This window comes from Rhodococcus sp. UFZ-B548, assembly GCF_903819475.1.
Taxonomy (GTDB): Bacteria; Actinomycetota; Actinomycetes; order Mycobacteriales; family Mycobacteriaceae; genus Rhodococcus_F; species Rhodococcus_F erythropolis.
The window spans coordinates 1-112438 of record NZ_CAIJDS010000015.1 but is presented as its reverse complement, the minus strand read 5'-3'; the positions used below and the strand labels follow the sequence as shown (position 1 = coordinate 112438).

Annotated in this window: 116 protein-coding genes (1 of these 116 cut by a window edge); 73 read left to right on the top strand and 43 right to left on the bottom strand. The window is 62.7% G+C overall.

Going from position 1 to position 112438, the window contains the following annotated elements; all coding sequences use genetic code 11:
* The 3 genes from lpdA to H7C86_RS15500 all read left to right on the top strand — a co-directional run.
* On the top strand, positions 1-197 hold the final stretch of the coding sequence (gene lpdA / locus H7C86_RS15505; protein ID WP_003941477.1) for a dihydrolipoyl dehydrogenase. Its footprint begins 1207 nt before the window's first position; 197 of the gene's 1404 nt are visible here — the last part of the coding sequence; its start codon lies off the left edge, out of view; it ends in the stop codon at positions 195-197.
* A 183-nt stretch (positions 198-380) separates the two neighbouring features.
* Positions 381-593, top strand: a complete 213-nt coding sequence (locus tag H7C86_RS37240; RefSeq protein WP_259349165.1) for a hypothetical protein — start codon at positions 381-383, stop codon at positions 591-593.
* Positions 590-1372 carry an ABC transporter substrate-binding protein gene (locus H7C86_RS15500; protein WP_259349164.1) on the top strand — a complete coding sequence of 261 codons (783 nt, stop codon included), beginning with the start codon at positions 590-592 and terminating at the stop codon, positions 1370-1372. Before H7C86_RS37240 ends, H7C86_RS15500 begins: the two co-directional genes overlap by 4 nt.
* Here the strand turns inward: H7C86_RS15500 and H7C86_RS15495 are convergent.
* Complete coding sequence (locus H7C86_RS15495; protein WP_007735410.1) at positions 1348-1797, bottom strand: helix-turn-helix domain-containing protein; 450 nt, start codon at positions 1795-1797, stop codon at positions 1348-1350. The genes H7C86_RS15500 and H7C86_RS15495 overlap by 25 nt on opposite strands.
* 118 nt (positions 1798-1915) lie before the next feature.
* Here H7C86_RS15495 and H7C86_RS15490 point away from each other — a divergent pair, with 118 nt between their 5' ends.
* On the top strand, positions 1916-2767 hold the full coding sequence (locus H7C86_RS15490; RefSeq protein ID WP_070385130.1) for an SDR family oxidoreductase: 852 nt from the start codon (positions 1916-1918) through the stop codon (positions 2765-2767).
* Between the two features lie 50 nt (positions 2768-2817).
* On the opposite strand, the gene H7C86_RS15485 is transcribed toward H7C86_RS15490, so the two are convergent.
* Positions 2818-4419 carry an MFS transporter gene (locus H7C86_RS15485; protein WP_003941517.1) on the bottom strand — a complete coding sequence of 534 codons (1602 nt, stop codon included), beginning with the start codon at positions 4417-4419 and terminating at the stop codon, positions 2818-2820.
* Between the two features lie 68 nt (positions 4420-4487).
* On the opposite strand from H7C86_RS15485, the gene H7C86_RS15480 reads away from it, so the two are divergent.
* The gene (locus H7C86_RS15480) at positions 4488-5063 is read left to right on the top strand and encodes a TetR family transcriptional regulator (RefSeq protein WP_019744460.1); all 576 of its coding nucleotides are present in this window, start codon (positions 4488-4490) and stop codon (positions 5061-5063) included.
* Between the two features lie 3 nt (positions 5064-5066).
* Here H7C86_RS15480 and atzF read toward each other — a convergent pair whose 3' ends face one another.
* The 12 genes from atzF to urtA form a co-directional block, all read right to left on the bottom strand.
* Positions 5067-6776, bottom strand: coding sequence for an allophanate hydrolase (gene atzF, locus H7C86_RS15475; RefSeq protein ID WP_182261785.1), 1710 nt, complete (start codon positions 6774-6776; stop codon positions 5067-5069).
* Positions 6777-6793: 17 nt separating this feature from the next.
* Positions 6794-7495 carry a GntR family transcriptional regulator gene (locus H7C86_RS15470; protein ID WP_259349158.1) on the bottom strand — a complete coding sequence of 234 codons (702 nt, stop codon included), beginning with the start codon at positions 7493-7495 and terminating at the stop codon, positions 6794-6796.
* Between the two features lie 76 nt (positions 7496-7571).
* Entirely contained in the window at positions 7572-8105 is a 534-nt protein-coding gene (locus tag H7C86_RS15465) for a carboxymuconolactone decarboxylase family protein (protein ID WP_019744457.1), read from the bottom strand.
* Positions 8102-8908 (bottom strand): SDR family NAD(P)-dependent oxidoreductase, encoded by an 807-nt coding sequence (locus H7C86_RS15460; protein WP_182261784.1) that lies wholly within the window; start codon positions 8906-8908, stop codon positions 8102-8104. Before H7C86_RS15460 ends, H7C86_RS15465 begins: the two co-directional genes overlap by 4 nt.
* Positions 8909-9005: 97 nt before the next feature.
* A complete protein-coding gene (locus tag H7C86_RS15455; protein WP_182261783.1) occupies positions 9006-10202 on the bottom strand; it encodes an MFS transporter in 1197 nt (398 codons plus the stop codon).
* 9 nt (positions 10203-10211) lie between these two features.
* Positions 10212-11201, bottom strand: coding sequence for an LLM class flavin-dependent oxidoreductase (locus tag H7C86_RS15450; protein WP_020906723.1), 990 nt, complete (start codon positions 11199-11201; stop codon positions 10212-10214).
* A gap of 135 nt (positions 11202-11336) precedes the next feature.
* Positions 11337-12026, bottom strand: a complete 690-nt coding sequence (locus tag H7C86_RS15445; protein WP_020906727.1) for a GntR family transcriptional regulator — start codon at positions 12024-12026, stop codon at positions 11337-11339.
* Between the two features lies 1 nt (position 12027).
* Positions 12028-12720 carry an urea ABC transporter ATP-binding subunit UrtE gene (gene urtE, locus H7C86_RS15440; protein WP_003941544.1) on the bottom strand — a complete coding sequence of 231 codons (693 nt, stop codon included), beginning with the start codon at positions 12718-12720 and terminating at the stop codon, positions 12028-12030.
* 3 nt (positions 12721-12723) lie between these two features.
* A complete protein-coding gene (gene urtD / locus H7C86_RS15435; protein ID WP_182261782.1) occupies positions 12724-13560 on the bottom strand; it encodes an urea ABC transporter ATP-binding protein UrtD in 837 nt (278 codons plus the stop codon).
* The gene (gene urtC / locus H7C86_RS15430; protein ID WP_020906728.1) at positions 13557-14663 is read right to left on the bottom strand and encodes an urea ABC transporter permease subunit UrtC; all 1107 of its coding nucleotides are present in this window, start codon (positions 14661-14663) and stop codon (positions 13557-13559) included. The genes urtD and urtC overlap by 4 nt, the downstream gene beginning before the upstream one ends.
* Positions 14660-15544, bottom strand: coding sequence for an urea ABC transporter permease subunit UrtB (gene urtB, locus H7C86_RS15425; protein ID WP_003941514.1), 885 nt, complete (start codon positions 15542-15544; stop codon positions 14660-14662). Before urtB ends, urtC begins: the two co-directional genes overlap by 4 nt.
* A gap of 54 nt (positions 15545-15598) precedes the next feature.
* Entirely contained in the window at positions 15599-16855 is a 1257-nt protein-coding gene (gene urtA / locus H7C86_RS15420) for an urea ABC transporter substrate-binding protein (RefSeq protein WP_019744446.1), read from the bottom strand.
* A 267-nt stretch (positions 16856-17122) separates the two neighbouring features.
* Between urtA and H7C86_RS15415 the strand changes: the two genes are divergently transcribed.
* From H7C86_RS15415 to H7C86_RS15375, 9 genes are all read left to right on the top strand, one after another.
* Positions 17123-17863 (top strand): TetR/AcrR family transcriptional regulator, encoded by a 741-nt coding sequence (locus H7C86_RS15415; RefSeq protein WP_182261781.1) that lies wholly within the window; start codon positions 17123-17125, stop codon positions 17861-17863.
* Positions 17864-17989: 126 nt separating this feature from the next.
* Positions 17990-19174: an ABC transporter substrate-binding protein gene (locus tag H7C86_RS15410; RefSeq protein WP_182261780.1), complete on the top strand. Its 1185-nt coding sequence runs from the start codon at positions 17990-17992 to the stop codon at positions 19172-19174.
* A 15-nt stretch (positions 19175-19189) separates the two neighbouring features.
* Positions 19190-20065, top strand: a complete 876-nt coding sequence (locus H7C86_RS15405; RefSeq protein ID WP_182261779.1) for a branched-chain amino acid ABC transporter permease — start codon at positions 19190-19192, stop codon at positions 20063-20065.
* Positions 20066-20133: 68 nt separating this feature from the next.
* Complete coding sequence (locus H7C86_RS15400; RefSeq protein ID WP_223257992.1) at positions 20134-21093, top strand: branched-chain amino acid ABC transporter permease; 960 nt, start codon at positions 20134-20136, stop codon at positions 21091-21093.
* Positions 21090-21863: an ABC transporter ATP-binding protein gene (locus H7C86_RS15395; RefSeq protein ID WP_182261778.1), complete on the top strand. Its 774-nt coding sequence runs from the start codon at positions 21090-21092 to the stop codon at positions 21861-21863. Before H7C86_RS15400 ends, H7C86_RS15395 begins: the two co-directional genes overlap by 4 nt.
* Position 21864: 1 nt before the next feature.
* On the top strand, positions 21865-22569 hold the full coding sequence (locus H7C86_RS15390; RefSeq protein ID WP_042951161.1) for an ABC transporter ATP-binding protein: 705 nt from the start codon (positions 21865-21867) through the stop codon (positions 22567-22569).
* A 9-nt stretch (positions 22570-22578) separates the two neighbouring features.
* Positions 22579-24219, top strand: a complete 1641-nt coding sequence (locus tag H7C86_RS15385) for a class I adenylate-forming enzyme family protein (RefSeq protein ID WP_020906734.1) — start codon at positions 22579-22581, stop codon at positions 24217-24219.
* Positions 24220-24287: 68 nt separating this feature from the next.
* A complete protein-coding gene (locus tag H7C86_RS15380; RefSeq protein ID WP_030535527.1) occupies positions 24288-25307 on the top strand; it encodes an alpha/beta hydrolase in 1020 nt (339 codons plus the stop codon).
* A 131-nt stretch (positions 25308-25438) separates the two neighbouring features.
* The gene (locus H7C86_RS15375) at positions 25439-26461 is read left to right on the top strand and encodes an alpha/beta hydrolase (RefSeq protein WP_142006143.1); all 1023 of its coding nucleotides are present in this window, start codon (positions 25439-25441) and stop codon (positions 26459-26461) included.
* Positions 26462-26466: 5 nt separating this feature from the next.
* Here H7C86_RS15375 and ramB read toward each other — a convergent pair whose 3' ends face one another.
* The 4 genes from ramB to H7C86_RS15355 form a co-directional block, all read right to left on the bottom strand.
* The gene (ramB, locus tag H7C86_RS15370; protein ID WP_019744436.1) at positions 26467-27879 is read right to left on the bottom strand and encodes an acetate metabolism transcriptional regulator RamB; all 1413 of its coding nucleotides are present in this window, start codon (positions 27877-27879) and stop codon (positions 26467-26469) included.
* A 122-nt stretch (positions 27880-28001) separates the two neighbouring features.
* Positions 28002-29261, bottom strand: coding sequence for a formamidase (gene fmdA, locus H7C86_RS15365; protein ID WP_019744435.1), 1260 nt, complete (start codon positions 29259-29261; stop codon positions 28002-28004).
* A gap of 94 nt (positions 29262-29355) precedes the next feature.
* On the bottom strand, positions 29356-29643 hold the full coding sequence (locus tag H7C86_RS15360; RefSeq protein ID WP_182261777.1) for an FmdB family zinc ribbon protein: 288 nt from the start codon (positions 29641-29643) through the stop codon (positions 29356-29358).
* Positions 29644-29722: 79 nt separating this feature from the next.
* Complete coding sequence (locus H7C86_RS15355) at positions 29723-30346, bottom strand: serine/threonine protein kinase (protein ID WP_223257988.1); 624 nt, start codon at positions 30344-30346, stop codon at positions 29723-29725.
* Between the two features lie 504 nt (positions 30347-30850).
* On the opposite strand from H7C86_RS15355, the gene aceA reads away from it, so the two are divergent.
* From aceA to H7C86_RS15335, 4 genes are all read left to right on the top strand, one after another.
* Complete coding sequence (gene aceA, locus H7C86_RS15350) at positions 30851-32140, top strand: isocitrate lyase (RefSeq protein WP_003941533.1); 1290 nt, start codon at positions 30851-30853, stop codon at positions 32138-32140.
* Positions 32141-32324: 184 nt separating this feature from the next.
* Positions 32325-33221, top strand: coding sequence for a 3-hydroxybutyryl-CoA dehydrogenase (locus tag H7C86_RS15345; RefSeq protein ID WP_003941541.1), 897 nt, complete (start codon positions 32325-32327; stop codon positions 33219-33221).
* 91 nt (positions 33222-33312) lie between these two features.
* On the top strand, positions 33313-35619 hold the full coding sequence (metE, locus tag H7C86_RS15340; RefSeq protein ID WP_019744430.1) for a 5-methyltetrahydropteroyltriglutamate--homocysteine S-methyltransferase: 2307 nt from the start codon (positions 33313-33315) through the stop codon (positions 35617-35619).
* 72 nt (positions 35620-35691) lie between these two features.
* The gene (locus H7C86_RS15335; protein ID WP_019744429.1) at positions 35692-36732 is read left to right on the top strand and encodes an NAD(P)-dependent alcohol dehydrogenase; all 1041 of its coding nucleotides are present in this window, start codon (positions 35692-35694) and stop codon (positions 36730-36732) included.
* Positions 36733-36769: 37 nt separating this feature from the next.
* On the opposite strand, the gene H7C86_RS15330 is transcribed toward H7C86_RS15335, so the two are convergent.
* The gene (locus H7C86_RS15330; RefSeq protein WP_020906739.1) at positions 36770-37564 is read right to left on the bottom strand and encodes an RNA polymerase sigma factor SigF; all 795 of its coding nucleotides are present in this window, start codon (positions 37562-37564) and stop codon (positions 36770-36772) included.
* Positions 37561-37992 (bottom strand): anti-sigma factor, encoded by a 432-nt coding sequence (locus tag H7C86_RS15325; RefSeq protein WP_020968899.1) that lies wholly within the window; start codon positions 37990-37992, stop codon positions 37561-37563. The genes H7C86_RS15330 and H7C86_RS15325 overlap by 4 nt, the downstream gene beginning before the upstream one ends.
* A 391-nt stretch (positions 37993-38383) precedes the next feature.
* On the opposite strand from H7C86_RS15325, the gene H7C86_RS15320 reads away from it, so the two are divergent.
* Complete coding sequence (locus tag H7C86_RS15320) at positions 38384-38827, top strand: STAS domain-containing protein (protein ID WP_020968900.1); 444 nt, start codon at positions 38384-38386, stop codon at positions 38825-38827.
* Between the two features lie 70 nt (positions 38828-38897).
* Here H7C86_RS15320 and H7C86_RS15315 read toward each other — a convergent pair whose 3' ends face one another.
* Entirely contained in the window at positions 38898-40166 is a 1269-nt protein-coding gene (locus tag H7C86_RS15315; RefSeq protein ID WP_020906742.1) for a glycosyltransferase, read from the bottom strand.
* A 120-nt stretch (positions 40167-40286) separates the two neighbouring features.
* Between H7C86_RS15315 and H7C86_RS15310 the strand changes: the two genes are divergently transcribed.
* A complete protein-coding gene (locus H7C86_RS15310) occupies positions 40287-40700 on the top strand; it encodes a DUF6292 family protein (protein WP_182261776.1) in 414 nt (137 codons plus the stop codon).
* Between the two features lie 22 nt (positions 40701-40722).
* Here the strand turns inward: H7C86_RS15310 and H7C86_RS15305 are convergent, their stop codons facing one another.
* Positions 40723-41292, bottom strand: a complete 570-nt coding sequence (locus H7C86_RS15305; RefSeq protein ID WP_084325131.1) for a DUF2231 domain-containing protein — start codon at positions 41290-41292, stop codon at positions 40723-40725.
* Positions 41293-41406: 114 nt separating this feature from the next.
* Between H7C86_RS15305 and H7C86_RS15300 the strand changes: the two genes are divergently transcribed.
* A complete protein-coding gene (locus tag H7C86_RS15300) occupies positions 41407-41628 on the top strand; it encodes a hypothetical protein (protein WP_020968904.1) in 222 nt (73 codons plus the stop codon).
* 16 nt (positions 41629-41644) lie between these two features.
* On the opposite strand, the gene H7C86_RS15295 is transcribed toward H7C86_RS15300, so the two are convergent.
* Positions 41645-42499 carry a polyphosphate kinase 2 family protein gene (locus tag H7C86_RS15295; protein ID WP_019744420.1) on the bottom strand — a complete coding sequence of 285 codons (855 nt, stop codon included), beginning with the start codon at positions 42497-42499 and terminating at the stop codon, positions 41645-41647.
* 57 nt (positions 42500-42556) lie between these two features.
* Positions 42557-43291, bottom strand: coding sequence for a TetR/AcrR family transcriptional regulator (locus tag H7C86_RS15290; RefSeq protein WP_003941527.1), 735 nt, complete (start codon positions 43289-43291; stop codon positions 42557-42559).
* A 170-nt stretch (positions 43292-43461) separates the two neighbouring features.
* On the opposite strand from H7C86_RS15290, the gene H7C86_RS15285 reads away from it, so the two are divergent.
* The 5 genes from H7C86_RS15285 (at position 43462) to H7C86_RS15265 (ending at position 47765) form a co-directional block, all read left to right on the top strand.
* Positions 43462-44742, top strand: coding sequence for a DUF445 domain-containing protein (locus H7C86_RS15285; protein ID WP_046378191.1), 1281 nt, complete (start codon positions 43462-43464; stop codon positions 44740-44742).
* A 103-nt stretch (positions 44743-44845) separates the two neighbouring features.
* Positions 44846-45352 (top strand): helix-turn-helix domain-containing protein, encoded by a 507-nt coding sequence (locus tag H7C86_RS15280; RefSeq protein ID WP_019744418.1) that lies wholly within the window; start codon positions 44846-44848, stop codon positions 45350-45352.
* Positions 45345-46172 (top strand): heparin-binding hemagglutinin, encoded by an 828-nt coding sequence (locus tag H7C86_RS15275; RefSeq protein ID WP_182261775.1) that lies wholly within the window; start codon positions 45345-45347, stop codon positions 46170-46172. The genes H7C86_RS15280 and H7C86_RS15275 overlap by 8 nt, the downstream gene beginning before the upstream one ends.
* A 96-nt stretch (positions 46173-46268) precedes the next feature.
* Positions 46269-46565: a DUF2516 family protein gene (locus H7C86_RS15270; protein ID WP_003941505.1), complete on the top strand. Its 297-nt coding sequence runs from the start codon at positions 46269-46271 to the stop codon at positions 46563-46565.
* A gap of 168 nt (positions 46566-46733) precedes the next feature.
* Positions 46734-47765: an alpha/beta fold hydrolase gene (locus tag H7C86_RS15265; RefSeq protein WP_021333908.1), complete on the top strand. Its 1032-nt coding sequence runs from the start codon at positions 46734-46736 to the stop codon at positions 47763-47765.
* A 12-nt stretch (positions 47766-47777) separates the two neighbouring features.
* Here the strand turns inward: H7C86_RS15265 and purU are convergent, their stop codons facing one another.
* Complete coding sequence (gene purU / locus H7C86_RS15260; RefSeq protein WP_003941509.1) at positions 47778-48665, bottom strand: formyltetrahydrofolate deformylase; 888 nt, start codon at positions 48663-48665, stop codon at positions 47778-47780.
* Between the two features lie 64 nt (positions 48666-48729).
* Here purU and deoC point away from each other — a divergent pair, with 64 nt between their 5' ends.
* Positions 48730-49395 (top strand): deoxyribose-phosphate aldolase, encoded by a 666-nt coding sequence (gene deoC / locus H7C86_RS15255; RefSeq protein WP_024488037.1) that lies wholly within the window; start codon positions 48730-48732, stop codon positions 49393-49395.
* Here deoC and H7C86_RS15250 read toward each other — a convergent pair.
* On the bottom strand, positions 49392-50162 hold the full coding sequence (locus H7C86_RS15250) for a DUF2993 domain-containing protein (protein WP_029254824.1): 771 nt from the start codon (positions 50160-50162) through the stop codon (positions 49392-49394). The genes deoC and H7C86_RS15250 overlap by 4 nt on opposite strands.
* Before the next feature lie 127 nt (positions 50163-50289).
* Here H7C86_RS15250 and H7C86_RS15245 point away from each other — a divergent pair, with 127 nt between their 5' ends.
* The 3 genes from H7C86_RS15245 (at position 50290) to H7C86_RS15235 (ending at position 54734) form a co-directional block, all read left to right on the top strand.
* Entirely contained in the window at positions 50290-50868 is a 579-nt protein-coding gene (locus H7C86_RS15245) for a hypothetical protein (protein ID WP_097387666.1), read from the top strand.
* Between the two features lie 311 nt (positions 50869-51179).
* Entirely contained in the window at positions 51180-52610 is a 1431-nt protein-coding gene (locus H7C86_RS15240) for an Ig-like domain-containing protein (RefSeq protein WP_259349132.1), read from the top strand.
* Positions 52611-52691: 81 nt separating this feature from the next.
* Positions 52692-54734 carry an Ig-like domain-containing protein gene (locus H7C86_RS15235; protein ID WP_182261773.1) on the top strand — a complete coding sequence of 681 codons (2043 nt, stop codon included), beginning with the start codon at positions 52692-52694 and terminating at the stop codon, positions 54732-54734.
* 70 nt (positions 54735-54804) lie between these two features.
* Here H7C86_RS15235 and H7C86_RS15230 read toward each other — a convergent pair whose 3' ends face one another.
* From H7C86_RS15230 to H7C86_RS15220, 3 genes are all read right to left on the bottom strand, one after another.
* Complete coding sequence (locus H7C86_RS15230) at positions 54805-55593, bottom strand: class I SAM-dependent methyltransferase (RefSeq protein WP_182261772.1); 789 nt, start codon at positions 55591-55593, stop codon at positions 54805-54807.
* A 7-nt stretch (positions 55594-55600) separates the two neighbouring features.
* Positions 55601-56101: a DUF2505 domain-containing protein gene (locus H7C86_RS15225; RefSeq protein ID WP_019744409.1), complete on the bottom strand. Its 501-nt coding sequence runs from the start codon at positions 56099-56101 to the stop codon at positions 55601-55603.
* Positions 56102-56177: 76 nt separating this feature from the next.
* On the bottom strand, positions 56178-56675 hold the full coding sequence (locus H7C86_RS15220) for a DUF2505 domain-containing protein (protein ID WP_134999257.1): 498 nt from the start codon (positions 56673-56675) through the stop codon (positions 56178-56180).
* Between the two features lie 74 nt (positions 56676-56749).
* Between H7C86_RS15220 and H7C86_RS15215 the strand changes: the two genes are divergently transcribed.
* From H7C86_RS15215 to H7C86_RS15200, 4 genes are all read left to right on the top strand, one after another.
* Positions 56750-57793, top strand: a complete 1044-nt coding sequence (locus H7C86_RS15215) for a UDP-N-acetylmuramate dehydrogenase (protein ID WP_047268936.1) — start codon at positions 56750-56752, stop codon at positions 57791-57793.
* A gap of 32 nt (positions 57794-57825) precedes the next feature.
* Positions 57826-59022 (top strand): Ig-like domain-containing protein, encoded by a 1197-nt coding sequence (locus H7C86_RS15210; protein ID WP_042452959.1) that lies wholly within the window; start codon positions 57826-57828, stop codon positions 59020-59022.
* A gap of 120 nt (positions 59023-59142) precedes the next feature.
* Complete coding sequence (locus H7C86_RS15205) at positions 59143-60681, top strand: hypothetical protein (RefSeq protein ID WP_054187844.1); 1539 nt, start codon at positions 59143-59145, stop codon at positions 60679-60681.
* Positions 60678-61436 (top strand): ESX secretion-associated protein EspG, encoded by a 759-nt coding sequence (locus tag H7C86_RS15200; RefSeq protein WP_054187843.1) that lies wholly within the window; start codon positions 60678-60680, stop codon positions 61434-61436. The genes H7C86_RS15205 and H7C86_RS15200 overlap by 4 nt, the downstream gene beginning before the upstream one ends.
* A gap of 15 nt (positions 61437-61451) precedes the next feature.
* Here H7C86_RS15200 and H7C86_RS15195 read toward each other — a convergent pair whose 3' ends face one another.
* Genes H7C86_RS15195 through H7C86_RS15185 form a run of 3 tightly spaced genes read right to left on the bottom strand, consistent with a single transcriptional unit; the run spans position 61452 to position 65512 of the window.
* Positions 61452-62201: an SDR family NAD(P)-dependent oxidoreductase gene (locus H7C86_RS15195; RefSeq protein WP_003942076.1), complete on the bottom strand. Its 750-nt coding sequence runs from the start codon at positions 62199-62201 to the stop codon at positions 61452-61454.
* Between the two features lie 15 nt (positions 62202-62216).
* On the bottom strand, positions 62217-64538 hold the full coding sequence (locus H7C86_RS15190; RefSeq protein ID WP_054187842.1) for an arylsulfatase: 2322 nt from the start codon (positions 64536-64538) through the stop codon (positions 62217-62219).
* Entirely contained in the window at positions 64535-65512 is a 978-nt protein-coding gene (locus H7C86_RS15185; RefSeq protein ID WP_042452972.1) for a TauD/TfdA family dioxygenase, read from the bottom strand. Before H7C86_RS15185 ends, H7C86_RS15190 begins: the two co-directional genes overlap by 4 nt.
* 342 nt (positions 65513-65854) lie before the next feature.
* Between H7C86_RS15185 and H7C86_RS15180 the strand changes: the two genes are divergently transcribed.
* Positions 65855-67126, top strand: a complete 1272-nt coding sequence (locus H7C86_RS15180; protein ID WP_074447122.1) for an ROK family transcriptional regulator — start codon at positions 65855-65857, stop codon at positions 67124-67126.
* 15 nt (positions 67127-67141) lie between these two features.
* Here H7C86_RS15180 and H7C86_RS15175 read toward each other — a convergent pair whose 3' ends face one another.
* Positions 67142-67501, bottom strand: a complete 360-nt coding sequence (locus H7C86_RS15175) for a nuclear transport factor 2 family protein (protein WP_054187841.1) — start codon at positions 67499-67501, stop codon at positions 67142-67144.
* A gap of 70 nt (positions 67502-67571) precedes the next feature.
* Between H7C86_RS15175 and H7C86_RS15170 the strand changes: the two genes are divergently transcribed.
* A complete protein-coding gene (locus H7C86_RS15170) occupies positions 67572-68441 on the top strand; it encodes a LysR family transcriptional regulator (protein ID WP_065352117.1) in 870 nt (289 codons plus the stop codon).
* Here H7C86_RS15170 and H7C86_RS15165 read toward each other — a convergent pair.
* The 3 genes from H7C86_RS15165 to H7C86_RS15155 all read right to left on the bottom strand — a co-directional run bounded on the left by H7C86_RS15165 (position 68407) and on the right by H7C86_RS15155 (position 70638).
* Positions 68407-69411 (bottom strand): tocopherol cyclase family protein, encoded by a 1005-nt coding sequence (locus tag H7C86_RS15165; protein WP_007735336.1) that lies wholly within the window; start codon positions 69409-69411, stop codon positions 68407-68409. The two genes, H7C86_RS15170 and H7C86_RS15165, sit on opposite strands and share 35 nt — an antisense overlap.
* Positions 69408-69800 (bottom strand): PaaI family thioesterase, encoded by a 393-nt coding sequence (locus H7C86_RS15160; RefSeq protein WP_058227471.1) that lies wholly within the window; start codon positions 69798-69800, stop codon positions 69408-69410. Before H7C86_RS15160 ends, H7C86_RS15165 begins: the two co-directional genes overlap by 4 nt.
* A 64-nt stretch (positions 69801-69864) precedes the next feature.
* Positions 69865-70638 carry a PIG-L family deacetylase gene (locus H7C86_RS15155; protein ID WP_003942001.1) on the bottom strand — a complete coding sequence of 258 codons (774 nt, stop codon included), beginning with the start codon at positions 70636-70638 and terminating at the stop codon, positions 69865-69867.
* Positions 70639-70749: 111 nt separating this feature from the next.
* On the opposite strand from H7C86_RS15155, the gene H7C86_RS15150 reads away from it, so the two are divergent.
* From H7C86_RS15150 to H7C86_RS15115, 8 genes are all read left to right on the top strand, one after another.
* Positions 70750-71976 carry an MFS transporter gene (locus H7C86_RS15150; protein ID WP_003942019.1) on the top strand — a complete coding sequence of 409 codons (1227 nt, stop codon included), beginning with the start codon at positions 70750-70752 and terminating at the stop codon, positions 71974-71976.
* Entirely contained in the window at positions 71922-72749 is an 828-nt protein-coding gene (locus H7C86_RS15145; protein WP_042452989.1) for an alpha/beta fold hydrolase, read from the top strand. The genes H7C86_RS15150 and H7C86_RS15145 overlap by 55 nt, the downstream gene beginning before the upstream one ends.
* Positions 72750-72791: 42 nt before the next feature.
* Positions 72792-74120, top strand: a complete 1329-nt coding sequence (mshA, locus tag H7C86_RS15140; RefSeq protein ID WP_003941843.1) for a D-inositol-3-phosphate glycosyltransferase — start codon at positions 72792-72794, stop codon at positions 74118-74120.
* On the top strand, positions 74117-74614 hold the full coding sequence (locus H7C86_RS15135) for a YbjN domain-containing protein (protein ID WP_047268888.1): 498 nt from the start codon (positions 74117-74119) through the stop codon (positions 74612-74614). The genes mshA and H7C86_RS15135 overlap by 4 nt, the downstream gene beginning before the upstream one ends.
* A 139-nt stretch (positions 74615-74753) precedes the next feature.
* The gene (locus H7C86_RS15130; RefSeq protein WP_058227473.1) at positions 74754-76355 is read left to right on the top strand and encodes an AMP-binding protein; all 1602 of its coding nucleotides are present in this window, start codon (positions 74754-74756) and stop codon (positions 76353-76355) included.
* Positions 76356-76401: 46 nt separating this feature from the next.
* Positions 76402-77157, top strand: coding sequence for a phosphoglyceromutase (locus H7C86_RS15125; protein ID WP_003941992.1), 756 nt, complete (start codon positions 76402-76404; stop codon positions 77155-77157).
* Positions 77158-77319: 162 nt separating this feature from the next.
* Positions 77320-78555, top strand: a complete 1236-nt coding sequence (locus tag H7C86_RS15120; RefSeq protein ID WP_019744391.1) for a cell wall metabolism sensor histidine kinase WalK — start codon at positions 77320-77322, stop codon at positions 78553-78555.
* Complete coding sequence (locus tag H7C86_RS15115) at positions 78552-79241, top strand: response regulator transcription factor (RefSeq protein WP_003942020.1); 690 nt, start codon at positions 78552-78554, stop codon at positions 79239-79241. The genes H7C86_RS15120 and H7C86_RS15115 overlap by 4 nt, the downstream gene beginning before the upstream one ends.
* A gap of 71 nt (positions 79242-79312) precedes the next feature.
* On the opposite strand, the gene H7C86_RS15110 is transcribed toward H7C86_RS15115, so the two are convergent.
* Complete coding sequence (locus H7C86_RS15110; protein WP_003941928.1) at positions 79313-80098, bottom strand: hypothetical protein; 786 nt, start codon at positions 80096-80098, stop codon at positions 79313-79315.
* A gap of 66 nt (positions 80099-80164) precedes the next feature.
* Here H7C86_RS15110 and H7C86_RS15105 point away from each other — a divergent pair, with 66 nt between their 5' ends.
* The 3 genes from H7C86_RS15105 to H7C86_RS15095 are packed head-to-tail and all read left to right on the top strand — an operon-like array spanning position 80165 to position 83125.
* Positions 80165-81115 carry a Ppx/GppA phosphatase family protein gene (locus tag H7C86_RS15105; RefSeq protein ID WP_003941975.1) on the top strand — a complete coding sequence of 317 codons (951 nt, stop codon included), beginning with the start codon at positions 80165-80167 and terminating at the stop codon, positions 81113-81115.
* Positions 81115-82233: a hypothetical protein gene (locus H7C86_RS15100; protein ID WP_020906766.1), complete on the top strand. Its 1119-nt coding sequence runs from the start codon at positions 81115-81117 to the stop codon at positions 82231-82233. The genes H7C86_RS15105 and H7C86_RS15100 overlap by 1 nt, the downstream gene beginning before the upstream one ends.
* 7 nt (positions 82234-82240) lie before the next feature.
* A complete protein-coding gene (locus H7C86_RS15095; protein WP_019744388.1) occupies positions 82241-83125 on the top strand; it encodes a sugar phosphate isomerase/epimerase in 885 nt (294 codons plus the stop codon).
* Here H7C86_RS15095 and H7C86_RS15090 read toward each other — a convergent pair.
* The 4 genes from H7C86_RS15090 to H7C86_RS15075 all read right to left on the bottom strand — a co-directional run bounded on the left by H7C86_RS15090 (position 83105) and on the right by H7C86_RS15075 (position 89124).
* Positions 83105-84538 (bottom strand): HAD-IB family hydrolase, encoded by a 1434-nt coding sequence (locus H7C86_RS15090; protein ID WP_182261771.1) that lies wholly within the window; start codon positions 84536-84538, stop codon positions 83105-83107. The two genes, H7C86_RS15095 and H7C86_RS15090, sit on opposite strands and share 21 nt — an antisense overlap.
* Complete coding sequence (locus H7C86_RS15085; protein ID WP_020906768.1) at positions 84535-86871, bottom strand: glycerol-3-phosphate 1-O-acyltransferase; 2337 nt, start codon at positions 86869-86871, stop codon at positions 84535-84537. The genes H7C86_RS15090 and H7C86_RS15085 overlap by 4 nt, the downstream gene beginning before the upstream one ends.
* 3 nt (positions 86872-86874) lie before the next feature.
* Positions 86875-88341, bottom strand: coding sequence for a wax ester/triacylglycerol synthase domain-containing protein (locus H7C86_RS15080; RefSeq protein WP_030535507.1), 1467 nt, complete (start codon positions 88339-88341; stop codon positions 86875-86877).
* A 159-nt stretch (positions 88342-88500) separates the two neighbouring features.
* Entirely contained in the window at positions 88501-89124 is a 624-nt protein-coding gene (locus H7C86_RS15075) for a TetR/AcrR family transcriptional regulator (RefSeq protein WP_019744384.1), read from the bottom strand.
* A 150-nt stretch (positions 89125-89274) separates the two neighbouring features.
* Between H7C86_RS15075 and H7C86_RS15070 the strand changes: the two genes are divergently transcribed.
* From H7C86_RS15070 to H7C86_RS15040, 7 genes are all read left to right on the top strand, one after another.
* Positions 89275-89943 carry a MerR family transcriptional regulator gene (locus tag H7C86_RS15070; protein ID WP_029536759.1) on the top strand — a complete coding sequence of 223 codons (669 nt, stop codon included), beginning with the start codon at positions 89275-89277 and terminating at the stop codon, positions 89941-89943.
* On the top strand, positions 89940-90785 hold the full coding sequence (locus tag H7C86_RS15065; RefSeq protein WP_020906772.1) for a thioesterase family protein: 846 nt from the start codon (positions 89940-89942) through the stop codon (positions 90783-90785). The genes H7C86_RS15070 and H7C86_RS15065 overlap by 4 nt, the downstream gene beginning before the upstream one ends.
* 34 nt (positions 90786-90819) lie before the next feature.
* Positions 90820-91635 (top strand): pyrroline-5-carboxylate reductase, encoded by an 816-nt coding sequence (gene proC, locus H7C86_RS15060; protein ID WP_019744381.1) that lies wholly within the window; start codon positions 90820-90822, stop codon positions 91633-91635.
* 126 nt (positions 91636-91761) lie between these two features.
* The gene (locus H7C86_RS15055; protein WP_003941845.1) at positions 91762-91998 is read left to right on the top strand and encodes a helix-turn-helix domain-containing protein; all 237 of its coding nucleotides are present in this window, start codon (positions 91762-91764) and stop codon (positions 91996-91998) included.
* A 244-nt stretch (positions 91999-92242) separates the two neighbouring features.
* On the top strand, positions 92243-92344 hold the full coding sequence (locus H7C86_RS15050; RefSeq protein ID WP_003402602.1) for a 30S ribosomal protein bS22: 102 nt from the start codon (positions 92243-92245) through the stop codon (positions 92342-92344).
* A 237-nt stretch (positions 92345-92581) separates the two neighbouring features.
* A complete protein-coding gene (locus H7C86_RS15045; protein ID WP_084325119.1) occupies positions 92582-93715 on the top strand; it encodes an NAD-dependent epimerase/dehydratase family protein in 1134 nt (377 codons plus the stop codon).
* The gene (locus H7C86_RS15040) at positions 93712-94749 is read left to right on the top strand and encodes a lysophospholipid acyltransferase family protein (RefSeq protein WP_182261770.1); all 1038 of its coding nucleotides are present in this window, start codon (positions 93712-93714) and stop codon (positions 94747-94749) included. The genes H7C86_RS15045 and H7C86_RS15040 overlap by 4 nt, the downstream gene beginning before the upstream one ends.
* 39 nt (positions 94750-94788) lie before the next feature.
* On the opposite strand, the gene H7C86_RS15035 is transcribed toward H7C86_RS15040, so the two are convergent.
* A complete protein-coding gene (locus H7C86_RS15035) occupies positions 94789-95784 on the bottom strand; it encodes an HAD family phosphatase (RefSeq protein ID WP_020968932.1) in 996 nt (331 codons plus the stop codon).
* A gap of 200 nt (positions 95785-95984) precedes the next feature.
* Between H7C86_RS15035 and H7C86_RS15030 the strand changes: the two genes are divergently transcribed.
* The 12 genes from H7C86_RS15030 to H7C86_RS14975 all read left to right on the top strand — a co-directional run bounded on the left by H7C86_RS15030 (position 95985) and on the right by H7C86_RS14975 (position 104715).
* Positions 95985-96245, top strand: coding sequence for a glutaredoxin family protein (locus tag H7C86_RS15030; RefSeq protein ID WP_003941953.1), 261 nt, complete (start codon positions 95985-95987; stop codon positions 96243-96245).
* Between the two features lie 140 nt (positions 96246-96385).
* Positions 96386-97249 (top strand): redox-sensing transcriptional repressor Rex, encoded by an 864-nt coding sequence (locus tag H7C86_RS15025; protein ID WP_182261769.1) that lies wholly within the window; start codon positions 96386-96388, stop codon positions 97247-97249.
* Entirely contained in the window at positions 97246-98607 is a 1362-nt protein-coding gene (locus H7C86_RS15020) for a glutamyl-tRNA reductase (protein WP_019744375.1), read from the top strand. The genes H7C86_RS15025 and H7C86_RS15020 overlap by 4 nt, the downstream gene beginning before the upstream one ends.
* A complete protein-coding gene (gene hemC, locus H7C86_RS15015; RefSeq protein ID WP_019744374.1) occupies positions 98604-99578 on the top strand; it encodes a hydroxymethylbilane synthase in 975 nt (324 codons plus the stop codon). Before H7C86_RS15020 ends, hemC begins: the two co-directional genes overlap by 4 nt.
* Positions 99579-99638: 60 nt before the next feature.
* On the top strand, positions 99639-101201 hold the full coding sequence (locus tag H7C86_RS15010; RefSeq protein ID WP_003941969.1) for a bifunctional uroporphyrinogen-III C-methyltransferase/uroporphyrinogen-III synthase: 1563 nt from the start codon (positions 99639-99641) through the stop codon (positions 101199-101201).
* Between the two features lie 75 nt (positions 101202-101276).
* A complete protein-coding gene (hemB, locus tag H7C86_RS15005) occupies positions 101277-102251 on the top strand; it encodes a porphobilinogen synthase (RefSeq protein WP_021333925.1) in 975 nt (324 codons plus the stop codon).
* Positions 102252-102300: 49 nt separating this feature from the next.
* Positions 102301-102963 (top strand): hypothetical protein, encoded by a 663-nt coding sequence (locus tag H7C86_RS15000; protein ID WP_019744372.1) that lies wholly within the window; start codon positions 102301-102303, stop codon positions 102961-102963.
* A 57-nt stretch (positions 102964-103020) separates the two neighbouring features.
* Entirely contained in the window at positions 103021-103176 is a 156-nt protein-coding gene (locus H7C86_RS14995) for a hypothetical protein (protein WP_019744371.1), read from the top strand.
* A 15-nt stretch (positions 103177-103191) separates the two neighbouring features.
* On the top strand, positions 103192-103629 hold the full coding sequence (locus H7C86_RS14990) for a hypothetical protein (RefSeq protein WP_019744370.1): 438 nt from the start codon (positions 103192-103194) through the stop codon (positions 103627-103629).
* Positions 103622-104137 (top strand): hypothetical protein, encoded by a 516-nt coding sequence (locus H7C86_RS14985; RefSeq protein WP_019744369.1) that lies wholly within the window; start codon positions 103622-103624, stop codon positions 104135-104137. Before H7C86_RS14990 ends, H7C86_RS14985 begins: the two co-directional genes overlap by 8 nt.
* Complete coding sequence (locus H7C86_RS14980; RefSeq protein WP_019744368.1) at positions 104130-104402, top strand: hypothetical protein; 273 nt, start codon at positions 104130-104132, stop codon at positions 104400-104402. The genes H7C86_RS14985 and H7C86_RS14980 overlap by 8 nt, the downstream gene beginning before the upstream one ends.
* Before the next feature lie 31 nt (positions 104403-104433).
* Positions 104434-104715 (top strand): metal-sensitive transcriptional regulator, encoded by a 282-nt coding sequence (locus H7C86_RS14975; RefSeq protein WP_003942012.1) that lies wholly within the window; start codon positions 104434-104436, stop codon positions 104713-104715.
* Positions 104716-104727: 12 nt separating this feature from the next.
* Here the strand turns inward: H7C86_RS14975 and H7C86_RS14970 are convergent, their stop codons facing one another.
* On the bottom strand, positions 104728-105339 hold the full coding sequence (locus H7C86_RS14970) for a TetR/AcrR family transcriptional regulator (RefSeq protein ID WP_182261768.1): 612 nt from the start codon (positions 105337-105339) through the stop codon (positions 104728-104730).
* Positions 105340-105593: 254 nt separating this feature from the next.
* Here H7C86_RS14970 and H7C86_RS14965 point away from each other — a divergent pair, with 254 nt between their 5' ends.
* From H7C86_RS14965 to H7C86_RS14935, 7 genes are all read left to right on the top strand, one after another.
* Entirely contained in the window at positions 105594-106340 is a 747-nt protein-coding gene (locus H7C86_RS14965; RefSeq protein WP_019744366.1) for a 3'(2'),5'-bisphosphate nucleotidase CysQ, read from the top strand.
* Positions 106337-107242, top strand: a complete 906-nt coding sequence (gene cysD / locus H7C86_RS14960; RefSeq protein ID WP_019744365.1) for a sulfate adenylyltransferase subunit CysD — start codon at positions 106337-106339, stop codon at positions 107240-107242. Before H7C86_RS14965 ends, cysD begins: the two co-directional genes overlap by 4 nt.
* Positions 107242-109143 (top strand): sulfate adenylyltransferase subunit CysN, encoded by a 1902-nt coding sequence (gene cysN / locus H7C86_RS14955; RefSeq protein WP_182261767.1) that lies wholly within the window; start codon positions 107242-107244, stop codon positions 109141-109143. The genes cysD and cysN overlap by 1 nt, the downstream gene beginning before the upstream one ends.
* 24 nt (positions 109144-109167) lie before the next feature.
* Positions 109168-109527 (top strand): nuclear transport factor 2 family protein, encoded by a 360-nt coding sequence (locus H7C86_RS14950; RefSeq protein ID WP_019744363.1) that lies wholly within the window; start codon positions 109168-109170, stop codon positions 109525-109527.
* Entirely contained in the window at positions 109521-110312 is a 792-nt protein-coding gene (locus H7C86_RS14945) for an SDR family oxidoreductase (RefSeq protein ID WP_019744362.1), read from the top strand. The genes H7C86_RS14950 and H7C86_RS14945 overlap by 7 nt, the downstream gene beginning before the upstream one ends.
* 22 nt (positions 110313-110334) lie before the next feature.
* Entirely contained in the window at positions 110335-111480 is a 1146-nt protein-coding gene (locus H7C86_RS14940; protein WP_019744361.1) for a sulfotransferase, read from the top strand.
* Between the two features lie 88 nt (positions 111481-111568).
* Positions 111569-112411 (top strand): hypothetical protein, encoded by an 843-nt coding sequence (locus H7C86_RS14935; RefSeq protein ID WP_259349128.1) that lies wholly within the window; start codon positions 111569-111571, stop codon positions 112409-112411.
* Positions 112412-112438 lie beyond the last annotated feature (27 nt).

Here is a 112438-nt window from a genome sequence, read left to right as displayed (position 1 = left end):
ACAAGAAGTACGGCGAACTGCTCGGCGGGCACCTCATCGGACCGGACGTTTCGGAACTGCTGCCCGAGCTGACCTTGGCCCAGAAGTGGGACCTCACGGTCAACGAGTTGGCACGCAACGTCCACACCCACCCCACACTCAGTGAGGCACTGCAGGAAGCGATCCACGGCCTCGCCGGCCACATGATCAACTTCTGACGGCAGGGCCTTCGGCCCCGTGCGCCTTTTCGGTAGTTCGCACTACCGGAAAGGCACACGGGGTTTTTCGTCTTTTGTGTCGAGTTGTGTTGCGAAACCGCCATCTGAGGCCTTCGAGTCGGGGTGTAGGCGCGCAACGCATTAGCGTCCCGAGTCGACCATCCGGCTTTCGAAGGACCACTCATGAAAACTCGTTCCGTACTGCTCGCGGCTTGCGTCGCGCTGACGCTCTCCGCCTGTGGAACCTCAGGTGACTCCGGATCGGACACCGAAGCTTCGGGTGCCGCCGAGGCGGGGGCGTTCCCCGTGACCGTCGACCACGCCTACGGTTCGACGACGATCGACGCGGAGCCTATGCGCATCGTGACCATCGGATGGAGTGGCCAGGATGCGTGATCGCGCTGAACAAGGTTCCGGTCGCCATGGAGAGCTTCTCCGGCGACGGCATCGAGAACAACATCCTGCCCTGGGACGCTTCGCGTCTGAACGGTGTCAAGCCCGTTCTCATGACGACCAATCCCGATATCCCGTTCGAGCAGATCCTCGGGCTCGATCCCGACGTGATCCTCGCCGTCTACTCCGGCATCGACGAGGGCGAGTACAAGCGTCTCAGTGACATCGCGCCGACCGTCGCGTTCCCCGACCAGCCGTGGGATACGGCGTGGGACAAGCAGATGAGCATGATCGGTGCAGCGCTCGGACAGCCGGAGCAGGCTCAGACGCTGATCGACGAGACCGGGGCGTACTTCGAGAAGCAAGCCGCTGATCACCCACAGTTCCAGGGCAAAACCGCAACGTATGCAATGCGCACCGACGAGGGCCTGATCGTCTTCTGCGGCACCGACCCGCGGATCCGTCTTCTCGGCCAGCTCGGGGTGAAGACCTCGCCCGGTGTCGACGCAGTGTGCACTTCCGGCGACAGTTCGGTGTCCGTGGGCATGGAATCCATCGACACACTCGACGCCGACGTCTTCATTCTCGTCGACGCCGACGGCACCAACCTGGACAAGCTGATGTCCTTCGGTCCGTTCGCGAACATGACCTCGGTGTCGAACGGCCGTCTGGTTCGTCTGGTCGGAATGGACTACGCGATGGCTACGTCCGCTCCGACGGTGCTGAGCGTTCCCTACGCATTCGACGAGTTCATCGCTCAGCTTTCGGACAAGTTGAGCTGATTTCGGGCGTCGTACGACGCTTGTGACGCAACGATTTTCGGAACCTGCGATTCGAGTAGTTCGATCAGGGCCGTGATCTTTGCGGCGACGTCGGCGCCGAGTTCGGTCAGGCTGTATTCCACTTTGGGCGGGATGGTTTCGAGTACCTCACGGTGCACGAGGCCATCCCGCTCGAGTGTTTGCAGGGTCTGCGAGAGCATGCGCTCGCTGACTCCGTCGACGCGTCGGCGCAGGGCACTGAACCGGTACGGACCCTCGTTCAGTGCTGCCAGCGCGAGTGCGCCCCAGCGTCCGGTTGCATTCTGCAATGCCGCCCGAGAGTTGCACCCGCGAGCGAAGACGTCAGCCTCGAGCGTCGGGTCCACGACGTCGGCATTCGGATCAGGAGTCTGGGCAGCACGTGAAGGTGAGTCGGTGCTGGTCATGAACCCAGGCTACTACTGCACGATCCCATAGCGCTAACTCGACGTGTTGCACTTACGAAAAATAAGTGCATGATGGTTGCAGAACGCATTTACGCTTCAACCTGGATCGGGAGTTCGCATGAGCATTGCAGTCACCGGCGCAACCGGAAACCTCGGACAACTGGTAGTCGAGTCGTTGATCGGGCGGGGAACCGCCGCGTCCGACATCGTCGCAGTCGTCCGCAATCCACAGAAGGCGGAAAGCCTCGCCGCCCGCGGAGTAGTTGTACGTCAAGCGGACTATGCGGATGCCTCGGCGTTGGAAACCGCATTGGCGGGCGTCGACAAGCTGGTGCTGATCTCGGGAAGTGAAGTGGGGTCACGGCTCGCGCAACACACCAACATCATCGACGCGGCGAAGGCTGCCGGCGTCGGATTCATCGCCTACACGAGCATCTTGAATGCTCAGGACACGCCGATGAAGCTTGCTGCCGAGCACAAGGCGACCGAGGACGTGCTCACTCGGAGCGGTATTCCGTTCGCGCTGTTGCGCAACGGTTGGTACTGGGAGAACTTCACCAACGACCTGGCCGGTGTGATCGAACGCGGCGCACTGGTCGGTGCGGGAGCGGAAGGCAAGATCGCGGCTGCGGCGCGTGCGGATTACGCCGACGCCGCAGCAGTAGTCGTGACCACCGATGGTCACGAAGGTGCAGTGTACGAGTTGGGCGGTGACGAGAGGCTCACCTACGCCGAATTGGCCGAGAAGATCAGCGAGTTTGCCGGCAAGCCCGTCGCCTACCAGTTTGTGGACGAGCAGGCATACGAAGGCATTCTCGACAGTGTCGGACTGCCTGCGCCGGTTGCGCAGATCCTCGCCGATTCCGATGCTGCAATTGCCAAGGGGGCGTTGGACACCGAGTCTGGTGACCTGCAGAAGTTGATCGGCCGCAGCAGCACTCCGGTGGCTGAGGTGTTGAGGAAGGCCTGACCTGCTGTGCGCCTTTATTAACCGCGGGCGGTTAATAAAGGCACAGGGGGTTATCCCATGTGGACTGCACCCTCGGCGGGCAGATCACCCTTCTTGGCGCGGACCAGAACCAGCACTACCGGTGCGATGATCGCCAACAGGATTGCCGCCCAACCGAATGCGGCCGAGTATCCGGATACCTCGGCGCCGAAGAAGTAGTCCGTCATCGAGGCGACGAAGTCCTGCACCGGCTGGGGGAGTAGCGCCAATTGGTCCCCGGTCGGGATGGTCGCATTCGACATGTCGACAGGAATGCCTTCCGGCGGGATCGGCGCCGCGTTGTCGGCGGTGAAGGCCGACTTGGCCGAAGCGTAGATCGTGGTGAACAGTGCGGTTCCGAGTGCGCCGCCGATCTGCAGGGTGGCGTTGACCAGGGCGCTGGCAGCGCCGGCGTCGTGGTCGGGAACGCCGATCAGTGCGAGGTTCTGCATCGGCACCATCAATAGACCGAGTCCGAAGCCGAAGATCGCGAGGCCGGGGAACACGTGCGTCCAGTAGGAGCTGTGTACCTCGATCTGGGTCAGCATGAGCAGTCCTACTGCTGCCACCAGCGGGCCGGCGACCATGAGCGGCTTGGGGCCGATCTTGGTGGACAACTGCGCTGCGATGGTCGACGCCAAGACGATGAAGAATGCCATCGGCAGCGATCCGACGCCGGCCATGACCGGGCTGAATCCGAGCACGATCTGCAGGTAGAACGTCAGGTACAACGTGCCGCCGAGCAGGGCGGCGCCCACCAGCATGGAGCCGATCAGAGCAGCGCCGCGATCACGATGCCACGGAACGCTCAGCGGTAGAAGCGGATTCTTGCTGCGGCTCTCGACGACCACGAAGATCGCGAGGAAGACCAGACCCAGTGCGATGAACAGCAAAGTGTCCGCCTGACCCCAGCCGTGCTCGGCGCGTGTGAATCCGTAGACCAGTGAGCCGAGCCCCAGGGCGATGAGGACAGCGCCGGGAAGGTCGTAGCTCGTGTCGCCGTGCGCTTTGGTTTCCTTGACGATCGGGACGGCTGCAGCGATGGCGATCAGCGCGATCGGGATGTTGACGAGCAGGCACCAACGCCAGTCGACGTACTGCGTCAGCACTCCACCGAGGAGCAGGCCGATGGCAGCGCCACCGCCGGAGATCGCGCCGTAGACGGCAAAAGCCTTGGCGCGCTCCTTCTCTCCGATGAAGGTGGTGGTGAGCATCGACAGCGCAGCGGGCGCGAGCAATGCTGCGAAGACACCCTGGCCGGCGCGAGCGATGAACAGTTCGATACCGCTCTGCGCGATGCCGCCGATGCCGGAGGCAACCGCGAAGCCCGCCATGCCGACGATGAAGGATCGCTTTCGGCCCCAGTAGTCGGCGATACGTCCGCCGAGGAGCAGCAGCGCACCGAACGCCAAGGCGTACGACGTGACCACCCACGCGCGGTCAAGGTCGCTGATGCCCAGTTCCTCCTGGGCTGCCGGTAGGGCGATGGAGACGATGGTGCCGTCGAGCACCACCATGAGTTGAGCGAACGCGACGATGCAGAGCACCAGCCAGCGACGTTGATGATTCGGATTCTCGGAGACAGCCGGGATCGGTGGCAGAGTGCCGCCGTCGACGTGGGACGTGGTGGTCATTGGAAAAAGGTATTCCAGCCTTCTCAGGTGAGTCAAACGAAATAGTTCGTTCGGTTACCATCATCACTATGGCTCCCACTGACGTGACCGCGACGAAACAGCGAATCCTCGACGCTGCGCAAGAAGAATTCGGCACCTACGGGCTTGCCGGTGCGCGCATCGATCGGATTGCGAAGAACGGAAACGCCAGTAAGGAGCGCCTCTACGCCTATTTCGGTGACAAGGTCGCGTTGTTCCACGCGGTGCTCGACGTCGACTTCGAGCAGGCGATGGAGTCCGTCGAGTTCACCGGTGAAGACATGCCCGCGCATGCCGTCGAACTGTTCGACGCAATGCTCGCCAAACCACAGATTCAACGGATGATGATCTGGGGTCAATTGCAGGGTGAGGCACCACGGATGAAGAAGCTGGCCGAGGAACATTCCAGCTGGGTTCCGCGAATGGCCACGATCCGCAAGGCTCAAGAAGACGGCCTCATCTCGAAGCACTGGGACCCCCAGGACCTGATCACGATGCTGTTCGGCCTCGTGTTCGGTTGGGTAGTGGCCCCCGGTGTGGCCGACAACCAGAACGTCGACGCCGACGAGATCGCGCGCCGCCGTGAAGTGGTGCGCGAGGCCGTCACTCGAATCTGCAAGCCCTGACTGTCAGCGAGAGAGGTACGCGGCCCAACCGCCGTAGCCGGTGATGTCAGCTGCGCCGTTTACGGCGTCATGAGTGCAGCTGAAACCGACTGTCGTTCTGCCGTCCGATAACTCGACGCTGGTGAGCGCCATCGGCGCGGGCAAGGCGGCGAGAAACGTTCCCAGGCCAGCCGGTGAGATCCGGAAGATCTCGCCGACGACCGGTGCGCCGAGTCCAGGGCCACGGCGTACCAGGCCGGGCTTCGGTGGCGTCGTGTCGAGAGCGAAGAGCCGGTAGGCATCCGAGGTCGTGACGGTTTCGACGTACCGCGCGCCGAGGTCGACCAACTGTGTGTTGAGGGGTTGCCCGCGCAGGTGAGCGCCGAATACTGCGAGGTCGATTCCGGTATTGACGAGGGTGGGTGAAGGCACATCACCGAGTCGTGCGGCGAGGTCGATGGCGATCTGGTCGTCGAAAGCGGGTACGACGAACATGACGCCGAACGGGTGATCTTCGGCAGTGCGGTGTCCGGGCGCCGCGACGGCCGCCATGTCGAGCAGGTTGCAGAAGTTGGTGAAAGTTCCCATCCGGCGGTTGATTCCGAATGGATCCTCGGTCACGGCAGCGATGGTCGGATGTTCGGTGGTGGTGGGAAGCAGTAGGGCGTCGAACCCTGCGAGGAGTTCCCGGGCGGCAGCCTTGGCGCGGGTGAGAGCGTCGAGATCGTCGACTAGCTGGTATCCGGTGGGGTGCTTCGCGCCGAGCACGATGTCGGACACCGCGGGATCTGCTCCGGCAGGACGAGTTTCGAGGAACTCGCCGGCAGCGGCGTACCGCTGCGCCACCACGGCGCCGTCGTAGAGCAATCGGGCCGCGTCGAGCAGCCCGGAGATGTCGACGGTCTCGGTCTCGGCGCCGCCTGCCACCAGAGCTGTCACAGTGTCCTGAAATGCTGCCAGATACGACGGGCTCAGTTGAGCGAGATCCTCGATTCGGGGGACCGCGACGCGGGGATTCGGCGCCGCCGCGAGACGAACGTCGGAAGGCCAGACGCGGCTGCGGGGATCTCGAGGTTCGTGGCCGACCATGATTGCCGCTGCCGCGGTTGCCGATTCGAGGTCGCCGGCAAATACCGTCAAAGCGTCGTAGTCGATGCAGGCGGGCACTACTCCGTGGACGGGAATGACGCCGAGCGAGAGCTTGAGTCCGTAGATCCCGTGGAACGCTGCCGGCACCCGGCCCGAACCGGCAGTGTCGGTGCCGATTCCGATATCCGCAATCCCCAGTGCCACGGCGACGACGGATCCGGAGCTACTACCGCCCGAGATCAACTTCTCGTCCCAGGCGCAGCGAACGGCTCCGTACGGACTACGCGTTCCGACCAGCCCGGTGGCAAACTGGTCCAGATTGGTCTTCCCCAGAACAACAGCGCCGTGCTCGATCAACCGTGCAACGGCACTGGCAGTTTCATCCGGCGCATACGCGAATTCGGGGCACGCCGCTGTGGTCGGCAGACCGGCGACGTCGACGTTGTCCTTGACGGCGACCAGGCGCCCAGCCAGGGAAAGATGCTCGCCCGCGGCGATTCTGGCTTCGGCCGAGGCGGCATCGGCAAGCACATCTTCCTTGCGGCGCAACGTGATCCAGACTTCGGGGCGATCTACTTCCTCGATCCGCTGGAAGGCCTGCTCGACCCGGGCTGTCGGGGTGAAAACTTCTGCTGCGATGGTCATGCTGTGTACTGCTCCGATCAGTCCGTGATGGTGGCGAGTGAGAGCGCGGTGATCGCGCGGGTCACCCGGTCGAGGACGACGTCGAGAGACTCGCCGATGTGCTGGTGCAAAAGCGTGCGGGCCTGGGGCAGATTGCCGGCACGTAGTTCTTCGAGGATTCGAATGTGCTCCGCGATCGAGGTGTCGATGCGGCCGTTGACCATGAAGTCGTACATCCGAACGTGCCGGATACGGGAATTCACCGACAGCAGCGACGCGACCAGTTCATTGTTTCCCGACGCCCTCAGTACGGCGACGTGGAATTCCTCGTCCAGTTCGACGAACCCCGGTTCCTGAGCCGGCGGATCGAGAGCCAGGGCACGCCACCGCACCAACTCGTCGTCGAGGATTGTTCGGTCGTGCCGGATCGTAGGATCTGCGATCGCCCGGGTAATTCCTTGTAGTTCCAGAGTGATTCGGAGTTCGTACAGATCTCGGATCCGCGGGATGCTCGGGCGCACGGCGGAGAACCCGTACTCTTCCCGGCGCAGGAGTCCATCGGCGCTCAGCATCGTCAACGCTTCCCGTACTGGTGTGCGAGAAATGCCGAAACGCGTGGAGAGCTTCGGTTCCGTCAGGCGCTGATCGAACCCGATAGTCCCGTTGACCAGTTCGGTGCGTAGTTCCCGGTAGACCACCTCACGCAGTGGCTCCGGCGCCGTATTCATCCCTGTCGACATACCTGTATACGCTATTGATCAGGTGTTTCGTCCAGATGTCTTCGGGTAAGAGCTGAGTTACGGCCGCCGCGGAACTTCAGGAGAAGTCGCGCTGAACCCGCAAGGTTCCGATCGTGGTGGCCAGGCCGTCGTACTGAGTGACCAGCAAGGTGAATTCGATCAACCGACGATCGTCGAGATGCTGCGAGAGCGTTCCCCACGTGTTGTCGGTGATGTCCTTGGTGGTGACCAACTCGTCGACCGCAGTCAAGATCGCACGGTGACGCGGACTCAACTCGGAAGCGCCAGGGCCCTCGATGATTCGGGCCAGTTCTTCTGCGTCGATTCCGGCTTTGCGGCCGAGCCTGATGTGGTGATCCATCTCGTAACCGCAGTCCCGCAGGTGCGCGACCCGCAGGATGATCAGTTCGGTGTCGTGGCGAGAGATCTTGCCGCCGGGCATGAGTGAGCCGGAGTAGTGCAGCCAACCGCGGAAGAGTCCACCCGTGCGCCCCAAGGTGCTGAACAGATGCGCGTCGGGTGCTCCGGCAGCCTTCGACAGGACACGCCAGATTCCCCAGTTGATCGGACCGAGGTCCTTGAATCGGCCGGGCGGGATGCGGGGGTTCATGCGACTCCACGGATGTGAGAGGGACGGAGGTCGATAGCTCGTTGCGCGATGTGGCGAACCGCAGCGCTGCGGCGGGGCGCGTGTACGCGTGACTTCCGGCCGACGATACCGCGCTCGAACGCGTCGACGGCGTCAGCGACGGTCGTGGTGCCGGCGCTGGCGAGGGTTCCGCGAGCGCCGTCGAAAGAGAGTGCGGTGGTATCGGTGTCGATGTCTCCGATATACGCGACGCCCACCTTGGTACCAAGGTGTTTCATTTCCAGGCGCAACGCGTCGCCCAACGCTTCGACACCGGCGCGCGAAGCACCGAACGGTCCGCGGAACGGGTGCTTCGCCGCGCCGTGGGCCGAGGCGACCACCAGGGCGTAACCATCTTCGTGACTGATGTGGGGACCGGCTGCGCGCAGGGTGTAGTACGTGCCCATGAGGTTGACTTCGACTGCGCGACGCATGTCTTCGACGTCTCCGCCGAGGATCGACGAATTCGCCTCGACGCCGGCATTGGCCACGACTACGTCGATGCCTCCCAGCTGCTCAGCGATGTAGCTGACGCCGCGAGATACCTGCTCGAGATCGGCGACATCGCACAACTGCCACGGCGCGCGGCCGCAGGAAGTGGCGACTTGCTCGAGAAGTTCCGGCTCGAGGCCGAGCAGTCCCACGGACGCGCCACGGTCGTACAGGCGTCTGGCCAGCGAAGAACCGATATTGCGGGCAGCGCCGGTGATCAGGATGCGCCGACCCGTCAGATCGTCGCCACTGCTCTTGGCCGATTCGGCCTTGCCCGCCTCGCTCTTGCCCATGTGCTGTGTCCCTACGCAGTTACCTTCTGGTCCTCCGACGCTAACACCGCCGGGTAGCTGCGACTGCAAGTACCGCCAACTCCGTCCGAACGGGTGTTCAGACCGATGCGGCTTCGAGACGCGGATGTGACGTGGAAGCCTGGGTCGACCGCAATCGACGGAATCGGACCACGGCAACGACGGCGGCAACAGCGGCGAGGATCACCAACGGCAGTGACGGGCCCATCGTGGGTTCGATGACAACCAGTAGCACCGGCAGTCCGAATCCGAGATAGGTGCCGACGTAGAAGATCCCGGTCAAAGCGCCCCGCGAGGCCGGGGGAGCCAGCGACTCGAGGTCGAGCAGTCCCTCACGCAGACACAGTCCGTAGGCCGTACCGAGGACGAGCGCGCAGACGATGAACAACCCGAGCGCGGGGTGCGCGCCGCCGACTGCGACCAGGCAGTATCCGAGTGCCGCCAGTGCGGCACCTGTCGTGCCGGCCTGAGGACCCCAATTGCGATGGCGCGCAGCGGTTTGAACCAGGATTCCAGCACCCAGAGTCAGCGCCGCCGCGAAACCCGGAAGGAGAGGACCTGAGTAGCGGTCCCCGAGCCTGGCCGTCATGGTCACGAAAGACACTGTTGCGCTGGCGAGCACCCATGGCGCCAACGGAAGTGCCCAGAGCAGTGCGGCCTTCACACCGGTTTCCGACCGCTCTGCGCGGTCGGGAATCTGTGTGAACATCGCAGCTTTGGTGGGAGCAGGAGTACGACTCCACACAGCTGCCGCGGCAACCGAACCCATCGACAAGACGGTCGAGACGACAAAGGGCGTAGCGAGTGGGAAGGCGGCAAATTGTGCCAACAGACCCGAAAACAGTGGTCCCAGTGCAAAACCCGAGGTGAGTACGACGCCCGCCATCACGGTTCCGGACTTACCGCGAAGGTCAGCTGCCCACGCGGTACCGGCGCCGATTGCCAGACCGGCACCGATACCGACTACGAGGCGCCCGACCATGAGCCCGGGCGCGTCGTGCCAGAGAAGAAGAATCAAGGTTCCGAGCGAGGCTATGAGTGCTCCGGGAAGGACGACTACAGCTCGGCCGACGCGGTCCGACACTGCTCCACCGGTCAACAGGCCGGGTAGGAGTCCGAGCGCATAGATACCGAAAACACCGTCGAGCACGGTATGCGAAAGGCCCTCGTCCACCCGGAGAACCGGGATGAGCGAAGCAAAGTGGTTGGCGGCCCAACCCGTCGAAAGTAGTACGGCCAGTACCGAGATGAACCCGCGACGGGATGGATCGCCCATACCGGCAGCTTAGGCGGGCACCAGATCGCTCACGTCGGCGAGGAGTTCAAACGTGCGCAACCATGCCTCGCGGTTGGTGCCGGTCGACACCGTGATCAGCTCGTCGGCCTGCGCATGCTCGGTGAATTCGTCGAGGTACGCACGCACCTCGGCGGGCGTGCCGATGGCGCTGTACTTGGTCATTTGCAGAACCTGCTGACCGGCGGGGGAGTCGAGCAGCATGTCCGCTTCGTCGTCCGTGAATTTGCGTCCACGCCCGAGAAGAAGACTGACGCGCGAACGCTTGGCCGCGAGGAAGTCCTGCTGAGCCTGCTCATGGGTGTCGGCGGCGATGACGTTGACGCCGGCGATGACGTACGGCTCCGCCAACTGCTCCGACGGCTTGAACTCGCGTCGGTAGATTGCGACGGCGTCGCGCAGGGCGTTGGGGGCGAAGTGCGAGGCAAATGCATACGGCAGGCCGAGCATCGCGGCGAGCTTGGCGCCGAACAGTGACGATCCGAGAATGTAGAGCGGAACGTGAGTGCCCTTACCGGGAACGGCATTGATTCCGGGGACGCGCGAGGTGTCGCCGAGGTAGCCCTGAAGCTCGAGTACGTCCTGCGGGAAGCTGTCCGAAGAACTCGGGTCGCGTCGCAAAGCCTGCATCGTCTTCTGATCACTACCGGGCGCGCGGCCGAGACCGAGATCGATTCGACCGGGGTGCAAAGTCTCGAGGGTGCCGAACTGCTCGGCGATCGTCAGCGGTGCGTGGTTGGGCAGCATGATTCCACCGGCGCCGAGGCGGATTTTGCTGGTGTTCGCGGCGACGTGGCTGATCAGAACGCTGGTTGCCGAAGACGCGATGGAACCCATGTTGTGGTGCTCGGCGTACCAGATTCGCTTGTAGCCCCACTCCTCGGCACGCTGCGCCAAGGTCACGCTGGCGTCGAAGCTGTCTTTGGCGGTTTCGTCGTCCCCGATGTGGGCGAGGTCGAGGATGGAAAGTGGTACGGCCATGGAGGTGGAGCCTTTCTCAGCGAATAGAACGCAAGCGTCGTTGTGAGGTGCAACCGCTGTGAGTCCATTCCTATTTCCGAGAGCCTTCCCACGCTGAGCAAGTGCGATTTTCGGAGGGCAGTGACTCCCGCTCGATCAGTTCCGCACAGCGTTGGCCATGGCGGCCAACGAGAGGGCCTGACGAGCACGGTCGAGGACAACCGCACGAGAGATGTCGATGTGCGATACCAGTGCCTCGTGTGCTTGCGGAATCTTGCCGTCCAGAACCAGTTCGACGACGGAGATATGTTCCTCCACGGTGGCCTTCATACGGTCGGGAGTCAGGTAGTCGAACATCCTCACGGGGCGCAGCTTCGAGTTGACGGCCTGCAAGGCGTCGACCAACGCGTGGTTTCCGGACGAGGCGAGGAGCGCGATGTGGAACTCCTCGTCGAGCGTCACGAAACCGGCGTCCGGTACCGGCATCTGTTTGAGAAATGCGTACCACTTGTCGAGTTCGGAACCGAGCGCGTCTCGGTCATGAGCGGGGGCCTCACCGTCGAGTACCCGACGAAGCCCGTGCACCTCGAGGAGTATGCGCAGCTCGTAGAGGCCACCCAACTCGTCGAGGTGCGGTCGGTACGGAAAGAGTCCATGTTCGTCGCGCTCGACCAGCCCGTCGGATTCCAACTTTGCGAGCGCTTCGCGCACCGGTGTTCGCGAGACACCGTAGAGATGGGCCAGGCGTTCCTCGCCCAGTCGTTCCGAGGGCGCGATCTGACCGGACATCAGATCGTTTCGGATCGACCGGTAAACCTGTTCGCGCAGCGGCGGCCGCACACTCATGTCAGATTGCCATCGCTCGACGAACCGCCTCGGTGGACGTGGTGCCGCCCTCACCGGTCGAGGTCACGTGTCCGGCCGCGAGAATGCTGTAATGCTGAGCAGATTGGAGCGCGAAACCGATGTGCTGCTCGACAAGGAGGACACCGAGATCGCCGCGCTCGGTGAGTTCCATGACGGTTCTTTCGATTTCGGCGACCACGTTGGGCTGAATGCCCTCGGTTGGTTCGTCGAGGATGAGGATCTTGGGCTCGGTGATCAAGGCGCGGGCGATGGCAAGTTGTTGTCGCTGCCCACCGGAGAGAAGTCCTGCGCGACGGTCGAGGAGTGTGGTGAGGGCGGGAAACAGATCCAATGCCTCTGCGATGAGTGCCTTTCCGCGTTTGCGCCCGTCGGCGACCACCCGAAGATTCTCGGCAGTTGTCAGTTGTCCGAACGACTGCTGACCCTGCGGTACGTAGGCAAGTCCGCGAGCGACGCGGGCGCTCGGTCGTAGTCCGGTGATGTCCTCTCCGTTCAGAAGTACCTTTCCGCGTGTGGGTTTGATCAGACCGACGGCGGCGCGCAGCAAGGTGGTCTTGCCTGCTCCGTTGTGACCCATGACTGCCGCAACCCCGTCGCTGGGAACCAGCAGGGAAACGCCGTGGATCACTTCGGTGCGTCCGTAGCCGGCGCGGATGTCGACGAGCTCGAGCATGATTCAGTCCTCCGGGGTCGGTTCGGTGTCGGCGCCGAGATCGGTTCCGGCAGCGGCTGTGCCGAGATAGACTTCTTGCACCTTGGGGTCGGCTTGAACCTCCGCCACAGTTCCTTCGGCGAGTACTTTCCCAGCGGCGAGCACTGTGACGGACGTGGCGAACGATCGCATGAAGTCCATGTCGTGCTCGACCACGACGACGGTTCGTGCACCGCCGATGCGCCGTAGAAGGTTTCCGGTCTCCTCGCGCTCCTCCAGGCTCATCCCAGCGACGGGCTCGTCGAGTAGTAGCACGGAACAGTTCTGCACCAACAACATTCCGATTTCGAGCCACTGTTTCTGCCCGTGCGCCAGAATGCCCGCGGGAGTGTCTCTGAGGTGCTCCAAGCCGGTTGTCTCCAGAGCCTCCTCGATCTCGGGGAGCACACCTTTGCGCCTTCGGAGCAGGTTCCACGCCGATCGACCGGCTCCCGCCGCGATGTCGAGATTCTGCAGCACCGAGAGTTCTTCGAAGACGCTTGCCGTCTGGAAGGTTCGCCCGACGCCGAGGCGGGCGATCTTGTGAACCTTCTTGCCGAGCAGTTGCTCGCCGGACTTCGTGATCGAACCCGTCGCGGGAACGAGTCCGGTGATGGCGTCGACCAGCGTTGTCTTTCCAGCCCCGTTCGGGCCGATGAGAAACCTGAGGTCGCCCTGCATGAGGGTCAAGTCGACGCCGTCGACGGCCTTGAAACCGTCGAAGCTGACCGCAAGGTTCCGTACTTCGAGGTACTCGGACGACATTCCGGCGTTGCCGCCCAGTGCCGGTGTGGGTTCGCTGGTGGCGGTTGTGTTGGTCATGACGACACCTCCACTGGTTCGGGTTGGGAGACCTTGACCGGCGGGTCGGCCGGGGTCTCACGCTTCTTGCGGTGGCGCATCAGGGCGAACAATCCGGCCACACCTGCCGGGAAGAACCCGACCACGACGATGAACATCAACCCTTGTGCGTAGATCCATCCCGAAGGGAGTTTCTCCGAGAATGTCGACTGCGCCCAAGCGACGCCGATCGCACCGAGTACCGGACCCAGAAGCGTTGCGCGGCCACCGATCGCGACCCCGATGAGGAAGGCGATTGACGGAACGATCCCGACGTCGGCGGGGGAGATGATGCCCACGATCGGAACGAACAGCGCACCGGCGATACCGGCGAGGAACGCCGCGGTCACGTAGGCGACCAGTTTGATGTTCGCCGGATCGTATCCGAGGAAACGTACGCGCTCCTCTTGATCGCGGACGGCGACGAGGAGTTCGCCGTATCGGGAGTTCATCAGCTGGCGAATCAGAGCGACCGATGCGAGAAGAACTCCGGCGGCGATGAAGAACAACATCTGCTTGTTCGCCGGATCGTTGAGGTTGAAACCGAAGAACGTGCGAAAGCGGTTGAGGCCGTTGCTGCCACCGATCGACTGCTGGCCGATCAAGAGGATCGCGAAAGCCGCGGCGAGTGCTTGCGAGAGGATCGCGAAGTACGCGCCCTTGACTCTCCGCTTGAACACACCGAGTCCGAGGAGAAAGGCAACAGCGCCAGGCAGGAAAAGGATGGCGAAGATCGCCACGAATGGCGAGGCGAACGGTTGCCAGTATCCCGGAAGTTCTGTTTTGCCGGCGATGGACATGAAGTCCGGGACCGCGTCGCCCTTGAGTTCGGCATCGGCGATCTTGAGGTGCATCGCCATCACATATGCGCCGATTCCGAAGAAGACGCCCTGGCCGAGCGTGAGCATTCCGCCTCTGCCCCAGGCCAAGCCGATGCCGACAGCGACTATGGCGAAGCACAGGAATTTGGCCAACAGTGACAGCCTGAAGTCCGAGAGCACAGCCGGAGCGATGGCGAACAGCACGATCGCGGCAAGTGCAAATCCGCCCCACACCCGAATTCGGGAATTGTTCAGGATGCTCATACGAGGCTCCTCGTCTTGACTGCGAACAGGCCCTGCGGCCGAACTTGAAGGAAGACGACGATGATGACGAACACGATCACCTTCGCGATCGACGCCGTCGTCGAGTACTCGATGAACGAGTTCAAGATGCCGAGGGCGAAGGCTGCGATCACGGCTCCCTTCATCTGACCGAGACCGCCGACGACGACAACAAGGAAGGCGTCGATCAGATACGACTGGCCGATGGTCGGGCTGGTGGAACCGATGAGTGTCAACGCGACACCCGCGACGCCGGCGAGTCCGGAACCGAGGAAGAAGGTCGTGATGTCCGTACGACGAGAAGAGATTCCGCTCGTCTCGGCCAGATCGCGATTTTGGACGACGGCCCGGATGCGTCGACCCATCGACGACTGCTTCAGTGCGACCGAAAGCGCGATCACCGCTGCGATCGCCAACACCAGAATGAAGATGCGGGTTTTCGGTACCACGGCGCCGAAAATATCGACCCCACCCGAAAGCCAGCTCGGCGCCGAAACATTGACTGCCGGCGCGCCGAAGATGTCGCGCGCCAACTGCTGAAGGATCAATCCGACGCCGAATGTCACCAACAGGGTGTCGAGGGGTCGGTGGTACATCCGCGATACCAGGACCACTTCGAGCACGACACCCATCAGTCCGCCGACGACAAAACCGACGAGCAGAGAAATGATCAACGATCCCGTTGCATTCGAGATCACCTGCTGCACTACGTATGCGGTGTACGAGCCGGCCATGATGAACTCGCCGTGTGCCATGTTGATGACACCCATCTGCCCGAACGTGAGAGACAATCCCAACGCTGCCAACAGGAGAATCGATCCGATACTCAAACCCGTGAACAACTGTCCGATCACAACATCCATGACAGACGCTCCACCTCTCTACTCGTCGATTCCGTCAATTCCGCCTTTCGTCGATCAGCTGCCGAGTCCCTCGGCCCAGGGGTAGTTCTTCAGGTACGGATCCGGCTCGATCGGCTGTCCCGAATCCCAGACCGTGTAGATCAGTCCGTCGGAACGGATTTCGCCGATTCGGGCAGTCTTGGTGATGTGGTGGTTGTCGCCGTCGATGGTGACGAGTCCTTCGGGTGCCTGGAAGGTCACACCGTCGGCGTTGTCCTGAATATCCTTGACCGCAAACGAGTTGGCCTTCTCGACGGTGTTCTTCCAGAGGTAGACGGAGGTGTATGCCGCTTCCATCGGATCGGACGTGGGCTTGTCCTGGCCGAACTTCGCCTTGTACGCCTCGACGAACTTCTTGTTCTCGGGGGAGTCGATGGTCTGGTAGTAGTTCCACGCCGTCAGCTGGCCTTCGACGTTCTGGACTCCGATACCGCCGACCTCTTCCTCCGCAATGGAGACGGAGACGACGGGCATGTCGGCGGGCTTCAGGCCGACATTCGAGTATTCACGGAAGAACGCGACGTTGGAATCACCGTTGAGTGTGTTGAACACGGCATCGGCGTCGGCTGTGCGGACCTTGTTCACGATGGTGGAGAAGTCGGTCGAGCCCAATGGCGTGTAATCCTCGCCCTTGATCTCGATGCCGTTCGCTGCCGCGTACGCCTTGATGATGCGGTTGGCGGTCTGCGGGAACACGTAGTCGCTGCCGACCAGATACAGCGACTTGACGCCCTTCTCCTTCAGGTAATCCAGAGCGGGGATGATCTGCTGGTTGGTCGTTGCACCCGTGTAGAAGATGTTCTTCGAATCTTCCAGCCCCTCGTACTGGACCGGGTAGTAGAGCAAGGAATTGTTGTCCTCGAACACCGGCAGCATGGCCTTGCGGCTCGAGGAAGTCCAGCCACCGAAAACTGCTGCGACGCAATCGCTGCTGATCAGTTTCTCGGCCTTCTCGGCGAACACTGTCGGCTCCGACGCGCCGTCCTCTGCCACGATCTGGATCTTCTTGCCCAGCACACCGCCGGAATCGTTGATCTCCTGCACCGCCAACGAAATGGAGTCGCGGACCGTCACTTCACTGATGGCCATGGTGCCCGAGAGTGAATTCAGAGAACCGACCTTGATCGTGTCCCCCGAGGTGTCGACGCACGACGTAGCCGTCGAATCTCCCGATGCGGTGTCTGTCGCCTTGCTTCCGCAGCCGGTGAGAACCAAGCCCAGCGCGGCGAGAGCGGCCGGCGCGGCAAGGGTGCGCTTCGAGAAGGTTCGCATGTACGGGCCTTTCGTGTCGATGGCTCTGGCAGACAATGGCTCTGACAGATCTGTATCCGGAGTGCGTATACAACGCTGTATTCGTCGAGTGCACAGAGTAGGTGGAAGTTGTTGCGGTGGAATGACTGTCGGTGACAAGTGTGTGTCCGGTGTTTCGATTGGATGTCCAGGACCTCACACCGCAGGTCAGCGAGGGTGCGGTGTTAGCATCGACGAGAAATTGATCAAGCACTCGCTTGACGATCGGAACGTCGGAAGGATCTTCTCGTGCGCTCGACCCGACGGGACGAAATACTCGCTCATGCGGCCAAGCTGTTCAGTGAGCGGGGAATCGCCGCGACGACGGTACGCGACATCGCCGACGAAGTCGGGATTCTCTCCGGCAGCCTCTACCACTACTTCGACTCCAAGGATGCGATAGCCAACGAGATCGTCGTCCGGTTTCTCGAAGACCTCAACGTCAGGTACGAAGACTCGATCGAGCCGGGAGGTTCGGCCCGAGATCGCCTGGCAACGATGGTCTCGGTGTCTTTTGCCTCGGCGGTGGATCACCCGTATGCGACGGAGGTCTATCAGGGAGAAGCCATACTTTCGTCGCAACCGGCGGACGCGCCCATCACCATCCTGGTTCAGAAGGCACACAGCTACTGGCGATCGGCTATCGCTCGCGGAATTGCCGACGCGGAGTTTCGGGAAGACATCGATCCCGAACAGTTTCACCGTCTCCTGCGTGAATCCGTCTGGTCCACCGTCGCGCAGTATCGCCCGCAGCTTTCCGAGTTGGCGGATGATCTGCAGCGCAATCTGATTTCGGTATTCCTGGACGGCTTCGCCGCACGTTCCGTCGACGGCGAGCCGGTGGCACGCATTGCGCAGCGCACGACGAAGAAGGAAGCGCAGACCGTATCTCCTGCCTCCGAATTTGCCGAACTCCGCTCTGATGTCGACGAATTGAAGTCCGTCATTCGCGAACTCAGCTCCTCGATCCGGCAGCTGCAGAAGCCGTAACACCGCAGTTCCTGCGCGTGTAGTTCGAATTTTGACTATCGGTGTGACCCAGTGCATACTTCTGTCCACACTCATAAATCAAGCGCTTGTTTGATTTACCAAGCAGAGTTTGGACGGGAGATTGATGTGAGACTCGGAAAGGCGATTGCCGTCTGCGCGGCAGTGGTCCTCGGGGCGAGCGCGTGCGCATCTGCCGGTGTCATTCCCGAAGACACCATCGTCATCGGTTTGGACGAGGACTCCACCGGGCCCGGTGCGTCGTACAGCACGATCGCCGGCAAGACCGTGCGTATGACTGTCGACCTGATCAACCAGGCCGGCGGAATCAACGGCAAGCAGGTCGAATTGGTTGTCGAGAATGACGAGAGCAGTCCCACCAAGACCCCGTCGATCATTCGGAAGTTGGTCGATCACGGATCAAGTGCGGTCATCCTCGCCACCGGCAGCGGGTCGGTGCTGCAGGCCAAGTCGATTCTCCAGCAGTCGAAGATTCCCGCGATAGCTCCGGTCGTTCTCAGCGACGGCTTTGCCTCGGCGCCCGACAACGACTACTCGTTCATGATTCCGAACTCGTTGAAGCAGTACGCCCAGGTGTACTGCGGGGCTTTCGAGAAGATGGGGTACAAGTCCCTGGGAATTCTCGGTGACGCGAGTGCGTCCATCGACGGAATCATCAAGACCCTGCGGCCGGCGCTCGAGAAGTGCGCGAGAGTGACGGGCGTTGAAAAGGCGCCGGTCGATGCCGCGGACATCACCGCACAGGTCTCACGTCTCGCGGAAACCGAACCGGACGCGATTCTGGTCGCCAGTATCGGCGGGCACTTCGAAATCCTCGCGCACAACACCCTGTCGAAGATCACCCCACAGACGCAACGCTTCTCACTCGCTTCCATCGGGAACCAGCCCGCATCTTGGGCTTTGGCGGACCCGAAGGCGTTGAGCGGCATGGTGTACATGGGCTCGCTCAGTGAGAACAACCCGAGAACCGCCGAACTGCGTCGCAAGGTGCAGGCGGTGAAGGGGCCTGATTATCAACTGACTGCCTACGACGCACAGGCGTACGACGCCGTCATGATGTTGGCCGAGGCAATCGAAATTGCCGGCGACCACCGAGATCGGACGGCCGTTCGTGATGCTCTTCAACAGGTTTCGGCACTTCCCGCCAGCTTCGGCCAGGACGGATTGACACTGTCGTTCTCCTCGCAGGATCACCTGGCTCCGGACAGCCTCTGCGGACTGGTGCTCGTCGAATTCGGTGAGGACAACAAGCCGGCCCATCCGTGGGATTCCTACCAACCCCCGTGTGGATAACCGAGGAGCCTTGACATGACAGACGCACAACTGTGGCTCGCTGCCATCGAGATCGGTGCATTCTTTTCACTTATAGCCCTCGGAATGTATCTCGTGGTGGTCGGCGCCGATTTCTTCAATTTTGCGATGGGTCCGTATGCGATGGCTGCGGCCATGGCGTCGAGTTGGGTCGCGATCAATTACGGGCTCGCTCTCTGGATTGCCATGCCGCTAGGGATCGCGGTAGCGGTGGCGCTGTCGATCCTGACGGAAAAGCTTGTGGTCAAACAGGTTCAGAAGCGATCGGGTCGTGGGGAACTACCGGCGTTGGTGGCTGTGACCGCAGTACTGTTCGGGATCCAGCAGCTCGCCGGCACTGTCTTCGGCCGCACACCACTTCCCGGGCAGAAGATCTTCGACTTCGATCCGATATCGGTGCTCGGTGCCACCGTCGACAGTTCGACCTTTGTACTCGTCGTCGGAACTGCCGGGATCTTCGTCGGTATCGGACTGTGGCTGAACCGGTCCACCTCGGGCCGTCTGCTTCGCGCCGTCGGCGACAGTCCGGATGCCGCCCGCGTCCTGGGCTTGCCGGTGGATCGGGTACGCCTCATCGCGTTCACCCTCGCGGGTGTGATTGCCGCCGTCGCCGGACTTCTGTTCGCTCCCAAGGCCGGTGTTCAGTTCACGAGCGGTCTGTCATGGACGCTGACGGCATTCATCGCACTCGTCATCGGTGGTACCGGCCGGAGTTGGGCTCCGCTGATCGGCGGAATGGTGTTGGGCGTCGTCCAGGTATTCGCCCCGTACTACTTCGGTGCGAGTGCTGCTCAAACCGCGATTCTGTTGATTGCCCTGGTGTTCTTCGCTTTCCGTCCGGAAGGCTTGCTCTCGAGGAAGGTTCGCGTCTGATGGCCTCGCTTTCTACCAGTCCGCTGACGTCAAATCCGCCCGCTACATCCGGCGGTCCCCGGACGAGGATGCTCGCCGTGTCGCGAGAAGCACTGATCACCGTGGTCGTGGTTGCTGCCGTGCTGCTGTGGATGGGGCCGAGTCTGTACCGGCAGGATCTGGTGTTCCTCGCTGCGACGTATTCGCTGATCGCACTCGGTATGTACGTGCCATTCGTGCTCGCGGGATCACTGTCGATGGCGTACAGCGCGTATGCGGCGATCGGCGCGTATGCCGTTGCGCTGATCTCGGTTCGGACCGGGTTGTCGATGTGGTGGGGATGGATTCTCGGCGCCCTCGCCGCTGCAGCGGTTGCAGTACTTCTCAGCTTGGCAACGCAGAAACTCTCCGGCTTCTACCTTGCCGCGGTGACCTTGTTGTTCGGTATCGCTTTCGAGCACTGGTTGATCGACGGACCGAGTTTCACCGGCGGATCGGCCGGGATCTCGGGTGTCGAGACTGTGACGATGTTCGGCTGGGAGCCACCGCGCTACGCATTGGTCGTGTTCGCGATCTTGTTCGTGTGTCTGATCGCGGTCGCTGTCGATCGACTCCGGAAATCGGTGTGGGGGCTGATGTTGCAAGCTGCCCGCGACAATCGTAATGTCGCACGGTCTTCCGGCGTCAATCCTGCGCACCTGACCGTCGTGGCGCTGGCGATCGGTGCCGCGATCGCGTCGACCGGCGGATCGCTTTTCACCGTGTCGGTGCAAGCTGTCACTCCTGAAACCTTCACTCTCAGTATTGTTTTCCTTGCAATCTTCATGCCGATCATCGGCGGTCGCGGTTCGGCGTGGGGTGCTCCGCTCGGTGCATTGATCGTGGTGATCGTGACGCTGAACATGCCCGGCTACCAGGGAAGCGGCGAACTCCTGCTTGCCGGAGCCGTCCTGGTGATCCTCATCGTCGCGCCTGGTGGGGTGATCGGTTGGAGTCAGAACGTTCTGGGTCGAATGAACCGTCTGTACAAGGAGCGTGGCAATCGATGACTCGGCTACTCGAAGTGAGCGGGCTCCACAAGTCCTACGGCGGCGTCCGCGCTGTCGACGATGTCTCGTTCAGCGTCGGACCGGGAGAGGTGATCGGCCTGGTCGGCCCGAACGGGGCAGGCAAGACCACACTGGTGGACTGCATCTTCGGCACACAGCAAGCAGATTCCGGAACCGTCGCGCTCGCGGGTGCTGCCTTGACCGGGCCGTCGGAGCGCCGTGCACGGCAAGGGCTCTCGCGCACGTTTCAACATCCGCAGCTCGCGGCGGAACTCGACGCCGTCGACAACATCATCCCGGGACTGTACGGGCACAAGATCACCTCACCTCTGCACTCGCTGTGGTGGGCGATCAAAGGACCTTTCGAGAACTGGGACCGGACAGCACAGCGGGCCCGGGAGATTGCTGCGGCATACTCGGTCACCGACGTCGAGAGTGCTTGCGGGGATCTCAGTTTGGGGGCGCAGCGTCTGGTCGAGGTGGCGCGGGCGATGGCGACCGAACCCGATGTTCTCCTGTTGGACGAACCGTTTGCCGGCGCGGATCACGACGGCATCGCTGCCATCTCCGGTGCCGTGCGATCGATTGCCGCGCAGGGCAAAGGAGTAGTCCTGGTCGATCACAACGTCGATCTCATCGCGGCGCTCGCCACCAAGATCGTGCTGCTCAATTTCGGATCAGTGGCGAACTACGGACCACCGCAGGAGTGCTTGGCCAGCGACGCGATGCGAGAAGTCTATTTCGGTTCCGAATACGAGGAAGGCGCCTGACATGCTCGAACTCGACAGAGTCACAGTTCGATACGGATCCGCTGTCGCCGTCCGGGAAGTCTCCCTTGTCGCCCCCGCCGGTGAAGTGACAGCGATCGTCGGGCCGAACGGTGCAGGCAAGACCAGCTTGGCGGGATCCATCTACGGCTCGGTTCCCGCCACCGGGACAATCAAATTCGATGGTCGAGAGATCCAGAAATTATCGGCACTGGATCGTGTCCGCAGCGGATTTGCCTACGTACCCCAAGGCAGGCAACTGTTCATGCGAATGTCCGTTCGCGAGAACCTACGCGTCGGCGCAGACCTGCTGGGATTGAAAGCCGAAGCCGTGGAAACAGCTTTCGAGAGGTTCCCGATCCTGCATGAACGCTCCGAGAGTTATGCCGGGGTCCTCAGTGGTGGTGAGCAGCAGATGTTGGTTCTGGGGCGGGCCCTTCTGGAAACCCCGAAGGTGTTGCTCCTCGACGAGATGATGACAGGACTGGCACCGAAAATCGTCGCGGAGCTGCGAGCGCTGGTCGGGGGTCTGGCCGCCGAGGGTGTGACCGTCATCGTGACGGAACCGGCACTTACTGCACTGAAATCGGTTGTCGACCGCGGATATGTCATGCAGCGCGGCGAACTCGTCCGCGAATGCGATTCCGCAGCGACACTGGACAACGCGTACAAACAATCGATGGGCGTACTCAGCGCCGACGGGAGATGATCGACGATCATGCTTGAAACGAAGACACTCGACTTCACCGTCGGTGAATTCGCCACGAATCCGGACCGGTTCGCCGGCGTCAGCATCAGCGAAATGGTCAGGCATTGGTCTGAGACCATCCCGGACGAAACCGCCTTTGTCACTCCGGAATCGAGGGTGTCGTGGAAACAGTACGACGCGGCTGCCGATGCGATCGCGTCGGCGCTGGATCTAGCTGGTGAGGGATACGGACATGTAGCCGTGTTGCTCCCCGACACCGCTGTCTTTCATGCGGCTCTCTGCGCAGCATTTCGTACCGGCCGCGTCGCGGTCGGAATCGGTTCGCGCTCGGGCATTCGCGAGATCTCTCATCTGATCGCCCGCTCGGAAGCCTCCGTACTCGTCACCACTCGCACGCTGCGCGGCGTCGATACCGCCGAACTCGTGGCGAGTCTGCGGGCAGAGCATCCCGGACTGGACGTCGTCTTCGCCGACGAACGCGCCGACGTGAGTTTCGAACGCGTGAGTGCAAACGGCGAACTCACCTCGTTGCCGGTCGAGCTAAAGCAGTTCCCCGCAACCAGTCCGTGTTTTGTCACGTCAGCCGTTTCGATGCTGAACTCGACGTCCGGCACAACGGGCCTACCCAAACTGGTCACACAAACCGAGGATCGTTGGGTTGGTTTCTCCGAGATTGCCGCCGAGGCGGCGGCGATCGGTCCGGATGAGGTGTTCCTCGGCGCGGTTCCGGCACCTTTCGGATTCGGCCTCTGGACTTCGCATTTCCTGCCGGCGCTACTCGGTGCTCGCAATGTCGTCATGGAACGCTTCGACGTTTCGGTGATGATCGAGTTGATCGAGCGCGAACGGGTGACTGCTTTGAATTGTGTGAGTACACAATTCAAGATGCTGTTGCGTTCGGAGGCCGCGGAATCGGCCGATCTCTCGTCACTTCGTTTCATGTTCACCGGTGGTGAAGCCGTGCCGTATTCGGAGGCACTGGCCTTCGAACAACGTACCGGAGCGGCTGTCCTGCAGTTCTACGGATCAAACGAAACCGGCGCCGTCTCGGTGACGACGGTTTCGGACGGTTCCGATACCCGACTGAAGACGTGCGGCCACGTCATCGATCGCATGCAAGTTCGTGTATTCGACGATGCGGCAAAGGAAGTGACCGGCTCCGTCCGTCGCGGTCAGCCTGCGGTCAACGGCCCGCTGATGTGCCAGGGTTATTGGGGCGACGTCGATGCAAACGACGAGTTGTACACCGACGACGGTTGGATGCTTCTCGGCGACATCGTCGAGATCGACGAGACCGGGCGGGTGCGTGTGGTCGGGCGCAAAGCCGACATCATCATTCGAGGCGGCAAGAACATTTCCGCGGTCGAGGTCGAGGAGTACGTGCGCGCGCATCCTTCGGTGGAACTGGTCGCCGTGGTCGGAGTCGACGATCCGCTGTTCGGTGAGAAGGTCTGTGCGGTCGTCGTGTCCGCCGATGACGATCTGAGTTCGGTGGACCTGACCGCCTGGCTGCAGAGCCGAGGAGTGACCCGCGAGTACATACCCGAGTACGTGATGACGGTCGCCGAATTGCCGATGGCGGCAGGCGGCAAAGTAGCCAAGGGCGAAGTCAAGGCACTCGCGCAGAGGCGGATCGCTGAACTCGGCTGATCGCGCCTGACAGTACCGGCGTCGCGTTACGCTGATCCGGACATTTTGCCGAGAGTGAAGGAAACCCGATGACGAACCCTTCACCGCATCGGTGGCGCAGGCGCTTGCTGTGGGCTCTGGCAATTGTGTTCGTTCTGGTCGGAGCCGTGGTTCTGGCCTTCGTTCTGAGCCCGAGACCTGGCGCACTCACCGTGCGATGGGTCTTCGATCGTGATGCCGTGAAAGTCACCGAGGCGCTCGAGAAGCACGCGCCCGAAGGCGTCGACTCGATCAAGGACCAGCAGTACCGCGCCGAAGACGACGACGCATACCTGGATGTCTACTTTCCCGCAGCGACGACGACCGCATTGCCTACGGTGATCTGGACTCATGGCGGTGCCTGGATCTCGGGAAGCAAGTCCAACTACGCGCCGTACTACGAGTTGCTGGCCTCTCGTGGCTACACCGTTGTGTCCCTGGACTACTCACTCGGACCTGAGCACCACTATCCGACAGCGGTGCGGCAGCTCAACGACGCTCACGCGTACGTCGTCGCGAATGCGGAACGGCTGCATGTTGATCCGACGACGGTCGTTCTCGCCGGTGATTCTGCGGGAGCGCAACTCTCGAGTCAGCTCGCCACTCTCATCACTGATCCCGCGTATGCGAACCGTGTGGGCGTGGTCCCGTCGCTGCGGCCGGATCAGTTACGTGGAGTAATCCTGAACTGTGGAATCTACGACGTCGGGAACATGGTCGGCGGACCCGGCATCATCGGTTGGGGGGTTGATCGGTCCCTCTGGGCGTATACCGGCGTGCGTGACTTCATGAGTACCGACGCAGCGGATCAGATGTCGACCTTGAACTACGTCAGCGCTCAATTTCCGCCTGCCTACATCAGCGGCGGCAACGCGGATCCTTTGACAGATTCTCAGTCGAAACCGTTGGCTGACAAATTGACGGGGTTGGGAGTTGCGGTCGACACACTGTTCTATCCGGCCGATCACGTTCCGGCGCTCGGTCACGAGTATCAGTTCGATCTGGACAATGCCGACGGTCTCACTGCCCTCGATCGCACGGTTCAGTTTCTCGACGCACACACCCGCTAGTTGTCGGATGATGCTGAGACGCTGAAGAAATGGGCATTTCAGACAAAGCGCCGCGGGTGTGTTGCCGGGGAATTCTCGACTAGTCCTTTTGGTCTAGCCTGGGTGAATCTGATCCGACCCCAGGAGTTGTTGTGCGCGCGTCTTCCCCCGACAGACGGCGAAGGCGCATTGTCGGAATCGCGGCGGTATTCGTCGTCATTCTGCTGTCCGGGGTAACCGCGGCAATCGTCAGTCCGTGGCCAGGAGTTCTCCTCGTACGGTGGATGTCAGCGGGTGGCTCCGAAGCGACTCACGCACAACTCGACAGGCATGCACCGTCAGGAATCGTCTCGATTCTCGATCAGTCGTACCGCGACGGCGACGACGATGCACAACTGGACGTTTACTACCCGTCGGAGTCCACTTCGGCGCTACCCACGGTGGTCTGGGTGCACGGCGGTGGCTGGATATCAGGATCGAGAACTGATGCCGACGGTTACTACAAACTGTTGGCAAATCAAGGCTTCACTGTGATTTCGGTGGACTACTCACTGGGACCAGATGCGTATTACCCCACCGCAGTGAATCAACTGACCGACGCGTATCGATTTATCGTGAGCAATGCGGACAGGTTGCATGTCGATTCGAACAATCTCTTTCTTGCGGGAGATTCGGCAGGCGCGCAGTTGTCCAGTCAGTTGGCGACGGTCATGACCAGCCCTGACTACGCGTCGGAAATGGGTGTGGAACCGGCATTACGTCCCGAGCAGATACGCGGAGTTGTCCTCGACTGTGGGGTCTTCGATCTGAAACCCCTGCTGTCGCAGGGGAAGTACTTCGGTTGGGGCGTCGACAAGCAGTCGCTGTGGGGGTATCTCGGAACGAGGGACTTCGACGGGTCGACTGCAGTGGGTCAGATGTCGACACTGGGCCATGTGACCTCGGACTTTCCAGCGACGTTCATCACCGGCGGAAATGTCGACCCACTGACCGCCAGCCAGTCGAAACCCATGGCAGAACGGCTCGCCGATCTGGGCGTCGAAGTAGACGCACTGTTCTACCCCGACGATCACGAGCCTGCGCTGGACCACGAATATCAGTTCGACCTCGATACCGTGGACGGGATGATCGCATTCGATCGCACAGTCGCGTTCCTACGCAACTACGTGCGTTAGCGCGGTCAGCGAATCACGTAAGGCGAAATCGAACTCCGGTGCTCGCTGATGTCGAGGTCTTTACCCAAGGGCGGGAAGGCACGCTGCGGACAGTTGAGGCGTTCGCAGACGCGGCAGCCCGAGCCGATCGGCGTTCCCGGATTCGACTCGTCCAGATCCAGACCGTCGCTGTAGACGAGTCGGTGGGCGTGTCGAATCTCGCATCCCAATCCGATGGCGAAGATCTTTGCGGGCTGTCCGTATCGAGCCGCTCGACGTTCGACCGTGCGAGCAACCCAGAGGTATCGGCGGCCGTCGGGCATCTGTGCGATCTGGGGCATGATCTTGCCCGGATACGAGAACGTCTCGTAGACGTTCCACAGCGGGCACGTACCGCCGCTGGTGGAGAAGTGGAATCCGGTGGCGGACTGACGCTTCGACATGTTTCCGGCACGGTCGACACGGACGAACATGAACGGAACCCCGCGAAGTTTGGGGCGCTGCAGAGTCGAGAGGCGGTGGCAGATCGTCTCGTAGCTCGCGGAATAGAAGGCGGACATGCGCTCGATGTCGTACCGGAAGTCCTCGGCGACGTCGTGGAACTGGCTGTAGGGGAGCACGGTGGCCGCCGCGAAGTAGTTGGCCAATCCAAGTCGCGCCAAAGAGACCGACGCTTCGCTGGTGAAGTTGCCTTCGGCCACCAACGAGTCGAGCAGATCGCCGTGCTCGAGGTACGCGAGTTCTGTCGCGAACTTGAAGACCTGTTGCCCGCCGGAGAGCCGTGCGGAGATTTCCAGGACCCTGGTATCCGGGTCGTAACGATGAAGTATGTTCTCGCCCAGGTCGACTCGTCGAACGATCTGCACGCCGTGGACGGTTTCCAGGCGCCTGGCGATCTCGCCGGCGACGTCGCCGCGATGAAAGCGCATCCGGGCAGTCAGTTCTTCGGCCGCGGTGTCGAGATCGTGAATGTAGTTCTGCCGCTGATAGAAGTAGTCGCGCACTTCCTCGTGCGGCATGGTGATCGAACCGCTGCCGCTGCCGTCCGAGAAGCGGTCTTCCGTCGCTGCGGCGAGCTGCGCCGTCGTGTTGCGGAAGCGGCGATGCATGTTGACCATCGCCTTTGCCAGGCCCGGGTGTGTGGAGACCATCTCCGCGATTTCGTGGGCGTCGGCGTCGATGCCCATCTCCTGATCGAGGGCAACTTCACGCATTTCCGCGATCAGGCGCGTGTCGTCCTGTGGGGAGAAGAAGGTGGTGTCGACGCCGAAGACTTCACTGATTCGCAGGAGGACCGGCACGGTGAGTGGCCGGACGTCGTGCTCGATCTGATTGAGATAGCTTGCCGAGATCTCCAGCGTCTTGGCCAGCGAAGCCTGACTCAACCCGCGCTCGGTCCGCAGTTGGCGGAGCCGGACACCGACAAAGGTTTTCGACATTTTCCCAGGATACGAGTGACAGTCCGGCTTCGCAAAGGTGGGTTTGCAGAATTCGCACCGGTACCCCCTGTGAGTGGTTAAAGGAGTCCTGGCACTCCTCAACCACTCACGGGGCCGGAGGCCTAGACCCTGTTCTCCGAACGCGGAGCGCCGATTCCGGGATCGATCTGGAACGGTCCGCTCGACGAGGGTGCGAGGGGGAAGTCGAAGATCGCAGTCGGGAGATACACCGTCGAACACGAGTTGGGGATATCCACGACGCCAGACAGGCGGCCCTCGATCGGTGCCGCACCCAGCAGCAGGTACGCCTGCTCCGGCGCGTACCCGAACTTGGTCAGGTACTCGATCGCATGCAGGCACGCACGCTGGTAGGACAGATGTGAATCCAGGTACTTCTGTTCGCCGTCCAACGTGACGGAAGTGCCCGAGAACGCAAGCCACTCGGAATACTGCGGATCCGTGTTGCCCGGCATGAAGATGGCGTTCTCGGAAACGCCGTAGGTATCCATTCCGCCCTTGATGATGTCCACACGAAGATCGATGAAGCCGCCCATCTCGATGGCACCGCAGAAAGTGATCTCACCGTCGCCCTGGGAGAAGTGAAGATCGCCGACCGACAGATTCGCACCGTCCACGAACACCGGATAGAAGATTCGGCTGCCCTTGGTGAGGTTCTTGATGTCCTGGTTTCCGCCGTTCTCACGCGGGGGAGCGGTGCGAGCCGCCTCGCCGGCTACGCGTGTGTACTCGTCACCGGTCAAGGTTCCCAGTACTGCATCGCGGGGCTCGGGCGGAAGTGCAAGCGGGGGAACCCGATTGGGATCGGTGGCAATGAGGGCGCCCTCGCGGGCATTCCACTTGGCGAGCAAGGCTGCCGACGGAGCCGTGCCCATGAGTCCCGGGTGGACGATGCCCGTGAACGAGACGTGCGGAATGTGACGCGACGTCGCCGTTTGGCCGGAGAAATCCCAGACGGCTTTGTACGCGTCGGGGAACTGTTCGGTGAGGAAGCCGCCGCCGTTGTTCCGAGGGAAGATGCCCGTGTACCCCCAGCCTTGGCCGGCCAACGGACCCGAATCTTCTTGGGGGATAGGCCCGATATCCAAGATGTCGACGATCAGGAGGTCGCCGGGCTTCGCGCCTTCGACGGAAAAGGGGCCGGACAGCGTGTGGACCGTGGTCAGTGGTGCATTGAGAATGTCGTCGGCCGAGTCGTCGTTGTGTATTGCGCCGTCGAACCATTCGCGGCAATGGACACGAAACGCATCACCGGGTTTCACCGTCACCGCCGCCGGGATGTCCGGGTGCCACCGATTGTGGCCGACGATCGCCTGGTCGGTGAATTTCTTGGCGGAATCGAGTGGAAACAGCAGTTCAGGCATATGCACTCCTCATTCTCGAAGAAACGGAAAACTCGTGGCGGCAGGACTTTCGGGTCGGATCGGGACTCACGGCCAGGACGCGCGGTGAGGACGGTCAGGGGCGAGGTAGCTTGCGGTGCAACGGATTGGACGTCGTCGGGGTAGATTGTCGGCCACGGCCGGGTAGTGACCCACTGACCACGGCAGGCTCGTGAGCTGATCGGGCAGTGCTGTCCAGTAGACCCATCGCAGTTGACGAGCTGTGACTCAAACGGGGAGACGAGACAACACGCTTCGACTCGAGACTGCACTGGGGACAGCTGATCGACTGGGGCACTTCGGCCATCGCGAACGACCGCTCGAGCGGGCCGCAGCCGGTACAGCGAAACTCGTACAGAGGCATGCGGTCACGCTATCGGAGGATCCGTAAGTGCGACACTGGAACGACACGCACCGGGTTGCCGATGCCGCAATTGCGCCCGTCAGCGCAAGTACACAACCGCGTTGTCTCCGCCGGTACAGGTGACGATGCCGGAGGTCACCTTGCATGCCATCGTGTACTCCTTGCCGGTCACCGGACTACGTGCGGACACGGTGCTGGAGGCACCGGCGGCACCGGAGTTTCCGTAGGCGATCCGAACTGCCTCGGCAAACTCGCACGAAGTTTTGCCCCCACTTGTCGCGGACTCCTTGTAACTTCCGGCCGGCTGCCCGCCGGGGCAGGCGGACGCACCGGCCGGGAAGTTCGCGGCGCGTGTGGTCGTCGGGGATGTCGTGCTGGGAGCGGTTGTCGTGGTGCCGGGTGTGTTCGCGGCGGTGATGGTGGTCTGGGCCGCGCCACCGGCGGCTGAGTTTGGGACGTCCTTCGGCCAGAGGACCCAGGCAAGCCCGCCGAAGAGAGCCAACACAGTGATGACTCCGATTACGGATACCGGAATCACCCAGCCGGGCCGACGCGGCGGCGGATTTCCACGTGGCGGTGCAGGCGGGAATCCCTGGGGCGGGGGATACGACTGCGGCGCGGCCCGGTAGCCCAACTGCGGCGGCTGTGGACCGGATTGCGACCATGCCTGGTTGTTCGGTGGCCGCTGATAGTTGTCCGGCACCGCTTTATCGCCCGGTCGGGGGCGTCGAACGACAAGTCATGGTTCGACAGCATATGGCCGGCGAATGGGTTGTCTGTGGCTTTCTGGCGGGTAGATCCCTGGAATTGCCCGAGCGAAGCCTGTTGCCACGAAGTGATTGCGGTCACTTGCGAGTCGTGAAGTTGGCTCCGAAGTAGCGGATGGGCCTGTTCCGAGTGCCGCGCGAACTGCCGGAATTCGCAAGCGGCGGAGTTGAGTGCATTTCGTTCACAGCCTGCGGTTTCTTTGCTACTCGCCAGTACGGAACCTGTCCGATTGGGTAGTACCAGCCGTGTAGGAATCTTCACAGACTTAGCAAAGTGTGTTGAAAAGGTAGCGAAGATTGGCATTAGCAACAGGTAGACGGCACTTTTTCGATGTGCCATTCTCGGTAAGTACACAAGAAGGGCCTGGCAAGTATGTGAAGTAGTACGCACGTACTGCTCACAACAGGCCGGACCAGCAGATCAAAGAGATGGAGTCTTGATGTCGACCACCGGCACCCCGAAGACCGCAGCTGAGCTCCAGCAGGATTGGGACACCAACCCTCGCTGGAAGGGCGTTACTCGTAACTACACGGCCGATCAGGTCGTCAAGCTCCAGGGCACCGTCGTCGAGGAGCAGACCCTCGCTCGTCGCGGATCCGAGATCCTGTGGGATCTCGTGAACAACGAGGACTACATCAACTCCCTCGGTGCACTTACCGGCAACATGGCTGTGCAGCAGGTTCGCGCCGGCCTGAAGGCCATCTACCTCTCCGGTTGGCAGGTTGCCGGCGACGCTAACCTCTCGGGCCACACGTACCCGGACCAGAGCCTCTACCCGGCCAACTCGGTTCCGACCGTCGTTCGTCGCATCAACAACGCACTGCTGCGCGCCGACGAGATCGCCAAGACCGAGGGTGACACCTCCGTCAGCAACTGGCTCGCTCCGATCGTTGCCGACGCCGAAGCCGGCTTCGGTGGCGCTCTCAACGCTTACGAGCTGCAGAAGGCCATGATCGGCGCCGGCGCTGCCGGTGTCCACTGGGAGGATCAGCTCGCTTCGGAGAAGAAGTGCGGCCACCTCGGCGGCAAGGTGCTCATCCCCACGCAGCAGCACATCCGCACCCTGACCTCGGCTCGCCTGGCTTCCGACGTTGCGGACGTTCCGTCCGTCATCATCGCCCGCACCGACGCTGAGGCTGCAACCCTCATCACCTCCGACGTGGACGAGCGTGACCGCCCGTTCCTCGACGGAACCCGCACGGCTGAAGGCTTCTACGGCGTCAAGAACGGCATCGAGCCCTGCATCGCTCGCGCCAAGGCTTACGCACCGTACGCAGACCTCATCTGGATGGAGACCGGCGTGCCGGATCTCGAGGTTGCAAAGAAGTTCGCCGAGTCCGTTCGCAGCGAATTCCCGGACCAGCTCCTGGCCTACAACTGCTCCCCTTCCTTCAACTGGAAGGCGCACCTGGACGACGCGACCATCGCGAAGTTCCAGAAGGAGCTCGGCGCGATGGGCTTCAAGTTCCAGTTCATCACGCTGGCCGGCTTCCACTCGCTCAACTACGGCATGTTCGACCTGGCCTACGGCTACGCCCGCGAAGGCATGACGGCATTCGTCGACCTGCAGGAGCGCGAGTTCAAGGCTGCCGAAGAGCGTGGCTTCACCGCCATCAAGCACCAGCGTGAGGTTGGCGCCGGCTACTTCGACACCATCGCCACCACCGTTGACCCCAACACCTCGACGGCAGCTCTCAAGGGCTCCACCGAAGAGGGCCAGTTCCACTAAGAACTGACTTCGGGTGGGGGAGAGGCTCGGCTTCGGGTCTCTCCCCTGCTTGTATCACCGCACTACTTTCTCTCGTCTTCAAGGCAGTTCCGATTGCGTCGGCCACCAGCGTCGACGCCGTTCGAAGTGCTTCTTTTACAACACCTTCACCAGACAAACTCCACGAGACAAACAAGGAGCTGACGTGACCAGCGAAAAAATTCAGCGCGTCGGCGTTATCGGCGCCGGAATCATGGGTGCCGGAATCGCCGAGGTGTGCGCCCGCGCACATGTCGATGTTCTGGTCTTCGAGCAGACTCGCGAGCTTGCAGCAGCCGGGCGTTCACGCATCCTGCGTTCGCTCGACCGCGGTGTGAGCAGCGGAAAGATCACAGAACGTGAGCGTGAGCAGGCCGCATGGCGTCTGCGTTTCACCTCCGATCTGGGAGATTTCGCGGACCGCCAGCTCGTCGTGGAGGCCGTCGTCGAAGACGAGAAGATCAAGAGCGAAATCTTCGCCGAGCTCGACGCGGTCGTGACGGACCCGGATGCGGTTCTCGCATCCAACACGTCGTCGATCCCGATCATGAAGCTCGGCATCTCGACCAAGCGTCCCGAGCGAGTCATCGGTATGCACTTCTTCAACCCGGTTCCGGTTCTGCCGCTCGTCGAATTGGTGACGACGCTCAAGACCAGTGCCTCCGTCTCGCAGCGCGCCGAGGCTTTTGCCAGCGACATCCTCGGCAAGCAGGTCGTCCGCAGTGCCGACCGCTCCGGCTTCGTCGTCAACGCACTCCTGGTGCCGTACCTGCTCTCGGCGATCCGCATGGTCGAGTCTGGCTTCGCTACGAAGGAAGACATCGACAAGGCAACGGTTCTCGGCCTCGCGCACCCCATGGGTCCGCTGGCTCTGACGGACCTGGTCGGACTCGACACCGTCAAGTCCATCGCCGACTCCATGTACGAAGAGTTCAAGGAGCCGCTGTACTCCGCTCCGCCGCTGCTCCTGCGTATGGTCGAAGCCGGATTGACCGGCAAGAAGTCCGGCGCGGGCTTCTACGAATACGCCGACAACGGTCGCTCCACCAAGCAGGCAAGCTAAGGCCCAAAGCCCCTGTGCGCGTTTGTGGAGTGTAGAGACTCCATAAACGCGCACAGGGCGCTCGCGCCCCTCGGTTAGAAAGGTCGACCGCATGTCCAGCAGCACTGCAGCATTCGGCTCCAGCGTCCTGGGGTATCCGCGCATCGGGCCGCGCCGTGAGCTCAAGCGCGCCCTCGAGTCCTACTGGCACGGCACTTCGGACAAGGACGCACTTCTCGCGGTCGCCAAGGAACTCCAGGAATCGACCTGGAGTGAACTGGCTGCGACGGGACTGAGCCAGGTTCCGGGCAACACCTTCTCCTTCTACGATCACGTCCTCGACAATGCGCTGCTCTTCGGCGCAGTGCCGGAGCGGTTCAAGCCGCTCGAGGGCGCCCTCGATCCGCTCGATTTCTACTTCACGATGGCCCGCGGTCGCCCGGACTTCCCGCCTCTCGAGCTGGTGCGCTTCTTCGGCACGAACTACTACTACCGTCAGCCCGAGATCGACGCGAACACGGTGTTCTCGCTCAACTCGGAGGCACTTCTCGACGAGTTCGAACGCGCTAAGGCGCGCGGCATCGAATTGCGCCCCGTCATCATGGGGCCCGTCTCGCTGCTTCTGCTATCGAAGGTCGGACCTGCCACCGAGAAGTCCGATCCGAACTTCACCCCGCTCGACTTGTTGGACGCGCTCCTGCCCGAGTACGAGAAGCTCTTCGAGCAGCTCGCCAAGGCCGGCGCCACCTGTGTTCAGTTGGACGAGCCTTCGGTGACCGAGGACCGCACCCCCGAGGAGCTAGCCGCTCTTGGACGTGCGTACGAGAAGCTGTCGACGGCTCCGCTCCGCCCGCGTCTATTGGTGACCGGTCCGTACGGCAAGTTCGGCGAAGCCCTCAACATCTTGGCGCCCACCAAGATCGAAGCCTTCGGTCTGGACTTGGTGCACGGCAAGATCACGGCCGAGGAACTGGCCGCGGTGCCGAACATCAAGCGCAAGCGCATCTACGCGGGCGTCGTCGACGGTCGCAACGTCTGGCGCGTCGACCGGTTCAACACCTTGACGTACCTGAACGAACTCAAGGACGTTGTGCCCGACCTCGTCGTCTCCACGTCGTCGTCGCTGCTGCACGTGCCGTACGACGTGCTCTCCGAGTACGACATTCCAGGGGACGTCGCAGACCGTCTGGCTTTTGCGAAGCAGAAGGTCGGCGAGGTCGTCTCCCTGGCGAAGGCACTCACCGAAGGTCCTTCGGACAAGTGGCGTAAGCGTCCGACGAAGGTGCACTTCAAGCTCAAGCACGCTGTCCGTGCTCGGGTCAACGCGATCAAGCCCGAAGATCGTGTGCGTGCACCGTACGAGGAGCGTCGTAAAGCTCAGCAGGAACGGTTGAACCTGCCCTTGGTTCCGGCCCAGACATTGGGTTCGTTCCCGCAGACCGACGCGATTCGCCAGGCTCGTTACGAACTCGGCCAGGGGCGTTTGGAGTGGGACGACTACTACAAGCGCATCCAGGAAGAGATCGAGCGCACAATCCGTCTGCAAGAGGACATCGGTCTCGATGTCTTCGTGCACGGCGAGCACGAGCGCAACGACATGGTCCAGTACTTCGCCGAACTGCTCGAGGGCTATGCCTTCACGCACAACGGTTGGGTTCAGGCCTACGGATCTCGTTGTACGCGTCCGCCGATTCTCTACGGCGACATCGCACGTCCGAAGCCGATGACGGTCGAATGGATTGCGTACGCGCAGTCGCTGACCGACAAGCCGGTCAAGGGCATGCTGACGGGTCCGGTCACCATGATCGCCCGTTCGTTCGTTCGTCAGGATCAGCCGCTCTACGAAACGGCAGAGCAACTGGCACTTGTCATTCGAGACGAAATCGCGGATCTCGAAGCTGCCGGAATCGCCATCATCCAGGTGGACGAGCCGGCAATTCGTGAACTGCTGCCACTGCGTGAGGACGGCCGGGAGGCCTACCTGGAGTGGGCCGTCGACGCGTTCCGTCTGGCAACAGGTGGAGCGAAGCCGGAAACACAGATCCACACACATCTGACGTACTCCGCTCGGTCGTCGGTGGTCGACGCCATCGAACGGTTGGACGCCGATGTGACGGCTATCGTCGCGACCCGCTCCATCACGTGGGTTCTCGAAGCACTCAAGGAAGGCGCGCTCACGCACGGCGTCGGCCCCGGTGTGTACGAATCTCGTTCGGCTCGGATTCCCGACATCGACGAGCTCGACGAATTGCTCACCGAGGCAAGCGAATCGATCTCTCTCGATCGTTTGTGGGCCAACCCGGACGGTGGCCTCAAGACCCGCCATCCATGGCAGCTCGAGCCTTCGCTGCGGAACATGGTTGCGGCCGCGAGGCGCCTGCGTCGTCGCGCCGAACAAGCGGAGCGCGACGCCGGGTAAGTCACGTCAAGAAAACGTCATGGAGGGGCCTGCGATTTGCAGGTCCCTCCATGCACGGGTAGGCATGTGTGCATGGTTACTGCTGCTGCTTACGCCGCGACGTCCGCTGACGGTCCGCTCGAGAAGACCACCGTCGAACGCCGCGAGCTCGGTCCACTGGACATTCTCATCGACATCAAATTTGCCGGCATCTGCCACTCCGACATCCACACCGCTCGCAACGAGTGGGGCGGAGCCAAGTACCCGATCGTCCCCGGACACGAAATCGCCGGTGTCGTCGCCGCCGTGGGTTCGGACGTCACCAAGCACAAAGTCGGCGACCGCGTGGGCGTCGGCTGCTTCGTCGACTCCTGCGGAGAGTGCGACGCCTGCCTGGCCGGCGAAGAGCAGTACTGCCGCAAGGGTGTGACCGGTACATACAACGCCACCGGACGCGACGGCGAGCGCACTCAGGGTGGCTACTCGACGCACATCGTCGTCACCGAGCATTTTGTTCTCTCGATCCCCGAGGGCATCGAACTCGACGTTGCCGCGCCGCTGCTGTGCGCCGGCATCACCTTGTACTCACCGCTGCGGCACTGGAATGCCGGCCCCGGCAAGAAGGTCGCCATCATCGGGTTCGGCGGCCTCGGTCACGTCGGTGTGAAGATCGCCAAGGCGCTCGGCGCGGAAGTTACCGTCCTGAGCCAGACGCTCGGCAAGAAGGAAGACGGCCTTCGTCTCGGTGCCGATCACTACTACGCGACCAATGACCGTGAGACGTTCAAGGCTCTTCGCGGCGAGTTCGACCTGATCCTCAACACGGTCTCGGTCAATCTCGATATCGACGCCTACATGTCCTTGCTCGCCATCAACGGCACTCTCGTCGAACTGGGCCTGCCGGAGAAGCCGATCGAAGTTCGAGCATTCTCGCTCGCCGCAAACCGTCGTAGCCTCGCCGGCTCCATGGTGGGCGGCATCCCGCAGACACAGGAGATGCTCGACTTCTGCGCCGAGCACGGCATCGGCGCAGAAATCGAACTGATTCCGGCGAGCGACATCAACGACGCTTACGAGCGCGTGATCAAGAGCGACGTTCGATACCGATTCGTGATCGACACCGCAACAATCTGACCCGCTCGGTCCCGCTCAGTCGAGTTGCTCGCGGAGCTCAGTCGAGTTGCTCGCGAAGATTACTCAAGGTCTTCGCGAGCAATCTCGACACGTGCATCTGGGACACACCGACCTTCTCGGCGATCTGTGTCTGCGTCAGGTTTCCGAAGAATCTGAGCATCAACACCGTCCTCTCTCGCTCGGGAAGCTTGTCGAGAAGTGGACGTAATGCCTCGTGATTCTCGACGTTCTCGAGTGCGGCGTCGTAGTCACCGAGTGTTTCCACGAGCGGAAGATCGTCGGTGTGATTGGACGCGGCACCATCGACCGAGACGGTCTGGTACGCGTTGCCGGCGATCAACGCCTGGGCAACTTCTTCACGTTCGATCCCCAACGTCTCGGCCAACTCGTCGACGGTCGGCGCGTGCCCGAGTTGTTGTGACAGCTCGCTGATGGCTTGCCCGAGTTGGAAGTGCAACTCCTTCATCCGGCGTGGAACCCGCAATGCCCAACCGGTGTCGCGGAAGTGCCGTCGAACTTCGCCCATCACGGTGGGAACCGCGAACGAGACGAAATCGGATCCGCGCGTGGAATCGAAACGGTCGACGGCGTTGACCAGACCGAGGCGCGCCACCTGAACCAGATCGTCGTGTGCCTCGCCGCGCCCGTCGAATCGTCTGGCGATGTGTTCGGCCAACGGTAGGCACCTGGTGATCAGTGCGGTGCGCACTCGTTCGTACTCCGGACTGTGGGGCTCGAGGGTCCGCATTTCCTCGAAAACGGGTATGACGTCCCGATATTCGTCGGTGGACCGCCGGCGCGGGCGTGACGGGCCGTCTGCGGAAGCGGTCACAGGCGCCCGCTGAGGGCCTTGGTGAACTTCATGGTCGTGATGTAGCCGACGCCGCCGAGGTTCTCTTCCTGGTCGAGCGAAATCGAATCGGTGAGTTCGGTGAGGATGTGCCACCCGAACGATCGCTGAGTGCTGTCCTCGTACTCCGTGGTTGTCGTCGATACGGATACGTGCAGTTGCGGGGGAGTGAACACGAACCGACACACCAGAACCGAATCAGGCGCAGCACGAACAATCAGATGCGTACAGATTTCGTCCATGGCCAGTTTGATGTCGGCGATGGCGTCGAGGTCGAAGTTTTCCTGAATGGCAACAGTGGCGGCCAGTGCACGCAAAATCGACAGCTGATCGAGAGTCGCTTGAATCCTCAACTCCACAACTGGCTGAGTCTGATCCTGATCGGGCTCGAGTGCGCTGAGGTGTGCCATAAGTTCTCCGGATCGTCGTACCAGGGGTCGCGGTGAAGTCTGGTGCCGAGAACGATACCCATCTCGACCTTCACAGTGACCCCCGAACACGAAATTTGGTCGATGGTGGTGCCGGGGTAAACGACACGATTCTGCTCACGACCGTTGGCGATCGCAACATCGGATTACCTCGCGGAACCGCAGGCCAAACCACATTTTTGTTCGGAACACCGAAACGAATGGTCGCAACGCACTTGTGACGCCGGTCATGCTGGCGTACTGTTTCAAACCGAGGTTGAGCACACAGCCGATGAGGGATTTATCCGTAATTCTGGAGACCCGTTCATCGTGCGGCTCCTTCGGAGGTCCCTTCTCTTTTGCAGAGTGTAAACCGTTGCGGGATGGGAGAACCATGACTGTTGTTCCAGGATCATCTATTTCAGGCTTTACGAACGCGGCGAAGGGATCGGTAGATTACGGACCTCCCGCGACCGGGACAGCGACCGCATCGTTTCACGCGCACCGCATCAGTGCACATACCGCTGTGATCCACGTTCGTGGCGAGATCGACCTGATGAGCGCCAATGCTTTTCGTGACTTCTTGACGTACCACGTTGCCGCGGACCGGACGCTGGTTGTCGATCTCTCCGAACTCGAATTCATGGGGACGTGCGGCTTGTCCGTGTTGTCGGTCCTGTCGACGCGATCACGCGACGTGGGCGGCACACTCGCGCTCGTCTGCGCCCGCCCGGTTCAGAGGCTACTCAAAGCAGCTGGTCAGGAGTCGATGTTTGCCTGCTACGAGTCGCTGGATCATGCAATCGGACTCGAAGAGACCCGACGTTTCCCGGCTTGATACCGCCCTTTCGCCGATAGTTTCGAGTCACCCCAGTTCTGAGAAATCAGCTTCGTAGAGCCCGTCAGCGTCAGTGCACTTCACTTCGGTGAGTGCCCTTGTGTTGGCGGGCTCTCGGCGGTGCTGTGACGCAGCGGCCGTAGGTTCGGACCACCTCGGTGGCGACGTGATCCCATGAATACGATTCGCACGCTCGGGCCCGACTCTGCCGTGCAAACGCCGCGCCCTCGTCTTCGTCGTCCAGAAGATGCCGGACCGCGCGCGCGGTTTCCACGGGGCTGTTCACCGGCACCCGACGCCCCGTGAGTCCGTCGATTACCGTATCCCGCAGTCCGCCAACAGGAGTCGCGACTACAGGAACTCCGCATGCCATCGCTTCCAGCGCCGCGATTCCGAAAGGTTCGTATCTGGGGGTGCATACGAGGGCGTCGGCCGACCGCATCAGTTTCGGTAGTTGGCGGTGCGGAACGCGTCCCAACAATTGGACTCGATCTGCGACGCCGAGCCGCTCGGCGAGCTTGACCAAGCGGATCGCAACCTCGTCGGTGCTCAGTTGCGCGACGGGTGGCCCGCCGATCACCACCAACTCCGTGTCCGGCAGTGAAGCCAGCGCGGCGACGGCAACATCGAAGCCCTTCTGCTCCACCAGCCTTCCGACGCAGATCAATCGGTGCGGCGCGGTCTTCTTCGCGGCGGGTCCCTCCGGGGTGAACGCTTCGGTATCGACGCCCGAGGGCACCATCGTGGTCCGTGATCGTGGTGATCCCTGCCGAACCAGATCGAAGATTTCGTCCGAACTTGTCGCGATGACATGGGTTGCGCCCCTGGCGATCAATGGTTCCAGGTGAGTCCGCTCCGATGGGCTGTCGTCGGCTGCTCCGAGGTGTCGGTGCGCCGCAGATCCCAGGGAATGGAATGTCTGGAGTACGGGGATGCCGAGTGAGCGGGTCGCGAGTTCCGTTGCCACACCAGACATCCAGAAGTGCGAGTGCACCACATCGGGTCGGTCGGTACTCCACTGAGCGCGCAGAATGCTGGCAAAGGTGCCCAGGTGGGGGAGTATTTCGGCGTCCGGGAGAGCGTGTGTCGGGCCGGCTTCGAGATAGTCGACGGAGTACCCGGCGCGGGCGCGAACGCGGTCCGGTCCACCGACGTGTGCCCGCCTGGTGAAGACGGTGACATCGTGTCCGGCGCGAACCAGGGCCGCGGACAGTTCGTCGACGTGCAGGTTCTGTGCACCGGCTGCCGAGCAGCCCACCGGTGCGAGTGGATCGGCGTTCACCGACACCATGGAGATCTTCAGCATTCGTCCGGGAGCCATAGCGGGCGAGTACTTCATCGGGTCCCCTCTCCACTTGATCGGTTCGTCTGGGGATACCCGGAGTCCGTGATCTGAACCGGGTTTCGGCGCGGTCAGCGCTGGGCACATTCCAAACACGATGGCGAGGAGTGAGGTTCGATGACAGAACAAATGCTGGTCGACGCAACCGTCGGACTCGGGTTCGAGCGGTACGTACAACGGGTGGCGGTCGGCGTGGGGGCCGGCATAGAGCAATGGTGTTGCAGGCGCGAGCATCCTCTGGAGGCCTACATCGCGTTGGATCGAACTGTGCCGCGTTTCCCTGGGCGTGAGGTGGCGTTGCTGTGGGAGGAGACGTGCGGTTGGGCCCTGGCCGTGGAGACTCGTTCAGGGGAGGACCTCATCGTTCTCGGATATCTGGGCGAACACGCAGTGCCGACCCCGGACGCCGTCGCCGACTTTGCCGCGACACTGGGCACGCGCAGCCCGCACTGGGTCATGAACAGGCCACTGGCGGATTCGGACGAGACCGCGCGAGAACTACGGAGCTACTCCGGAAGTGCTTACGTCTGAATAGTATTGAGGTCCGATCAGCTCAGTTGACCACGTCCAGGATGGGATCGAGAACCGGAGTCGCTGCAGCCTCGACGGCAGGATCGTCCATGAGTTTGAAAACGATGTGACCGCCGAGCGCGCCACCGACACCGACCGCGGTGAGCCCCAGCACCGACAGAACTCGCGCCAGCGCGAGTGAATCCTTGCCGCGTAGCCTGTACGACGCGGCAAAAGACCAGATCCCCACAGCATTCGATGCGGCGTGCACCAGGCCCACACGGCGTGCGACGTCGCCACGTTCGGACCAGTCCAGCCAGCCTGTCAGCAAAGCCGGCGGCGTCGAGACCAGTCCGAGCCCGATCAACCGTCGTGCAGTCTGCGGATCGCCTGACACGTCGAAGATCAGCGAAGCCGTCCACGCGCCCGCGGGAATGGTCACGAGGGCGGGATGGATGGGATGCCCGACGAGGGCGCCGCGCAGAAGTGCGGCGACAGTACGCGATCTGTCGGATCGCTCGGTGATCTCGAGGATTCTGTGTCTGATGCCAGTGGACGGACCGTCCAGTCCGCGCGCCGATTCGATTCCGCGGTAAAGAGTTCCGATGTCCATGCAATTCGGCTACCCGGCGTAGACGTCGGGAAACCTCACGACAGGAGTGTCTTGTCGACCGTCATGCTCCGGCGTACGGTCGAAACGAAAGAGATCCGACCGGAGGAGCGAACGATGAAGCTCAATCTCTTTGCAGCGTGGGCGTCGTATTTCCTGGTGCTGGCCACAGTTGTCTGTCTCGGCAGCTTTCTCGTGGCCGCCGGTTCAGGGCACGGTGGTTGGGCGTTGATTGCCGGGCTCGCCGGCGTCGCGTCCATCGGACTGGCGGTTGCCCTGTACACCAGCACCGTTCATCACGACCACAAAGTGCACCGCGAATCCCCACACCTGTTCTGATCAGGACTGCTTCTGATCAGGACTGTGCCAGTCGCGCTTTCTCCGCCTCGATGTCGAAGTTGGCAGGCGGCCAGTCGAGATCGAGCTTTTCCAGAGCGTCGATCAGTAGCTCCGTGACCGCAATTCGGCTGTACCACTTCCGATCACACGGCACGACGTACCACGGCGCGTGCTCGGTCGACGTCTTGTCGAGCATTGCCTGATACGCCTGTTGATATGCAGGCCACAAACCGCGTTCGGTCACATCACCCGGGTTGTACTTCCAGTACTTGTCCGGGCGGTCGAGCCGCTCTTCGAGCCGCTTCTTCTGCTCGTCGAGCGAGACGAACATCGCCACCTTCACGATGGTGGTTCCGGCGTCGACGAGTTCCTTCTCGAACTGGTTGATCTCGTCGTAGCGCGCGCTCCAGACATCCTCAGGGACAAGATCGTGGACACGCACGACCAGGACGTCCTCGTAGTGGGAGCGATCGAACACACCGAGATAGCCGCCGCGGGGGAGTTCCTTCTTGATCCGCCAGAGGTAGTGATGTTGCTTTTCCTCTTCGGTCGGGACGCCGAAGGCCGCGTGCTGAACTCCCGAAGGATCCACGTGACCGATCACGTGTCGGACCATGCCACCCTTGCCCGCGGTGTCCATTCCTTGCAGGACCAGCAGGATGGAACGGCTGTCCCCGGACCTGCCGTTGGCGTAGAGCAACTCCTGCAGGTCGGACAGGACCGCGCCGCGCTCCTCGAGTAGACGTTCGCCGTCAGCTTTGTTTCCGGTGAATCCCGGAGTGCTGTTGCGATCGAGTTGATCGAGTTCGAACCCGGGCTCCGCCCGCAGTGTCTTGGCGGCCGGTGTTTCCCACAGCGAGTCTTGTGCCATGCCGAAAGAGTGCCACAGGATCGACCCCTGTGGCTCGAAAGTTCGGTCTCGGGCGAGTCAGTCCTCGGCAGGCTTGACGAGGGGATGCGGAACCGACTTGAACTTGGCCGGTGATCCGTTGACCGCAGCAATGCCAGTGATGCCGCCCCACGTCATCATGGTGAGGTAGTCGATCAGCGATTCTGCGGACATCGACTTGTTGGAGATCCACCAGTGCGTCGCGAGCTGAATTCCGCCGACGATCCCGAACGCCCACGGCAGGGAACCGCCGGAATCCATCTCCATCTCGCGAAGACGATTGCCCAACACCGTGGAGAGCAATTCGGCGATCATGCGCTCGGAATCGGCAACGACGTCGCGGTTGGCGCCGGCGCCGTTGGCCATGACGTAGAGGTAGATGTCGGGGTCGGACGCCACCGTCTCGACGTACGCGGTGATGCTGGCCTGGGTGAGTTCGAAATCGTCGAGATCGCCGCTGATCGCTTCGTAGATGCGCGGCGACAGGATGGTCTCGACGTACCGCATCATCGTGGCGGTGGTGAGGTCGCTCTTGTCGGCGAAGTACCGGTAGAGCACGGTCTTGGACACACCGATCTCGGAGGCGATCTCGTCCATGCCGATCTCACGGCCGCGTGCCCGGATAGCGGCAATGGTGCCGTCGACGAGTTCCTCGCGGCGAGCGATCTTGTGTTCGCGCCACCGACGCTTGCGACCGTCGGATTTCTCGGGCTTCGCATCAGCAACGACTGGGCCGTCTACCTGCTCGTTGTCCTGCACGGCATTCTTGGCCACGAGTCATCTCATATCTGTGGTGCGAGCCACGTCCGATCGGTCTACTTTCTGGTCCAGCTTAATGTCCGTGCCTTTATCTCGGGCACTCACATCCGCGGTTCGGGGGATTAAGTCCTAGCGAATCGGACATCGTGTCGCTCGCGCTACGCCGCGTCACACCTTTCGGCACAATGGCGAGGGTGCAGCAACTGAGCCTCTCCGCCTTCGACGACGCCGCCAAGCGTCGGGACCTTCGCAAGATGAAAGTCTTCGCCACTGGCCTCCTCGGCTTCGCGACGGTGGTCTACATCTTCTGCCGGTGGCAGGAATCCCGCGGCGCCGGAGAGTGGGTCGGGTACGTCCGGGCTGCGTCCGAGGCGGGCATGGTCGGCGCGCTTGCCGACTGGTTTGCCGTCACCGCGCTCTTCCGTCATCCGATGGGGCTTCCCATCCCGCACACTGCCATCATCAAGCGTAAGAAAGACCAGCTCGGAGCCAGTTTGAGCTCGTTCGTCGGTCAGAACTTCCTGGCTCCCGAGGTTGTGTCGGCCAAGGTGCAGCAGGCGCAGATTCCGCTCCGCCTCGGTACGTGGATGGCTGAACCTGCCAATGCCGCTCGCGTCGCCGCCGAGACGTCGACGGTATTGCGCGGGATGGTCGAGGTTCTTCGCGACGAGGACATTGCCCAGATCATCGACAACACGATCGTGAAGCGGCTGGCCGAGCCCATGTGGGGACCGCCGATCGGCCGAGTGCTCGGGGAGTTGCTCAAGGACAACAAGCAACTGCCGATCATCGAATTGCTTGCCGAGCGCGCGCATCAGTGGGCACTCGGCAGCCAGGAGACGATCGACCGTGTGATCGTTCGCGATTCGCCGGCGTGGTCGCCGAAATTCGTCGACGCGATGCTGGGGGAGAAGATCTACAAGGAACTCGTCGAGTTCACCTGGAAGGTCCGTTCCAACCCGGAACACGAGGTACGTCTCGCTGCCAACCGCTTCCTGATCGATTTCGCCGATGATCTGCAGAACGACCCGGAGACCATCAAGAAGGCCGAAGGGATCAAGGCGGAGATCATGGGCCGCGAGGAAGTGACGGGTCTGGCGTCCTCGACGTGGCAGGTCGCCAAGCGCCTCATCATGGAGTCGGTCGACGATCCGAACAGCACCCTGCGGACCAAGGTCGCCGAGAACGTGGCCGGCTTCGGAATCAGGCTGCGAGACGACGAATCCATGCGTGAGAAGGTCGACGGCTGGCTGGTGCAGGGCACCAAGTACATCGCGGAGAACTACACCGACGAGATCACCGGAGTCATCAGTGACACGGTCGAGCGGTGGGATGCCGACGAAGCGAGCCAGAAGATCGAGCTGCAGGTCGGTCGAGATCTTCAGTTCATCCGTATCAACGGCACCGTTGTCGGCTCGATCGCCGGGCTGCTGATCTACACGATTTCGACGCTCATCTTCGGCTGAGCTGTCCGGTATGTGACGTCCACCACGAGTGCTAGCAGTAGTGCTTGCAATAGTTAGCACCCTCTCCTATCCTGGGAAATGTCCACTGGAAAGGGAGGACGCAATGCCAGCGAAGTCGACGAACTCCGATGACGGAGATCGTGAATTATCCGGTGCCGCAGCCGGAGCAAGCGACTTGGCAGCTCGCGTCGTCAGCTCTGCGGCACACGACATCGGGGGGTTCATTCGTGCACAGCGGGAAGCCGCCCAAGTTTCGATGCGCCAACTTGCTCAACTCGCCGGCGTCAGCAATCCGTATCTGAGTCAGATCGAACGCGGATTGCGTAAACCGTCGGCAGACGTACTGGCGCAAATTGCCAAGGGTCTTCGGGTCTCATCAGAAGTCCTGTACGTCCAAGCGGGATATCTCGAACAACGCCCGCACAGTCCCATCAGGGACGCGGTGTTGGCCGAGACGGCCATCAACGAACGGCAGAAGCAAGTACTGCTCGAAATCTACGACTCGTTCTGTCGCGAGAACGAGTCGTCCAGACCAGCCGCAGCGCCCGATTTCGCTGAATCGGCCGCAATTCCAGACACCGAGACTTCACTAGGAGAACAAGATGACTGACAAGAACGCCATCGACAGCGTCAAGACCTCGCTCTACGCTGCTGTCGGCGCAGGCGACCTGGTTGTCCAGGCCGTGGCCGATGTAGTCGCTCAGGTTCGTGAGCGCGCCGAGAACACCCAGGGTGACGTCAACGGCCGTGTCGACGGTGCCCGCGAGAAGCTCGCTTCCGTTCAGGGTGACGTTGCCGAGAGCGTCGAGGCACTGCGCGAGCGTCTCGCCGGCCTGCCGTCCGAGCTGCCCGAAGAGCTCGCCGAGCTGCGAGAGAAGTTCGCACCCGAGGAACTCCGCAAGGTCGCCGAGGCATACCTCAAGGTTGCCGGCGATCTGTACAACTCCCTCGCAGAGCGCGGCGAAGACGCAGTCGAGCGCATCCGCAAGCAGCCCGCAGTCGAAGAGGGCATCGCTGCTGCAGAGTCGGCACTCGGCGACGCCGTCGAGCTGACCGAAGACGCACTCGGAACCGTTGCTCGTCAGACGCGCGCCGTGGGCGAGCAGGCTGCCAAGCTGGCCGGCCGCGCTGCCGGACGCATCTCCGACACCGCAGAAGAGGTCGGCGAGAAGATCGCTGACGCCGGCGAGAAGATCGCCGACGCAGGCGACGAGGCAGCACTGAAGGTCCTCGACCTCGGTGACCAGGCAGACGAGGCTTCCAAGGAAGCTGCCGATCGCGTGACCGCTGCCGCTTCCGACGTCCAGGAGCGCGCGACCACCGCCGCCAAGAAGGCTGCTCCGGCCAAGGCTGCTCCGGCAAAGGCTGCTCCGGCCAAGGCCACCGCGCCGGCTCCGGCCAAGAAGGCTGCTCCGGCCAAGAAGGCCTGATTTTGCCCAGCTCCACCTGACGAAGGCTCCCGCGCTCAGCCGAGTGTGGGAGCCTTCGTGTTCGTCGGGAACCGGATGAGAACTTAGGATGTAGTTGTGACTCAAGTCGATGGGCTAGTCGGTCTGATCTTTCTCGCACTGAAAGTGCTCGCGTTGGTGGGTGCTGTCTACGCGATCGTTCATGCCGTCAGGCAGCGTCCGGACGCCTTTACCGCGGTCAACAAATTGACCAAGCCGATCTGGCTCGGAATTCTGATCGTTGCGGCGTTGATCCTGCTGGCGACATCCCCTGTCGGTCTCCTGGGCATCATCGCGGTTGTTGCAGTGTGTGTATATCTCGTCGACGTTCGACCGCGCGTGGACGATATCCAGCATGGCGGTTCCCGCTGGTAGGGGGCCGCGGTTTCTGCTCATTCGGTGACGCGGTTCCAGGTCACCGTGTGTTGCCCCACTCTTCGCTCCAACGCTGACAACGCGCGTTGTTCGAGTGATAGTGTCGGTTAACGGCAGTCACACATAGATTGCATCCGTCTGTCGTCAGCAGCAGTCAGGGGTAAATGTATGTCCAGTCGTTCGCGCACCACAGAGCTTCGAGTACTGGCAGGCGCCGTCGGAGTGGGAGCACTCGTCGCGGCAGTCGCTGGGATCCGTCATCGGCGATCCACGCGCGGGTTGACTCTTTCGAGCGACGTCGAGCCCAACGCACTCCTGAAGACTCCGACGCTCAAAGCTGATATCAGCGAACTGACCACCGACGACGGTGCGATCATCAATGTCCGGGCTTACGGTCCCGTCGACGGCGATCCGATCGTTCTCAGTCACGGCTGGACGTGCTCAACCGAATTCTGGTACCCGCAGGTCAATGCGCTTGCCGGTGAATATCGCGTCATCACCTACGATCAGCGCGGTCACGGACGCAGCACCGTCGGTAATCTTCCGCTCGGCCCGGACGTCCTCGCCGACGACCTTTCTGCCGTGCTGGCAGCCACGGTTCGCGAGGACAAGAAGGCGGTCATCGTCGGTCACAGCATGGGCGGGATGAGCATCATCGCCTGGGCTGGTCGTCACCCCGACGAGGTCAAGAAGTACGCGTCGGCGGTCATGCTCGCGAGCACCGCGAGTGAAAGGTTGATCGCCGAGACCACGGTCATCCCACTGCCCAATCGCTTTCCTCGGGTGCCGGTCCCCGTGGGCCGCGCCATCCTCAGTTCGCCCGTTCCGTTTGTCTCCTCGGGCGCCATGACGAAGGCGATCCAGTACGTCTCGATGTCACCGAACGCGACCAAGGCCGAGATTCAGTTCTGCGAGAACATCGTTCGTGAGTGCAAGCCGCGTATTCGTGGCGGTTGGGGAGCAGCGCTGAGCACCCTCGACATTCACGAGGGACTCGACAATCTCGAAGTGCCGACCACCGTGCTCGTCGGTTCGCTCGATCGGCTCACTCCGCCGGTCCATGCGCGCAAGCTTGCGCAGGTCCTCGACGACGCCGGCAACCTCGAACGGTTGATCGTGTTGCCGGGCGTCGGTCACATGTCGTCGATCGAGAACATCGACGAGTTCGACAAGGAAATCGTGCGACTGCGCAATCTCTAGCGCAACGCAGCTCTAGCTGAAGACGACCGTCTTGCGCCCGTGGACCAGAACCCGATCCTCGAGGTGCCAGCGCAGTCCGCGTGAGAGCACGAGCTTTTCGATGTCTCGACCCTGGCGGACCATGTCGGCGACATCGTCGGCGTGGTCGACGCGGATCACGTCCTGCTCGATGATCGGACCGGCATCGAGTTCGGCGGTCACGTAGTGGCAGGTGGCGCCGATCAACTTCACGCCGCGGGCGAACGCCTGGTGATAGGGGCGGGCACCGATGAACGACGGCAAGAAGCTGTGGTGGATGTTGATCGCGCGGCCGGCCCAGTGCTCGCACAGTGATTCGGGAAGCACCTGCATGAAGCGTGCAAGAACCACGGCGTCGGGGTTGTGGGCGTCGACCAGGGCGCGGACCTTCTCGAAGGACGGTCCCCGTTCGGCCGGGTCCTTGGCGAACGGAACGTGGTGGAAGTCGATCCCGTGGCGCTCGGTGACACTGCGCAGGTCCTCGTGATTTCCGATGACGGCGCTGATCTCTGCCGGAAGTTCTCCGCCCGCGGCGCGGCCCAGGAGGTCATGCAAGCAGTGACCTTCCTTGCTCACGAGCAGCACGATCTTCTTGGGTGCGCCGGAGTCGTGAAGAGTCCACTCGGTTTCCGGACCGATCTCGGCCGCAACAGCTTTGAACCGTTCACGAAGCTCGTCGATGCTCATGCTCACAGACGACGCACGGACCGCCTGACGCGTGAAGAACCATCCGGTGTCGGCATCGGCGTGGTATGCGGCCTCCACGATCCATCCACCGACGTCGGTGAGAAAGGTCGAGATGCGTGCGACGATGCCCGTGGTGTCGGGGCAGCCGAGGGACAGAACATAGCGACGATCGTCGATCGAAGGTGCAGCGGTCATGCGGCCTAGTCTCTCAGGTGCGGCTGCGGCGACGGTCGCGTGGTGGTGTGCCAAGCTTTCCATCATGTCTGAAGCTGCACTCACTCGTTCCCAGGTTGCCGCGATGGTGGACCACACTCTCCTCAAACCCGAAGCCACCGCGGCCGATGTGACCGCCCTGATCGACGAGGCACGCAGCCTCGGTGTGCTGGCCGTCTGTGTCTCGCCGTCGATGTTGCCGATACGCGCCGACGGACTGGTGACGGCGGCCGTCGTCGGATTCCCGTCGGGGAAGCATCATTCACTGGTCAAGGGTGCCGAGGCGCGACTGGCCGTCGATCAGGGCGCAGCCGAGATCGACATGGTCATCGACGTGGGAGCGGCGGTCGCGGGCGACTACAGCGCTGTGCTCGCAGACATCCTCACCGTCCGTGAGGCGATGGGGGAGAGTGCGATCCTCAAAGTGATTCTCGAAACCGCTGCCCTGTCCGACGAGGCCATCGTCGAATGCTGCCGCGCAGCCGTGCGTGCCGGGGCGAACTTCGTCAAGACCTCCACCGGCTTCCACCCCGCGGGTGGGGCGACGGTCGAGGCCGTCGAACTGATGGCACGCACGGTCGGCCCAGGCGTGGGAGTCAAGGCCAGTGGCGGAATACGTACGACGCAGGCCGCACTCGACATGATTGCGGCCGGCGCCACCCGTCTCGGATTGTCCGGAACCCGAGCAGTATTGGACGGTCTGACCGACTAGGTCAGCAGGCCGCAGCTGTCCGGCACCGCCGAGGCGTTCTGGTTGTTCGCGTCGGCGACGGGCATGGCGTAAGCGCCGCCCTCCAGTGAGATCTGGATTGCGTCGTCGGTGACGGTCAGCTTGGTGGGCTTCATGTCCAGCGGGTACGTCTGCAGGCTGTCGGTGAGTGTCTGGACGATGCCGTCGACCAGGTCTGTCGGCAGACCCAATCCGAGAATCTCGGCGCCGACGGTCTGAACGTCGACCACGCCGTTGGTGACGGTGGGCTTGACCGTGAGCTTGGCGAGCCCGACCGGTCCGACGTCGAACGCGAGTGTTCCGGCGCTCGAGTCGGCGGTGACGCCGGAGACGAGCCCACCGAAGGTCTGCTCCTGCAAGGTGGCGAGAATGCCTGCGGTAGACCAGGTGACGTCGGCGCTGGAGCTGCCGATGGTGCCGCTGTTACCCGCCGAGGGCTGCAAGTTGATGTCGTTCACCTTCGCATGAACCTGCATTCCCGTTGCGGGGCCGAACGAAGAGTCGTCACTGTCGATGCTGATGTACGGCACCTTCTTGTCGACTGCCTGCAGGAGTACGGGCTTCCAGCTCAACCCGACGTCGACCTGGGATCCCAGTTCGCTCTGGAACTGATCGGCCATGCAGGTCTTCACCTGGTTGCGTACGTACAGTTCTCCACCGACGAGTGCCGCCACGAGCACGGCGATCACCACGAGAAGGATGACGAGCACTCGGTTGCGCGGACGAGGGTTGTTCGCTGCGACAGTCATTCGCCAGATTCTTCCCGACGAGTCTGAACGAACTCTGTGAATACGCACTTCCTCATTCCTGTGATGCGCGACACAGTCGCCCGTAGTCTGTTCGAAACGGCGTTTTCGACGGTCACCGGAGGTGGTCATGGCTTCGGACTACGAATCACTCGAGCTGCTTGCGCTGCGACAGTGTGGATTTGTCACGGCTCTCCAAGCGTCCGAACTGGGTTTCGGTCTGGCGTTGATGGAGGAGATGACGGAATCCGGAACATGGACATGTGAGTGCCGCGGACTCTTTCGCCTCGAACGCGTCAGGCATACTGCCTTGGACGAATTTGCGAAGTGGTGCACGTGGTTCGCCGGTAGCGCCACCGTCTCGCATTACAGCGCCGCAGATCTACATGGCCTCGGGCACCTGCAACCTCGCTTCATTCATCTCTCGACAGCGCACCCACTCGCGGCGCCGACCCGCCAAGTCGCCCTGCACCGACTGCCGCTCGCGGACGACGAGTGCGAACAGATTGGACCCATCCGCATCACCACGCCTTTGCGCACCGTGCACGACCTCGCATCCGGTGGAATTTCTCAAGTTCTGCTCAACGAAGTAGTCGCCGATGCGGTAGCGATAGGTCGACTCGACGCGCACGAGTTGTATCTCTCGTGTGAAAACGCGAGCATCGACGTTGCCGTCCGAGTGGAGTTGGCGCTCGCCGCAAGCCTGTAGTCGAGATTGATTTTCTATGCTTCTGCGACCTTCTGGCATCACGTTCGAAATCGAATATGACACCAATATCAGAGATTTGAAATGCGCTACTTCGGGGCGAATATTCTGACTTCAGTCCAGGTGGAGCGATATCTGGACCAGTACTTCGGGACTTTCGACCCATGATCGCTGCAGCTTGGTGATGTCGGCGATGAACTAATTCGGTAAAAAGCGTAGTTACTTTACAGTCAATGGGATAACGTCACGGCATCAAAAGCAGACGGACGCTCGTCCTGGACGGCTGTCTGCTCCCGTGTGCGAGAGGGATGTGGATGTCCGTGAGTGGTGTTCGTCGTGTTGTCGGTGGTTTGAGTGTGTTTGCTGTTTCTGCGGGTTTTGCCGTGGTTGCGGGTGTCGGGGTTGCTGGTGCGGCTCCGGTGACGGCGGAGTTCAATTCCGATGGGTACAAGGTGACTCGGACGATCAGTAACGGCACGCCGGCCGAGGGTGATGTGATCACGTCGAAGACGGTGTTCAAGCGAACTGCCGCGGTTCACAATCTGTATGCGGTGCGCGATTTTCATCCGGCGTGTATGACGTATGTCGATGGTTCGGCGACGGTGAACGGTAGTGCGTTCCGTGTCAACGAGGTGGCTACTGATTCTGTTCGGTTGAGTGCGGGTGCTACGGAGTGGCCGATGTGGGGCGGTGACGTCAAGACGTTCGAATTCCAGTATCGCGTCGGCGCGGATTGTGCTCGTGGTACCAATTTGTCGACGACGGTGCATTTCGACGGGACGGTGTTCGTTGACGACACGACGAATGGTCGTGGCCCGTCGATCAATGTTCAGAAGAACGTCTCGACGACGGCCGTGTCACCGGTCAGTGGCGCTCAGGTGGGGCAGCCGGTGACGTTGAGTGCGACGGTGACCGGTGGTGCCGACGGTGATTCGGTGGAGTTCTTCGACGCAGGTTCCAAGATCGGTGCGGGCGCGCTCGCCAATGGTGTTGCAACACTTGCCTGGACACCGACCACCCGTGGAGATCACTCGATCACAGCGAAGTTCGCCGACACGGCGCGTGCCGTCGGTTCCGCTTCGGCAGCGCTGATCGTGAACGTTTCGCAGGCCGATGCTCAGTCCAGTACGACGCTGGCGCCGATCTCGGGCGCGCAGGTCGGCAAGTCGACCACTCTCAAAGCGACTGTATCCGCGTCGGGCACCGGTGGAACGGTCACGTTCAAGGTCGGCGGCACGGTGCTCGCTTCGGTGCCGGTGGCAGGCAACGGTGAAGCGACCTACGCCTGGGTTCCGACGGTTGCCGGTGCGCAGACCGTCGAGGCTGTGTTCGCCGGCAGATCCGGCGTCACCGGGTCGAGTACCACCGCGAATGTGACAGTCGCCGAACAGCCCGCCGGAACAACTAGCTCCACAACAGATCTCAGCGTAGTAGCGGGCCAGGTCGGCGTTGCACAGACGATCTCCGCTCAGATCAGTCCTGCAAATGCCGGTGGCACAGTCACCTTCAAGGACGGCGAGACCGTCATCGGCACGGCTACGGTCGATTCATCCGGAAAGGCCAGCCTTTCGTGGAAGCCCGCAACTCAGGGTCAGCGAATTGTCGCGGCGGAGTACTCGGGCGCCGGCACGGTGACGGCATCCTCCGATCAGGTCTCCGTCCAGATCGCCGCACCGGTCGACGGTGAAGAACCAGGCAACGGCACCGGTTCGCTCGGCAGCCTCGGCAACATCTTCGGCTCCTAGCAATCGATACCCGGTGATGCCCCGCCCGCTTCAGGTGGTGGGGCATCACCCATATCCCTCACTTCTCGAGAAGGAAAATCTATGTCTGTAGGTTCTGCACGTCGTGCAGTTGCAGGTTTGAGTGTGTTTGCTGTTGCTGCGGGGTTCGCGGTGGTGGCGGGTGTCGGGGTTGCTGGTGCGGCTCCGGAGACACCGGGTTCGTTGACGTGGAATGCGAACAACTACGAATACACGCGGACGATCAGCAATGTGACTCCCTCCGAGGGCGAGACGATCACCGTGAAGACTGTGTTCAAGCGGAAGAACATCGTCGTGGATTACCTGTATGCGATCAAGGATGTTCATCCGACATGTCTGACGTACGTCGAGGGTTCGGCGAAGGTGAATGGTTCGACGCGGAGTGTCGAGTCCAAGGGTGCTGATTTTGTTCGTGTGAAAGGGTCACTGACAGAGTGGCCGCTGTACAACAACGACTCGAAGACTTTCGAGTTCAAGTACACGGTGGGCGCGGATTGTGCGCGTGAGGTGCCGTTGGATACTTCGGTGCATTACAACGCGTCAGTGACGAGTTCCGATTTCCAGAACAAGGGCCCGGCGGTGACGGTGTCGAAGAACATTTCGGCGACGACGCTGTCACCGGTCAGTGGCGCTCAGGTGGGGCAGCCGGTGACGTTGAGTGCGACGGTGACCGGTGGTGCCGACGGTGATTCGGTGGAGTTCTTCGACGCAGGTTCCAAGATCGGTGCGGGCGCGCTCGCCAATGGTGTTGCAACACTTGCCTGGACACCGGCTGACGTCCGAACCCACAGCGTGACGGCCAAGTACCTCGGTAATGCAAAGGTGGCGACCTCCACGTCGTCAGCTGTCGACGTCGTCGTGTCCGAAGCGGACAAGAGCACTGCAACCGCGATCACCGGTCCCGCAAGTGCAGTTGCAGGTGAGTCCGTGACCGTCGAGGCTACGGTGTCGCCTACTCCGGCGGGTGGCACGGTGCAGTTCAAAGACGGTGCAACCGACCTCGGCGGCGCTTTTGCGGTCGACGCCAACGGCAAGGCGTCACTGGCGAATTCCTATGCAGAAGGCGCACATTCGATCGTGGCGGTGTACTCCGGTTCCGGTGTCTACCAGACTTCGACGTCGGCGCCGCATGCGCTGACAGTCGCTCCGGTGGTGGTCGAGGAGAACACAACGACCACCCTCGTCGGCCCGTCGACGGCGTCGACCGGTGAGGCATTGTCGTTCACTGCCTCTGTCTCGACCGGTGTTGCAGGTGGCACCGTGCAGTTCAAGGAAAGTGGCAGGGATCTGGGCTCCCCGGTTCCCGTGGACGCAACCGGAAAAGCGACAACCACGCCGATCTTCAACGTGGCGGGTGAGTACAGCATCACCGCAGTGTTCTCGGGTTCGGGTAACTACCTGGGCTCGACATCGAACGCCCAGACCGTGAACGTCAAGGCGCCGGCTCCCACCGACCAGCAGACCCAGACGGTCTTGACCGTTCCGGCGGATGCAAAAACCGGTACGGCAGTTGGTCTGTCCGTAACCGTCACGCCGACGCCGGTGGGCGGCACAGTGCAGTTCAAGGACGGCTCGGGCAATCTCGGCTCGCCGGTGCCGGTCGTCGAGGGCAAGGCGTCGATCATGCACGAGTTCGCGAGCGTCGGTACTCACGACATCACGGCCGTCTACTCGGGTGCAACAGGATTCCTCACCTCTACCTCGGCCGCTCACTCGGTTTCGGTCACGGCTCCGGCCGCGGAGGATCAGGAAACGTCCATCACCGTGAGCGCTCCGGCGTCAGCGGTCAAGGGCGCGAAGGTTGATCTCGTTGCGGCAGTGGCACCTACGCTCAGCGCAGGAACCGTTCAGTTCATGGACGGAACCACCCCGATCGGTGGACCGGTTGCGGTAGTGAACGGCAAGGCCACGCTCTCGCACACCTTCACCGAACTCGGTGATCGCCGAATCACCGCGGTGTTCAGCGGAACCGACGGCTACCTCGGTTCCGAGACCCAGACTGCAGTCACCGTCAAGATCACGGCAGAGTCCGACGGCGGAGAGCCCGGCAACGGCGGCAGTTCGACAGGTTCGCTGGGAAGCCTGGAAAACATCTTCGGGTCCTAGCTCGACGCCTGCACACAGACGCCTCGCCGCAGAGACAACTTCTGCGGCGAGGCGTTTCCCGTCTGCGAGTTCAGGGGTTCGGCGCTACGACATGCCATGGCACCGTCAGGATGCAGTCGCGAAGACGTCGTCGCGCGGGCTGCACGGGAATTCCTTGCGCCCGAAGAAATTCCAATGCGGCAGCCCAGCGATGTCGAGGTCCGAAGGAGGCGTGCGGCGCGGCAGTTGCCCAGGCTCGATCGGCAGCGCTGAGCAGTGCATGGATCGGCTCGCCCGGAACGTTGCGGTGGATGAGAGCCTTCGGGAGACGTTCCGCGATGTCGGAAGGGCGATCGATGTCGAAGGGATCCCAGGCCAGTGTCAGGGTCAAGGGACGATCGGCGTCGAGAAGCACCCAGGCGCAACGCCTTCCGAGCTCGTCGCAGGTTCCGTCGAGTAGCAGTCCGCCGGGGGCGAGGCCGGACTGAATGTGCGCCCACGCAGAGTCCACGGCGTCTTCCGGATACTGCCGGAGGACGTTGAAGGCGCGTACGAAAACGGGTGTGAGACCGGCCAGTTCGAATCCGCCACGGGCGAAGCTGACACCGTCACGACTCTCGACTACGCGAGCCGGGTCGATCTCGAGCCCGATGACGCGTCGATCCCGCCGGACAGCGGTGAGGCGGCTTGCCATCTCGAAGGTGGTGTCCGGCCTCGCCCCGTACCCGAGGTCGACGATCAACGGATCGGCCGCGTTGTTCAGGGCGTGCGCGATAGTGCGGTTGTGGACGATCCACCGGTCACTTCGTCGCAGTCTGTTGATCCCCGTCGTGCCACGGGTGATGACCCCCTCGATCTTCGGGGGTGGAGCCTTCTTCACGTCGGCTTCAGCGTGCGGCGAGCCAGGTCGCGGTGACCTGGGCTTCGGTGCGGAACAGATCGACGAGGTTGATGAGCATGAGCTGTTCCAACTTCGCGCCGATGAACGGTATGAAGACCTTCGCCTCGGACGTGGTTCGCAGCGTGGACCCGGTATCGGTCGCGAACAACTCCATGGTGCCGGACAGATTCCCCGGCCCGGCCGGGATGGACGCTTCGTACGTTCCGGTCACGGTGTCGCCGAAGGCGCCGTACGACTCCTTGCGCGTGATGACCAGATCCTTCTTCATCACCGTCTGAGCAATGTCCGGCAAATCGGTGCGCGGGAGAATGTGGTGCAGCACGAGATCGATTCCGGAATCGGTGACCTCGAAATGTTCCACATGGTTCTCGGAATGCTTGCGCATCTCCTCGACGCGGGCCTCCCAGTACGAGCGGTCCGCCAGTGCCGCGTAGACCTGCTCGGGGGAGTGCTGATAGCGGGCGGAGTAGTCGATGCGGCGAGCCATGATCGGAAAGAATACCTGTTACGCGCTGTGACAAGCCAAATTGGCCGTATCCACAACTATCGCCGCCCGCAGGATTTTACTTAGCGATCCACTCCCGGGTGAAGTCCTGTTCGGCCTGGATGAGCCGGACAACCTCGTCGACGATCGCGCTTTCGATCTTTCCGCCGAGGAACGGGATCTTGACCTCGACCTCACCCTCGATTTCGAGAGTGGCGGAGTTCTCGTCGCCAGTCAGGACCTGCGTGCCCTCGATACGGGCGGGAACACCGTCGACGTGGGCGGAGAAGGTGCCAGTGGCCTTGCCGTCCTTGAAAGGAGCCATCGTCTCACTGCGCTTGATGACGATGTCGCCGTTGACGACCTTCGACACCATGCTCGGGAGATGCTCGGCGGCAATGATCTGCGACATCGTGACCGCGACGGTCTCGTCGCGAACGGTCAGCTCTTCGATCGTTGCGCCGGGACCACCGACAGCGACGATTCGGTCGCGCCAGTACTGCTCGGAGGTCACCGCCTCATGGACCTTCTCGGCGGGGACTGTGTACTTCGACGAATGCTCGATGCGACGGCTCACGATTGTGGAGGCTACCGTTTATCGATGTGTGGGACGTAACCATTGGCAGACGCGTCGTGGAATCAGGCGCTTTCGTGTCCGAGAACGTTGACTTGTCGGGATTGACGACGCTCCGAATCGGGGGACCGGCGCGGCTGCTCGCCGAATGTCCGACGACGCAGTCGTTGATCGACGTCGTGACGCTGCTCGATCGCGAGCAGATCCCGACGCTGATTCTCGCCGGCGGATCCAATCTCGTGATCTCCGACTCGGGATTCGACGGAGTTGTCGTTCGTGTGGCCAACACCACCGTGAGCCTCGACACGGACCGCGTCGTCGCCGAAGCGGGCGCGGTGTGGGACGAAGTAGTCGGTCAATCGGTCGCCGCGGAACTGGGTGGCCTCGAGTGCCTGTCCGGGATTCCGGGCTCGACCGGTGCGACGCCGGTGCAGAATGTCGGCGCGTACGGCGTCGAGGTGGGCTCGCGGCTCCGGCAGGTTCAATTGCTCGACCGACGCAGTGGCGAAGTGTCGTGGGTCGAACCGTCGAAACTCGAATTGGGTTACCGGTCGAGCGTTCTCAAGCATTCCGATGCAGCAGTGGTTCTCGCCGTCGAATTCGATGCGTCGACCGACGGACTGAGTGCCCCGCTCGCGTACCGCGAACTGTTCACCGCACTCGGGGCCGAAGAAGGCGAGCGGTTACCTGCGTCGCAGGTCCGCGAGGCAGTTCTGGGTCTTCGGACGGGTAAGGCGATGGTGCTCGATCCGTACGACCACGACACTTGGAGCGCGGGTTCCTTCTTCACCAACCCCGTGGTGCCGGACGACAAGCTGCCCGCTGTGCTCGGAGCAATAACCGAACAGCTCGGAGACGTCACCGTGCCGCAGTTCCCGGGCAGTGGTGGAACCAAGCTCTCGGCCGGATGGTTGATCGAACGGGCCGGATTCTCGAAGGGTTATCCCGGTGAAGATGCACCGGCCAGGCTGTCGACGAAACACACCTTGGCGTTGACCAACAGAGGGTCGGCAACGAGCGCGGATGTGGTCTCGCTCGCGCGGACAGTGCGCGACGGCGTCGAAGCCGCGTTCGGTGTCCACCTGGAACCGGAACCGGTAACTGTGGGCTGCACCATCTGATTCCTGACGGAGCCCGCAGGTAGCCTGTTGAAGTGCATGAGCTGGGTGGTAGGAGAAGTCGTTCGCGTCTTGTTGCGTTGGTAGCTGTATTGCTCGCTGTGATGGTGGCCGTCGTCGGCTGCACGATCGGTGGCAAGGACGGACAGGGCGGCGCGGCGGCCGCCGAGCCAGCACCGGTGGCGACCGTGGTGTCGACGCCGGCGCCCGGCACCAAAGATGTCAGCCCGGTCGCCCCCGTCTCGGTGGCGGTGACCCAGGGAACGCTGTCCGACGTCAGCCTCAGCAATGCGGCCGGTAAAGCCGTTGCAGGACAATTGTCGCCTGACAAGACATCGTTCACCGTCAGTGAGGCACTCGGCTACGGCACCACGTATTCGTGGTCGGGCTCGGCAACCGGGACCGACGGTAAATCCGTGCCAGTCCAAGGGAGCTTTACGACGGTTGCCCCGGAGTCGACCACCGGCGCCACCCTCAACATCGCCGACGGCCAAGAAGTTGGTATCGCGGCACCGATCACGTTGCAGTTCGACAACTCCGTCGTCGACAAGGCGGCCGTCGAGAAGGCGCTTGTCGTGACCACCGTGCCGCCCACCGCCGGATCGTGGGCTTGGCTGGCCGACGACAACGGCGGATCGCGGGCCCATTGGCGTCCGGCCGATTACTGGGTGCCGGGCACGACTGTCCATCTGGACGCCAAGCTCTACGGCTTGAACTACGGCGGTGGCGCCTTCGGCGACCAGGATCTCACGCTCGACTTCACGATCGGTCGTAGCCAGATCGTGAAGGCGAATGCGCCCAGCCACCGCATGCAGGTGGTGCGCGACGGTCAGACGATCATGGACATTCCCGTCAGCTACGGCGAGGGAAACGAACCTCGCAACGTCACGCGCAGCGGCATTCACATGGTGACGGAGAAGTACGAAGACTTCATGATGTCCAATCCGCCGTTCTACGAGAACGTGCGTGAGCGTTGGGCCGTGCGCATCTCCAACAACGGCGAATTCATCCACGCCAATCCTGAGACCACCGGGGTGCAGGGCTCGTCGAACGTCACGAACGGTTGCATCAACCTGTCGACATCCGACGCGCAGGAATACTTCGGAACCGCCCTCTACGGTGACCCCGTAGAGGTGACCGGCACGTCGATCGACCTGTCTCCTGCGGACGGCGACATCTACGACTGGGCAATCGATCTGCCGACCTGGAAGTCGATGTCGGCACTGCCGTAACTCTGTACTGCGGTAAATCCGTGGATGAGGGAACCGTCCGGGCTCTGCTTGCGTCTGTACAGGTAAGTGCTGTCGGCTCGGGGGAGTCCGACGGGGGTTTTCGACTTCAGGGGGACAGCGGTGGGCATTCCATTTCTGGAAGACGTGCTGGGAAGAATCTCCGAAGCGACGCAGGCCGTGCCTCCTGGCGTGGCGGCATTGCCAGTTGTCGGCACTCCCATCGCGAGCGCAATCGCTACATCTGCTCTGGTGCAATCCATAACCGACGACCGCGGCGCGTTCGACGACGAGATGGCTGCTGCGACCGTCGACGCCGATGTGGAGCGCGCACGAGCCTGGGGTGAGCGCGATGCCCTCACCGCCCAGACGTCGTCGCTCGAGTACAGCGAACACGCAATCGTGGACGACGATCCGTTCGATGCGATGTCGCACTCCGAAATCTTCGACCACGTCAACGAGATGAATCCGGCAACCCTGAGTGCGATCGGTGAGGCTTGGAAGGCCATTGCAGGCCGGGTCGAAGCCGGCATCGGGAAGTTCCAGAACGACGTGAACGGTGCGATCACCGAAGGCTGGCAGGGGCGCGGCGGCTCGGCTGCGCTGGAAGCAGTGCTGGCCTACTCGGCTGATGCGGGTGAGCTGAAGGTGCGGGTCGATCTGATCTCGAACAAGATCGAGGAGGCGAAGATCGCACTCGACGAGGCCAAACGCTCGATTCCGGCCCCCGACGGCGCCTCGACGGTCGAGAGGTTTCTCAGCATGGTTCCCGGGGCTACATGGAAGCAGGCCCAATACGAAGCCGAAGAAGCCGAACGTCAAGCGCGCCAGGTGATGAAGGACGTGTATCTGCCGTCCATGAAGCGTGCGGACGATCAGGTGCCGATCCTCCCGGCCGCATTCAATCCGGTCACCGGCGATGGAGGGGCTGGAAGTGGCGGGGCTGGAAGTGGCGGCGCATTCGGTGGTGGTGGTGCCGACGGCGGGAACTTTTCGGGTTCAGGAAACGGGCTCGGCACGCCATCTACATCGGGTGGCGGAGTCGGTGGGGGAGCGGACGGTGGAAACTCCGGCGGGGCAAACCCGCCCGGACACGGTTCCGGTCAGAATCCGTCCGGCACCGATACCGGAAATGGTGACAACCGTAGCGGCGTTGATGCCCAAGGGAATCCGAACGTCGATGCAGTTCGATCCGGAACCGGTTCCGACCCGGCCGGGACCACGGCGGCACATGCCGGTCCACTGTCCGCCGGTGCAGCGCCAGATGGCCTAGCTCGTGCAACTCCGAATGGCGCTCAGCTTGGTTCCGGAACGCCGTCAGGCCTGGTAGGTAGCGGTTCGGGTGGTGGTCCTGCTGGTGGAATCGGTACCGGAGGCTTCGGGCCAGGTGGAACCGGAGGTGGCGCTCTCGGCCCTGGCGGCGTGGGCGGCCTCGCCAATGGCGGGCGTGGGGGCGTCAACGGAGCTGGCGGTACCTCGGCGACGGGCGCGCAGAGCGGTCGGGGCGCGATGGGTGGCGTCGGCGGCATGGCACCGGGACGAGGGCAAGGGCAAGACGAAGACAACGTTCACGACACCCCCGGCTACCTCGTCACAGTCGAGAACGGCAACGCCCTGGTCGGCGACCTACCGATGGTCTCCCCGGCGGTGCTGGGCGAATGACCACCATGCAGTGGCAGTTCACCGGCCTCGAATTCCAGATTCTCTGGGAAGCGGTCGGACGTGACCGACTCCCGTACCCGCTGCGGTTTCGTCCGACGGCCGAAACCATGAACGAGCTGACAGAAGAGCGACGTCGAGCGGGAGCACACCTGGCTTGGTTGCTCGACGATCGGCTGCATCACGTTCTCGGTGCTCTTGCGAATCCTGATGCTCGCGTTGAGGTTTCCGGTTTTCACGGGCAGAACATGAGTACGGTGACGCGATTGCACGGCGTTGTTGCCGGCGACCTGGGGGTGCTCCTGACTCAACTGCCCGGCAGGACTGTCGACTGTGGCTCCGACGTGGTTTTCACCGTGGTACGCCCATCGGCAATTCCACGGATGCTCGTCGATCACCTGCCGACCTGCCCCGCTGGATCGGAGCGTGGTGTGAGCATCGAAAGGCCGAAAACTTCCGGTAGAGCGAGCTTCCTGAGCAGTGCCGCCGGTGCGCGCGGGAGCGAGGAAGTGAGCAGATTCTTCGGCCGAGAGCGGACCTCGATCGGTGAAGTCACCACATACCCGGGAGGAGCAGTGGACAGCAGACCGACAGACGACGGCATAACGTTCCACTGGTACGACTATGCCGGAGATGGTCGGTACATCGTCACCGCTGATGAAACCGTAAGTGCCCGTAGCGCTTCCACGGAAATGACGGAGGCCGAGATTGCACGCAATCTCGGCCTCGTCCTGCACCGGGTGATTCGCACTGGTTAGTCAGAACGATTCGAACTAGCTGGTGGTGCGGTGGAACCGACCGGGGCTTGCCTGATCCCTCGGCTTGACGATGATCTGATCGAGGTTCACATGTGACGGCCGCGACGCGACAAAACCGATGATCTCGGCGATGTCCTGCGCCACCAACGGTGTGATTCCCTCGTACACCTTGTCGGCCTTGTCCTGATCGCCCTCGAACCGGACGAGTGAGAACTCCGTCTCGACGGCTCCCGGCGCGATTTCGGTCAGTCGAACGGGCTTGCCCAACAGTTCACCACGCAATGTCCGATGAAGGACGGCTTGAGCGTGCTTGGCGGTGGTGTAGCCCGAGCCGTTGTCGTATGCCTCCAGCGCGGCCACCGAGGTGATGGTCACGACCAGACCGTCACCCGAATCGATCAGCTTGGGCAGCAGTGCCTTCGTCACACGCAACGTGCCCAGAACATTGGTCTCCCACATCCACCGCCAGTCGTCCAGATCGGCGTCCAGGACTGTTGCCAGACCCTTTGCACCACCCGCGTTGTTGACCAACACGTCGACACGTGGGACCACGGCCGCGAACGCGTCGACGGAATCCTCGTCGGTGACGTCGAGTTCGAGAGCGGTACCACCGATTTCCTCGGCGATCTTCTCGAGACGATCGACGCGGCGAGCACCGATCACGACGTGGAATCCCTGAGCTGCCAGGGTGCGGGCGGTGGCCTCACCGATTCCGGAGCTGGCTCCGGTGACTACGGCGATGCGGGCATCGGAAGAAATGGTCATGATGCAATCGTAGGGCTAGTCGGCGGCATACTCTGCTTCCCGTTCGATGGATTCGATGTGACGACGCGGTACTTGTATCCGACCGGGTGTGTAGGTGACGGCGCGCAGCGCGCCGCTGTACCGGAAGGGACCATGGCGTCGTCGTACCTCCCACGACACAGGTCCCCTGGCGTCGACACCGACCGAGATACCGGTCCACGGCGCCATTCCCACCAGTTGTACTTGCCCGAGCAGCTGGCCCGCGTGAATGCCGTCGACGCTGACGTGGAGATCCCAACGCAACCGCGGTACCACCGTCACCGACAGCTCGATGCGTTCGGTGCCGAGCGCCAGCGGTCCGGCGTCGACAACGGAGTAGGAACCGAACGCGTTGTACCCGAGATGCAGGTGCCCGTCCTCGACGTAGAGAAGGTACCCACCCTGCGGATCGCCATGGGCGACAAGGACACCGGCGTCACCTTCGCGGTAACCGTCGAGTTCGACCGTGATGTCGAAGTCGCGGAACCCGATCAGCTTGGATGAGCGGTAGCGCTCCAGCGGGGGCGTTCCGGCAAGTAGTCGCACCGGGCGTGAGAGTGCTCCTTCCTCCGGACGGCGAACCGCGCCGACGGTATTGCCGAGTAGAGGAAACACGGTGTTCGCCCACGCCGAGTGGTCCCAGGCCTCGGCGAGTTCGCGAACCTTGTCGGGAAACCGTGATGCCAGGTCGTCGAGCTCGGTCGGGTCGGTGCGGACGTCGAACAACTGCCAGTGCGGTTTGTCGATGTCCGCCGGGGTGAGAGCCAGCAGTTTCCAGCCGTCCTTGTAGTAGCCACGGTTGCCGGTCATCTCGGTGTACTGCTCGGTGTGAGTGCTCGGAGCGGCAGACGAACGCAGAACGGACGCGGAAGACACCCCGTCGAACTCTTTCACCGGGAGCCCGTTTCGCACACTGGGTGCGTCGATTCCGGCCAGTTCGAGCAGCGTAGGGGTCAGGTCGGTGACGTACGCGAACTGGTCGCGAATCCCGTTGTCGTCTGCTCCGGGTTTCAATCCAGCGGGCCAGGACAGGAGAAAAGGAACACGGATCCCGCCGGCAAAGGATTGCCCTTTGTAGAACCGGAACGGGGTGTTGGACGTCTGTCCCCATCCACGTGGATAGTGGACGCCCAATTCAGGTCCGCCGATGAGGGATTCGTCGTGGGGGACATCGCCCACCCAGTCCGGATCCTGAATATGCGCGAACTGTGCGAAGTAGCTTCGGGTCCCGTCCGAACCGCCCTCGGCGGTGCCGCCGTTGTCGGAGGTGAAGACGATGATCGTGTTGTCGAGCTCGCCGAGTTCGTCCAGGGTGTCGACGATGCGTCCGACGCTCTGATCGATCGAGTCGACCATCGCCGCGTACACCTCCATGTAGCGGGCGAACCTGGACTGCACTTCCGGCGTGAGTGATTCCCATTCGGGGACGTCGAAGCCGGGTTCGGAGTTTCGCGGTGCTTGTTGCGTACCTTCCGGAAAGAGGCCTTGCACGAGCTGAGAGGCGAACCGCGACTCGCGGATTCGATCCCACCCTTCGTCGTAGCGGCCGCGGTACTTTTCCTGGTCGGCAGGCTTGGCCTGCAACGGTCCGTGCATGGCGACGTGTGCGAAGTAGAGGAAGAACGGCTTGTCCTGATCGTGGGCGCGGAGGTCCTTGATGTACCCGACCGCTTTGTCGGTCAGATCGTCGGTGAGGTAGTACCCCTCGGGGTACTCGTCCACGTCGACCACAGAATTGTCGGAGATCAGTTGATTGGGATAGTAGAAGGAGTTGAGGCCTTCGAGTGAGCCGTAGTAGCGATCGAAACCGCGCTGCGTCGGCCAGGAGTCACGACTTCGTCCCGGGGCCAGGTTGGCGTCGCGTACGAGGTGCCACTTGCCGACGGCATAGGTCGCATAGCCCGCGCCGCGGAGGATTTCGGGGAGTGTCTGGACGTCGTCGGCCAATTCCAGACGCAGTCCGGGGTAGCCCGGATCGGCGTTGGCGACAAAACCGTACCCGGCGCGGTGCGGATTCAGGCCGGTGAGAAGAGCTGCGCGCGACGGCGAGCAGAGGGGCGTCGTGTGGTAGTTGGTCATCCGAATGCCCTGCGCGGCAAGGCGGTCGAGGGTGGGAGTCTCGATCTCGGAGCCGAACGGCCCGATGTCGCTGTACCCCATGTCGTCGATCAGAACCACGACGATGTTGGGTGATCCGGGAATCGGGGTCGTGGAGGTGGGCCACGACGGGGTCGAATCGGCTGCGGTGCGGCCGATTCGACCCTCGAAGCCTTCGTATCCGCGGGCGTGCGGAGGAGGGGCGGAATCCGGTGAAGTCATGGGAGAGTCGAGGCGCCTTCGATGATCGAGTATTCGGAAGCGTCGCCGGCGATGCTGCGGCTTCGTTCCCCGTGGATGTTGACCGGGATGTCGCCGGCAAGGGTGATGCGCTCCAGACGCCGGTACTGATCGTCGTAGTCGGCGATCGCGTAGTGCTGGGTGGCGCGGTTGTCCCAGATCGCGACGTCACCCGCTTCCCAGTTCCACCGCGTCGTGTACTCGAGCTTGATGGCGTGATCCTGCAAGAGCTTGAATACACCGTTCGACTGTTCGGTGCTCAACCCGACGAAGTTCTTGACAAAATGTCCGAGGACGAGCGTGCGTTCTCCGGTTTCGGGGTGGACCCGCACCACCGGGTGTTCCGTCTCGAAGTACGTGGACTGGAACTCCTCGCGGTAGGCGGCCGTGCGATCTTCGGTGAGCCGCTCGGCGCTGGTTGCCGCATAGTCGTAGACGTTCGTGTGGCGAGCCCAGAGGTTCTCCGCGAGCGCCTTGAGCGGATCCGGCAGTCCGTTGTAGGCGGCTACCCCCGACGCCCACGTCGTGGAACCGCCGTATTCGGGTAGCTGCACCGCGCGCAGGATCGAAGCCTTGGGGATGCGGTCGACGAAGGTGACGTCGGTGTGCCAGCTGTTGGCCTTGCCCAGGTCCGAGTCGATGGGCAGAACTTTTGCGCCGTGCGACTTCACGGTGGGGTGGGCAGTGGTCGGGGTACCCAGCAGCTGGGCGAACTCGTACTGCGAATCGTTGTCGAGGTGGTCTTGCCCGCGAAAGAAGATCACCTTGTGTTCGAGAAGTGCTTGCCGGATGAGGGAAATCGTCGCCGGGTCGAGATGCCCGCCGAGAGTGATTCCGTCGATTCGGGCGCCGATATGCGCGCCGAGGGTGGTGACAGTGCCGCGAGCGGCGTCAACGGCCGCTCCGTTCGTTGATGCCGAATTCGTGAGGGTCGGCTTGGCGAAAGCTGTAGACATGGTGCACCTTTCGTGGGGAGTGTGCCCACCCAAACACGCGAGATTTCGCCCCGACAGGGTTGCGTTCAGTGTGATCGTTACCGCACCTGATTTGTGAATCTCGGTGAAGCTGCTACTTTTGGAGCCATGTCGACCGACCAGCCTGCCGCTTTGCGGGTCACCTATGTGACCGCTGCGCTTGGTTCGCGTCTGCCTCTGGCGCGAGAGCTGTGTTGTCGCCGCCGTTCTTTCTGCAGCTAATTTCTGCGCCTTTTCTGTCTATTTCTTCGTGTGACCAGTGGAAACGCTGATTTCTCGGTCGACAGAGATATGCGCCTTCTCCTCCTTCTGCAAGGGACAGCCATGTCGACACCCACAATCTCCGCCATTCCGAACATCCGATCGCGAACCGCGCTCTCGGGAACCCGGACCCGTACCCAGATAGTTGCGCCCGAACTACGCATCGCCGACGGTCCGTCCGCGACTGTGTTGCGCATTGCTCGATCCCGTGGGCCGCTCTCACGTGACACTGCGGCAAAGGCATCAGGGCTGAGCATCGCCACCGTGAACCGGCAGGTCACGAGCCTGCTGGACCTCGGGATCCTGCGCGAACGCGCGGACCTGACGGCCTCCGGAGCAATCGGGCGTCCGCGAGTTCCGTTCGAGGTCAACCACGAGCCTTATCTGACAGTCGGCATCCACATCGGTGCCGTCGTCACCAGCATCATCGCCAGCGACATTCGTGGAAAGGTGCTCGGCGCCGTCGAGATTCCGACGCCTGCCACCAATTCTGCTGTCGCGCTTGCCACCATTGCGCGCTCGGCCAAATCCTTTGCCTCGCGGTGGCACAAGCGTCGTCCGCTCGCCGTCGGCGTGGCCATCGGCGGTCGCGTCGATTCAGCGACCGGAGTCGTCGATCACCCGCGTCTGGGATGGAAGGGCGCCAAGGTCGGGTCCATCATCGGAGCCGGCTTGGATCTCCCTGTATCGGTAGCCGCCCACGTCGAGGCGATGGCCGCGTCGGAACTACTGCTCAGCACCGACCGTGCCGAAGCCCCGACGCCGGGCACTACCGGCCTGTACTTCTACGCTCGTGAAACTGCCGGCATCGCAATCACTTTCGAAGGGCGAGTGCACACGCCGTCCAGCGGACCCGGTTCGATCGCGCACCTCCCCACCGGTTCGTCCGCACGGTGCACCTGCGGAGCCGTGGGTTGCCTTGAAGCGACGATCAGTGACCGCGCCGTAGTCGCGCAGGCTTTGTCTTCGGGCGCCGTGATCCAGGGCAGCGAGCGTGTCACGATCGCGGACGTCTACCGGGCCGCGTCGTCGGGTTCCATTCCGGCACACGAGCTTCTGGTTGATCGAGCACGCGTCCTCGGCCGGACAGTGGCGATGCTGCGTGACCTGTTCAACCCGGATCGTGTGATTCTGGGTGGTCAGGCATTCACCGACTATCCGGCCGGGGTGCCCCATGTCGCCGAGGCTTTCTCGACGGCATCCTCCTTGGAGCGTAAGGACATTCGAATTACCGGTTTCGGCAATCGGGTTCAGGAATACGCTTCCACGGTCGTGTCACTGAGCTCACTGTTTGCTGATCCCGCTGCGGCTATGCGCCGCGCGTCGGCCGTCTGACTGCGAAGAGGGCAGTCAGAGTTCCGGTCGATCCAAGACTCGCAACCATGATCCGTCGGGCTGGCGGCGCGCGACCTGCGTGCGCCCGCCGGTTCCGTCGGAAGGTTTGGTCGAGGTCATGGCCAGGTCGCCGCTGATCACCGTCGGTAGAGATTCCTCGACGGTGAATCTCGGTGCAGCTGCTAGCATCTGAGAGATCACCTCGCGGATGGCTTGGCGGCCCACGGTGAGGGATCCGGGAGGGAAGGCCATCACCGCATCCTCCTCGTAAAGTGCGGCGACGGCGTCTGCGTCACCAGCGTTGGCGAACTGCACGAAAAGCTTCGCGATGTCTTCCGGGGTTCCGGCCTTCTGAACGTCATCTGTTGTTGTCATGCTTCCATCGTTCTAGTACTCCGGCGATAAGTCCAAGATCTAGTTTGTCTCGCAGCTAGAATCAGCAGTTATGGAACTTCGGCAGCTCGAATACTTTGTCACGGTAGTGGAGGAAGCCAACTTCACTCGCGCCGCCGAGCGGCTTCACGTAGCCCAACCGGGTGTGAGTGCGCAGGTCAAACGGCTGGAACGTGAGTTGGGGCAGGAATTGCTCGATCGTAGTGGTCGAACCGTTTGTCTGACCGACGCCGGGCGAGCTGTCCTCCCGCACGCCTACGCTGCACTCGCTTCCGTTCAGAGCACCCGCGACGCTGTCGATGCCTTGAACGGACTGGTTCGGGGTTCCGTTTCGGTCGGGATGGTTACCGCCTGCGCTTCCGCCGACCTCACAGATCTGCTCAGTCGGTTGCACAACAAACACCCCGGACTGGACATTTCGCTGGCCGAGGACGATTCGCGCAGTCTGCTTGCCGGAGTGTCGGACGGAACCTTCGACATAGCCGTCATCGGGGTGGCGGGCAAGCTGCCGGAAGGGCTCGAATCGAGGGTGATCACCGACGAACGACTGGTGGCCGGAGTGGCGGCGGATCATCCGCTGGCCGAGGTGTCGTCTCTGCCGTTTGCCGAACTCGCGACGCAATCGGTCATCTGTCTGCCGGAGGGAACCGGCATCAGAACGTGTCTGGACTTCGCGTGCGCCGCAGCCGGCACCAAGCCGACGGTTGCGCTCGAGGCAAGCAACCTCGGCATCATCGTTTCATTGGCAGCGCAGGGGCTGGGAATGGCCGTGCTTCCGGAGTCGACAGTGGGGGAGTTGCATCGGATCGATCTCGAACCGGAAGCACGATCTCGGCTGGAATTGGTCTGGCGTTCGTCGGGCGGCAAGAATCCGGCGGCCTCTGCTCTCATCGATCTTGCGAGAGCTGTTCCCGCCGAGTGAGTTCGGCCTGCGCCCGATCCAATCCGCCGTGCTCGAGAGCAGCCAACCTCGACCTGTCCTTCCAGACGATGGTGCCGCGTCGCCGGACGATGACCGACATCGTTCCACCGAGATGCTCGAGCGCTCCTGGCACGTTTCGACGCTCGGCAGGTATCGGAACAGGAAGTATGTGTGCGTCGGCGATGGGTGCGGTCCCGTCGATGTCGACGCTCCACTTCCGGCTGTAACCCCGAAGCGTCCAGCGATCGTCGGACACCGTCGTCTCCACCTGTGACGTCAGAGGATTACCCAGCCGCAACACCGTTCCGTCCGGTAGCGCGGCAACGACGGCGGTGACTTCGGTGCGCAGAGGTCCGGCGCTGACCTGTCCGCCGGCAAACGCCACGCAGGCTCGAGGATCGGTGAACCCCTGTGCCTGTCCCCACCACCAGGATTCCGGGAATCCTCCCTTTCCCCAGTTCTTCTCGCCGTACACCTGCGCTCCGGTGAGATCCCAGCTCTGTCCGTCGATGACGGCGCTTCCCTCGACCCGGCCGCCGAGCAGCCACGGATGCCAGTACTGATTGAGTGCGGGAACTGATTGGAAGTAACTCGACCCCCCGAAGCGGCGGTGCGGCCAGAATCGCTGATTGCTGATGCGTACGTCGAGATGACTGTCGCCGAAATCGACCTGGAGTCGATCGGCATTGCCGCGGAAAGCGTTGTCGGCGTAGGCCCCCAGGATACGGGGATCGGCCGATCCATTCGGATGCTCAGCAGTGCGGAGGAATCCGCCTGGGTGTGCCGCGAGACCGAGCGTCGACCAGCTGCCGCCGTCGGCCTTGTTGATTCCGGCGAGCGCGATCACCACCCGTCCGCTGTCTGGCATCGTGAATCGCCAGAAGTAACCCTCCATCGCAACGTCATGGGAGGCAAGCAGATTGCCGTACGGCAGGGTGGCACCCGAGGCGCGGTACGCGGGAAGCTTCACGATCCCAGTACTGCCTGTGATGCGGTGACCTGAGCGACGAGGCGGCCCTCGTCGTCGCGGATCTCGGTCACCACCGCGACGGTGCTGCGCCCCGCGTGCAGTGGCCGGGCGGTGGCGGTGACCGTGCCCTTGCGCACGCCGCGAGTGAAGACGGTCGACGAACTGGTGGTGGACGTACTTGCGCCGGGCGGCAGATTGAGGAATGCACAGACGGCGCCGACGCTGTCTGCCAGCGTCATCAAGGCGCCGCCGTGCATTCCGTTGCCGGCGGTGGTGCGGTGGCTGTCCCAATCCAGATGGCCGACAACCTGTTCGGGTGCCGCGCTGTCCAACTGAATTCCGGTGTGAACTGCAAAAGGCATGCTCGCGACAAGTTGTTCGAGGTCCATGCCTACCGATGTTAACGAGCCGCCGAAACCTCCGTCGGGACTTCGGTTTATCGAGGGCGGTGACTCACAGGGGCAGGGCGGTTTCCGACAGCCCTTCCGGCGCGTTGCGACGACGGAACCACTCGGTGCCGAATGCCGCGGCGAGCTGCTCCGTCGGCATTTCGAGGAACGGGCCGAAATCGCCGACCTGCGTTGCGTGCGCGTACATGGCCGCGCGCTTGGACGAGATCACCGAACTGACGTCGACCGCGGTGGTGAGTTGGTCAGCCGGAAGCCCGAACGATTCGATGTCCGGCGGCTGCGCCTCCTCGGTCCACTCGGGGTTGGCCTGCATCAGCATCTTCATGTGATCGCGGTTGGTGGACGCCTCGTAGACGAACGGCGTGCCCGCGAGTTCTGCAGCACGAACGCCGACGTGGTGGACCTGGATGTGATCCGGGTGGCCGTATCCGCCGTTGGGGTCGTAGATGGTCAGGACATCGGCGTTCTCTTCACGAAGAACCTCGGCCAGACGCTCGGCGGCCTTCTCGACGTCGACGTTGCAGAACGCTTCCGGATTCTCGTTCTCGGGCGTACCCACCATCCCCGAATCCGGGTAGTGCAGAGACACGACGCGACTGGCACCCAACGCGTCGGTGGACGCCTCGAGCTCACGGCTGCGGCGCTGAGCCAACGTCTCGTATTCGTCCAACAGTCCGTCGGGGAATTCACCGAGAGCACCGTCGGTAGCGGTGACGACTACGACGCGGTGACCTGCGTCGGCGGCCATTCTCATCACGCCGCCCGTAGTGAAAACTTCGTCATCGGGATGGGCGTGGAAACACACCAGGACACTCATTCGCGCAATCGTAAGGCAAGTTACCGACAGGTCAACCCGAGCGCACAGTGAAAACGATTTGTCGAGTCGGCCTCGGCTCTGTGAACCTTGTTCAGTGCACGAGAAGCTGACATGAGCGAATCCACCAACAAAGGCCTGCTGAGCGCCTACCGCGAGATCTTTGCCGCCCCCGGATCGGTCGCCTTCTCGGCCGCCGGATTTGTCGCAAGGCTGCCGATCGCCATGATCGGTATCGGAATCGTGACGATGATCTCGCAACTTCGTGGTGACTACGCGCTCGCCGGCGCGCTCGCCGCGGTTTTTGCGCTCTCGTCGGCGATCATCGCGCCCGCGGTCTCGCGTGCGGTCGACCGCTTCGGACAGCGAGCGGTCCTGCCGATTGCCGCAGCCGTGAGCGTCACCGCGATCGGGGCGCTCCTGCTCGCAGTCCGGATGGAAGCTCCCGACTGGCTGCTGTTCGTTCTGGTCGTCCCCGGCGGCGCCACTCCGACGATCGGCGCGATGATTCGCGCCAGGTGGGTGGCGATCTATGTCGGAAAACCTCAGCTGCGCACCGCCTTCGCCTTCGAATCGGTGGTGGACGAGCTCTGCTTCGTGGCGGGCCCGGTCATATCGGTAGGTCTGAGCATCGGGCTCTTCCCCGAGGCTGGACCACTGGCAGGGTTGATCCTGCTGGTCACCGGAACCCTGCTGCTGGTCATACAGCGCGGAACCGAACCGAAGGTGCATCCGCGTCGACCCGGCCGCGGACGATCGGTTCTCGGTAACCACGTGATGTGGATCGTCATCGTGATCATGGTGATGCTCGGAACGATCTTCGGCGTCATCGACGTCGGCGCCATCGCGTTCACCAAGGAACAGAATTCGCCGGGGTCGGCGACGCTGGTCCTCGCGCTGTTCGCCGGCGGTTCGGGAATCGCGGGACTGATCTTCGGGTCGATGCACCCGGCGCGATCGCTGCGCGGGCAGTTGATGATCGCGTCCTCGGCGGTCGCCGTTCTCAGCGTCCCGCTTCTGTTGGTCGGAAACGTGGCCGCACTTGCGGGTGCCTACGTGCTGGCGGGCGCGACCATCGCACCGACGCTCATCATCGCGACAGCCCTGGTCGAACAGATCGTCCCACCGGAAAAGCTCACCGAGGGAATGACCCTGACGGTTACCGGCCTCGGCGTCGGCGTGGCGCTCGGGTCTGCGCTGGCCGGACAGCTGATCGATCGCTACGGCGTCCCGTCGGCCTACATGCTCGCCGTCGGCGCCGCAGTCGCAGCCTCTATCGTGACGGCATGTCTATTCGTGAAGCCGTCAGCGTCGACGGCACGTCCATCGTCTATCGAGTAACCGGAAATTCGGCGGGGACCCCGCTGGTGTTGCTGCACGGCTGGGCTCAGTCCTCGCAGTGCTGGGGCGAGCAGGTCCTCGCGGACCTGGCCGCGGACTATCGGCTGATCGCCGTCGATCTGCGCGGCCACGGTTACTCAGATGCGCCCGAATCCGGATACGACGATTCCGCGAACTGGGCCGGCGACGTCGCGGCTGTTCTTGCGGCCGAAGGCGTCACCGAGAACGCGATCCTGCTCGGCTGGTCGTACGGCGGTCTGGTGATCTGCGATTACCTGGCAGCGCACGGCACCGGCGCGGTGGCGGGCGCGGTTCTGGTCGGGGCGATCACCAGCATCGGGCGCGGCGAAAAAGGTGGCAAGGTCGGCTCGGCGATGCGTAGCGCAGTTCCCGGCGCGATGTCCGAAGATCCCCGCGAGGCGATCCGTGCACTCGGCGCTTTCGGCAATGCTCTCACCGGCCCACCCGAGGGCAAGGGTGCAGCGTCGCAGGCCTTGTTCGGGTACAGCCTCTCGACGCGTCCGCGGGTGCGCGCAGCACTGTTCAACCGTGCTGTCGGTCACGACGAGTTGCTTCGCAACCTGGACATCCCGGTCCTCGTTCTGCACGGAACCGACGACTCCGTCGTCGACGTGAGCGCAGGTAAGCACGCCGAGGAACTGATTCCCAAGTCCCAGGCGTCGTACTGGGAAGGCTGCAATCACGGCCCGTTCGTGGAGGATCCGACACGATTCGTGTCCGAAGTGCGAACCTTCATCTCGAGCCTCGGTTAGAGTTCGCGCCCGGTGAGGGGGCAGTATGGAGTCGTGACGCCCATGCACATTTCGCGCCCTCGCCGGGTGGCCGTTCTCTCGGTCCACACCTCGCCATTGGCACAACCCGGCACCGGTGACGCGGGTGGGATGAACGTCTACGTTCTGCAATCCGCCATTCAGCTCGCCAAACGTGGCGTCGAGGTGGAGATATTCACCCGCGCGACGTCCTCGGCCGACGCACCCGTGGTGGACGCCGCTCCCGGAGTGCGGGTTCGGAACATTGCTGCTGGTCCCTTCGAAGGGCTGGACAAGGCGGATCTGCCGACTCAACTGTGTGCCTTCGTCGCAGGAGTTCTGCGGGAGGAAGCGCGCCACGAGCCCGGGTACTACAGCCTGATTCACTCGCACTACTGGTTGTCCGGTCAGGTCGGCTGGCTGGCCCGCGACCGCTGGGGCGTGCCCCTCGTACACACCGCCCACACCCTCGCGGCGGTGAAGAATCTTTCGCTTGCCGAGGGAGACACCCCGGAGCCGGCAGCACGTCAGATCGGCGAGCAGCAAGTAGTCGCCGAGTCCGATCGCCTGGTCGCCAACACCACCGACGAAGCCAAGGCGCTGCACGAGTTGTACGGCGCAGATCCCACGCGTATCGACGTCGTGGCTCCCGGCGCCGATCTCACCCGCTACCGACCGGGCGATCGCGATTCCGCCCGCGCGTCGTTGGGGTTGGACCCGGGCGAGGTCGTCGTGACTTTCGTCGGCCGGATCCAACCTCTGAAAGCGCCGGACGTTCTGCTGCGTGCTGCCGCCGAAGTGATCAGCCGTCGCCCCGAGTTGCCGTTGCGCATCCTCGTCGTCGGCGGGCCGTCCGGAACTGGCCTCGCGCGGCCGGACGTGCTGATCGAACTGGCACGCTCACTCGGCATCACAGCGCAGGTGACGTTCTTGCCGCCGCAGGCTCCTGAGCGTCTCGCCGATGTCTACCGTGCCTCGGATCTGGTTGCGGTGCCGAGCTATTCGGAGTCCTTCGGATTGGTCGCCATCGAAGCTCAAGCCTGCGGAACTCCCGTGATCGCCGCCGACGTCGGCGGACTGGGAGTAGCCGTACGCAACGGGGAGACAGGCCTGCTGGTTCAAGGACACCGCACCGAAGACTGGGCCGGCGCCCTCGAATCTTTGGTGACAGCACCGACGCGCTTGGCCGAACTCGCCGCGCAGGCACCGCGTCACGCCGAAAATTTCTCGTGGGAACACACCGCGGACGGTTTGCTCGAGAGCTATCGCAAAGCCGCAGTCAACTACAACAACGGAACCGGTCCCAGCGACTTCTCGCCCCGCCGTGCGCGGGGTCTGTGGCGTCTGCGCCGGACCGGGGGAGTGCGTACATGAGCAGCATTTCGGACACCATCGAGCAGGCCCTCACCGAGCGTGAACTCGACTTCACCAGAAAAGACGACGCGCATTTCATCGTCGAACTTCCCGGTGAACACAAACTCAAGACGTCGACTCTGCTCACCGTTGGCAATCACGGTGTGCGGGTCGAGGCCTTCGTGTGCCGCAAGGTGGACGAGAACTTCGAAGGCGTCTACAAGTTCCTGCTCAAGCGCAACCGCCGTCTGTACGGGGTGGCGTACACACTCGACAAGGTCGGGGACATCTACCTGGTCGGCAAGATCGCGGAGCATGCCGTGACCGGCGATGAACTCGACCGAGTGCTCGGTCAGGTTCTCGAAGCCGCCGACGGCGATTTCAACGTCATCCTCGAACTCGGCTTCTCCTCGTCCATCAAGCGTGAGTGGGCGTGGCGGGTGTCGCGAGGCGAGTCGCTGGCGAATCTCGAACCGTTCAAGCACCTCATCGAGGAGGAGCCCGCGCAGAGCTGATCGAGCGGGGTGAGACACATCGCGGATGTGTCACGTAAAGTGACCTTTACTTGTGACTGTCGTCACGGAATAATACTGTTCCCGTGAGTCACAGTAAGTTGGTCACACCACCCCGCCGCGCAACTTTTCGAGGAGCACAGTGAGCTTCAAGAGTCCGTTCCCCGACGTTGAAATCCCCAACCTCAGCGTCTACGACTTCCTGTTCGGAAACACCGACCCCGCAGACCTCGACAAGACGGCATTCGTCGAGGGCAGTTCGGGCGCAGTCACCACATACGCTTCGCTGATCGCACAGATCAACGGCGTTGCAGGCGCTCTCGCAGCGCGCGGACTCAGCGTCGGCGACGTGGTCGGGCTGCATTCGCCCAACGTCCCGGCCTTCGGTTCCGTCTTCCACGGCATCCTTCGTGCCGGTGGCGTCGCGACCACGATCAACGCGCTCTACACCGCCGAGGACATCGCCAAGCAGCTCACCGATTCCAAGGCCAAGTTCCTCTTCACCGTCTCGCCGCTCCTGCCGCAGGCAAAGGCCGCTGCTGACCTGGTCGGTATCCCGGCCGAGAACGTGTTCGTACTCGACGGGGCCGAAGGCCACCTCTCGCTGCGTGATCTGCTCGGCGAGGGTGCAGCGGCGCCCGAGGTCTCCTTCGATCCGGCCACCCAACTCGCGGTGCTGCCGTACTCCTCGGGCACCACCGGCCGACCCAAGGGGGTCATGCTCACCCATCGGAACCTCGTGGCCAACGTCTGCCAGATCATTCCGCGGATGGGCATCGAGACCGACGACAAGATTCTCGCGGTCCTGCCGTTCTTCCACATCTACGGCATGACTGTCCTGCTCAACGCTGCGCTCTATCGCCGCGCGAGCCTCATCACGATGCCGAAGTTCGATCTCGTCGAGTTCCTGCGGATCGTCGCCGAGCAGAAGTCGACGTACATCTTCGTCGCACCGCCCGTTGCCGTCGCGCTGGCCAAGCATCCGCTCGTCGATCAGTACGACCTCTCGAGCGTGCACACCATCTTCTCCGGTGCGGCCCCGCTCGACGCGGCGCTCGGCAAGGCCGTCGCCGACCGGTTGAACTGCCACGTCCGCCAGGGCTACGGCATGTCCGAGATGAGCCCGGTCTCGCACGCGATTCCGTTCGACCGCGACGACATCGCGCTCGACACCTGCGGTCCGACCATCGCCAACATGGAATGCAAGCTCGTCGACCCCGGAACGGGCGAAGAGGTCGCGTACCCGGCTCTCGGCTCGGACGGCGTCAGCGAGCCCGGCGAACTGTGGTGCAAGGGCCCGAACATCATGCTCGGCTACCTCGGCAACGACCAGGCCACCAAGGACACCCTCGACGACGACGGTTACCTGCACACCGGTGACATCGCGACCGTCGACGGCGACGGCGTCGTCAAGATCGTCGACCGCCTCAAGGAACTGATCAAGTACAAGGGCTACCAGGTTCCCCCGGCGGAACTCGAGGCCTTGCTGCTGACCCATCCGCAGATCGCCGACGCCGCAGTGATCGGTGTGCTCGACGCCGAGGGCGAAGAGGTCCCGAAGGCATTCGTCGTGCTCCAGGACGGCGCCGAGTTGACCGAAGCCGACGTGATCACCTTCGTCGCCGAGCGCGTCTCGCCGCACAAGAAGGTCCGCCAGGTTTCATTCATCAGCACCGTGCCGAAATCCGCGGCCGGAAAGATCCTCCGCAAGGATCTGCGAACTGCGGAAGTTGCCCCGAGCTGATTTCCGGACAGGGTTGATCAAGAAGGGTTCCGGTACTCGTGCCAGGATGAACGCCATGAGTATCGGAACCCTGGTCCTGCTCCGCCACGGCGAGAGCGAATGGAATGCACTCAATCTGTTCACCGGCTGGGTGGACGTACACCTGACAGACAAGGGCATGGCCGAGGGCAAGCGCGCCGGCGAACTGCTCGCCGAGCACAACCTGTTGCCCGACGTTCTCTACACGTCTCTGCTGCGCCGCGCGATCAGCACGGCCAACCTCGCACTCGACGCCGCCGATCGCCACTGGATCCCGGTAGTGCGCGACTGGCGTCTCAACGAGCGCCACTACGGCGCTCTGCAGGGCAAGAACAAGGCGCAGACCAAGGAAGAGTACGGAAACGAGCAGTTCATGCTCTGGCGTCGTAGCTACGACACCCCGCCGCCCGCCATCGAAGCCGGCAGCGAGTACAGCCAGGACACCGATCCTCGGTACGCGAACCTCGACGAGGTTCCCTTGACCGAGTGCCTGCTCGACGTCGTCAAGCGTCTGATCCCGTACTGGGAGGACACCATCTCCCAGGAGCTGCTCGCCGGCCGGAACGTGCTGGTCACCGCACACGGCAACTCGCTGCGTGCATTGGTCAAGCACCTCGACGGCATCTCGGACGAGGACATCGCGGGCCTGAACATCCCGACCGGAATCCCGCTGCGTTACGACCTCGACGAGAACCTGAAGCCGCTCAATCCCGGCGGCACCTACCTGGATCCGGAGGCCGCAGCTGCCGGCGCCGCCGCGGTGGCGAATCAGGGCGGAAAGTAGCAACCCGATGATGTGCGTCGAGGCCCCCCGAACAGTGTTTTCGGGGGGCCTCGGCCAACAACAGATGAACGACGAACCAACGCCGTCCACCTGGCGGATTACGCGGGCGGGAACGTCCGAACCCGCCGTAACCGACACTTCGCGCGAACGTACGATTGCGCCGTGAGTGTCGTGATTGCAGTGCTGCTGGTCGTGGTCGCCGGCTTGGTCGGCTACCTCGTCGGCGGGGTGCTGGTACCCAGGCTGTCGTCGCGCCAGAGTCAGCGCTCGGACGAACAGACCGGGCTCACGATGTCTCAGGTTCTCGACCTCATCGTGTTGGCTTCGGAAAGCGGTATCGCCGTCGTCGACGGTTTCCACGACGTCGTGCTCTTCAACCCTCGCGCCGAGGAACTCGGCCTTGTCAAGAATCGTCTGGTCGACGAGAGGGCATGGCGTGCTGCTCAGGAAGTTCTGCGGACGGGCCAAGCCGTCGAGGTCGATCTGACGGCGCAGACCGCTCAGCGCGGCCGCGACAAGATCGCGGTACGTGGCACGGCCCGGTTGCTCAGCAAGGACGATCGCAATTTCGTGGTCCTGTTCGCCGACGACGATTCCGAGCAGGTCCGCATGGAGGCGACGCGACGCGATTTCGTCGCGAACGTCAGCCACGAACTGAAGACGCCGGTCGGCGCGATGAGTTTGCTCGCGGAGGCACTGCTCGAATCTGCTGACGACCCGGAATCGGTGCGGCACTTCGGCGAACGGGTGCTGGGCGAGTCGATTCGTCTGGGCAAGATGGTCACCGAGTTGATCGCACTCTCGCGCCTCCAGGGCGCCGAGAAGCTGCCGGATCTCGACGTGGTCGACGTCGACACCGTGGTGTCCGAGGCACTGTCGAGGTCGAATCTGTCGGCCGAGGCCGCCGGGATCACCGTCACCACCGACCATCCGAGTGGGCTGGAAGTACTCGGGGATCAGACTCTCCTCGTCACAGCATTGTCCAACCTCATCGAGAACGCTATTGCATACTCGCCCAAGGGTTCTCCGGTGTCCGTCAGTCGGTCGGTACGCGGCGACAACGTCGCAATCGCAGTCACCGACCGAGGAGAAGGCATCGCGAAAGCGGACCAGGAGCGAGTGTTCGAGAGATTCTTCCGCGTGGACAAGGCGCGGTCACGGCAGACCGGCGGAACAGGTCTGGGGCTGGCGATCGTCAAACACGTCGCGGCCAATCACAACGGCTCCATCGAACTGTGGAGCAAACCGGGAACAGGGTCTACCTTCACGTTGCAGATACCGGCACACGTGGAGTCGGACGACGACATCGACTCTGACGACGCGGGAACCGCCGGTTCCACGCGGATCGGCAGACGAGAACAAGGCAGTAGAGAAAACGGCATGGAGGCCAAACGATGACGAGTGTGCTGATCGTGGAGGACGAGGAGTCCTTGGCGGACCCGCTGGCGTTCCTGCTCCGCAAGGAAGGCTTCGAGACCACCATCGTCAACGACGGACCGTCGGCGTTGGCGGAATTCGATCGCTCCGGAGCGGACATCGTCCTGCTCGACCTCATGCTGCCCGGCATGAGTGGCACCGACGTCTGCAAGGCGCTGCGGTCGCGCTCCGGCGTTCCCGTCATCATGGTGACGGCGCGTGACAGTGAGATCGACAAGGTCGTCGGCCTCGAACTCGGCGCGGACGACTATGTGACCAAACCGTATTCGGCGCGCGAGCTGATCGCCCGCATCCGTGCGGTGCTGCGTCGCGGGGTGGAGAACGAGGCGGATCTCGCCTCCGACAACGGGGTGCTCGAGGCCGGACCGGTACGGATGGACGTCGAGCGTCACGTCGTGCAGGTCGCCGGTAACCCGGTGACGTTGCCGCTCAAGGAGTTCGACCTCCTCGAGTACCTGCTCCGCAACTCCGGCCGGGTGCTGACCCGTGGACAGTTGATCGACCGCGTCTGGGGCGCCGACTACGTCGGTGACACCAAAACCCTTGACGTACACGTGAAGCGGTTGCGTTCGAAGATCGAATCGGATCCGGCCAAGCCGGAACACCTGGTCACGGTCCGCGGATTGGGCTACAAGCTCGAAGCGTGATCGAACCTCGAGACGAATTCAGCCGCCCACACGATCGTGTGAGCGGCTGAATTCTTTTTGTTTACGTGGAGTCAGCCCTGAGCTTTGTTCTGAGCGATCGTGGTCGCCGGATGGACTGCTATGAGGCCGAGGCCGGCGCGACGCCTGCAGAGGCGAGCCAGCTCGTCGTACGCACGCTTTCCGAGAAGCTCTGTCAGTTCCGGCCCGTAGGACTGCCAGACCTGCCGCTCCCCGACATGAGCGTCGGGGGAGCCGGAGCAGTACCAGGCGAGGTCGTCGCCGCCCTCACCCCAGCCGCGGCGGTCGTACTCGGTGATCGTGGTCTTGAGGATCTGAACGCCGTCCGGCCGGTCGACCCAGTCCTGGGTGCGGCGGATGGGTAGCTGCCAGCACACGTCCGGCTTCACCTCGAGCGGCTCGATGCCCTTCTTGAGCGCCATGGAATGCAGTGCGCAGCCCTCGCCGCCGGCAAAACCCGGCCGGTTGAGGAAGATGCATGCACCTTTGTAGCGGCGGGTGCGCAGCGCGGGCTCGTCCTCGAGGTCGTCTTCTTCGACGTAGCCCTTCTTGCCGAGACCCTTTTCCATGAACTGCCAGTCTTCGGCTGTGAGCATTTTCACTGACGCATCGAGCTTGTCCTGATCCTCCTGATCGGAGAGGAAAGCGCCGTGCGAGCAGCAGCCGTCGTCCGGGCGGTCGCCGATGATGCCCTGACACGCCGGCGTGCCGAACACGCAGGTCCAATGCGAGAGCAACCACGTCATATCAGCGGAAATGAGGTGCTCGGAGTTGTCCGGATCGACAAATTCGACCCATTCGCGCGGGAAATCGAGATCGACCTCGGGGCTCGGAGTCATCTTGTGGGACCGGTCTGGGTTACCTGCTGTCACAAGGGCCGACGGTAGACCCAGTAACGTGGCGATGTGCGACTAGGGGTACTCGACGTCGGAAGCAATACCGTCCATCTATTGGTTGTGGACGCCCATCGGGGCGGCCACCCAACACCCATGAGCTCGACCAAGTCCACGTTGAGGCTGGCAGAAAACACTGACGACCGCGGCGATATCACCACGTCAGGGGCCGATCGCTTGGTGTCGACGGTCTCCGAATTCGCCGGTATCGCCAAGACGTCCGGATGCGAGGAAATGATGGCTTTTGCCACTTCCGCCGTCCGTGACGCCAACAATTCCGAAGCTGTGCTCGCCCGCGTCCGCGCCGAGACCGGAGTCAATCTCGAGGTTCTCTCCGGGGTCGACGAAGCCCGCCTGACCTTTCTTGCCGTGCGCCGCTGGTACGGCTGGAGCGCCGGACGCATCCTGAACCTGGACATCGGCGGCGGCTCGCTCGAACTCACCGCAGGCGGTGACGAGGATCCGGACGTCGCCTTCTCACTGCAACTCGGTGCGGGACGGTTGACGCGCGACTGGCTACAGGCCGATCCGCCGGGCAAGCGCCGGGTCGCTGTATTGCGCGACTGGCTGGACGCGGAGTTGGTCGGACCAGCCAAGGAACTGCGCGCCGCCGGCGACTGGGACCGCACGGTCGGGACCTCGAAGACCTTCCGATCGTTGGCTCGGCTCACCGGCGCGGCCCCTTCTGCCGCAGGCCCCCGGGCAAAACGGACCCTGACTTCCAGCGGACTCAGGCAACTCATAGCCTTCATATCCAGGATGACGGCAGCGGACCGTGCAGAATTGGAAGGAGTGAGCTCGGATCGGTCACAGCAGATTGTGGCCGGCGCGCTCATCGCAGAGGCAACCATGCGGGCGCTCGGAGTGGACGAACTGGAAATTTGTCCCTGGGCACTGCGTGAGGGTCTGATTCTGCGAAAGCTCGACACAGAAATGGGCGGTGAATTGGTGGTGAGTGCTTGATGACCGAGGACAGTCAGCAGATTTCCGTAGCGGAACTGCTCAAGCGGAACGGTCAGAGCGTCGAATCCCGAGGTGGACGACGCCGGCGCGGCGTAGCCGGTGGCATCTCCGTCGCCGAACTGACGGGTGAGATCCCGATCGTTCGCCAGTCGGGATCGCGCGCGGCCGCCGAGCCAGAGTCGGACGAACCAGCAGCCCAGCCTGAAGCAGCTGCGCCAGAAAACGCTGCACCTTCTGCGCCGGCCGAGGCTGTCGCGGAAACCGCCAAGTCAGCCGAACCGGCACCGAAGGTTCCCGCCGACCGCACCGCCGCCTTCGCCGTCTCGTTCGACGACGACGATGACGATGACGAGCCGCAGGCACCCAAGGCCGAGTCGAAGCCGGTTGCCACACCGCCGGTCACCACTCCGAAACCGACTTCCACGCCTTCGCCGGGACAGACCTCGAAGTCCTCGCCCGGACAGTGGGTGAGCCGGGCACCGCTCAACTCCTCGTCACCGACGCAGGTAACGCAGGAACCAGCACTGCTGTCGGGTCAGACCCTGGCGGGCGACCTGATGCGTCAGGAGCGCGCCGCAACCCAGTCGCCGTCGTTGCGTCCGCCGATCCTGCCGCCGCGTGTCCCCACTCCCGTCGTGAAGGCACCTGCACCGACTGCTCCTGCTCCGGCCGCGCCGGAAGAGAGCACCGAACTGATCGACAAGATCGCAGACGCGGATGCCGGCGAGGCCGAATCGACCGCCGTGGTCGATCTGGTCAAGGCGCCGGCAGTCGATGACAGTGCAAAAAAGTCCAGTGCCGTCGCGGAGTCCGATGTCGAAGCCGAACCGGCAGCGGAAGAGGCAGGCGAGCGTAACTCGATCCGTGAATGGGCAGTGCTTGCCGGTCAGGTGGTTGTTGCACTGATCGTCGGCGGCGCGATGTTCAAGGGCTTCGAGAAGCTGTGGGACATGCTGCCGTGGGTGGCGTTGGTGCTCGCGCTGATCGTGATCGTCGGCTTGGTGGCCGTCGTGCGGGTTCTGCGCAAGACGGACGACATCACGAGTTTCGTGATCGCGGTGGTCGTCGGCATGATCGTGACGCTCGGTCCACTGGCGTTCTTGTTGACCTCGGGTTGATCGGACGATGATCGGGGGATCGCAGCGCATGGTTCGTCGGCCGATAGCCGTCGGCTTGTCGACGGCCTCGGTATATCCGGAGAACACGGAAGCAGCATTTCGCTACGCCGCTGATCTCGGATACGACGGTGTCGAACTGATGGTGTGGGCCGAATCCGTGAGTCAGGACATCGGTGCTGTGGCTGCCCTCGTTCGCAAGTATGCGATTCCGGTGCAGGCCGTGCATGCGCCGTGTCTGCTGATTTCGCAGCGCGTGTGGGGTTCCGATCCGGTCGAGAAGCTCGAGCGTTCGGTACGCACTGCCGAAACCTTGGGAGCGACGACGGTGGTCGTCCACCCGCCGTTCCGGTGGCAGCGCAAGTACGCCGAAGGCTTCGCGGAACAGGTTGTCGATCTCGAATCGAAGAGCAGCGTCGTGGTGGCGGTGGAGAACATGTTCCCCATGCGCGCCGACAGCTTCTTCGGCGGCAAGGACAAATCCGCGGAGCGTCTGCGTAAACGTGGCGGTCCGGGGGCAGCGTTGTCCGCGTTCAGTCCGTCGTACGACCCGACCGATTCCGATCACGCTCACTACACACTCGACCTGTCGCACACCGCGACGGCGGGCATGGATGCCCTGGAGTTGGCCTCCCGTATGGGCAAGGGGCTCGAGCACCTGCACCTGGCCGACGGTCGCGGGGCGTCGATGGACGAGCACCTGATTCCGGGGCATGGCTCACAGCCGTGCGCGGAGTTGTGTCAGCAATTGGCTGCGAGCGAATTCAGCGGCCAGGCTGTCATCGAGATCAACACGCAGAACGCGCGCACCCGGCGGGAGCGGTCGTCGATGCTGGCGCAGGCGCTCGCGTTTGCACGCGAGCACCTGGCACGCTCAGCGGTGGCCGGCAAGTAGCGCAGCTTCGAACTGCGCGCGTACCTTCTCGACGTGTGCGTCGAGGTCTTTGGTCTCCCAGCCTTCGGTCGAGATGGGATCGAGCACCGAGACGTAGACCGGGCCTGGATGGGCGACAAGCGAATTGCGCCACATCCGTTCACCCGCATTGTGAATCACCACGGGCACGATCGGCACACCGGCTTGGATCGCCAAGTGAAATCCGCCCTTCTTGAAAGGGCCCAGGCGTGGCGTCGGAGAACGGGTGCCCTCCGGAGCTATGACTATCGAGACACCATTCTTGAGCTTGTCGACTGCCGGTTGCAGCGCAGCCTTCGCTTTTGTGGTGTCGGTGCGGTCGATGTAGGCGACGTCGAGCAGTGCGCCGACAGGCATGAACCGCGGATCGCTTGCCGCTTCCTTCTTCGCGACTCCGGTCACGTCACGCTTGATCACGGTTCCCAGGACCAACATGTCCAGGGAACTCTGATGGTTGAACATGAACACCGCCGGGCGGTGATCCCACACGTTGTGCTCGCCGTCGATCTCGACGTCGATGCCGAGCAGTGAGAGCGAGATGTCGGGGCCGTAGGTGCCGACCAGGTTCGCACCCAGTTGACGGTTGCCGGTGACGATGCCCGCCGACGCGCCGAGGGCGGCGGTGGCAGCAAGCGCGCCCATGGCGGTTGCCGTTCGGATCGTCGAGATCGGCGTTGCGCCTCGTTGCGGTTTACGCAGGCTGACCGAAGGCCAGTGATTGCGCAACGCGATCTTGGCCAGACCACGATCGGGATTCAACGCGACAGGTCGCCCGACGGCCTCGAGCATGAAGACGTCTTCGACACCGTTGGAGTACGCAAACGCGTTCTTCAAGTCGACGCCCATCTTCTCGGCATAGCCCGCAAGGGCATTGGCCTTGGCCGGCCCCCACAGAGCGGGCGAGGACAGTTCGCCGGTGAGCATGCCGTCGACGACTTCGGGCTCGGTGCACAGCACGTCTTCGATGTCGAGATCTTCGGCGACGTACTTGGCCTGGAACGGAGTCGCCGACGTGGCCATCACGATCGTGTGGCCGGCTCGTCGGTGCGCCGCCAGTAGCCCACGGGCTTCCGGGTAGATCATCGCGGCGATCTCCTGCTTGAACAACCGTCGGCCCCAGTCGTTGAGTTCCTCGACGGTACGGCCGCCCAGGGCGCGAACGCCGATGTCCATCAGCGCTCCGACATCAGCGCCACGGAACTGGGTGTCGATCGCGGCGCCGGTGGTGCGCAACAATTCGCCGACGCTGATATCCAAGCGTCGCAGGCGGTCTCGGTACACAACGCTGGCCGAGTACCCGCTGATCAACGTGCCGTCGAGGTCGAAGGCGGCGATCGTTCCGGGCCCGGGAGGCGCGGCTTCGATGGCGGAGTGCAGACGCTCGAGTCCGGTCACAGTCCTACTTCCTCGTTCTCGGCGGGCGCTCGGTTTGCTTCTGGAATGGTCACTACTGCTGCGGCGTCGGGCACGGGCATTGCCACCTGATCGAGCCGTGCATGCGCGAGTGCTCGGATATGGCGCAGACGTTCGACCTGGACCTTGATCTCCGCGGCAAACGCCAGGCGCCTGGCCCGGACTCCGTCGTCGTCGACTTCGATCAAGTTGCGGTTGCGCGCCAAATTCAGTGCAGTGGCGAACAACTCACCGGAGACCGATTCGTTGCTGGCGATCTGCTGCCGCAGGCGACGCTGATGTGCGACGTCGATGCAGTTGCTGATGAAGGACTTTTCGTCGAACGACGTCGAAATCGGCGCGAGCACAAGCTGATCGGCGACAACCTGGTACGCCTCGAGGAACGGTTGCAGCACTCGGTGCGCGAGGTACGGCCGCACCGTCTCGATCATGTGCTCGGTTCGTTTGTCGGCGGCCATGACGGTTTCCCACTCGGGATCGATCAGGGTCAGCTCGGTTCGCATCTCCTGCTCGAACGTGTCGCGGTCGCTGAAGAAGAACTCGAACTTCATCAGGTCGCGGATGCGCTTGGCCTCGGCCCAACCGTCTCCGACGGGATCCTCGAACCGCTCTTCGACGGCTGCCTGGAGCACGAGTTCGGTGATGGCGCGCACGACGAGAAAGTGAATTGTGTTGTTGCGGTAGAAGGCAGCAACAAGATGCTGGTCCTTGCCGAGGTAGAAGACCTGCTCGCCGCCGCGATCGAAGCGCTCGAGCACACCGGAATCTACGTGTGTCTGCAGGGCCTTCTCGATGACACGCGGATCGGACAGTTCGACGTCGCCGGCGATCGGAAGATTTCGCGCGGTGATGTATCCGAACAGCGGCGTGAGAATCGCGGTGAGTTCACGAACTGTCAACGCCCGGTCTTCGATTCCGAGGAACGCCAACATCGCCAGTGAAGACACGGTCACCGGTGTGACCTCGTTGATGCGGTGACACACCTCGATGCCGGCCTTTTGAATGGCGAGGCGCTGATCGGTTTCCTGGCTGAGTGCGTCCGCGAGTGAGAGCGGCCGGCCGATGGTCACGTGCGCGACGCCGTTGCGTTTTCCCTGTGCGCGTACGTAACCCACCATCCAGCGCAGGCCTTCCGGTGTCTTCTCGGCGCCGAGTGCCTCGGCAGCCATTGCCCCGACCTCGTAGAGCTGGTCGTAGCTCAGCGCGACGGGGACGAGGTACACGTCGGATGCGCCGCTGACCTGAAAGGCCTTGGTCAGGTAGGTCAGGAGACCGAAGCGCGGTGGGCGTAGTTTCCCGGTACGCCCGCGTCCACCTTCGATGTACCACTCCAGATTGAAGCGTTTGGTGAGCAGGTAGCGCATGTACTCGTGCATCGACCACTTGTAGACCTCGTCGTTGCCGATGCTTCGACGAATGAAGACGGTGCCGCTGCGCTTGAGGATCGAGCCCATGGGCCAGAAGCTGATGTTGAGGCCGCCCATGACGTGATTGAGCGGCAAGCCGTTCGCGATCAATGCCGGACGCAGGACGAGGGGATCGAGGTACGAACGGTGACTGGGGAGGAAGACCAGTGAGTGTTCCTTGTTCAGCTCACGGAGTTCCTCGAAGCGGCTCGTGTCCACGTCCAGCTTGTAGGCGCGAGCGAAGTAGCGGCCCAGGCGATCCCACACCGCGATGGCCTGGCGACTCTGGGTGGCAACCATTTCTTCGAGAGCTTCACGGGCGCGGCGGTCGACTTCGGCGACGGCGATGTTCAACCGGTCGGCCAAAGCCATCACCTCGGTGGTGAACCGGCGGGTGTCGGTGATCTCGTCGACGACGAACCGCGACACCTTGTACTGGCCACCCAGAAGGCCCAATTCGGCGCGCTCGAGTGCGAGGGCGGCCTGCCGTCGGATGAACTCGGGTAGTGAACCGCCACCGCTCTTTTCGAGGCGACGCTCGAGATCGCTCAGTGGTGCTGGCTCACCTTCGATGACCTGGCACCGTGAAGGGTCGGTGCGCAGGGTTCTGCGTTGCGCACCGCGTCCGGGGTGGAGGGGATCGCGTGGTGCCAGCGCATCACGCAGTCGCACCGCGACGTTGTGTTTGGTATGGGTGTCCGGAATCCACACCACGCGAAGCGGTGCGAGCATCGGGTCGTCGGTCCGAGCCGCCAGTTCTGCCAGGGTCTTGTCGGTGATGTTCACGGTGACCGGCCGAGCTTCGGATGAGGTTGCCTTGTCGGCAAGCCACTTTCGCAGCACGCCGGCTTCGGCCTCTGTCATGGTTTCGGTGAGGTACACGCGCGGGTTGGTCGTGTTCTCGCTCATGACTCACGCACCTTCCGTTGTGACTCCGAGAGCCACGATCTCGTCCAGGCTCTCCTGCAAGCACTGCATCAGCAGCGCGGGCTTCGTGATCGCGGCGGTGTCGAGATTGATTCCGATGCAGCACACCCCGACGTGGGAGACCAGTGTCGCCATCGCCGCGCAACCGGGCGCCGGGCCGAATGGGAACATCCGCTCGATCTTCGCTCCGGCGAGATAGACCGGTACCGGTACGCCGGCGACGTTGCTCGCCTGCAGGTCCAGTCCTGTCGACTGGGACAGATACCAGTTCGCGAGTAGATAATTCGGCAGGCGAGCGAGGATCGGGGCGGCGACGTCGAGAGCGTCCAACGCGGGTTCCTCACGCAGACCCAGAACGATTTCTCGCACCTGCCTGATGCGTTTGGCCGGATCCGTTTCGGCGACCGGGCCGTTGAAGCGAACGGCTGCAAACCGGTTGCCGCCGTTGGCATCCGCGCCCGTGCGCATGCTGATCGGCATACCCATCGGGATGCTCTCGACGGATTGTCCGAAGGCTTCGTGGTAGCGATGGAAGCCGCCGAGCAAAGCGGCGACGTAAGCGTCGTTGAGTGAGCCGCCGGCAGCTTTTGCTCCGGCCTTGAGCTCGGGAACACCCACTTCGAGAGTTCCGAACCACCGTCCGAGACCACGATCGTGGAGCAGAGGGGAACCGGAACGAGCTGGGGGAGTGACGATCTTGCGGAGTGAATTGGCGTACCCGAGGACCTCGGAAGCCGTGCTGAACGGACTCGAGATCGCCGTGGTCGCAACATTGGTGGCGCCGCGAACCAGCTTGGCGATACGGGAGGGCGCACGCCGGATCTCGCTGACGACCTCCTCGCCGAAGGCGCCTACCGACGACAGGTGCTCCGGAGCCGGCGGTGTGCGGTCGGGCTTGTTCGGAGTGGGATCCGGGCGCCTGCTGTGCAGCAGCGTCATCATCTGGATGCCGCCCATGCCGTCGGTGATGGAGTGGTGAGTCTTGACCACGAACACGGCACGACCGTCGTCGAGACCCTCGATGAGCAGCGCGCTCCACGGCGGCCGAGCCTTGTCGAAAGGTTCGGTCGCAAGGTGACGACACATGCGCAGTGCGTGATCGAAGTCCGCCGGTGCAGGCAAGCGGACGCGTCGTAGGTGGTAGCCGATGTCGAACTCGGGATCAACCGACCACACCGGATTGCCCAGTTGCATCGCCGGTTCCACCGCGCGCATACGAATACGCGGAACCACGTGCGATGCCCACTCGACTGCGTCGAGAAGTCGATCCCAATCCGGAGCTCGATCGAGAACCTCTACCGCAACGATCGGTGAGCGCAGTTGCGGCTGCGCCTCTTCCATCCGCCACATGCCCGTCTCGAAGTCGGACATCGTGCGGTTTGCCCCCCAGGCAACCGCGGAAAGGTCGACGTCGACCGCGCTCGGAGGAACAAATGGATTGCTGTTGGCCATACGTCAAGAACTCCCTCGGTCTGCGGATCCACCCCGCGCATCTCTGCTTCTAAGTGTGGACCCGTGACAGTGGGCGCGTCCCGGTTTCGGTGTCAGCCGACAGGTGTGACGTTCGTCAGTTAAGGGCTAATCGGACATGCCTGGAAATTCGACCAGCGTTCACGAGGTGACGCCGACGGCTTTCAGAGCTATCTCGCGGTAGAGAACACTGACTTCGCGCGGAGTCTGCGGTCCGTCGAGTCGATACCAGAGGACGACGGACTGACACATGCCCAGCAGTGCGCGGCCCGTTCCGGTGATGTCCGGGACCGTGAACTCACCGCTGTCGACGCCTGCCGTCAAAACGTCGACGAGTAGATTCTCGAGCTTCTTTCGTTTGGCGGCGTAGCTCTTTCGTTCGGCGTCCTCGAGGTACCGCAGTTCGGAATCGAGGAACGCGATGTCGGAGCGACTGGTCATGTGCAGAACACACGCCTCGACGAGATTGCCGAACTGTGCCGTCGGCGACGGTCCGGCAGCGTCGACCGCAGCGCTCGCGCGTGCGGTGACGTTCTCGATGCCCGGTTCCATCAGCGCGACGAGGATGCCTTGTTTGTTGCCGTGGTGGTAGTACAGCGTCGGCACGGTGACACCGGCACGTTTTGCGATGTCACGAACCGACGCTCCGTGGTAACCGAGTTCGTGGAACACCTCGAGTGCGGCGGTGAGCAGGGGAGTCAGCGTCAGTGGTTCGACGATGCGCCACTGTTCGTCGGGTTGAGCCCCCGACTGCAAATCCGTCATTCCGCCTATTCGCTCCGTTCGGAAATTTCTCGTGGTGTGCGCAGAGAAGGTTCAACCCTAGCGCAAGGCGTGTCCTGCCTACCGATGCTCGGCCACCATTGGATAGCATCACTATCCAGTGGTGGCCCGAGCGAGTTGGACGGAGGAGCGGTGAAGGTTTCCGAATTGGCCGCACAGTCCGGCGTTGCATTGGCCACGATCAAGTACTACCTCCGTGAAGGTCTGCTGATGCCTGGTGAACCGACCAGCGCGACGGGAGCGAGGTACGGCGAACAGCACGTCCGGCGACTCGCGTTGATCAGGGCGCTGGCCGGGGCGGGACTCGCGATTCCACGGATTCGTGCGGTGCTCGAATTGGTGGACAGTGACGAGCGATCCGAATTCGAGACTTTCGGTCGCGCGATCGCGCAACTACCGCCCTACGTCGATCCGGTGCCGGATCAACAGTTCCCCAGAGCTCGCAAGGTTCTGGAGTTTCTCGGTCAGGTCTACGAGCCGAGGTACGTGGCGGTTGCTCACCTCGAGCGTGCACTGATCGGTCTCGAGGATGCCGGACTGAGCCTCTCGGACGAGCGATTGCGCGCCTACGGCGACCACATCCGAGGAATTGCCGAAGTGGAAATCGAGCTGATGCCCACCAGTACGACGAAGGAGGGCGTTCGCCATGCCGCTTCGACCGAGGACGGCATTCGCTATGCAGTCCTCGGAACCGCCATGTACGAACCTGTCCTGACAGCATTGCGACGCTTGGCGCACCAGGACTTGGCCGCACGACATTTCCCGCAACACCGAGAAAGCACCGAACAGGAAAATCGATGAGCACCAGTCCCTTTCAAGATCTCAATCGCCTCACCTCGCTCGGCGACGGGCGATACACCGCAACGATCGATCCGATCTGGACCATCGGGCCGAAAGTGCACGGCGGCTCCATGATGGCTGTGTGCGCCGCTGCCGCGCGTCAATGTCTGCGAGACGGCGCAGGTGAGAACGACTCGCTTCTGAAGATGCAGCCACTCGCGGTGAGCGCCAACTATCTGTCCGCCCCCGACCCCGGTGAAGTCGAATTGGAGGTGATCGTCCGAAAGCAGGGACGCCAGGTCGCGTTGTTCGACGTCGAGTTGAGCCAGGCGGGACGCAGCGCTGTTCGTGCGGCGGTCACGCTCGGATTCCCCGATGACGGCGACCCCACCTTCGTCACTGCCTCGTCGATCGACGACATGTCACCGGAACCGCCGGAGAGTGCGGTGGCCGTCATCGGCGATCACCCGATGGCGCAGGTCGTGCACGTCGGGCAGGGCTGCGACATGCGAATCGACACCACCTCGGCGCACTTCCTGACCGGCAGTCAAGGCGAGGCCGAGGTCAGGATGTGGGTTCGTCCTCGACCCGAGGACGAGAACGACATCGACACCGCTGTGCTGTTCGCGATCATGGCGGGCGACATCAGCGCGCCCGTGACGATGAACCGCGGCCTGTTCGGGTGGGCGCCGACCGTGCAGTTGACGACGTACCTGCGCCGACTGCCGACGCCGGGATGGCTTCGCGTGCGGGCAAGCTCGGATGTTCTGGGCAGCACGTGGTTCGAAGAGGATCATGCTGTTCTCGATTCGACGGGCGCAGTCGTCGTACAGAGCCGACAATTGGCGATGATGCCCCGCTAGGGTCGATCGCTGCGGCCGTGGCAGGCTGTTCGCCATGACAAGAATTGCGATTATCGGTGGCGGCAAGATCGGCGAGGCGCTGATCTCCGGGCTGTTGCAGGCCGGCCACGCCATCAAGGATCTGGTTGTCGCCGAGCAGTATCAACCTCGCGCAGACGAATTGATCGCCGAATACTCCATCCGCGTCAGCACGATCGCCGACGCCGCCGAGGGCGCAGACGTCATCGTCATCGCGGTCAAGCCCGGCGACGTCGAATCAGCGCTCACCGCGTTGACGAAGGTCGATCTGGACGGCGACCTCGAGCAATTGATCGTTTCCCTTGCGGCGGGTATCCCGACCGGGTTCTTCGAAACGCGTCTGCCCGCAGGGTTCCCGGTCATCCGCGTCATGCCGAACACCCCCATGCTGGTCGGGGAGGGCGTGAGCGTTCTCTCGCCCGGACGGCACGTCAAGGCCGAGCATCTCGAGCTCGTACGCGGCATCCTCGGCAGCGTCGGCAAGGTGGTCACGGTTCCCGAATCGCAGATCGACGCGGTCACTGCTGTCTCCGGTTCCGGCCCGGCCTACTTCTTCTTGGTTGCCGAAGCGATGATCGATGCGGGAGTCGGTCTCGGCCTGACGCGCCCGGTCGCTACCGAATTGGTGGTGCAGACGATGGTCGGCTCCGCAGCGATGCTCGATCGCACCGGCGACAGCGCGACGGATCTTCGCGCCGCGGTGACGTCACCGGGTGGAACGACGGCTGCGGCACTGCGTCAGCTCGAAGCGGGCGGCCTGCGGACGGCGTTCTTCGATGCCTTGGATGCCGCCAAGTCGCGCTCGGCCGCGATGGGTTCAGCTGCGGAATAGTCGTCCGTTTAGCCACACCCGTCGCTTTAACCCCACCAGTACAGCTAAGCTCGACTTAGTACGTACGTGTCTGTTCCGCCGGAGGGGAAGCCGGCGGCGCGAGTCGTGCTGGAGGTATGTGGATTAATGGTGTCTGCAAACAAGCCGTCCATGGGTTCGTCCCACGACGGAAAGCCGGCAGTGGCCGGCACGCAATTCCTCACTGTTGCTGAGGTAGCAACTTTGATGAGGGTGTCGAAAATGACTGTGTACCGGTTGGTACACAGTGGCGAATTGCCCGCTGTACGAGTGGGCCGTTCGTTCCGTGTACACGCGAAGGCGGTACACGATTACCTCGAAACCTCGTACTTCGATGCCGGCTGACCAGCCGGTTCGAAGAGGATGACCTCGGCGTGAGCCGAGTCGCGGGCACAGCGGTTGCTGTGCCGGAGGCTCGGTTTATGCCGAGTGAGACCACACCGGTACGATGAGTCACTGTCGTACCAGCAAGCTGGTGTCGTAAGGCGCTGAGCTAGTTAAAACGAGGGCCAGGCGCCAATTGCTTGGCGCAGGCGTACGTGACCGGCGTGCGCAGGAACGCTAGAGAAGAACGTGAGGGACACCCGCTATGGGTTCAGTGATCAAGAAGCGCCGCAAGCGCATGTCGAAGAAGAAGCACCGCAAGCTGCTTCGTCGTACCCGAGTACAGCGCAGGAAACTCGGTAAATAAGCAGTACCTGTTGATGCCCGCCGCCCCTTCCGGGGTGGCGGGCATCGATGTATTTCAGGGGAGGGGCGACGTATCTCAGGGGAGAGATGTGTCGGCCGTCTCATTGTCTGGGCGGTTTGTCTTGAATGGCCGAATTTTGGGTAGTCAGCGCGGGACCCCCTCTGCCCGTAAAGTGGGGGAAAATCGCGGGAGGGACGCTTCGGCAGAGCGCGTTTCTACTGGATATGGGGGTACTTGGTGGTTGAAGGTGACAACACTTCAGGGGGCACGACGCCTCGCGTCGTACTGGTGACCGGGGCGAGCAGATTCCTCGGCGGCTACCTGGTGACCAGGCTTGCGCAGAATCCGTCGATCGAGCGTGTCATCGCCGTCGACGCCGTCAGTCCGAGCAAGGACATGATGCGCAGAATGGGCCGCGCGGAATTCGTGCGAGCAGACATCCGCAATCCGCTGATCGGCAAAGTGATCCGAAACGCCGAGGTCGACACCGTCGTGCACGCGTCGACGCTTCAGAAAGCCCCCAAAGCCGGCAGTCGCGCCGCGATGAAGGACATGAACGTCATCGGCGCCATGCAACTGTTCGCGGTCTGCCAGAAAGCTCCGACGGTTCGCAAGGTGGTCCTGCGCTCGGCTTCGGTCGTCTACGGGTGCAGTGCGAAGGATCCCGCTCAGTTCACCGAAGAAATGAGTGCGCGCCGCCGGCCGCCGGGCGGATATGCCCGCGACAGCCTCGAGATCGAGGGGTATCTTCGCGGAATGGGGCGTCGGCGTCCCGACATCTCGGTCGGGATCCTGCGGTTGGCGCCGTTGATCGGACCTCAGCTGACTGCAACTGTCGGGCACTACGTCACCGCCCCGCTCGTGCCGACCATCGTCGGGCGCAACGCGCGTCTGCAATTGCTCCACGTCGAGGATGCGCTCGCAGCGTTGGAGAAGGCGACCATCGGCCACGCCTCGGGTACGTACAACATCGCCGGCGACGGAGTGGTGATGATGTCGCAGGCGATCCGCCGGGCAGGCAGGGTGGAAGTTCCGATGCCGCTCGCTCTGTTCCGCAGTGTCGGGAGCGCGTTGGTGGGGTCGTCCATGAGGCTCTACACCGACGAGCAACTCGAGTACTTCCGGTTCGGCTGCGGACTCGACACCACTCGCATGCGCAGCGAGTTGGGGTTCGAGCCGCGATGGACCACCATGCAGGCACTCGACGATTTCATGCGTGCGATGCAGACGCGCCGGATCATCAAGTCCGAGTGGATCGATCGGGCAGAGAATGCGTTGACCACCATCCTCGGCGGTGACACCGCCGAGGCGAGCGCAAGTGCAGACGTGATGCACATGCCGCTGTCGGGACGAAGTGCGGTGAAGGGGTGACTGACGTGGCGAAGGTAATTCCCCTGCGGCCCAGCGCAACTCACGCCGGAAAGTCGGAGGCTTCGCGTTCGCATGAGTCCGCCACCGGCGTGGAGCGTGACATCCGTGAACAAAGTCAGCGTCGACATCCGTCCGGAGTGCCGTCGGCGGCCGACCATGGTGGTGAGAGCACGTTCGTCGATGCGGCCAGGTCGGCGATCGTCGACCAGATCGCCTCGGCAGCAGAATTTTTCCGACGTCGGGTGTCCGGAGACTACGAGGTCGACGAGTTCGGATTCGACCCGCATTTTGCGGACAACGTCGTCATGCCGATGCTGCGGCCGTTGTTCGAGAAATGGTTCCGCGTCGAGGTCAGTGGGATCGAGAACATTCCCCTCACCGGGGGAGCGTTGGTGGTTGCCAATCACGCCGGTGTCATCCCACTCGACGGGCTGATGACGTCGGTTGCCGTGCACGATCATCATCCGGCGCACCGTCCACTGCGAATGTTGGCTGCGGACATGGCTTTCGAAATGCCGGTGGTGGGCGGACTGGCGCGCAAAGCCGGCCATACGTTGGCGTGCAACCCCGACGCCGAGCGTCTGCTCAACGACGGTGAAGTTGCGGCCGTGTTCCCGGAAGGATTCAAGGGCATCGGGAAACCGTTCAGTGAGCGGTACAAGTTGCAGCGGTTCGGGCGCGGTGGCTTCGTGTCGGCCGCAATGCGAACCGGTGTTCCGATCATTCCGTGCTCGATCGTGGGCTCGGAGGAGATCTATCCGAAGATCGGTGATCTCACCACACTCGCACGCGTTCTCGGTTTGCCGTATTTCCCGGTCACACCTTTGTTTCCGCACCTCGGGCCACTCGGCCTGGTTCCATTGCCGTCGAAGTGGTACATCGAGTTCGGAAAGCCCATCGTCACCGACACCTTCGAGAGCGGTGCAGCCGACGATCCGATGGTCCTGTTCGAGGTCACGGACCACGTCCGAGAAACGATTCAGCAGACGCTTTATCGGTTGTTGGCCAAGCGTCGCAACGTCTTTCTCGGCTGAGTTCGGTCCGGATCGCTTCTCGGTCCGGACCGAACCCGCTCAGGCGTTCTGTTCTTTGCGCCTGGCGAGAATCGCCGCGAGCGCACCGCCGACCGCTCCGAGCACCAGCGCTGTGGGAACGCCGATCTTGGCGGCCTTTCGTCCGGTGCGGAAATCACGAACTTCCCAACCGCGGTTCTTCGCGAGTTCACGAAGGTCTGCGTCGGGATTGATCGCCACCGGTGTCCCCACCAACGAGAGCATCGGTACGTCGTTGTGGCTGTCGGAGTAGGCGGAACAGCGCTTGAGATTGAGGCCTTCACGCACCGCCAGCGTCCGTACGGCGTGTGCCTTGCCCATTCCGTGCAGGATGTCGCCGACGAGTCGGCCGGTGAAGACTCCGTCCTCACTTTCGGCGACGGTGCCCAAGGCGCCGGTCAGTCCCAGTTTCTCGGCGATGACCTGGGCCAGTTCGACCGGAGTTGCCGTCACCAACCACACCTGTTGTCCGGCGTCGAGGTGCATCTGGGCTAACGCCCTCGTGCCTGGCCAGATCTTGTCGGCGATGACCTCGTCGTAGATCTCCTCGCCGAGGCGGGCGAGTTCGGCGGTGGATCGACCGGCCACAAAAGAAAGTGCTTTCTCGCGGCCTTCGGCGACGTCGTCACTACTTTCTCGGCCGGTGACGCGGAATTTGATCTGCTTCCACGCGAAATCCACCAGATCCGAGGTCTTGAGATACTTGCGTGCAGCGAGACCACGGGCGAAGTGGATGATCGATGCACCCTGCACCATGGTGTTGTCGACGTCGAAGAATGCGGCGGCCGTGAGGTCGCGCGGAACGGCCGGGGGCTCTTCGCCGGTTTCCGGTTCTGTGGGGTTGGCAGCTTCGTGCAATGCCAGAGCTGCATCAGCGCTCGCCTCGCCGGCGAGATTGGCTCGAACTTCCGACTCACTCGGGCCCAGCGGATTCTTCACATGGCGACGTCCGGGGAGAATGACCCCGGCAAGCCCTGATCCGAATCCGGAGCCGTTCGGTAGTGATCGCGCAGGCACCCGCACCTCCCGTGTTGCATTCTCGAGCAGAGAACTCTTCGAGTCAGCCTATCCTCCGCGATGAGGCCCGATGGGTTGGATGGTGACCTTCCCTGTGGTGTGTGACGTTCCTCTCCGCCGATTTGGTACCGAGTGGGGCTCCGGAGGCACACTCGACCGATCAAGTAGATGGCGTCCCAGTAGAAGAAAGGTATGCGTCGATGACTGCAGCTACGCATGAAGTGACCCTGTTGACACGCGCAGGATGCGCGTCCTGTGTCGGCGCGGCGGAGGTACTACGACGGGTCTGTTCCGAGTTCGAGCTGGAATTGACGTGCATCGACGTAGACGAAGCTGCCGCGACGGATCCAGAGCTGAGAGCGGAGTACGGAGACAGATTGCCGGTCATTCTTCTCGACGGACGCGAGCACGGTTACTGGGAAGTTGACGAAGAGCGCCTTCGTGACGATTTACGCAAGTAAGGCAACCCTCAAAGTTGTCCGCGGAGCCGCTTTGCAGGTGAACGGCACATCGAGCCCGTCTCGAGCAACTTTGTGCATGGGTTCACAAGCGGTTACCGTGGTGTGAACATTCCCCCGGAGCATCGTGGAGGTCGACAGTCGTGTCGACCGGACGAGGAGCCAGCGACGTGACCGAACCGCACCAGACGCATGAGCCTGTGGCTCAGCGCGTCACCGGCGCTGCGGGCTCTTCTGTCACCGACTCGATCGCTCAGGATCGCGTCATCCCCCAGGCTACGGTGACGCGCTTGGCCGCATACCTGCGGGTCCTCGGAGTGATGTCCGACCGGGGTACCTCCATCGTCTCGAGCGAGGAACTTGCCCAGGCGTCCGGTGTCGGATCGGCGAAATTGCGCAAGGATCTGTCATTCCTCGGACCCAACGGCGTCCGCGGCGTCGGATACGACGTCAACAGGCTCCGCATCCGGATCGAGCGTGCACTCGGACTCGATCGTGGGCACAAGGTCGTTCTCGTCGGAGTCGGAAACCTCGGCAAGGCTCTGGTCGGCTACGGCGGATTCAGCCGCCGCGGTTTCGAGATGGTCGGACTCTTCGACAGTGACGCAGATCGAATCGGAAGCACAGTCGGCGACCTCGTGGTGCGCAGCACCGAGGAACTGACCGTCGCCTGCCGCGAATTGAACGCGACCATCGGCGTCATCTCCACACCGGACGAGGCCGCGCAGGGCGTGTGCGACCAGTTCGTCAGCGCCGGGTTGCGCTGCATCATGAGTTTCTCGCCGATCGCCCTCGACGTTCCCGACCACGTGGAACTGCGACGCGTCGATCTAGCCGTCGAGATGCAGGTTCTCTCCTTCAACAGTGCGCGCAACGCCGATCAGGCATCCAGTGCGCCGCGAGTACGAGTGGCTCACGCCGCATCCGCTTCGTCAGTCCCATCCACCATTTCACCCGCTCCGGTCGGAGCAGGTTCGACAAGAAACGGATCAGTGATCGCGCCGTGAGTGTTCTGCTTGTCGGGGTCTCGCATCGAACCGCGCCCGTCCCGGTGCTCGAGCGAGTAGCTGTCACCGACACCGATCGTCCGAAGCTGATCGACAAGCTTCTGGCGTCTTCGCACATCTCCGAAGCGATGATCGTCTCCACCTGTAACCGGGTGGAGGTCTACGCGGTGGTGGACGCGTTCCACGGTGCGCTCACCGAGGTCGGTGAAATCCTCGCCGACCATTCAGGTCTCGACCTGACGGCGCTGCACGCTCACGCCTACGTCCGCTACAGCGAAGCAGCGGTCGAACATCTCTTCGCCGTGGCCAGTGGCCTCGATTCGATGGTGATCGGCGAACAGCAGATTCTCGGCCAGATCCGTTCGGCCTACGCATCTTCGGATGCGCAGCAGGCAGCCGGACGCGTCGTCCACGAACTGGCTCAGCAGGCACTGCGCGTCGGCAAGCGAGTGCATTCCGAAACCGGAATCGACTCAGCGGGAGCATCAGTCGTATCCGTGGCTCTTGATCGTGCAGCGGGCATCATCGGTGAGGGCGGCCTCGTCGGCCGCACTGCCGTGGTTGTCGGAGCAGGCTCGATGGGCGGTCTGTCGGTTGCGCATCTCACTCGCGCCGGAATCGAACGCATCGTCGTCGTCAACCGGACACAGGAACGCGCCGAGCACCTGGCAGAGACGGCACGCTCCAACGGCGTCGACGCCGACGGTGTTGCCTTCGATCAGCTTTCGGCCGCGATGGCGCAGGCAGATGTCATGGTCACCTGTACCGGCGCGGTCGGGGCAGTGGTCACCCTGGCGGATGTGCACCGCGCACTCGCCGAGCCCGATCGCGACAACACCAAGCATCTGGTCATCTGCGACCTCGGGCTCCCTCGCGACATCGATCCCGCCGTCGCCGGCCTGCCGGGCGTCACCGTTCTCGACATGGAGACGCTGCAGCGTGATCCGGCGGCAGGCGCAGCCGCTTCCGACGCAGATGCCGCACGCACCATCGTCGCCGGCGAACTTGCGACCTACCTTGCCGGACAGCGCCTCGCCGAGGTCACTCCGACCGTGACGGCTTTGCGTCAGCGCGCCGCCGACGTCGTCGAAGCCGAACTGATGCGGCTCGATTCGCGTCTGCCCGGCCTGGACGATCCGCAGCGCGACGAGGTTGCACGCACCGTGCGACGCGTCGTGGACAAGCTTCTCCACGCCCCGACCGTGCGCGTCAAGCAACTGGCGTCGGCCCCCGGCGGCGACTCCTACGCAGCAGCGCTGCGCGAACTCTTCGAACTCAGCCCCGGATCTCCCGCGGCCGTGGCCACACCCACCGATCTGGTGGACGGCGACCGCACTGGAAGGGACCTGCAGGCATGAGCGTCACCACCCCTCGATCGGGGAGCCCGCTGCGGATCGGCACTCGCGGAAGTCTTCTCGCGACCACGCAGGCCGGCACCGTGCGCGATGCCCTCATTGCAGCGGGACATCCCGCAGAGTTGGTCATCATCAAGACCAAGGGCGACCAGTCCACCGATCCCGTCCAGAAGATCGGCGTCGGAGTGTTCACCGCAGAGCTTCGAGAAGCCTTGCTGGACAACCGCGTCGACGTCGCTGTGCATTCCTACAAGGACTTACCGACCGCGCAGGATCCGCGTTTCGTCATCGCGGCGATTCCGCCTCGTGAGGATCCGCGTGACGCGCTCGTCGCCCGCGACGGTCTGGTCCTCGGGGAGCTTCCGGCCGGGTCCAAGGTGGGAACCTCGGCGCCGCGCCGTGTTTCGCAGCTCAAGGCGCTCGGGCTCGGCCTCGACATCGTGCCGTTGCGGGGCAACCTGCAACGCCGTCTCGGCAAGGTCGAATCCGGTGAACTCGACGCCGTGATCCTCGCTCGCGCCGGCTTGTCCCGTATCGGTCTGCTCGATCTCATCACCGAGAACATCGAGCCCGTGCAGATGCTCCCCGCTCCGGCGCAGGGTGCTCTGGCCGTCGAATGCCTTTCTGCCAATGCAGAATTGGCGGCGATCCTGGCTGAGCACGATGACGCCGGGACCAGGGCGGCAGTCACTGCCGAGCGTGCACTTCTCGCCGAGCTGGAAGCGGGCTGCACCGCTCCGGTCGGAGCGATCGCGGAGATCGTCGAATCCCTCGACGACGACGGCAGAATCTTCGACGAACTGTCGGTACGCGGCTGCGCAGCCGCCATCGACGGTTCGGACGTCATCCGTACCGGCGCCGTCGGTGCGCCGGACAAGGCCGAGGAACTCGGCCGAGCGGTAGCGCGCGAGTTACTCGAACTCGGCGCCCGCGAGTTGATGAACGTGACTACAGGCGAGGCAGCCGATGTTTGACGCCCCACTTTGCACTTGCACCAAGTTCCCATTTCGATACAGCGCACTGGAGAATCACCGATGACCCGAGTCCGAAAGAACACTCCCGGACGGATCCTGTTCGTGGGATCGGGACCGGGCGACCCCGCCCTGCTCACCGTTCGCGCACGTGACGTCCTCACCGGCGCCGCAATGGCATTCACCGATCCGGATGTCGACAAGGGCGTCGTCGCACTCGTCGGGATCGACATGGGCCGCGACGAGGAGACCGGCGAGCTGATCGCGGACGTGCGTCCGGCACTCGGTGAGCCTGCCGAGGTTGCAAAGACATTGGTGCACGAGGCCAAGAACGGCCACGACGTCGTGCGTCTGGTCTCCGGTGACCCGCTGACCACGGATTCCGTGATCGCAGAGGTCACCGCAGTGGCCCGCACCCAGGTTCAGTTCGAGGTTCTCCCGGGTCTGCCTTCGGGTTCGGCAGTGCCGAGCTACGCCGGTATGGCTCTCGGCTCGGGTCACACCGAGGCTGACGTTCGCGGTGAAGTCGACTGGGCTGCTCTGGCCGCTGCACCGGGACCGCTTGTTCTGCACGCGACGTCGGGACATCTCGCCGAGACCGCCAGCGCGCTGGTCGAGAACGGCTTGGCTCCGCAGACGCCTGCTGCCATCACCGTCCGCGGCACCACTCGTCAGCAGCGAACCGTCGAGGCAACTCTCGCGACGCTCAACGAAGCCGGATCCGAACTGGTGGGCTCGCTCATCGTCACCGTCGGCAAGGTTGTCGCGCAGCGCAACAAGATGTCGTGGTGGGAATCGCGCGCACTGTACGGCTGGACCGTCCTCGTGCCGCGCACCAAGGATCAGGCCGGCGAGATGAGCGACCGACTGGTCACTCACGGAGCCATCCCGATCGAGGTTCCGACCATCGCCGTCGAGCCGCCCCGCAGCCCCGCTCAGATGGAGCGTTCGGTCAAGGGGCTCGTCGACGGTCGCTATCAGTGGGTGGTCTTCACTTCCACCAATGCTGTTCGCGCAGTGTGGGAGAAGTTCGAAGAGTTCGGTCTCGACGCTCGCGCCTTCTCCGGCGTGAAGATCGCCTGCATCGGCGAAGCAACCGCAGCCAAGGTCCGCTCGTTCGGCATCAACCCCGAGCTGATCCCGACCGGTGAGCAGTCCAGCGAAGGCCTGCTGGCCGAATTCGCCCCGTACGACGACGTTTTCGATCCGGTCAACCGGGTTCTGTTGCCGCGCGCGGACATTGCAACCGAAACCCTCGCCGAGGGCCTGCGCGAACGCGGTTGGGAGATCGACGACGTCACCGCCTACCGCACCGTCCGGGCGGCGCCGCCGCCGGCCGAGACCCGCGAGATGATCAAGACCGGTGGATTCGACGCCGTCTGCTTCACCTCGTCCTCGACCGTGCGCAACCTCGTCGGCATCGCCGGCAAGCCGCACGCCCGCACGTTGGTCGCGTGCATCGGCCCGAAGACGGCCGAAACCGCTATCGAGTTCGGTCTGCGCGTCGACGTGCAGCCCGAGACCTCGCAGGTGGGACCGCTGGTGGAGGCTCTCGCCGAGCACGCAGCTCGGCTGCGCGCTGAAGGTGCTTTGCCGCCGCCGCGTAAGAAGTCCCGCAGGCGCTAGCGCACCCGTGAGCGGTTGAGGAGTCTGTGGACTCCTCAACCACTCACAGGTTCCGACGAAGGAGGGCTACTTCTCGTGTTTCCCACTCATCGCCCTCGCCGGCTCCGGCGCACCCCAGCGCTCCGGCGACTCGTGGCAGAGACCTCGCTCGAACCCCGGCACCTCGTGTTGCCGATGTTCGTTGCAGACGGCATCGATGCGCCGCGTGAGATCAGTTCCATGCCAGGCGTTTTCCAGCACACGCTCGATTCGCTGCGGTCCGCCGCGGTGGAAGCAGTGGAAGCCGGCGTCGGTGGTCTGATGCTCTTCGGCGTCCCCAAGGCGGAGGACAAGGACCCTCAGGGCTCCGGTGCCTCCGATCCCGACGGCATCCTCAACGTCGGATTGCGCGCTCTGGCAGAAGAACTCGGCGATTCGACGGTCATCATGGCCGATACCTGCCTCGACGAGTTCACCGATCACGGCCACTGCGGCGTGCTTACCGCCGCCGGCGCCGTCGACAACGACGCAACTTTGATCCGATACGTCGAAATGGCTCTCGCGCAAGCTGAATCGGGTGCGCACCTGCTCGGCCCGAGCGGCATGATGGACGGTCAGGTGGCTGCGATCCGCGGCGCGCTCGATGCATCCGGGTATGTCGAGGTCGGTCAGCTCGCCTATGCCGCGAAATATGCGTCAGCGTTCTACGGGCCGTTCCGTGAAGCCGTCGGATCCTCACTGCAGGGCGACCGTCGTACTTATCAGCAGGACGGCGCCAACCGCCGCGAGTCGATGCGCGAGGTAGACCTCGACATCGCCGAGGGCGCTGACATGGTGATGGTCAAGCCTGCAATGTCCTACCTCGACATTCTGCGTGAGACCGCCGACCGGTCTCCGGTTCCGGTCGCGGCGTACCAGATCTCGGGTGAGTACTCGATGATCACGGCCGCCGCGCAGAACGGGTGGATCGATCGGGACGCGGCGATTCTCGAATCGCTCACCAGCATTCGCCGCGCCGGTGCCGACGTGGTCCTCACGTACTGGGCGTCGGAAGTTGCCGGATGGCTGTGACGGAGTCACGCATGGTGGCAGCGCCGGTATCGACCGATACGCTGGTGTCATGACCGAGCAGTGGCCGCCGTCGCGCCAGGAACCGCCCCGCCGGGAACCTCCCTACGAGAACCAGCCGTTCGAGAATCAGCCGTACCGCGAACTCGGACCGATGCCGACGGGTCAGATCCCGGGATACGGCCCCGGTTACAACGGATACCCGGGCCCCCAGCCGAAACCCGAGCCGCCGACGGACGTCGTGACTGCGATTCAGTTGTGGTGGGCTGTGACGGCGCTTGGATTGGTCCAGGGCGGCGCGATGATCTGGATGCTGCTCGGGCAGAAGTCGATGTTCGTCGACGAGATGCTCAGGAACCAGGCGGCTGTCGACGCCGGTCTGACACGCTCCGACGTGGAGGGCATGTTCCCACTGGTCATCGTGTTCTCCGCTGTCCTGGTGGTGATCGTCACCGCGGTGTTCCTTTTGTTCGTGCGCTCGATGAGTCGTGGCAAGAACTGGGCTCGAATGTTGCTGACGTTCTGTGGAGTCTTCATGTTGGTCTCTGCGATCCCCGTGATCTTCGGGCTCGGCGGCGACGGCGGCGCGGCCACTCTGCTGTTCGGCGGAGCGGAAATCCTGCAGGCAGTTGCTGCTGTCGGGGCCATCGTGATGATGCACCGAAAAGAGTCCAATCCGTACTTTCTTCGTTTCCCCCCGGCGGGGAACCGATAGGTAGCTCGGGGTACTGTGAAACGGGTCACTGCAGTAGTAGGGGAGAGGTCGTAGACAATGAGTTCTCAGGAAGCCCTGCGCACGGAAAGCACCCACGACGCTCCACTGCGCCAACGTGGTTCACGGACCGAAGTGATCTTGTTCGCGATCCTTGGAGCCTCTGTTCTGGTGACACTCCTGGTGCTCATGATTCCGGGCATCGTCAGCGGATAGCGCACACTTGAACCCGTGAGTATCTCTACGAAGGTCCGGCGCCCGACGGCCGTCGAGGCAGCATTCTGGCTGTGGATCGCCAGCGCGTTCCTACTCATACTCTTCGGCCTGATCAATGTCACCAGCGCCTCGTATTCGCTGCGTGAGCAATTCACCGATCAAGGCGTATCGGCCGGAAACATCGACATCTACGTCACCTTCGTGCGGGTGTCCGGGCTGGTTCTGCTGTTGACCGGCCTCGCGATCGGCGGCCTCGCCGGTCCCACTCGCGCCGGAAAACCTCTCTGCCGACGGATCCTGGTGATCGTGTCCGGGGTGTTCGCGGTGCTGCAGATCGCGCTGGTCGTTGCCGGGATCAGTACCGTGCTCGCGCTGGTTGTTCCCGTCATGCTGATCTGTGCCTGCGTCGCGATCTACCGCGACACCACCCGAAGTTGGTTCGCCCGTGGCTGACCGTGCTCCTGAAATCGGCCCGGACGTTCTGTACTACGAACCGGGATCTCGGTGGTGGGCCATTGCGTTCGGTCCGATCTTCTGCCTGATCGCCTTGGTCATCGAGCTGTTCACCGGCCCGGTGGTGCATTGGTTCGGTCTGGCGATGTTCGCCGTGATCCTCACCGGCTTGGTGTACGTGCAGGTGATTGCCGCGCGCCGGCATGCGAGCGTGCTTCTGACCGCGACCACGTTGCGTCAGGGAACCGAAGAGGTGCCGATCACCGAGATCGCCGAGGTGTTCCCGGAGTCCGACGACGCCGCCTATGAAGACGAAATGGAGCCGTGGGAAACGGCACGCGCGCTGGGTGAGCTGTCCGGAGTGCCCCGGCGTCGGCACGGTATCGGCTTGCGTCTGACCACCGGGGGATTGGTGCGAGCGTGGGCGAAAGACGATCGGGCACTTCGCGAGGCGTTGAGCCAGGTTGTCACGGTCGGTGTGGAACCGGACGGGTCTGCCGATGATTGAGGCGCAGCCAACTCCGCTCGTCGACGTGAAGACGTGGATCGGTGTACTCGGTATCGTCGCCGCCACGATTCTGGCGGTCGTGTGCTGGCGAGCGGGTACGACGACGTCCGACTTCGGACCGATATTGGAGGGCGCTCCGCCGTTCGAGAGCACGCACTACGACGGTCTCTGGATCTCGGGCGCCGGGTTGTCGATTCTGGTTGCGGGGCTGATGGCCATCGATGTCGTGCGCCGCGTCCGGGTGGGCTTCGTCGCATCGCGGTAGCCCTCATACGGGTAGGGGGTATAGTTGCGGTATGAGTAGTTACAGCCCCGAGCAGGACGATCTGCTCAAACGCCTTCGTCGTATCGAAGGTCAGGTAGCCGGAATTTCACGCATGGTCGCAGACGACCGGTACTGCATCGACGTGCTCACCCAGGTGTCCGCCGCGACGAGCGCGTTGCAGTCCGTATCCCTGAAGCTTCTCGACGCGCACCTTGCGGGTTGCGTCGTCGAAGCTGCCAAGCAGGGTGGTCCGGAAGCAGACGTCAAGATCAAGGAAGCTCAGGCGGCCATCGCTCGCCTCGTTCGTTCGTAAGGTGCCGGTCCGTCACTCCGTGATGGACCGCGCGAGCGCCCGGGCGGAGAAGCTCACGAAGTACTCGGGTGTGACTTCTTTGGCGATGTTGATGACGATGGTGTCCGACAGGCCTTTGAGTCCGGAGAGCACGAGATGGATCAACGCGGGGTCGTCGATCAACCGGCTCCCTTCGGCTGCAGCAGATTCGGTGAGCGCTCGAATCAATGCCGAGTTGTAGACCGCTACGGATGCGTGAAGTTCCCGCATGCTTTCTCGGTCGGACCCGGCCATGCCTTCGATGTTGCGCCAGGTGGTGGTGAGTCGACCCACCCGTTCCCAGTGCCGAGCAAATTCGGAAATCATGGACTCGAGTAAGGCGCTCAGTCCCTGCTTGCGGGGGAGCGAGTTCACGAAGTCCGCCATTTCCAGCTGACTTTCGCTGAGGAGGGCGGCGAAGATGTCCTGCTTGTCGACGAAGTACTGGTAGATCAGTCCGGTGCTGGTGCCGGCTCGTTTAGCGACCGCGCGGATGGTGAGTGCGGAGTAGCCTCCTTCGTCCAGAAGCGAGATCGCCGCGTCGAGTGTTCGGCGCCGACGCACTTCGGCGTCACCGTAGATCGACTTGCTGCTGGCACTGCTCATTTGATCACCGTAGTCGCGGTGGTCGGCATCCTCAAATTACATCGAACACTGTTCGTTATTGAACGCCACCCAGAATCCAATGTGACTCAGATCATAGAATGAACATTGTTCGAAATAGAATGAACATCGTTCATTCTGGTGTTACGGTATGGCGCAGACCACATCGAGGCCAGTGCAAAGCGCTGGACACTCTGCGGTCGGCCTGACCTTTCTTCCCGTATCGATCGGGAGGTCTACACAGTTGTGGAGTACCTATGACACGCACTAACGATGAACGCGCGGCGATCGACATCGCCGCTGCGGCGGGAGAACTTCTGCTCGACCATCGGAAATCCCTCGGCGAAAACGACGGTGATGTCGCGACTTTCAAGAACGCGGCCGATCGGCTCAGTCACGAATTCATCGTCGCCGAACTTGCCCGACGCTTTCCTGCGGATGCAGTGCTGTCGGAGGAAGGGGCTGACGACCTCGCGAGGCTGGCTGCGGATCGGGTGTGGATCGTCGACCCTCTCGACGGCACCCGTGAGTACGGCGAGGCCGGACGATCGGACTGGGCAGTGCATGTTGCACTGAGCGAAAACGGTGTCCTCACAACAGGTGCGGTCGCGATGCCTGCCCTCGGCGTCACCTATTCCAGCAGCGATGATCGAACCGAGCGCGGCGCTTCGACACCGGTGCGGGTCGTCGTGTCGCGGACGCGGCGTCCGGAACCGGTCATGCGCATGGCCGACTCGATGGGCGCGAAGTTGATCGAAATGGGATCCGCCGGAGCCAAAGCAATGGCGGTCGTCTCGGGTGAGGCAGACATCTATGCACATGCGGGCGGACAGTACGAGTGGGATTCGGCGGCGCCGGTTGCTGTCGCACGTGCTGCGGGACTGCATGTTTCGCGTATCGATGGCAGCGAACTGCGCTACAACCAGGAAAACCCGTGGTTGCCGGATCTGCTGATCTGCCGACCCGAACTCGCCCCGAAAGCACTGGAGGAACTGGGCCGATGACCGCGACACTGACGCACCTCGAACGACTCGAAGCCGAGAGCATTCACATCATGCGTGAAGCTGTTGCCCAGAGCGAGAACCCGGTGATGCTGTACTCGGTGGGCAAGGACTCCGCCGTGATGCTGCATCTGGCGCGCAAGGCCTTCTATCCGTCGAAGCTGCCGTTTCCGCTTCTGCACGTCGATACCACGTGGAAGTTTCGTGAAATGTACAAACTTCGTGACAGTACCGCTGCTGCAGGCGATCTCGATCTGATCGTCCACACCAACCCGGACTGCGTGAAGCAGGGGATCAACCCGTTCACTCACGGCAGCGCTGTCCATACCGACATGTGGAAGACCGAAGGCCTCAAACAAGCCCTCGATCACTACAAGTTCGACGCTGCATTCGGCGGCGCCCGCCGTGACGAAGAAAAATCCCGCGCCAAGGAACGCATCTTCTCGATCCGATCAGCTGCGCACCGTTGGGATCCCAAGCAGCAGCGACCGGAACTGTGGCGGATGTACAACGTCCGCAAAGCGCCGGGCGAGAGCCTGCGCGTCTTCCCTCTCTCGAACTGGACCGAGCTGGATGTGTGGGAATACATACGCCAGGAAGAGATTCCGATCGTTCCGCTGTATTTTGCCGACAAGCGGCCCGTCGTCGAGCGGGACGGTGCGCTGATCATGGTCGACGACGACCGGATGCCGTTGCTGCCGGGAGAGACTCCGGAGCTCAAGAGCGTTCGTTTCCGCACCCTCGGCTGCTACCCGCTGACCGGAGCCGTCGAATCGACCGCCACGAGCCTGACCGAGATCATCTCGGAAATGTTGCTCACCACCACTTCCGAACGCCAGGGACGGGTCATCGACCACGACTCCAGTGCGTCGATGGAAAAGAAGAAGCAAGAGGGGTACTTCTGATGACTGTTTCCTCGGATCTGATCGCTGACGACATCGAGGCGTACCTCGAACGTCATGCGAACAAGAGCATGCTGCGATTCATCACGTGCGGCAGCGTCGACGACGGCAAGAGCACCTTGATCGGCCGTCTGCTCTACGAATCGAAACTCGTCTTCGACGACCAGTTGACGGCGCTCGAAGCCGATTCGCCCAAGAGCGGAACCCAGGGGGAGGGGCTCGATTTCGCGCTCCTGGTCGACGGTCTCGCCGCCGAACGTGAGCAGGGCATCACGATCGACGTCGCCTACCGCTACTTCACGACCGAGCGACGCAAGTTCGTCGTCGCCGATACTCCGGGGCACGAGCAGTACACCCGAAACATGGTGACGGGCGCGTCGACCGCCGATCTTGCGGTGATCCTTGTCGATTCCCGCAAGGGGATACTGACTCAGACCCGCCGGCACTCGTATCTGGTCTCGTTGCTGGGGATCAAGCACGTGGTGCTTGCCGTGAACAAGCTCGACCTCGTCGACTACTCGCAAGAGGTCTTCGATGCCATTACCGCGGATTACGCAGGGTTCGCTCACGAGATCGGTCTGGACGGGTTCGTCGCCATCCCGATGTCGGCATACATGGGTGACAATCTCACCGAGCGCAGTGCGAATACCCCGTGGTACTCCGGACCAAGCCTGATCGAGCATCTCGAAAGCGTGGACATCGACGATGCTGCCGCCGCGGCTCCGTTCCGGATGCCGGTGCAGTGGGTCAACCGGCCGGACCTCGACTTCCGCGGATTCTCCGGCCAGATCGTTTCAGGCACCGTATCTCCCGGAGATCCCATCCGCGTGCTCCCCAGTGGAAAGACGTCCACAGTCGAGCGCATCGTGACCATGGGTGGCGACCTCGACGTTGCCGGTGCGGGCCGCTCGGTCACCATCACGCTCGCCGACGAGATCGACATCAGTCGCGGTGATGTGCTGTCCATCGGCGACAATCCGCCGGCCGTAGCCGATCAGTTCGAGGCCTGCATCGTCTGGATGGGTGAGGCTCCCATGCTGCCCGAACGGCCGTTCCTGTGCCAGATCGGTACCGTCACAGTCACTGCGCGCATCACCAAACCGAAACACAAGATCAACGTCAACACTCTCGAGAAGACCGCAACGACTACTCTCGCGCTCAACGAAATCGGTGTGTGCAACCTCAGTTTCGATCGACCGGTCCCGTTCGACCCGTACGTCGGCAACCGTGACACCGGTAGCTTCATCCTCATCGACCGCCTTACCAACGGCACTGTCGGTGCGGGCATGATCACGCACTCGCTGCGTCGATCGGACAACATTCACTGGCAATCCGTCGACGTCGACGAGGCCGCGCACACCAGGCTCAAGGGACACCAACCCGCAGTTCTGTGGTTCACCGGTCTCTCCGGTTCGGGAAAGTCGACCATCGCGAACGATGTCGAGCGTCAACTGCACGCACTCGGCGCGCACACCTACCTCCTCGACGGAGACAACGTCCGTCACGGGCTGAATCGAGACCTCGGATTCACCGAAGCCGACCGCGTCGAGAACATCCGTCGCGTCACCGAGGTCACCCGACTGATGGCGGACGCCGGTCTGATCGTGCTCGCGTCCTTCATTTCACCGTTCGAGGCGGAGCGTCATGCCGCCCGTGAATTGATCGGCGACGAACAGTTCGTCGAAATCTTCGTCGACACCGCTCTTGCCGTCGCAGAGGAGCGAGATCCCAAGGGTCTGTACAAGAAGGCTCGACGGGGCGAGTTGGTGAACTTCACCGGAATCGATTCGCCGTACGAACCGCCGCAGAACCCTGACATTCACATCGACACCAGTGTCACGACGACCGAGGACGCTGCGATCGCGATCGTCGACCATCTCCGCGCCCGCGGAACCATTTCTTGATCCGCCTGAACACGAGGAGCATCTATGCCTGACAGGGCTGAAATAGTTTCTGCCGTAGAGGATTACGTCAAGTGTCTCGGAAGTCACGACGTCGACGGACTGGTTGCGCTGTTTGCGCCCGACGCAGTTCAACACGAACCGCTGGGGGGCCGGACCTACCGCGGAATCGAGGAGATTCGCGAATTCGATACCGCGAACGCGCAGGTCGATTTCACAGTCAGCCTGCTCGGTCCGATTTCGGTGACGGGAAAGTACGCAGCGATGCAGCTTCGGGTGCAGCGCGCCGGTATCCCTGACTTCGCTGCCACCGACGTGTTCGAGTTCGACGAGAACGGCAAGATCATCTCCCTGAGTGTTGTTCTCGATCCGCAGGCGCTGTGCTGACCCATCAGGGCCTGCTGGCAGGCAAGGTTGTCGTCGTCTCGGGAGTGGGCCCGGCGCTGGGTCGTTCGATTGCGATGCAGAGTGCGGCGGCCGGAGCGAAGGTTGTTCTGGCTGCCCGCACACCCGAGCGCTTGGAATCGGTGGCAAGGGAGATTCGAGACCGCGGCGGAATCGCGTTGGCCGTCCCGACGAACCTCACCGACGTCGATTCGATCGCTTCGTTGGCGGAGACAACTGTCGCTGAGTTCGGTGCGGTGCATTGCTTGGTGAACAACGCATTTGTTCAACCCGCGCAGGTCCCGCTCCTGGACGCCGACATGGCGTCCATCCAGTCGGGTATCGACATCAACCTGCTTGCGGCGTTGAACGTGACACGCGCGTTTGTGCCGGCATTGACCGAGGCGGAGGGCTCCGTCGTGATGGTGACGTCCATGGTGCTGCGTAATCAGCTTCCCGGGTTCGGGGCCTACCGCATCATGAAATCCGGGCTCCTGGCAATGGCACGCAGTTTGTCGATCGATCTCGGTCCCAAGGGCGTTCGAGTCAATTCGGTTGCTCCCGGCTATATCTGGGCGGACTCGGTCAAGAACATGTTCGAGAAAAAGGCGGCGGCAGCTGGGGTCGACCCCAAGGTCATTTACGACGAGGTTGCAGCGGGCGCCGATCTGCGCCGGCTACCCGAACCTGACGACATCGCCAATGCCGTCGTCTTCCTCTTGTCCGATTCGGCCAGAGCCATCGCCGGGCAATGTCTCGACGTCAACTGCGGTCACACGCACCACTGATCAACTCATACAAGGATTAGCCATGACACAGGATTACGACGGCATCGGTTCCATCGATGACCTGCACCACGCTGCGCGCGAGGCGGCCGGGTACAAAAACTTCGGCAGCGACAGCTATCTCGAAGGACTTCGAGTTCTCCTCGAGTCGTTCCAGAACGAGGCCGACCTCACTCCTCACGGCAAGGTGATCGCTCGCAAGATGATCGTCGGAGCGCTCGCGGGTCGCCTGACCAGTGAGGCCGGATTCGCGAAATACCCCGAGCACGTCGATGTTCCGATCGAACGCCCGATCTTCGTGGTCGGGTTGACCCGCACCGGCAGCACCGCGCTGCACCGCTTGCTCGGTGCCGACCCGGCGCATCAGGGCGCCGAGATGTGGCTCGCCGAGACGCCGCAGCCGCGCCCCGAGCGCGACAAGTGGTCGGAGAACGAAGATTACGTTCGCTCCGATGCCTTCTACCGTGCTCGCCAGCGCAACGAAGCGGACCTGATGAAGGTGCATTTCATGGGGGCGGAGGAGGTCGAGGAATGTTGGCGTCTGCTGCAGCAGACGCTGCTCTCCACCGCGTTCGAAACTGTTGCGTACGTGCCGAGTTACACGCAGTGGCTGGCGGAGCAGGATTGGACCGAAACATATGCGCGGCACAAGAAGAACCTGCAGTTGATCGGGCTGCACGACCAGGACAGACGGTGGGTGCTCAAAAGCCCGAGCCATGTCTTCGCGATCGACGAGATCATGTCGGTCTATCCGGATGCACTGTTCGTTCGGACCTTCCGGGACCCGTTGACATCGATGGCGTCCACCTTCAGCCTCGTCGAGCAGGGCGGACACGACATGTCGAGGGCCTTCGATCGTCCGGCCATCGGGCGCACGCAACTGGAGTTGTGGGCGCGAGGGAATGCGAACTTCAACAATGCCCGTAGCCGTTACAACCCCGATCAGTTCATCGACGTCGACTACAAGGACTTCATCGCCGATGCGGTCGGCACCGTCGAGAAGATCTACGCGCAGTTCGACCTGCCATTCACTGACGAGGCTCGCGCAGCGGTGGAGGCGTCGCATCAGGCGAGCCTTGCCGAGCACCGTCGTCCGTCGCATCGCTATTCGCTCGCGGATTTCGGCGTGAGCGCTGCCGACGTCGAAGCGAAGTTCGCCACCACACCCTGAAGCCCTCCGGCCCTGTGCGCCTTTTTGGTAGTGCCGACTACCAAAAAGGCGCACAGGGCGAAGCCCCAACTGAAACAAGGAGATTCACATGAATGCTGTTTGGGAAAAGTTCTGCGCAGATCTGCTCGAGGTCGGAAAGGTCCTGGAAGACGAGATCGTCCCTCAGGATCCGCTGACTCAAGCCGAGGGCGTCCGCTACCTGAGTCGGTTGCTTCGGTACGGCACGATCAACTGTGTCGAGTACACCGATCCGCGGTGGCCGCAGTTCTCGTCGGCTCCGAACCCGAACATGATGACGAAGATCGGTGCCGACAACCCGGACAACGTCTACATGCGCGCCAACATTTCCGGTAAGTACAACTACCGGATCATCGGCACCCGAGGCACCGTCCCGCTGATCACCTTCGGCTCGCGCGTCAATCGGTACCACATCGACGGCACCATGCTGCAGACCGGAGATCTGCATATCCACGACCTCGAGGTCGACGAGAACGGCCGTTTCGAGTTCATCGCGAGCGTCGACAAGCCCGCTGAGGGCGCTTGGCTGCCTTTGGCGCCCGACAGCAACCTCATCTCCGTTCGGCAAACTCACCAGGATCGGCGCAACGAGGTCATCGGTGATCTGACCATCGAATGCCTGAACCCGGACGGCGAGTTCGTCCCGCTGAGTCCGGAAGAGATCGGCGAGCGTCTCACCAAGTCCGTCGGGATCGTGAAGGGGATGGCGGAGACCTTCCTGGAGTGGTCGCGCAAATTCCAGCCGCACACCAACGAGATCTTCGACTGGGGACAGGACTACTTCCAGGACGCCGGCGGCGATCCGACGATTTTCTACTTCCACGGTTACTGGAAGCTCGCCGAGGACGAGGCGTGGGTCATCGAGACCGAGGTTCCGAACTGCGAGTCCCGAATTATCTGCACGCAGTTTTGACATATCTCAAAACCTTGCTGGTAGGCC

Bases quoted from the DNA above. Each gene is read 5' to 3' on its own strand.
- urtC (WP_020906728.1), bottom strand. From the start codon at position 14,663: ATGAGCATCCTGAACAATTCCCGAATTCGGGTGTGGGGCGGATTTGCA.
- H7C86_RS15385 (WP_020906734.1), top strand. From the start codon at position 22,579: ATGCTTGAAACGAAGACACTCGACTTCACCGTCGGTGAATTCGCCACG.
- H7C86_RS15150 (WP_003942019.1), top strand. From the start codon at position 70,750: ATGAGCGAATCCACCAACAAAGGCCTGCTGAGCGCCTACCGCGAGATC.
- H7C86_RS15075 (WP_019744384.1), bottom strand. From the start codon at position 89,124: ATGACGGATTTGCAGTCGGGGGCTCAACCCGACGAACAGTGGCGCATC.
- H7C86_RS15380 (WP_030535527.1), top strand. From the start codon at position 24,288: ATGACGAACCCTTCACCGCATCGGTGGCGCAGGCGCTTGCTGTGGGCT.
- H7C86_RS15145 (WP_042452989.1), top strand. From the start codon at position 71,922: ATGTCTATTCGTGAAGCCGTCAGCGTCGACGGCACGTCCATCGTCTAT.
- H7C86_RS15325 (WP_020968899.1), bottom strand. From the start codon at position 37,992: ATGGCACACCTCAGCGCACTCGAGCCCGATCAGGATCAGACTCAGCCA.
- H7C86_RS15305 (WP_084325131.1), bottom strand. From the start codon at position 41,292: ATGGACATCGGAACTCTTTACCGCGGAATCGAATCGGCGCGCGGACTG.
- H7C86_RS15085 (WP_020906768.1), bottom strand. From the start codon at position 86,871: ATGAGCGAGAACACGACCAACCCGCGCGTGTACCTCACCGAAACCATG.
- H7C86_RS15240 (WP_259349132.1), top strand. From the start codon at position 51,180: ATGTCCGTGAGTGGTGTTCGTCGTGTTGTCGGTGGTTTGAGTGTGTTT.
- ramB (WP_019744436.1), bottom strand. From the start codon at position 27,879: ATGTCGAAAACCTTTGTCGGTGTCCGGCTCCGCCAACTGCGGACCGAG.
- H7C86_RS15300 (WP_020968904.1), top strand. From the start codon at position 41,407: ATGAAGCTCAATCTCTTTGCAGCGTGGGCGTCGTATTTCCTGGTGCTG.
- H7C86_RS14980 (WP_019744368.1), top strand. From the start codon at position 104,130: ATGATTGAGGCGCAGCCAACTCCGCTCGTCGACGTGAAGACGTGGATC.
- H7C86_RS15335 (WP_019744429.1), top strand. From the start codon at position 35,692: ATGGTTACTGCTGCTGCTTACGCCGCGACGTCCGCTGACGGTCCGCTC.
- H7C86_RS15125 (WP_003941992.1), top strand. From the start codon at position 76,402: ATGAACGCCATGAGTATCGGAACCCTGGTCCTGCTCCGCCACGGCGAG.
- H7C86_RS14965 (WP_019744366.1), top strand. From the start codon at position 105,594: ATGACACGCACTAACGATGAACGCGCGGCGATCGACATCGCCGCTGCG.
- purU (WP_003941509.1), bottom strand. From the start codon at position 48,665: ATGACCGCTGCACCTTCGATCGACGATCGTCGCTATGTTCTGTCCCTC.
- H7C86_RS15490 (WP_070385130.1), top strand. From the start codon at position 1,916: ATGAGCATTGCAGTCACCGGCGCAACCGGAAACCTCGGACAACTGGTA.
- urtB (WP_003941514.1), bottom strand. From the start codon at position 15,544: ATGGATGTTGTGATCGGACAGTTGTTCACGGGTTTGAGTATCGGATCG.
- urtE (WP_003941544.1), bottom strand. From the start codon at position 12,720: ATGCTCGAGCTCGTCGACATCCGCGCCGGCTACGGACGCACCGAAGTG.
- H7C86_RS15055 (WP_003941845.1), top strand. From the start codon at position 91,762: ATGGTGTCTGCAAACAAGCCGTCCATGGGTTCGTCCCACGACGGAAAG.
- hemC (WP_019744374.1), top strand. From the start codon at position 98,604: ATGAGCGTCACCACCCCTCGATCGGGGAGCCCGCTGCGGATCGGCACT.
- H7C86_RS15160 (WP_058227471.1), bottom strand. From the start codon at position 69,800: ATGGACCTCGAACAACTTGTCGCGAGCATGCCTTTTGCAGTTCACACC.
- H7C86_RS14940 (WP_019744361.1), top strand. From the start codon at position 110,335: ATGACACAGGATTACGACGGCATCGGTTCCATCGATGACCTGCACCAC.
- H7C86_RS15455 (WP_182261783.1), bottom strand. From the start codon at position 10,202: ATGGGCGATCCATCCCGTCGCGGGTTCATCTCGGTACTGGCCGTACTA.
- H7C86_RS15030 (WP_003941953.1), top strand. From the start codon at position 95,985: ATGACTGCAGCTACGCATGAAGTGACCCTGTTGACACGCGCAGGATGC.
- H7C86_RS15225 (WP_019744409.1), bottom strand. From the start codon at position 56,101: ATGGCTCGCCGCATCGACTACTCCGCCCGCTATCAGCACTCCCCCGAG.
- H7C86_RS15465 (WP_019744457.1), bottom strand. From the start codon at position 8,105: ATGAACCCCCGCATCCCGCCCGGCCGATTCAAGGACCTCGGTCCGATC.
- H7C86_RS15110 (WP_003941928.1), bottom strand. From the start codon at position 80,098: ATGACTCCGAGCCCCGAGGTCGATCTCGATTTCCCGCGCGAATGGGTC.
- cysN (WP_182261767.1), top strand. From the start codon at position 107,242: ATGACTGTTTCCTCGGATCTGATCGCTGACGACATCGAGGCGTACCTC.
- H7C86_RS15250 (WP_029254824.1), bottom strand. From the start codon at position 50,162: ATGACTGTCGCAGCGAACAACCCTCGTCCGCGCAACCGAGTGCTCGTC.
- H7C86_RS14975 (WP_003942012.1), top strand. From the start codon at position 104,434: ATGAGTAGTTACAGCCCCGAGCAGGACGATCTGCTCAAACGCCTTCGT.
- H7C86_RS15265 (WP_021333908.1), top strand. From the start codon at position 46,734: ATGTCCAGTCGTTCGCGCACCACAGAGCTTCGAGTACTGGCAGGCGCC.
- H7C86_RS15310 (WP_182261776.1), top strand. From the start codon at position 40,287: ATGACAGAACAAATGCTGGTCGACGCAACCGTCGGACTCGGGTTCGAG.
- H7C86_RS15155 (WP_003942001.1), bottom strand. From the start codon at position 70,638: ATGAGTGTCCTGGTGTGTTTCCACGCCCATCCCGATGACGAAGTTTTC.
- H7C86_RS15320 (WP_020968900.1), top strand. From the start codon at position 38,384: ATGACTGTTGTTCCAGGATCATCTATTTCAGGCTTTACGAACGCGGCG.
- H7C86_RS15115 (WP_003942020.1), top strand. From the start codon at position 78,552: ATGACGAGTGTGCTGATCGTGGAGGACGAGGAGTCCTTGGCGGACCCG.
- H7C86_RS15175 (WP_054187841.1), bottom strand. From the start codon at position 67,501: ATGACAACAACAGATGACGTTCAGAAGGCCGGAACCCCGGAAGACATC.
- H7C86_RS15450 (WP_020906723.1), bottom strand. From the start codon at position 11,201: ATGGCCGTACCACTTTCCATCCTCGACCTCGCCCACATCGGGGACGAC.
- H7C86_RS15275 (WP_182261775.1), top strand. From the start codon at position 45,345: ATGACTGACAAGAACGCCATCGACAGCGTCAAGACCTCGCTCTACGCT.
- H7C86_RS15390 (WP_042951161.1), top strand. From the start codon at position 21,865: ATGCTCGAACTCGACAGAGTCACAGTTCGATACGGATCCGCTGTCGCC.
- H7C86_RS15010 (WP_003941969.1), top strand. From the start codon at position 99,639: ATGACCCGAGTCCGAAAGAACACTCCCGGACGGATCCTGTTCGTGGGA.
- H7C86_RS15235 (WP_182261773.1), top strand. From the start codon at position 52,692: ATGTCTGTAGGTTCTGCACGTCGTGCAGTTGCAGGTTTGAGTGTGTTT.
- H7C86_RS15360 (WP_182261777.1), bottom strand. From the start codon at position 29,643: ATGCCTCTGTACGAGTTTCGCTGTACCGGCTGCGGCCCGCTCGAGCGG.
- H7C86_RS15395 (WP_182261778.1), top strand. From the start codon at position 21,090: ATGACTCGGCTACTCGAAGTGAGCGGGCTCCACAAGTCCTACGGCGGC.
- H7C86_RS15200 (WP_054187843.1), top strand. From the start codon at position 60,678: ATGACCACCATGCAGTGGCAGTTCACCGGCCTCGAATTCCAGATTCTC.
- metE (WP_019744430.1), top strand. From the start codon at position 33,313: ATGTCCAGCAGCACTGCAGCATTCGGCTCCAGCGTCCTGGGGTATCCG.
- atzF (WP_182261785.1), bottom strand. From the start codon at position 6,776: ATGACCATCGCAGCAGAAGTTTTCACCCCGACAGCCCGGGTCGAGCAG.
- urtD (WP_182261782.1), bottom strand. From the start codon at position 13,560: ATGACCAACACAACCGCCACCAGCGAACCCACACCGGCACTGGGCGGC.
- fmdA (WP_019744435.1), bottom strand. From the start codon at position 29,261: ATGCCTGAACTGCTGTTTCCACTCGATTCCGCCAAGAAATTCACCGAC.
- H7C86_RS15245 (WP_097387666.1), top strand. From the start codon at position 50,290: ATGGCTTCGGACTACGAATCACTCGAGCTGCTTGCGCTGCGACAGTGT.
- H7C86_RS15000 (WP_019744372.1), top strand. From the start codon at position 102,301: ATGACCGAGCAGTGGCCGCCGTCGCGCCAGGAACCGCCCCGCCGGGAA.
- H7C86_RS15080 (WP_030535507.1), bottom strand. From the start codon at position 88,341: ATGGCCAACAGCAATCCATTTGTTCCTCCGAGCGCGGTCGACGTCGAC.
- H7C86_RS14935 (WP_259349128.1), top strand. From the start codon at position 111,569: ATGAATGCTGTTTGGGAAAAGTTCTGCGCAGATCTGCTCGAGGTCGGA.
- H7C86_RS15195 (WP_003942076.1), bottom strand. From the start codon at position 62,201: ATGACCATTTCTTCCGATGCCCGCATCGCCGTAGTCACCGGAGCCAGC.
- H7C86_RS15095 (WP_019744388.1), top strand. From the start codon at position 82,241: ATGATCGGGGGATCGCAGCGCATGGTTCGTCGGCCGATAGCCGTCGGC.
- H7C86_RS15180 (WP_074447122.1), top strand. From the start codon at position 65,855: ATGTCGACACCCACAATCTCCGCCATTCCGAACATCCGATCGCGAACC.
- H7C86_RS15285 (WP_046378191.1), top strand. From the start codon at position 43,462: ATGGCGAGGGTGCAGCAACTGAGCCTCTCCGCCTTCGACGACGCCGCC.
- H7C86_RS15315 (WP_020906742.1), bottom strand. From the start codon at position 40,166: ATGAAGTACTCGCCCGCTATGGCTCCCGGACGAATGCTGAAGATCTCC.
- H7C86_RS15495 (WP_007735410.1), bottom strand. From the start codon at position 1,797: ATGACCAGCACCGACTCACCTTCACGTGCTGCCCAGACTCCTGATCCG.
- H7C86_RS15185 (WP_042452972.1), bottom strand. From the start codon at position 65,512: ATGTCTACAGCTTTCGCCAAGCCGACCCTCACGAATTCGGCATCAACG.
- H7C86_RS15470 (WP_259349158.1), bottom strand. From the start codon at position 7,495: ATGTCGACAGGGATGAATACGGCGCCGGAGCCACTGCGTGAGGTGGTC.
- urtA (WP_019744446.1), bottom strand. From the start codon at position 16,855: ATGCGAACCTTCTCGAAGCGCACCCTTGCCGCGCCGGCCGCTCTCGCC.
- H7C86_RS37240 (WP_259349165.1), top strand. From the start codon at position 381: ATGAAAACTCGTTCCGTACTGCTCGCGGCTTGCGTCGCGCTGACGCTC.
- H7C86_RS15065 (WP_020906772.1), top strand. From the start codon at position 89,940: ATGAGCACCAGTCCCTTTCAAGATCTCAATCGCCTCACCTCGCTCGGC.
- deoC (WP_024488037.1), top strand. From the start codon at position 48,730: ATGTCTGAAGCTGCACTCACTCGTTCCCAGGTTGCCGCGATGGTGGAC.
- H7C86_RS14995 (WP_019744371.1), top strand. From the start codon at position 103,021: ATGAGTTCTCAGGAAGCCCTGCGCACGGAAAGCACCCACGACGCTCCA.
- H7C86_RS15295 (WP_019744420.1), bottom strand. From the start codon at position 42,499: ATGGCACAAGACTCGCTGTGGGAAACACCGGCCGCCAAGACACTGCGG.
- H7C86_RS15485 (WP_003941517.1), bottom strand. From the start codon at position 4,419: ATGACCACCACGTCCCACGTCGACGGCGGCACTCTGCCACCGATCCCG.
- H7C86_RS14970 (WP_182261768.1), bottom strand. From the start codon at position 105,339: ATGAGCAGTGCCAGCAGCAAGTCGATCTACGGTGACGCCGAAGTGCGT.
- H7C86_RS15480 (WP_019744460.1), top strand. From the start codon at position 4,488: ATGGCTCCCACTGACGTGACCGCGACGAAACAGCGAATCCTCGACGCT.
- H7C86_RS15050 (WP_003402602.1), top strand. From the start codon at position 92,243: ATGGGTTCAGTGATCAAGAAGCGCCGCAAGCGCATGTCGAAGAAGAAG.
- cysD (WP_019744365.1), top strand. From the start codon at position 106,337: ATGACCGCGACACTGACGCACCTCGAACGACTCGAAGCCGAGAGCATT.
- H7C86_RS15280 (WP_019744418.1), top strand. From the start codon at position 44,846: ATGCCAGCGAAGTCGACGAACTCCGATGACGGAGATCGTGAATTATCC.
- mshA (WP_003941843.1), top strand. From the start codon at position 72,792: ATGCACATTTCGCGCCCTCGCCGGGTGGCCGTTCTCTCGGTCCACACC.
- proC (WP_019744381.1), top strand. From the start codon at position 90,820: ATGACAAGAATTGCGATTATCGGTGGCGGCAAGATCGGCGAGGCGCTG.
- H7C86_RS14950 (WP_019744363.1), top strand. From the start codon at position 109,168: ATGCCTGACAGGGCTGAAATAGTTTCTGCCGTAGAGGATTACGTCAAG.
- H7C86_RS15400 (WP_223257992.1), top strand. From the start codon at position 20,134: ATGCTCGCCGTGTCGCGAGAAGCACTGATCACCGTGGTCGTGGTTGCT.
- H7C86_RS15445 (WP_020906727.1), bottom strand. From the start codon at position 12,026: ATGAGTGTGCGGCCGCCGCTGCGCGAACAGGTTTACCGGTCGATCCGA.
- H7C86_RS15170 (WP_065352117.1), top strand. From the start codon at position 67,572: ATGGAACTTCGGCAGCTCGAATACTTTGTCACGGTAGTGGAGGAAGCC.
- H7C86_RS15405 (WP_182261779.1), top strand. From the start codon at position 19,190: ATGACAGACGCACAACTGTGGCTCGCTGCCATCGAGATCGGTGCATTC.
- H7C86_RS15460 (WP_182261784.1), bottom strand. From the start codon at position 8,908: ATGGGCAAGAGCGAGGCGGGCAAGGCCGAATCGGCCAAGAGCAGTGGC.
- aceA (WP_003941533.1), top strand. From the start codon at position 30,851: ATGTCGACCACCGGCACCCCGAAGACCGCAGCTGAGCTCCAGCAGGAT.
- H7C86_RS15190 (WP_054187842.1), bottom strand. From the start codon at position 64,538: ATGACTTCACCGGATTCCGCCCCTCCTCCGCACGCCCGCGGATACGAA.
- H7C86_RS15135 (WP_047268888.1), top strand. From the start codon at position 74,117: ATGAGCAGCATTTCGGACACCATCGAGCAGGCCCTCACCGAGCGTGAA.
- H7C86_RS15100 (WP_020906766.1), top strand. From the start codon at position 81,115: ATGACCGAGGACAGTCAGCAGATTTCCGTAGCGGAACTGCTCAAGCGG.